The organism is Streptomyces sp. NEAU-W12, from assembly GCF_026242095.1.
In the GTDB taxonomy this organism is placed as follows: Bacteria; Actinomycetota; Actinomycetes; order Streptomycetales; family Streptomycetaceae; genus Streptomyces.
Map to the genome: position 1 here is coordinate 1 of NZ_JAPJDM010000011.1, position 113,178 is coordinate 113,178.

102 protein-coding genes and 5 pseudogenes (1 of these 107 only partly in view) are annotated in these 113,178 nt (G+C 72.6%); 57 read left to right on the forward strand and 50 right to left on the reverse strand.

What is annotated here, in order from left to right; translation table 11 throughout:
- Window positions 1–16 precede the first annotated feature (16 nt).
- Window positions 17–1,048, reverse strand: coding sequence for a 7-epi-alpha-eudesmol synthase (locus tag ORI94_RS15380; RefSeq protein ID WP_266075580.1), 1,032 nt, complete (start codon window positions 1,046–1,048; stop codon window positions 17–19).
- Window positions 1,049–1,376: 328 nt separating this feature from the next.
- Here ORI94_RS15380 and ORI94_RS15385 point away from each other — a divergent pair, with 328 nt between their 5' ends.
- Window positions 1,377–1,769 (forward strand): VOC family protein, encoded by a 393-nt coding sequence (locus ORI94_RS15385; RefSeq protein WP_266075582.1) that lies wholly within the window; start codon window positions 1,377–1,379, stop codon window positions 1,767–1,769.
- Window positions 1,770–1,835: 66 nt separating this feature from the next.
- Here ORI94_RS15385 and ORI94_RS15390 read toward each other — a convergent pair whose 3' ends face one another.
- Window positions 1,836–2,138, reverse strand: coding sequence for a DUF4235 domain-containing protein (locus tag ORI94_RS15390; RefSeq protein ID WP_266076000.1), 303 nt, complete (start codon window positions 2,136–2,138; stop codon window positions 1,836–1,838).
- A 252-nt stretch (window positions 2,139–2,390) separates the two neighbouring features.
- Window positions 2,391–2,828 (reverse strand): nitroreductase family deazaflavin-dependent oxidoreductase, encoded by a 438-nt coding sequence (locus ORI94_RS15395; protein WP_266075584.1) that lies wholly within the window; start codon window positions 2,826–2,828, stop codon window positions 2,391–2,393.
- A 531-nt stretch (window positions 2,829–3,359) separates the two neighbouring features.
- Between ORI94_RS15395 and ORI94_RS15400 the strand changes: the two genes are divergently transcribed.
- On the forward strand, window positions 3,360–3,893 hold the full coding sequence (locus ORI94_RS15400) for a flavoprotein (protein WP_266075587.1): 534 nt from the start codon (window positions 3,360–3,362) through the stop codon (window positions 3,891–3,893).
- Between the two features lie 464 nt (window positions 3,894–4,357).
- Window positions 4,358–6,250: a ricin-type beta-trefoil lectin domain protein gene (locus tag ORI94_RS15405; protein ID WP_266075589.1), complete on the forward strand. Its 1,893-nt coding sequence runs from the start codon at window positions 4,358–4,360 to the stop codon at window positions 6,248–6,250.
- 52 nt (window positions 6,251–6,302) lie between these two features.
- Here ORI94_RS15405 and ORI94_RS15410 read toward each other — a convergent pair whose 3' ends face one another.
- Window positions 6,303–8,690 carry a SpoIIE family protein phosphatase gene (locus ORI94_RS15410; RefSeq protein ID WP_266075591.1) on the reverse strand — a complete coding sequence of 796 codons (2,388 nt, stop codon included), beginning with the start codon at window positions 8,688–8,690 and terminating at the stop codon, window positions 6,303–6,305.
- 365 nt (window positions 8,691–9,055) lie between these two features.
- Between ORI94_RS15410 and ORI94_RS15415 the strand changes: the two genes are divergently transcribed.
- From ORI94_RS15415 to ORI94_RS15430, 4 genes are all read left to right on the forward strand, one after another.
- Window positions 9,056–11,299, forward strand: coding sequence for a glycoside hydrolase family 9 protein (locus ORI94_RS15415; RefSeq protein ID WP_266075594.1), 2,244 nt, complete (start codon window positions 9,056–9,058; stop codon window positions 11,297–11,299).
- A 153-nt stretch (window positions 11,300–11,452) separates the two neighbouring features.
- The gene (locus ORI94_RS15420) at window positions 11,453–11,698 is read left to right on the forward strand and encodes a hypothetical protein (RefSeq protein ID WP_266075596.1); all 246 of its coding nucleotides are present in this window, start codon (window positions 11,453–11,455) and stop codon (window positions 11,696–11,698) included.
- Between the two features lie 3 nt (window positions 11,699–11,701).
- Complete coding sequence (locus tag ORI94_RS15425) at window positions 11,702–12,079, forward strand: hypothetical protein (protein WP_055609109.1); 378 nt, start codon at window positions 11,702–11,704, stop codon at window positions 12,077–12,079.
- Between the two features lie 338 nt (window positions 12,080–12,417).
- Entirely contained in the window at window positions 12,418–14,061 is a 1,644-nt protein-coding gene (locus ORI94_RS15430; protein ID WP_266075601.1) for an RICIN domain-containing protein, read from the forward strand.
- Window positions 14,062–14,133: 72 nt separating this feature from the next.
- On the opposite strand, the gene ORI94_RS15435 is transcribed toward ORI94_RS15430, so the two are convergent.
- Window positions 14,134–15,303, reverse strand: a complete 1,170-nt coding sequence (locus ORI94_RS15435) for a lactate 2-monooxygenase (RefSeq protein WP_266075603.1) — start codon at window positions 15,301–15,303, stop codon at window positions 14,134–14,136.
- Between the two features lie 336 nt (window positions 15,304–15,639).
- Between ORI94_RS15435 and ORI94_RS15440 the strand changes: the two genes are divergently transcribed.
- On the forward strand, window positions 15,640–16,074 hold the full coding sequence (locus ORI94_RS15440; RefSeq protein WP_266075606.1) for a subtilase-type protease inhibitor: 435 nt from the start codon (window positions 15,640–15,642) through the stop codon (window positions 16,072–16,074).
- A 150-nt stretch (window positions 16,075–16,224) separates the two neighbouring features.
- Here the strand turns inward: ORI94_RS15440 and ORI94_RS15445 are convergent.
- Both ORI94_RS15445 and ORI94_RS15450 read right to left on the reverse strand, forming a co-directional pair.
- Window positions 16,225–16,602, reverse strand: a pseudogene (locus ORI94_RS15445) (hypothetical protein); the annotation flags it as partial.
- Between the two features lie 181 nt (window positions 16,603–16,783).
- Complete coding sequence (locus ORI94_RS15450; protein ID WP_266075607.1) at window positions 16,784–16,996, reverse strand: type A2 lantipeptide; 213 nt, start codon at window positions 16,994–16,996, stop codon at window positions 16,784–16,786.
- 635 nt (window positions 16,997–17,631) lie between these two features.
- Between ORI94_RS15450 and ORI94_RS15455 the strand changes: the two genes are divergently transcribed.
- From ORI94_RS15455 to ORI94_RS15480, 6 genes are all read left to right on the forward strand, one after another.
- Entirely contained in the window at window positions 17,632–18,894 is a 1,263-nt protein-coding gene (locus ORI94_RS15455; RefSeq protein WP_266075609.1) for a S1 family peptidase, read from the forward strand.
- Between the two features lie 256 nt (window positions 18,895–19,150).
- On the forward strand, window positions 19,151–21,610 hold the full coding sequence (locus ORI94_RS15460; protein WP_266075611.1) for a SpoIIE family protein phosphatase: 2,460 nt from the start codon (window positions 19,151–19,153) through the stop codon (window positions 21,608–21,610).
- A 350-nt stretch (window positions 21,611–21,960) separates the two neighbouring features.
- Complete coding sequence (locus tag ORI94_RS15465; protein WP_266075612.1) at window positions 21,961–23,028, forward strand: glucose-1-phosphate thymidylyltransferase; 1,068 nt, start codon at window positions 21,961–21,963, stop codon at window positions 23,026–23,028.
- Window positions 23,025–24,014 (forward strand): dTDP-glucose 4,6-dehydratase, encoded by a 990-nt coding sequence (rfbB, locus tag ORI94_RS15470; protein WP_266075615.1) that lies wholly within the window; start codon window positions 23,025–23,027, stop codon window positions 24,012–24,014. The genes ORI94_RS15465 and rfbB overlap by 4 nt, the downstream gene beginning before the upstream one ends.
- Window positions 24,011–24,898 carry a dTDP-4-dehydrorhamnose reductase gene (rfbD, locus tag ORI94_RS15475; RefSeq protein ID WP_266075617.1) on the forward strand — a complete coding sequence of 296 codons (888 nt, stop codon included), beginning with the start codon at window positions 24,011–24,013 and terminating at the stop codon, window positions 24,896–24,898. Before rfbB ends, rfbD begins: the two co-directional genes overlap by 4 nt.
- Window positions 24,885–25,688, forward strand: a complete 804-nt coding sequence (locus ORI94_RS15480; RefSeq protein WP_266075619.1) for a class I SAM-dependent methyltransferase — start codon at window positions 24,885–24,887, stop codon at window positions 25,686–25,688. Before rfbD ends, ORI94_RS15480 begins: the two co-directional genes overlap by 14 nt.
- Here ORI94_RS15480 and rfbC read toward each other — a convergent pair.
- The 11 genes from rfbC to ORI94_RS15535 all read right to left on the reverse strand — a co-directional run bounded on the left by rfbC (window position 25,678) and on the right by ORI94_RS15535 (window position 39,159).
- Window positions 25,678–26,286 (reverse strand): dTDP-4-dehydrorhamnose 3,5-epimerase, encoded by a 609-nt coding sequence (gene rfbC, locus ORI94_RS15485; RefSeq protein ID WP_266075621.1) that lies wholly within the window; start codon window positions 26,284–26,286, stop codon window positions 25,678–25,680. The genes ORI94_RS15480 and rfbC overlap by 11 nt on opposite strands.
- 3 nt (window positions 26,287–26,289) lie before the next feature.
- On the reverse strand, window positions 26,290–28,227 hold the full coding sequence (locus ORI94_RS15490) for a glycosyltransferase family 2 protein (protein ID WP_266075622.1): 1,938 nt from the start codon (window positions 28,225–28,227) through the stop codon (window positions 26,290–26,292).
- A 368-nt stretch (window positions 28,228–28,595) separates the two neighbouring features.
- Window positions 28,596–29,312, reverse strand: coding sequence for an SRPBCC family protein (locus ORI94_RS15495; RefSeq protein WP_266075624.1), 717 nt, complete (start codon window positions 29,310–29,312; stop codon window positions 28,596–28,598).
- 40 nt (window positions 29,313–29,352) lie between these two features.
- On the reverse strand, window positions 29,353–30,462 hold the full coding sequence (locus ORI94_RS15500; RefSeq protein ID WP_266075626.1) for an XdhC family protein: 1,110 nt from the start codon (window positions 30,460–30,462) through the stop codon (window positions 29,353–29,355).
- Window positions 30,455–31,675 (reverse strand): vWA domain-containing protein, encoded by a 1,221-nt coding sequence (locus ORI94_RS15505; RefSeq protein WP_266075628.1) that lies wholly within the window; start codon window positions 31,673–31,675, stop codon window positions 30,455–30,457. Before ORI94_RS15505 ends, ORI94_RS15500 begins: the two co-directional genes overlap by 8 nt.
- 5 nt (window positions 31,676–31,680) lie before the next feature.
- Window positions 31,681–32,538, reverse strand: a complete 858-nt coding sequence (locus ORI94_RS15510) for an AAA family ATPase (protein ID WP_266076002.1) — start codon at window positions 32,536–32,538, stop codon at window positions 31,681–31,683.
- Window positions 32,539–32,780: 242 nt separating this feature from the next.
- Window positions 32,781–33,635, reverse strand: coding sequence for an FAD binding domain-containing protein (locus tag ORI94_RS15515; RefSeq protein WP_266075630.1), 855 nt, complete (start codon window positions 33,633–33,635; stop codon window positions 32,781–32,783).
- Window positions 33,632–36,016: a xanthine dehydrogenase family protein molybdopterin-binding subunit gene (locus ORI94_RS15520; RefSeq protein ID WP_266075632.1), complete on the reverse strand. Its 2,385-nt coding sequence runs from the start codon at window positions 36,014–36,016 to the stop codon at window positions 33,632–33,634. Before ORI94_RS15520 ends, ORI94_RS15515 begins: the two co-directional genes overlap by 4 nt.
- The gene (locus tag ORI94_RS15525; protein ID WP_266075634.1) at window positions 36,013–36,489 is read right to left on the reverse strand and encodes a (2Fe-2S)-binding protein; all 477 of its coding nucleotides are present in this window, start codon (window positions 36,487–36,489) and stop codon (window positions 36,013–36,015) included. The genes ORI94_RS15520 and ORI94_RS15525 overlap by 4 nt, the downstream gene beginning before the upstream one ends.
- 330 nt (window positions 36,490–36,819) lie before the next feature.
- On the reverse strand, window positions 36,820–37,185 hold the full coding sequence (locus ORI94_RS15530) for a nuclear transport factor 2 family protein (RefSeq protein ID WP_266075636.1): 366 nt from the start codon (window positions 37,183–37,185) through the stop codon (window positions 36,820–36,822).
- Window positions 37,186–37,383: 198 nt separating this feature from the next.
- Window positions 37,384–39,159: an ABC transporter ATP-binding protein gene (locus ORI94_RS15535; protein ID WP_266075638.1), complete on the reverse strand. Its 1,776-nt coding sequence runs from the start codon at window positions 39,157–39,159 to the stop codon at window positions 37,384–37,386.
- 212 nt (window positions 39,160–39,371) lie between these two features.
- Between ORI94_RS15535 and ORI94_RS15540 the strand changes: the two genes are divergently transcribed.
- From ORI94_RS15540 to ORI94_RS15555, 4 genes are all read left to right on the forward strand, one after another.
- A complete protein-coding gene (locus ORI94_RS15540; RefSeq protein ID WP_266075640.1) occupies window positions 39,372–40,457 on the forward strand; it encodes an S-(hydroxymethyl)mycothiol dehydrogenase in 1,086 nt (361 codons plus the stop codon).
- Complete coding sequence (locus ORI94_RS15545; RefSeq protein ID WP_266075642.1) at window positions 40,457–41,086, forward strand: MBL fold metallo-hydrolase; 630 nt, start codon at window positions 40,457–40,459, stop codon at window positions 41,084–41,086. The genes ORI94_RS15540 and ORI94_RS15545 overlap by 1 nt, the downstream gene beginning before the upstream one ends.
- Before the next feature lie 105 nt (window positions 41,087–41,191).
- Window positions 41,192–42,136: an SDR family oxidoreductase gene (locus tag ORI94_RS15550; protein ID WP_266075644.1), complete on the forward strand. Its 945-nt coding sequence runs from the start codon at window positions 41,192–41,194 to the stop codon at window positions 42,134–42,136.
- Between the two features lie 439 nt (window positions 42,137–42,575).
- Window positions 42,576–42,761, forward strand: a complete 186-nt coding sequence (locus tag ORI94_RS15555; protein WP_266075646.1) for a hypothetical protein — start codon at window positions 42,576–42,578, stop codon at window positions 42,759–42,761.
- Window positions 42,762–42,909: 148 nt separating this feature from the next.
- On the opposite strand, the gene ORI94_RS15560 is transcribed toward ORI94_RS15555, so the two are convergent.
- Window positions 42,910–44,274, reverse strand: coding sequence for a S1 family peptidase (locus ORI94_RS15560; protein ID WP_266075648.1), 1,365 nt, complete (start codon window positions 44,272–44,274; stop codon window positions 42,910–42,912).
- Between the two features lie 184 nt (window positions 44,275–44,458).
- On the opposite strand from ORI94_RS15560, the gene ORI94_RS15565 reads away from it, so the two are divergent.
- On the forward strand, window positions 44,459–44,845 hold the full coding sequence (locus ORI94_RS15565) for a PPOX class F420-dependent oxidoreductase (RefSeq protein ID WP_266075650.1): 387 nt from the start codon (window positions 44,459–44,461) through the stop codon (window positions 44,843–44,845).
- Window positions 44,846–44,897: 52 nt separating this feature from the next.
- On the opposite strand, the gene ORI94_RS15570 is transcribed toward ORI94_RS15565, so the two are convergent.
- Window positions 44,898–45,314, reverse strand: coding sequence for a Zn-ribbon domain-containing OB-fold protein (locus ORI94_RS15570; protein WP_266075652.1), 417 nt, complete (start codon window positions 45,312–45,314; stop codon window positions 44,898–44,900).
- A gap of 226 nt (window positions 45,315–45,540) precedes the next feature.
- Here ORI94_RS15570 and ORI94_RS15575 point away from each other — a divergent pair, with 226 nt between their 5' ends.
- Window positions 45,541–46,380: a hypothetical protein gene (locus tag ORI94_RS15575; protein ID WP_266075654.1), complete on the forward strand. Its 840-nt coding sequence runs from the start codon at window positions 45,541–45,543 to the stop codon at window positions 46,378–46,380.
- A 73-nt stretch (window positions 46,381–46,453) separates the two neighbouring features.
- Window positions 46,454–47,230: a peptidoglycan-binding domain-containing protein gene (locus ORI94_RS15580; RefSeq protein ID WP_266075656.1), complete on the forward strand. Its 777-nt coding sequence runs from the start codon at window positions 46,454–46,456 to the stop codon at window positions 47,228–47,230.
- A gap of 26 nt (window positions 47,231–47,256) precedes the next feature.
- Here the strand turns inward: ORI94_RS15580 and ORI94_RS15585 are convergent, their stop codons facing one another.
- The 3 genes from ORI94_RS15585 to ORI94_RS15595 form a co-directional block, all read right to left on the reverse strand.
- The gene (locus ORI94_RS15585; protein WP_042170479.1) at window positions 47,257–47,631 is read right to left on the reverse strand and encodes a hypothetical protein; all 375 of its coding nucleotides are present in this window, start codon (window positions 47,629–47,631) and stop codon (window positions 47,257–47,259) included.
- Between the two features lie 213 nt (window positions 47,632–47,844).
- Window positions 47,845–48,762 (reverse strand): MurR/RpiR family transcriptional regulator, encoded by a 918-nt coding sequence (locus ORI94_RS15590; RefSeq protein ID WP_266075660.1) that lies wholly within the window; start codon window positions 48,760–48,762, stop codon window positions 47,845–47,847.
- Window positions 48,763–48,805: 43 nt separating this feature from the next.
- Window positions 48,806–49,462 carry a nucleoside/nucleotide kinase family protein gene (locus tag ORI94_RS15595; RefSeq protein WP_266075662.1) on the reverse strand — a complete coding sequence of 219 codons (657 nt, stop codon included), beginning with the start codon at window positions 49,460–49,462 and terminating at the stop codon, window positions 48,806–48,808.
- 87 nt (window positions 49,463–49,549) lie between these two features.
- On the opposite strand from ORI94_RS15595, the gene ORI94_RS15600 reads away from it, so the two are divergent.
- Together ORI94_RS15600 and ORI94_RS15605 are read left to right on the forward strand one after the other, a co-directional pair.
- On the forward strand, window positions 49,550–50,305 hold the full coding sequence (locus ORI94_RS15600) for an HAD family hydrolase (RefSeq protein ID WP_266075664.1): 756 nt from the start codon (window positions 49,550–49,552) through the stop codon (window positions 50,303–50,305).
- A 107-nt stretch (window positions 50,306–50,412) separates the two neighbouring features.
- Entirely contained in the window at window positions 50,413–51,933 is a 1,521-nt protein-coding gene (locus ORI94_RS15605) for a hypothetical protein (protein ID WP_266075667.1), read from the forward strand.
- 30 nt (window positions 51,934–51,963) lie between these two features.
- Here the strand turns inward: ORI94_RS15605 and ORI94_RS15610 are convergent, their stop codons facing one another.
- Both ORI94_RS15610 and ORI94_RS15615 read right to left on the reverse strand, forming a co-directional pair.
- On the reverse strand, window positions 51,964–52,170 hold the full coding sequence (locus tag ORI94_RS15610) for a hypothetical protein (protein ID WP_266075669.1): 207 nt from the start codon (window positions 52,168–52,170) through the stop codon (window positions 51,964–51,966).
- Window positions 52,171–52,437: 267 nt separating this feature from the next.
- Window positions 52,438–52,821: pseudogene (locus ORI94_RS15615) on the reverse strand (beta-1,3-glucanase family protein); the annotation flags it as partial.
- Window positions 52,822–52,842: 21 nt separating this feature from the next.
- Between ORI94_RS15615 and ORI94_RS15620 the strand changes: the two are divergent.
- Window positions 52,843–53,621 (forward strand): annotated as a pseudogene (locus tag ORI94_RS15620) (IS5 family transposase).
- Window positions 53,622–53,645: 24 nt separating this feature from the next.
- Here the strand turns inward: ORI94_RS15620 and ORI94_RS15625 are convergent.
- Window positions 53,646–53,801, reverse strand: coding sequence for a DUF6131 family protein (locus ORI94_RS15625; RefSeq protein ID WP_266075671.1), 156 nt, complete (start codon window positions 53,799–53,801; stop codon window positions 53,646–53,648).
- 607 nt (window positions 53,802–54,408) lie between these two features.
- The gene (locus ORI94_RS15630; RefSeq protein WP_266075674.1) at window positions 54,409–55,356 is read right to left on the reverse strand and encodes an NAD-dependent epimerase/dehydratase family protein; all 948 of its coding nucleotides are present in this window, start codon (window positions 55,354–55,356) and stop codon (window positions 54,409–54,411) included.
- A gap of 69 nt (window positions 55,357–55,425) precedes the next feature.
- Between ORI94_RS15630 and ORI94_RS15635 the strand changes: the two genes are divergently transcribed.
- Window positions 55,426–55,863: a MarR family winged helix-turn-helix transcriptional regulator gene (locus tag ORI94_RS15635; protein WP_266075676.1), complete on the forward strand. Its 438-nt coding sequence runs from the start codon at window positions 55,426–55,428 to the stop codon at window positions 55,861–55,863.
- Between the two features lie 76 nt (window positions 55,864–55,939).
- Here the strand turns inward: ORI94_RS15635 and ORI94_RS15640 are convergent.
- A pseudogene (locus ORI94_RS15640) lies at window positions 55,940–56,137 on the reverse strand (IS5/IS1182 family transposase); the annotation flags it as partial.
- Window positions 56,138–56,411: 274 nt separating this feature from the next.
- On the opposite strand from ORI94_RS15640, the pseudogene ORI94_RS15645 reads away from it, so the two are divergent.
- Together ORI94_RS15645 and ORI94_RS15650 are read left to right on the forward strand one after the other, a co-directional pair.
- A pseudogene (locus ORI94_RS15645) lies at window positions 56,412–56,780 on the forward strand (ATP-binding cassette domain-containing protein); the annotation flags it as partial.
- Between the two features lie 60 nt (window positions 56,781–56,840).
- Window positions 56,841–57,092 (forward strand): DUF5133 domain-containing protein, encoded by a 252-nt coding sequence (locus ORI94_RS15650; protein ID WP_266075678.1) that lies wholly within the window; start codon window positions 56,841–56,843, stop codon window positions 57,090–57,092.
- Window positions 57,093–57,111: 19 nt separating this feature from the next.
- Here ORI94_RS15650 and ORI94_RS15655 read toward each other — a convergent pair whose 3' ends face one another.
- Window positions 57,112–58,086, reverse strand: coding sequence for a GlxA family transcriptional regulator (locus ORI94_RS15655; RefSeq protein WP_266075680.1), 975 nt, complete (start codon window positions 58,084–58,086; stop codon window positions 57,112–57,114).
- Window positions 58,087–58,284: 198 nt separating this feature from the next.
- On the opposite strand from ORI94_RS15655, the gene ORI94_RS15660 reads away from it, so the two are divergent.
- The gene (locus ORI94_RS15660) at window positions 58,285–58,758 is read left to right on the forward strand and encodes a DUF2269 family protein (RefSeq protein ID WP_266075682.1); all 474 of its coding nucleotides are present in this window, start codon (window positions 58,285–58,287) and stop codon (window positions 58,756–58,758) included.
- Between the two features lie 169 nt (window positions 58,759–58,927).
- A complete protein-coding gene (locus ORI94_RS15665) occupies window positions 58,928–59,149 on the forward strand; it encodes a hypothetical protein (RefSeq protein ID WP_266075685.1) in 222 nt (73 codons plus the stop codon).
- Window positions 59,150–59,209: 60 nt separating this feature from the next.
- Here the strand turns inward: ORI94_RS15665 and tgmB are convergent, their stop codons facing one another.
- The 3 genes from tgmB to ORI94_RS15680 all read right to left on the reverse strand — a co-directional run bounded on the left by tgmB (window position 59,210) and on the right by ORI94_RS15680 (window position 60,839).
- Entirely contained in the window at window positions 59,210–60,193 is a 984-nt protein-coding gene (gene tgmB / locus ORI94_RS15670; RefSeq protein ID WP_266075686.1) for an ATP-grasp ribosomal peptide maturase, read from the reverse strand.
- Window positions 60,194–60,209: 16 nt separating this feature from the next.
- On the reverse strand, window positions 60,210–60,401 hold the full coding sequence (tgmA, locus tag ORI94_RS15675) for a putative ATP-grasp-modified RiPP (protein WP_266075688.1): 192 nt from the start codon (window positions 60,399–60,401) through the stop codon (window positions 60,210–60,212).
- A gap of 120 nt (window positions 60,402–60,521) precedes the next feature.
- Window positions 60,522–60,839, reverse strand: a complete 318-nt coding sequence (locus ORI94_RS15680; RefSeq protein ID WP_266075690.1) for a YkvA family protein — start codon at window positions 60,837–60,839, stop codon at window positions 60,522–60,524.
- A gap of 396 nt (window positions 60,840–61,235) precedes the next feature.
- Between ORI94_RS15680 and ORI94_RS15685 the strand changes: the two genes are divergently transcribed.
- Entirely contained in the window at window positions 61,236–62,381 is a 1,146-nt protein-coding gene (locus ORI94_RS15685; protein ID WP_266075692.1) for a hypothetical protein, read from the forward strand.
- 94 nt (window positions 62,382–62,475) lie between these two features.
- Here ORI94_RS15685 and ORI94_RS15690 read toward each other — a convergent pair whose 3' ends face one another.
- Complete coding sequence (locus ORI94_RS15690) at window positions 62,476–63,672, reverse strand: hypothetical protein (protein ID WP_416237829.1); 1,197 nt, start codon at window positions 63,670–63,672, stop codon at window positions 62,476–62,478.
- Window positions 63,673–64,175: 503 nt separating this feature from the next.
- On the opposite strand from ORI94_RS15690, the gene ORI94_RS15695 reads away from it, so the two are divergent.
- The 4 genes from ORI94_RS15695 (at window position 64,176) to ORI94_RS15710 (ending at window position 66,374) form a co-directional block, all read left to right on the forward strand.
- A complete protein-coding gene (locus tag ORI94_RS15695) occupies window positions 64,176–64,580 on the forward strand; it encodes a hypothetical protein (RefSeq protein WP_266075696.1) in 405 nt (134 codons plus the stop codon).
- Window positions 64,577–65,356, forward strand: a complete 780-nt coding sequence (locus ORI94_RS15700; RefSeq protein WP_266075698.1) for a hypothetical protein — start codon at window positions 64,577–64,579, stop codon at window positions 65,354–65,356. The genes ORI94_RS15695 and ORI94_RS15700 overlap by 4 nt, the downstream gene beginning before the upstream one ends.
- Window positions 65,357–65,394: 38 nt before the next feature.
- Window positions 65,395–65,913 carry a roadblock/LC7 domain-containing protein gene (locus ORI94_RS15705; protein WP_266075701.1) on the forward strand — a complete coding sequence of 173 codons (519 nt, stop codon included), beginning with the start codon at window positions 65,395–65,397 and terminating at the stop codon, window positions 65,911–65,913.
- Between the two features lie 86 nt (window positions 65,914–65,999).
- Window positions 66,000–66,374: a hypothetical protein gene (locus tag ORI94_RS15710; protein ID WP_062188909.1), complete on the forward strand. Its 375-nt coding sequence runs from the start codon at window positions 66,000–66,002 to the stop codon at window positions 66,372–66,374.
- A gap of 108 nt (window positions 66,375–66,482) precedes the next feature.
- On the opposite strand, the gene ORI94_RS15715 is transcribed toward ORI94_RS15710, so the two are convergent.
- Together ORI94_RS15715 and ORI94_RS15720 are read right to left on the reverse strand one after the other, a co-directional pair.
- On the reverse strand, window positions 66,483–67,688 hold the full coding sequence (locus ORI94_RS15715; RefSeq protein WP_266075706.1) for a globin domain-containing protein: 1,206 nt from the start codon (window positions 67,686–67,688) through the stop codon (window positions 66,483–66,485).
- A gap of 200 nt (window positions 67,689–67,888) precedes the next feature.
- Window positions 67,889–68,299 carry an STAS domain-containing protein gene (locus ORI94_RS15720; protein WP_266075707.1) on the reverse strand — a complete coding sequence of 137 codons (411 nt, stop codon included), beginning with the start codon at window positions 68,297–68,299 and terminating at the stop codon, window positions 67,889–67,891.
- Between the two features lie 408 nt (window positions 68,300–68,707).
- Here ORI94_RS15720 and ORI94_RS15725 point away from each other — a divergent pair, with 408 nt between their 5' ends.
- The 3 genes from ORI94_RS15725 to ORI94_RS15735 all read left to right on the forward strand — a co-directional run bounded on the left by ORI94_RS15725 (window position 68,708) and on the right by ORI94_RS15735 (window position 73,726).
- A complete protein-coding gene (locus ORI94_RS15725) occupies window positions 68,708–69,400 on the forward strand; it encodes a response regulator (protein ID WP_266075709.1) in 693 nt (230 codons plus the stop codon).
- 103 nt (window positions 69,401–69,503) lie between these two features.
- On the forward strand, window positions 69,504–71,228 hold the full coding sequence (locus ORI94_RS15730; RefSeq protein ID WP_266075711.1) for a GAF domain-containing sensor histidine kinase: 1,725 nt from the start codon (window positions 69,504–69,506) through the stop codon (window positions 71,226–71,228).
- Between the two features lie 128 nt (window positions 71,229–71,356).
- Window positions 71,357–73,726 (forward strand): glycoside hydrolase family 65 protein, encoded by a 2,370-nt coding sequence (locus tag ORI94_RS15735; protein ID WP_266075713.1) that lies wholly within the window; start codon window positions 71,357–71,359, stop codon window positions 73,724–73,726.
- A gap of 32 nt (window positions 73,727–73,758) precedes the next feature.
- Here ORI94_RS15735 and ORI94_RS15740 read toward each other — a convergent pair whose 3' ends face one another.
- The 3 genes from ORI94_RS15740 to ORI94_RS15750 all read right to left on the reverse strand — a co-directional run bounded on the left by ORI94_RS15740 (window position 73,759) and on the right by ORI94_RS15750 (window position 78,733).
- The gene (locus ORI94_RS15740; RefSeq protein WP_266075715.1) at window positions 73,759–74,256 is read right to left on the reverse strand and encodes a lamin tail domain-containing protein; all 498 of its coding nucleotides are present in this window, start codon (window positions 74,254–74,256) and stop codon (window positions 73,759–73,761) included.
- Between the two features lie 225 nt (window positions 74,257–74,481).
- Entirely contained in the window at window positions 74,482–75,849 is a 1,368-nt protein-coding gene (locus ORI94_RS15745; protein ID WP_266075717.1) for an FAD-dependent oxidoreductase, read from the reverse strand.
- A gap of 145 nt (window positions 75,850–75,994) precedes the next feature.
- Complete coding sequence (locus tag ORI94_RS15750) at window positions 75,995–78,733, reverse strand: SpoIIE family protein phosphatase (RefSeq protein WP_266075719.1); 2,739 nt, start codon at window positions 78,731–78,733, stop codon at window positions 75,995–75,997.
- A gap of 271 nt (window positions 78,734–79,004) precedes the next feature.
- Between ORI94_RS15750 and ORI94_RS15755 the strand changes: the two genes are divergently transcribed.
- Window positions 79,005–79,280: a hypothetical protein gene (locus ORI94_RS15755; RefSeq protein WP_266075721.1), complete on the forward strand. Its 276-nt coding sequence runs from the start codon at window positions 79,005–79,007 to the stop codon at window positions 79,278–79,280.
- Window positions 79,281–79,668: 388 nt separating this feature from the next.
- On the opposite strand, the gene ORI94_RS15760 is transcribed toward ORI94_RS15755, so the two are convergent.
- Entirely contained in the window at window positions 79,669–80,214 is a 546-nt protein-coding gene (locus ORI94_RS15760; protein ID WP_266075723.1) for a hypothetical protein, read from the reverse strand.
- Window positions 80,215–80,610: 396 nt separating this feature from the next.
- Here ORI94_RS15760 and ORI94_RS15765 point away from each other — a divergent pair, with 396 nt between their 5' ends.
- Together ORI94_RS15765 and ORI94_RS15770 are read left to right on the forward strand one after the other, a co-directional pair.
- Complete coding sequence (locus ORI94_RS15765; protein WP_266075725.1) at window positions 80,611–80,841, forward strand: DUF397 domain-containing protein; 231 nt, start codon at window positions 80,611–80,613, stop codon at window positions 80,839–80,841.
- A gap of 161 nt (window positions 80,842–81,002) precedes the next feature.
- Window positions 81,003–81,935, forward strand: a complete 933-nt coding sequence (locus ORI94_RS15770; protein ID WP_266075727.1) for a helix-turn-helix domain-containing protein — start codon at window positions 81,003–81,005, stop codon at window positions 81,933–81,935.
- A gap of 114 nt (window positions 81,936–82,049) precedes the next feature.
- Here the strand turns inward: ORI94_RS15770 and ORI94_RS15775 are convergent, their stop codons facing one another.
- A complete protein-coding gene (locus ORI94_RS15775; RefSeq protein WP_266075729.1) occupies window positions 82,050–82,871 on the reverse strand; it encodes an SAM-dependent methyltransferase in 822 nt (273 codons plus the stop codon).
- 271 nt (window positions 82,872–83,142) lie between these two features.
- On the opposite strand from ORI94_RS15775, the gene ORI94_RS15780 reads away from it, so the two are divergent.
- Entirely contained in the window at window positions 83,143–84,855 is a 1,713-nt protein-coding gene (locus ORI94_RS15780; protein WP_266075731.1) for a hypothetical protein, read from the forward strand.
- 81 nt (window positions 84,856–84,936) lie between these two features.
- On the opposite strand, the gene ORI94_RS15785 is transcribed toward ORI94_RS15780, so the two are convergent.
- A complete protein-coding gene (locus tag ORI94_RS15785) occupies window positions 84,937–85,077 on the reverse strand; it encodes a hypothetical protein (protein ID WP_266075732.1) in 141 nt (46 codons plus the stop codon).
- Between the two features lie 452 nt (window positions 85,078–85,529).
- Between ORI94_RS15785 and ORI94_RS15790 the strand changes: the two genes are divergently transcribed.
- From ORI94_RS15790 to ORI94_RS15800, 3 genes are all read left to right on the forward strand, one after another.
- A complete protein-coding gene (locus tag ORI94_RS15790; RefSeq protein WP_266075734.1) occupies window positions 85,530–86,468 on the forward strand; it encodes an alpha/beta hydrolase in 939 nt (312 codons plus the stop codon).
- A gap of 223 nt (window positions 86,469–86,691) precedes the next feature.
- Window positions 86,692–89,616 (forward strand): LuxR family transcriptional regulator, encoded by a 2,925-nt coding sequence (locus ORI94_RS15795; protein ID WP_266075736.1) that lies wholly within the window; start codon window positions 86,692–86,694, stop codon window positions 89,614–89,616.
- A 188-nt stretch (window positions 89,617–89,804) separates the two neighbouring features.
- On the forward strand, window positions 89,805–91,064 hold the full coding sequence (locus tag ORI94_RS15800) for a PucR family transcriptional regulator (RefSeq protein WP_266075738.1): 1,260 nt from the start codon (window positions 89,805–89,807) through the stop codon (window positions 91,062–91,064).
- Between the two features lie 24 nt (window positions 91,065–91,088).
- Here the strand turns inward: ORI94_RS15800 and ORI94_RS15805 are convergent, their stop codons facing one another.
- Window positions 91,089–92,294 (reverse strand): erythromycin esterase family protein, encoded by a 1,206-nt coding sequence (locus ORI94_RS15805; RefSeq protein WP_266075740.1) that lies wholly within the window; start codon window positions 92,292–92,294, stop codon window positions 91,089–91,091.
- Window positions 92,295–92,351: 57 nt separating this feature from the next.
- On the opposite strand from ORI94_RS15805, the gene ORI94_RS15810 reads away from it, so the two are divergent.
- The 6 genes from ORI94_RS15810 to ORI94_RS15835 all read left to right on the forward strand — a co-directional run bounded on the left by ORI94_RS15810 (window position 92,352) and on the right by ORI94_RS15835 (window position 98,195).
- Entirely contained in the window at window positions 92,352–93,104 is a 753-nt protein-coding gene (locus ORI94_RS15810) for a TioE family transcriptional regulator (RefSeq protein ID WP_266075742.1), read from the forward strand.
- 167 nt (window positions 93,105–93,271) lie between these two features.
- Window positions 93,272–94,084: an ABC transporter ATP-binding protein gene (locus ORI94_RS15815; protein WP_266075744.1), complete on the forward strand. Its 813-nt coding sequence runs from the start codon at window positions 93,272–93,274 to the stop codon at window positions 94,082–94,084.
- On the forward strand, window positions 94,081–94,884 hold the full coding sequence (locus ORI94_RS15820; RefSeq protein ID WP_266075746.1) for an ABC transporter ATP-binding protein: 804 nt from the start codon (window positions 94,081–94,083) through the stop codon (window positions 94,882–94,884). Before ORI94_RS15815 ends, ORI94_RS15820 begins: the two co-directional genes overlap by 4 nt.
- A complete protein-coding gene (locus tag ORI94_RS15825; protein WP_266075748.1) occupies window positions 94,881–95,777 on the forward strand; it encodes a branched-chain amino acid ABC transporter permease in 897 nt (298 codons plus the stop codon). The genes ORI94_RS15820 and ORI94_RS15825 overlap by 4 nt, the downstream gene beginning before the upstream one ends.
- Entirely contained in the window at window positions 95,770–96,912 is a 1,143-nt protein-coding gene (locus ORI94_RS15830; RefSeq protein ID WP_416237830.1) for a branched-chain amino acid ABC transporter permease, read from the forward strand. Before ORI94_RS15825 ends, ORI94_RS15830 begins: the two co-directional genes overlap by 8 nt.
- Entirely contained in the window at window positions 96,909–98,195 is a 1,287-nt protein-coding gene (locus tag ORI94_RS15835; RefSeq protein ID WP_266075750.1) for an ABC transporter substrate-binding protein, read from the forward strand. The genes ORI94_RS15830 and ORI94_RS15835 overlap by 4 nt, the downstream gene beginning before the upstream one ends.
- A 117-nt stretch (window positions 98,196–98,312) precedes the next feature.
- Here ORI94_RS15835 and ORI94_RS15840 read toward each other — a convergent pair whose 3' ends face one another.
- Together ORI94_RS15840 and mgrA are read right to left on the reverse strand one after the other, a co-directional pair.
- The gene (locus ORI94_RS15840; protein ID WP_266075752.1) at window positions 98,313–98,795 is read right to left on the reverse strand and encodes an MSMEG_6728 family protein; all 483 of its coding nucleotides are present in this window, start codon (window positions 98,793–98,795) and stop codon (window positions 98,313–98,315) included.
- 91 nt (window positions 98,796–98,886) lie between these two features.
- A complete protein-coding gene (gene mgrA / locus ORI94_RS15845; RefSeq protein WP_266075754.1) occupies window positions 98,887–99,930 on the reverse strand; it encodes an L-glyceraldehyde 3-phosphate reductase in 1,044 nt (347 codons plus the stop codon).
- A 275-nt stretch (window positions 99,931–100,205) separates the two neighbouring features.
- Between mgrA and ORI94_RS15850 the strand changes: the two genes are divergently transcribed.
- Window positions 100,206–100,802 carry a snapalysin family zinc-dependent metalloprotease gene (locus ORI94_RS15850; protein WP_266075756.1) on the forward strand — a complete coding sequence of 199 codons (597 nt, stop codon included), beginning with the start codon at window positions 100,206–100,208 and terminating at the stop codon, window positions 100,800–100,802.
- Between the two features lie 290 nt (window positions 100,803–101,092).
- Here ORI94_RS15850 and ORI94_RS15855 read toward each other — a convergent pair whose 3' ends face one another.
- Window positions 101,093–102,280 (reverse strand): S1 family peptidase, encoded by a 1,188-nt coding sequence (locus ORI94_RS15855; protein WP_266075758.1) that lies wholly within the window; start codon window positions 102,278–102,280, stop codon window positions 101,093–101,095.
- Window positions 102,281–102,965: 685 nt separating this feature from the next.
- Here ORI94_RS15855 and ORI94_RS15860 point away from each other — a divergent pair.
- Window positions 102,966–103,418, forward strand: a complete 453-nt coding sequence (locus tag ORI94_RS15860) for an ATP-binding protein (RefSeq protein WP_266075760.1) — start codon at window positions 102,966–102,968, stop codon at window positions 103,416–103,418.
- Between the two features lie 58 nt (window positions 103,419–103,476).
- Here the strand turns inward: ORI94_RS15860 and ORI94_RS15865 are convergent, their stop codons facing one another.
- The 3 genes from ORI94_RS15865 to ORI94_RS15875 are packed head-to-tail and all read right to left on the reverse strand — an operon-like array spanning window position 103,477 to window position 106,802.
- On the reverse strand, window positions 103,477–105,876 hold the full coding sequence (locus ORI94_RS15865) for an excinuclease ABC subunit UvrA (RefSeq protein WP_266075762.1): 2,400 nt from the start codon (window positions 105,874–105,876) through the stop codon (window positions 103,477–103,479).
- 58 nt (window positions 105,877–105,934) lie between these two features.
- Window positions 105,935–106,348 carry a VOC family protein gene (locus ORI94_RS15870; protein WP_266075765.1) on the reverse strand — a complete coding sequence of 138 codons (414 nt, stop codon included), beginning with the start codon at window positions 106,346–106,348 and terminating at the stop codon, window positions 105,935–105,937.
- Window positions 106,349–106,358: 10 nt separating this feature from the next.
- Entirely contained in the window at window positions 106,359–106,802 is a 444-nt protein-coding gene (locus tag ORI94_RS15875; RefSeq protein WP_266075767.1) for a helix-turn-helix transcriptional regulator, read from the reverse strand.
- Window positions 106,803–106,985: 183 nt separating this feature from the next.
- On the opposite strand from ORI94_RS15875, the gene msrA reads away from it, so the two are divergent.
- Window positions 106,986–107,498 carry a peptide-methionine (S)-S-oxide reductase MsrA gene (gene msrA, locus ORI94_RS15880; RefSeq protein ID WP_266075769.1) on the forward strand — a complete coding sequence of 171 codons (513 nt, stop codon included), beginning with the start codon at window positions 106,986–106,988 and terminating at the stop codon, window positions 107,496–107,498.
- A gap of 168 nt (window positions 107,499–107,666) precedes the next feature.
- Here the strand turns inward: msrA and ORI94_RS15885 are convergent, their stop codons facing one another.
- The gene (locus ORI94_RS15885) at window positions 107,667–108,140 is read right to left on the reverse strand and encodes a carboxymuconolactone decarboxylase family protein (protein ID WP_266075771.1); all 474 of its coding nucleotides are present in this window, start codon (window positions 108,138–108,140) and stop codon (window positions 107,667–107,669) included.
- Window positions 108,141–108,441: 301 nt separating this feature from the next.
- On the opposite strand from ORI94_RS15885, the gene ORI94_RS15890 reads away from it, so the two are divergent.
- Window positions 108,442–108,666, forward strand: coding sequence for a hypothetical protein (locus ORI94_RS15890; RefSeq protein ID WP_266075773.1), 225 nt, complete (start codon window positions 108,442–108,444; stop codon window positions 108,664–108,666).
- A gap of 27 nt (window positions 108,667–108,693) precedes the next feature.
- Here the strand turns inward: ORI94_RS15890 and ORI94_RS15895 are convergent, their stop codons facing one another.
- The gene (locus tag ORI94_RS15895) at window positions 108,694–109,185 is read right to left on the reverse strand and encodes a DUF5949 family protein (RefSeq protein WP_266075775.1); all 492 of its coding nucleotides are present in this window, start codon (window positions 109,183–109,185) and stop codon (window positions 108,694–108,696) included.
- Window positions 109,186–109,440: 255 nt separating this feature from the next.
- Between ORI94_RS15895 and ORI94_RS15900 the strand changes: the two genes are divergently transcribed.
- The 3 genes in view from ORI94_RS15900 to ORI94_RS15910 are tightly spaced (at most 4 nt apart) and all read left to right on the forward strand, a layout consistent with a single transcriptional unit that may run on beyond the window.
- Window positions 109,441–110,295: an ABC transporter ATP-binding protein gene (locus ORI94_RS15900; RefSeq protein ID WP_266075777.1), complete on the forward strand. Its 855-nt coding sequence runs from the start codon at window positions 109,441–109,443 to the stop codon at window positions 110,293–110,295.
- On the forward strand, window positions 110,292–111,269 hold the full coding sequence (locus ORI94_RS15905; RefSeq protein ID WP_266075780.1) for an iron-siderophore ABC transporter substrate-binding protein: 978 nt from the start codon (window positions 110,292–110,294) through the stop codon (window positions 111,267–111,269). The genes ORI94_RS15900 and ORI94_RS15905 overlap by 4 nt, the downstream gene beginning before the upstream one ends.
- A gap of 4 nt (window positions 111,270–111,273) precedes the next feature.
- A protein-coding gene (locus ORI94_RS15910) for an iron ABC transporter permease (RefSeq protein WP_266075782.1) crosses the window boundary here: on the forward strand, window positions 111,274–113,178 show its 5' portion. 183 nt of this gene lie beyond the right edge of the window; the window shows 1,905 of its 2,088 coding nt (coding positions 1–1,905); its start codon is at window positions 111,274–111,276; its stop codon lies beyond the right edge, outside the window.

Below are 113,178 nucleotides of genomic sequence, written 5' to 3' on the forward strand. Positions count from 1 at the left end.
GGGCGCCACGGCCCTCTCACACGGTCAGCAGGTCGTCGACCGAGCCGCGGCCCGCCTGCTCGGCCGTGGCCACCGCGCCCTCCTTCGACGCCGCGTACCGGCCGCTGGTCAGAGCCCACTCGTAGTTGCCCTCGATCCAGTGCTGGATGGCCTGCACACCCTTGTCCACCCGCTCGCGCTCGTCCGCGTCGAGCCCGAGCTCGTCGCACATACGGGGCACCCGTGCCTCCAGTTCCAGGTACTCCTCCAGGCAGGCGGTCGTCACGCGGTACGCCTCGGCCGCGGCCTCCTCCCACGAGCAGCCGCGCTCCCGGTGCAGTACCGCGATCAGGTTGTGGCCGTCCCCGCGCCGCCGCTCCCGCTCGAAGGAGTGGATGTCGTTCATGAAGCCGATGGTGTCAGCGGCCAGATCGCGCATCCGCTCCACCAGGGGGTGGGCCATCACCCGCGCGGGCACCTCGAATCCGCGGCTGCGCTCCCCGGCGTCGATGCTGTGGTGGATGCCGACGGTACGGCGCCGGAACGCGGCGTACTCCTCGAGGCCGAGTGTCCCGGTGAGCCCGCGGGCCGCCAGGTCGACCTCCTCGCAGTGGGCCACCAGGAACCGGCCCCAGGACGCGGCGAACCGGGTCCGCCAGGTCAGGGACATGCCATCCGAGAGGCGCTCCCAGACCTGCGCCCAGGCCACCGTGATCGGGCAGACCACCCGGGGCGTGCTCCCCGCCGGACGCAGTGGGGTGACGATGAGCTCCCGCGCCACGTCGGCTATCACGTCCGCCCGGTCCGGCCGCCCGGCGTCGAACTGGTCGTCGAACAGGAACGCCAGTGAGAACCAGTTCATCAGGACGACCATGTCCTCGGCCGAGGCGTACGGATAGGTGCGGGCGGCGGCCTGCGGCAGGTCCCAGGAGCGGTACTCGTCGAAACCGGCCCGGCTGCGCACCAGCCCCATGTCCCACACCCAGCGCAGATGACGCGCCCGCGCGTACTCCAGATGCTCGCTGACCGGGGTGTCGAAGGGGAGGTCGAACCGGACGTCCTGAAACATGTGCTTCCTTTCGGGAGACGGAACGCAGAGTCCCCCCGCCCTGCGGGCGGGCCGTCGCGGAGACGGCCCGCACCCTCGAACTCGGCTACCCGGTACGAAGGTTGAACCGGCAAGCGGAACGAGGATGCCCAGATCCTAGATGATCTATACCGAGTGATTGCCGCGATATCCGTTGTGCAACAAGCCACTTGAGGCACATGCCACATCAAACACCGCGGAAGTCAGTGGACTTGCCACTGATTGAATCCCTGGAACGGGGAAAGGCGCCCAGTACAGGCCGGGGAGCCGCCCCGACCCGTGGACGGACCCCGGACCCTGTGGAGGAGACATGTCGACCGTGCCTGCGGGAGTGGTGGTGCTCGACTGCGCCGAGCCAGAGAAACTCGCCGAGTTCTACCGTGAGTTGCTGGCTGCGGAGGTGGTGAACGCCAACGCCAACCGGGTCGAGATCCGGGCCGCCGACGGTTTCCGGCTGGCACTGCGCCGGGACACCAACGCCACCGCGCCGAGCTGGCCGCGCCCCGAGAACTCGCTTCAGGCGCACCTGGAGTTCGAGGTCGAAGACCTGGACGCCGCGGAACGCCGGATCGTCGGCCTCGGCGGACGTCCGGTGGAGACCAAGGACGCCACGGGCCCCTTGGAGGAACGCGGCTACGCCGATCCGTCCGGGCACTCCTTCACCCTGCGCTGCAATGTGCCGGTGGCGCCGAAACTGGGCTGATCCCCGCCGTACGGGGCCCCGACACCCAGGGGTGTCGGGGCCCCGTACGGCGGGACGGGCCGGGGGTCAGGCGATCCCCTTGTCGTCGGCGGGCCAGGAGCCCGTCGAGCGTTCGATGGCCTTGGCGCCCGCCCGGTTCACCGCGCTGCGCACCACCGAGAAGATGGCGCCCTGAATCGCGGCGGCCAGCAGGATCTCGCCCCAGCGGCGGTCCCGGTCCAGTGCGTCGGGGGCGTCGTCCTCGTGCCGGATCAGCTTCCACGTCTTCTGGAACGCCATCCCCGCCACGGCGCCACTCGTCCAGCCCAGCGCGAACCCGATGGGCTTGTAGGCCAGGGGCAGCTTCTTCTTGCTCTTCGTCTTCGCCACGTGGATCTCCCAGTCGGTGTCGGCGTTCGGAAAGTACCTGCGACCCACGTTCCCCGTTTTCCGCCCTCGGCACGGCCCGACAGGGCCCGACCGGGGCGTCCCCCACGGTGAGGGCGGCAGGGGTGGGCCCCGCCGCGACGGGGGAACGCGGCGGGGCCCGAACCGCGAGTGCCCGCCGTCCGGCGCCTCATGCACACCGAACCGGGGAAAGTGCCGACCGGGTGGCTCCCCACGGCCCCCGGACGAGAGGACCTAGCCGCGCGCCTCCAGCACGAAGACCGGGATCACCCGGTCCGTCTTCTCCTGATAATCGGCGTACGGGGGAAAGGCGGCGACGGCCCGCTCCCACCACTGCGCCCTCTCCTCCCCGGTCGCCTCACGGGCCGTCATGTCCCGCAGGACCTGCTCGTCACGCAGTTCCACCTGCGGATCGGCCTTGAGGTTGTAATACCAGACCGGGTGCCGGGGTGCCCCGCCCAGCGAGGCCACCACCGCGTAGCGGCCCTCGTGTTCGACGCGCATCACCGGGGTCTTCCGCAGTTTGCCGCTCCTGGCCCCCCGCGTGGTCAGCAGTACCACCGGCCTGCCCTGCAGGGTCGTCCCCTCGGTGCCGCCGGAGCTCTCGTACAGCTCCACCTGGTCGCGCACCCACTGCGTGGGGCTGGGCTCGTACTCGCCGTGAAGGGGCATGCCATCCGTCCCGTCGTCGAGGCCCACGGCCGGTCCGCTCTCCTGGACGGCCGTCGGGCCATGCGGACCAACTCGTTTCCGTACCAGTGTCGGCCGGACCGTGCACGGCCTCCGGCGTCACGGCGTCATCGGCGTGTCCGCGGCACGGCCATGACCGTGCCCCGGCCCGGACCGCCCCGCCCGCCGGCCCCCGCGCCACCGTGGAGAAACCGCTGCGCCGGATCGGCCGCGGCGACCCGGGCCGCGTCACCGGGCTGTACGCCGCCCCCTGCGACCGTCGGCTGGACCGGCGGAGGGCGAGCACGGCAGCACCGCGGCCCCGTGGACACCCGCGCCGACGCCACCGCCCCCACCGGGAACCGGCCGCCCACCAGGTGCCCGACGCCGCCGCCACAGAGATCGAGCGCATCCTGGTCGAGGGCGACGACGCGGGGGTGTTCGGCGGGTTCCGGCGGACCGTCCGGCCCGCCGGGCGCCCGTACCGCGCCCGTTTCGCCCCTCCGCCCGCCGTCCGGGTCATAGGCCTTCCGGGTGACCGAACAAACCCGGAAGCCCTTTCTCCACGTCGTCGTCTGTGCTGCCGGTGTCGCCGCGGACGTCGGTGAACTGATCACCGCCGCGCAGGAACAGGGCTGGGAGGTCGGCGTCATTGCGACACCCGTCGCCCTGAACGGGTTCTTCGACGCCGTCGCGGTCCGCGCACAGACCGGCAGGCCGATCAGGTCCGCCTGGCGCACCCCCGGCGAACCGTGCCCCTTCCCGGCGCCCGACGCGGTGGTGGTCGCGCCCGCCACCTTCAACACCGTCAACAAATGGGCGGCCGGAATCGCCGACACGCTCGCGCTGGGCACCCTGTGCGAGGCCACGGGGCTCGGTGTGCCGGTCGCCGTCCTGCCGTGCGTCGGCGACGCGCTGGCCGCCCACCCCGCCTACCGGGACAGCGTTGAGCGGCTCACCGCCATGGGCGTCCGCTTCGGCGAGCCGTACACCGGGGAGACGGTGCCGGACGGCGGACGGCCCGAGTTCCACTGGGAGCGGGCCCTGGACCTCGTACGTCCTCGATGAGCGCGGCCGGAGCCGAGTGGTGCCGCGTGCACCCGCGGGCCCCGGGTGCCGGGACCCGCACGCGCACATGCGGCAACGGAGAGGGCTGCGCGGCGTGTGTCCGCATTGCCTTTTCGGACACCGGCTGTCGAATCGGATGATTGGGCGCGTGGCCCGAGCGGCTCGAAAGCCGATGACGTACAGTCAAACCGCTGTGCCCGTACGAGGAATGCGGGAAGCCTCGGAATCTCTTGTTCCTGGTCGTTGGCCTGTGCAAAAGTGGGTCCTGCCGTCGCGCGGGCAATGCCTTTTGTCCTGGGTGCGCGACGCCGCCCCAGCGTGCCACTCAGGCTTCAAAAGGGCCGTTCCGGGCGGGTGTTCGAGATTTCGAATCCAGTACGGAGGGGCTCCCGTCGTATCGTCGGCGAGGCCCCGCGTCCGCTGGTACGCACTTTATGTCGCGCGTCCCCGAGAGGATTGCATCCGTGAAGGACACCGGCCTGTCGAATTCCCAGGCCCCGGCCCATGCGTTCGACGTGACGGACGAACAACTGGGCGACGAGTTGCGGAAGTGGACGGGGGCCGCTCCGGCACTGCACCCCGTCGGTGAACTCCTCGACCGGCACTGGGAATCGGTCTTCGGCTACGCCCGGCTGTGCACCGACGGCCCGCGCTCCGCCGGTATGCTCACCACCGCCGCGTTCACCCGGCTCTTCGGCGAGACCCTGCGGGACAACGGCCCGAGTTCCGCATGGCGACCCCAACTCCTCGTCACCGTACGCCGGATCGCCGCCGAGTGGGACGTGGACCACCGGCGCGACATGCTCCACCCCGATCTCACCGCCGCCCCCGCCGACGGCGACCGGCGGCCGGCCGCACGACTTCTGCCGCCGCCCGAACGGCGCCTGCTGTCAGGGGCCTTCCGACGACTGCCGCAGTCCGCGCGCTGTCTGCTGTGGCACACCGAGGTCGAATCCGAACCGCTCCACGTCCCCGCCGGGCTGCTCGCCCTCGACGAGGAGGGCGCCCGCACCGAACTGCGCCGCGCCCGGCAGCGGTTGAGGGACGAAGTCCTCCAACTCCACGGCGAACTCACCTCCGACCAGGAATGCCGGCGCTATCTGCGCCTGCTGGAGGTGAGCTACCGGCGCGCGGGCACCGAACTCGACCCGGACCTGCGCACCCACCTGGAGAACTGCCTCCACTGCCGGCACGCGGCGGACCAACTCGCCTGTTTCATCAACGGACTCGGTACGGCCCTGGCCGAGGGGGTCCTGGGCTGGAGCGCACGGGAATACGCGCAGAGCAGAGCGCAGGCGGCCGACGTCACCGACGAGTCGGCCGCCGGGGAGCGGCCGTCACCCGAGGGGGTCATCGGCGCGGCGTTCCCCGGCCCCGCCGACGGACGGCCGGGCACGGAGGCCGACCGGTTCGCCGTGTCTGCGGGCGAGCCTCCGGCGGTGGAGGGCGAGTCGTTCACGGACACGGGGAGACCGGTCCCGCCCCTCCCCACCGAGGCACCCCGCACCACGCCCACCATCCCCGCGGCCCTCACGGCGCCCCCGGTACCGAGCACCCCCCCGACCGCCGCGGCCCCGGTCGGCACCGCGGGGGCGGCCTCCCGGTCCGGTGTCCGTTCCCGGCGGCGCGCGGCCGACCGTACCGGTCCTCGCGGCGCCGTGCTCCGCGCCGGTTCCCGTGTCGCCCGGAAGGCCGCCCGCCGGGCCGCGCGCCGGCGCCACCTCGCCGCGGGCCTCCTCACGGTCAGCGGGCTGGTCGTCCTCCCGCTGGTGCTGTGGACCACGGGCGGTGCCGAGGATGCCGCCGCACGGGGCGAGGACCGCCCCTCCGAATCCCCCGGCGCCGCCACGGACAGCCCGCCCGACGACCCGTCGTGGTTCCGCTCCGAAGAAGCCGCCGAGGGCGCCCTGCGCGGCCGGCTGCACAACACCGCCTCCGGCCTGTGCGTGGGTGTCGTCGGTGGCCGGGCCGTCGCGGGCGCCGAGACCGAACTCACCGCCTGCTCGGCGGTCGGCGTCCAGCAGTGGACGTACGAGACCGACGGGCTGCTGCGCAGCGCCGCGGAACCGGACCTGTGCCTCGACTCCCGCCTCGGCCACTCGGTGCGTCTGGCCCGGTGCACGGGCGAGACCCGGAAGGACGCCGACAGCGCACGCTACGACTTCACCGTCCAGGGCACCCTGGTGCCCCGCTCCGGTCAGGGCCTGGGCCTCGCACCCGCGGCGACCGACGGCTCGGGCGCCCTCGTCCTCAAGGCCCGTGACGACACGGACGCCCAGCGCTGGACGATCGACACCCCGGATCCCGATCTCCAGATGAAGGCCGTCACCCGGGGCCGCGTCAAGGACGAGAGCTAGGGCCGAGGGGGGAGGAGGAGCGAGGGCCGGGAGGAGCGGGCCGGTCAGGCACTCACGGCTCCTCCGTCAGCCCCAGCTCGGCCCAGATGGTCTTGCCCTCGGCGGTGTGCCTGCTGCCCCACCGCTGGGTGAGCTGGGCGACCAGGAGCAGTCCCCGGCCGCCCTCGTCCCAGGTCTTGGCGCGCCGCAGATGCGGGGCGGTGTGGCTGGTGTCGGACACCTCGCAGATCAGCGTCGACGCGTCGCTGATCAGCCGGAGCCGGATCGGCGGCGCCCCGTAGCGGATCGCGTTGGTGACCAGCTCGCTCACCACCAGTTCGACGGTGAACGACGCCTCGGTCAGCGCCCACACGCCCAGCTGGTCGAGGACCTGCTTGCGCACCGGCGCGACGAGCGACGGGTCGGCCGGGATGTCCCAGGTGGCGACCTGGGAGGACGGCAGACCGCGGGTACGGGTCAGCAGCAGCGCCACGTCGTCCGTGGCGGGACCCGACTGGAGCATGGCGTGCAGGACCCGGTCGCAGGCCTCGTCGAGCGACCCGGGGGGCGCGTGGGACAGGGCGTCGCAGAACATGCGCGAGCCCGCGTCCGCGCCGCTGTCGTCCCCTCGGCCGTCGACCAGACCGTCCGTGTAGAACGCCAGCACACTGCCCTCGGGCAGCTCCACCTCCACGGACTCGAAGGGCAGCCCGCCCAGACCCAACGGCGGCCCGGACGGCATGTCCAGCACGCGCACCGGTCCCCTCGGCGGGACCAGGACCGGCGGCGGGTGCCCCGCCCTCGACAGGGTGCAGCGCCGTGACACCGGGTCGTACACCGCGTACAGGCAGGTCGCGCCGACCTCGCCGGGGCCGGCGTCACCGCCCGACTCGTGCGAGAGGTGCAGGACCAGGTCGTCGAGGTGGGTGAGCAGTTCCTCCGGAGCCAGATCGATGTCGGCGAGGGTACGCACGGCCGTACGCAGCCGGCCCATCGTCGCCGATGCCTGGATGCCGTGGCTGGCGACGTCCCCCACCACCATGGCCACCCGCATCCCGGACAGCGGGATCACGTCGAACCAGTCACCGCCCACACCGGTGCGCGCGGCCGGCAGATACCGGGAGGCGGCGTCCACCGCGGCCGTCCGGGGCAGACCGCGGGGGAGCAGGCTGCGCTGGAGTGTGAGGGTGGTCTCGCGTTCGCGGGAGTAGCGGCGGGCGTTGTCGATGCAGACGGCCGCACGCGCGGTGATCTCCTCGGCCAGCAGCACGTCGTCGTGGGTGAAGTGCTCGGGGTGCCGGAACCGGGTGAACGCCGCCACGCCGAGGGTGACACCGCGGGCCTGGAGCGGGACGGACAGCATCGAGTGGACGCCGAACTCCCGGACCTGCCGGGCGCGGACGTCATCGACCGCGAGCCACGGATCGAGGTCGCCGGAGGGCACCGAGGCGACGACGCTGTGCCCGGCGATCAGCGAGTCGGCCTGAGGCGCGGCGGCCGGGTAGACGACCACCTCGCCCGCGTCGGCGACCGACTCGGGGCTCCCCGCCGTGCGGGACCGGTGGGCGACCCGGCGCAGCGAGACCGGAAGGGTGAGCGGGCCGGTGGGGTCGGCACCGTGGTCGTGTTCGAGGAGGTCCACGCTGACGAAGTCGGCGAGCGCGGGGACACAGACCTCCGTCAGCTCCTGCGCCGTCCTGGTGACGTCGAGGGTGGTGCCGATGTGCATGCTGGCCTCGTTGACCAGCTGCAGCCGGGCCCGGGCCCGGCTCTGGTCGGTGAAGTCGTGGGCCGTCACGCAGACGCCGACGACCCGCCCGGCGTCGTCGGTGAGAGGTGCGATCCGGGCCAGCCAGGCCTCGTCGTGGTCCTTGCCGAACGCCTGCACGCGTGTCTGCACGTCGTGGCCCCGGCCCGTCCGCAGCACCTGGGTCATGTGGCGCTCCAGCTCCGCGTGCCGTGGCCGACCGCCGATGTCGCTGGGCGTCAGACCGCGCAGGTGGGAGGCCGGCAGCCCGAGGAGACCGGCCATCGCGTCGTTGGCGCCGTGCAGGCGCAGCTCCGTGTCGAAGACGACGGTGGCGCACGGGGACTGGACCATCGCAGCCCAGAGCACCGGATCCCCGGTGGGATCGGTGCGCCCGGACGGCAGCGGGGTGACGGCAAGCCAGTCCTCGGTGTCACTGTCCTCGGGTCGGCCGCGGTGGGCGAGCATCCACACGGTGACGGCGCCGCCGTCCCGGTGCCGCAGCGCGAGCGTGCCGCTCCAGCGCGGGCCGGCCGGCGGCGGGGGCGGTTGTGCGCCGTCGGCGAGCAGAAGGGCCGCAGGGCGGCCGACCACGTCCTCGGCCCGGTGACCCAGGAGGTGCCGGGCGCCCTCGTTCCACCGGGTGACGGTGCCGTCGGCGGCGATGACGGCACGAGCCGCTGCCGGATCGTCGAACGGGTCGTCCGCTCTCATCGTCGCCACTCCATCGCGCACATTCACCGTGAACCGGTCGATCGCCGGAGTTCCACCCTAGTGCGTCGGAAGTGGGCGTGGGCCGGAACCCCGCCCTGGCAGGGGTCCCACGGGCGGGAGAGGAAGGACGGGAGGGGAAGGGCGGGAGCGACGCCCGGGGCGCCCGCCGCCCGGGTCCTGTCCAGGCCCCGTCCGGTGCCGTTCCGGCACGTGGCCGGTATTCACGCGTCGCCCGCCGGCGTTCGTCACCAGTCCCGTCCCGACCGTTGACGGAGTGTCACACCTGCCACAACGATGGCTCCCTACGGATGGGAGCGCTCCCACTCGTAGCCGCCGCCGTGTCCTCCCACCAGAGGAGCCCAGACGTGAACAGACGCAGAACCGCTCTGCTGTCCCTGACAGGCCTGCTGGCAACCGCGCTCACCGCGCTGCCCGCCGCCCCGGCCGGGGCGGACGAGGCCGAGCAGGTCCGCAACGGCACCTTCGACACCACCACCGAACCCTGGTGGGCCTCCGCCGGTGTCACCACGAGCCTGTCCGACGGCCGCCTGTGCGCCGACGTCCCCGGCGGAACCACCAACCGGTGGGACGCCGCCGTCGGCCAGAACGGCATCACCCTCGTGAAGGGGGAGTCGTACCGCTTCTCCTTCGCCGCGAACGGCACGCCCGCGGGCCACGTGGTCCGGGCGCTCGTCGGCTTGTCGGTGGCCCCGTACGACACCTACTACGAGGTCTCCCCGCAGCTCAGCGTCTCCGGCGACACGTACTCCTACACCTTCACCGCGCCCGTGGACACCGCGCAGGGCCAGGTCGGTCTCCAACTCGGCGGCAGCCCTGACCCCTGGCGCTTCTGCATGGACGACGTGTCCCTGCTGGGCGGCGTGGAGCCCGAGCCGTACGAGCCCGACACCGGCCCCCGGGTCCGCGTCAACCAGGTCGGCTACCTTCCCGCGGGCCCGAAGAACGCCACCCTGGTCACCGGGGCGACCGGGCGGCTGCCCTGGCAGCTGAAGGACGCCGGCGGCAGGGTCGTCCGGCAGGGCACGACCCTGCCGCGCGGCGTGGACGGGTCATCCGGGCAGAACGTCCACTCGGTGGACTTCGGCGCCCACCGCGTGCGGGGCACCGGTTACACCCTCACGGTGGACGGCGAGACCAGCCGGCCGTTCGACATCGGCGCCGGCGCCTACGAACGGCTGCGGCTGGACTCGGCGAAGTACTACTACACCCAGCGCAGCGGCATCGAGATCCGCGACGACCTGCGCCCCGGCTATGCCCGCCCGGCCGGTCACCTGGACGCGGCCCCCAACCAGGGCGACGGCGCCGTGCCCTGCCAGCCGGGCGTCTGCGACTACTCCCTCGACGTCACCGGCGGCTGGTACGACGCCGGCGACCACGGCAAGTACGTCGTCAACGGCGGCATCAGCACCTGGGAGGTGCTCAGCACCTACGAACGCGCCCGGCACGCCCGCACCGGCCAGGCGGACAAGCTCGGCGACGGCACCCTGGACATCCCGGAGAGCGGCAACGGTGTGCCCGACATCCTCGACGAGGCCCGCTGGGAACTGGAGTTCCTGCTGAAGATGCAGGTGCCCGAGGGCGAGCCGCTGGCCGGCATGGCCCACCACAAGATCCACGACGAGCAGTGGACCGGGCTGCCGCTGCTGCCCGGCGACGACCCGCAGAAGCGCGAACTGCACCCGCCGAGCACCGCCGCCACTCTGAACCTCGCGGCCACGGCCGCCCAGGCGGCCCGCCTGTACCGGCCCTACGACAGGGAGTTCGCGGCCGGGGCCCTGGCCGCGGCGCGCACCGCCTGGAGGGCCGCGCTCGCCCACCCCGAGGAGTACGCGAGCCCGGACGACGGCATCGGCGGCGGCGCCTACCCGGACGACGAGGTGGGCGACGAGTTCTACTGGGCGGCGGCCGAGTTGTACCTCACCACGGGGGAGGAGCAGTTCAAGGAGTACGTCCTGAACTCCCCGGTGCACACCGCCGACATCTTCGGCCCTCTCGGCTTCGACTGGTCGCGCACCGCGGCGGCGGGCCGGCTCGACCTCGCGACGGTGCCGAACAAGCTGCCCGGCCGGGCCGGGGTCCGCGGCTCCGTCATCAAGGGTGCCGACCGCTACCTGGCCACACTGAAGGCCCACCCGTACGGCATGCCGTACGCGCCGGCCGGCAATGTCTACGACTGGGGCTCCAGCCACCAGGTGCTCAACAACGCGGTCGTCCTCGCCACGGCCCACGACCTCACCGGTGCCGCCAAGTACCGGGACGGCGCGCTGCAGAGCATGGACTACATCCTCGGCCGCAACGCCCTGAACATCTCCTACGTCACCGGGTACGGCGAGGTCAGCGTGCAGAACCAGCACAGCCGCTGGTACGCCCGCCAGCTCGACCCGGCGCTGCCGAACCCGCCCGCCGGGACCCTCTCCGGTGGACCCAACTCGAGCATCCAGGACCCCTACGCCCAGTCGGTGCTCCAGGGCTGCGTCGGCCAGTTCTGTTTCATCGACGACATCCAGTCCTGGTCGACCAACGAGCACACCATCAACTGGAACGCGGCCCTGACCCGTATGGCCTCCTTCGTGGCCGATCAGGGGTAGCGGACCGGAGCGGACCGCGGTACCCGCGCCGGCGCCGGAGGTGTCGTCCCGTTCACGGGGACGGCACCTCCGGCGCACCCTTTCGGTACCGCCTCATAACCGCTCTGAGCTGGTGGTATTTACGATCGAGTACCCGAGCGGTACCGTGATGCCATGCCTGCTCTGAATGTGGAGTTCAGTGACCGCGAGCTCGAGGACCTGCGGCAGATCGCCAAGGAGCGCGGTACGTCGATGAAGGCGTTGGTGCGGGAGGCGGCCGCGGCCGACATCGCCCGCCACCGGGCGCTCCAGGAGGGCGCGGAGGCCTTCCGCCGGTTCTTCGCCTCGCACGCCGACGAGTTCGCCGCCGCCTTCCCGGACGACGAACCGCGGGCCGAGGGCGCGGGACGGGCCGCCTGACCGATGACATCCGTTCTGCACATCGACGTGCCCTGGCTGCTCCAGCGGCACGAGGAGGTCCTTCCGGACCAGCCCACCATCAACGACTTCTCGGCGCTGGTCGCGGCCGTCGCCCGGCACCGCGTCGATCCGCCCCGCCTCGGTGTGGACTCGGACGCGGCCTGGCGGGCCGCCGCCCTGCTGCACACCCTCGCCCTGCTCCGCCCCCTGCCGTCGGCCAACGCCCGCTTCGCGTGTGCCACGGCGGTGGCGTACATGTTCGTCAGCGGTGTCGGCATCGACCCGCCCTACGGCGCCATCGTCGACCTCGCCCGCGACCTGATGTCCGGCACGACGGACGTCTACGGGGCCGCCGACCGGCTCCGCTCCTGGCAGATCTGACACCACCGCCGGAATACGAGAACCGGGTGAACCGCGGGAAAACGCAGGTGGAAAGCCGATACCGGCGACTCCGGCCACGTTTTTCCTTTTGACTTCCTGTCAACGAGCGGAGGTTTCCCCGGCGCCTTGTTGGCCGTGTGCCGGTTGTGCGAGAGTGAGCCACCCGTGAGGGGGTAAAATCCGGAGTCGCACGCGCGTTGATGAACCGGGTCCGCTTTCACCATCGGTGAATTGGCCCCCTCCCGCGCAACGCCGCCAAAGAGGTACGGACCACCTGGGACCTCCCTTCTCGGCGTCAGAACTTCTGTGTCACCTGCGTGTGGGAAGGAACCACCTCAGTGCCCACCCCTTGTTCCCCTCGGTCTTCGTATCCCTCTCCCGGAGGGGATCCGGGGGAGTCCGACGAGTCCCTCGCCGCACGGTTGCGAGGCCGTCCGGAGAGTGAGGGCGCACACTCCGTCGCGATGCTGACCACACGTCACTGGCCGGCGATGCACGACTACGCGACCGTCTGCCTCGCCTCGTCGGGGCCGGCCGCCGCCATGGTCACCGCGGCGGCGCAGCACCGTGTCCTGAACCGGGTGGCCCTCGGTGAACCGGCCGTGGCCCTGCGGCCGGTCCTGCTGGTGGCCGTGCGGGACACGGTCCGGGAATGGGCCTCGGACGACCGGAGCACCGGTGCCCTGCCGGAACTGCTCAAGCCGGCCGGTGGGCGCGGCATGCGCGCGGCCAGGACGATGACGCCGGAGAACCGCACACTGGCCCATCGTTCGTTCCGGTCCCTGCCCGGCCTCGCCCGCTGTGTGCTCTGGCACGTCGAGGTCGAGGCGGAACCCGTGTCCGTCCCGGCCGGCCTTCTCGGCATCGGCGCCGACATCGCCTCGAGCACGCTCCAGCAGGCGCGTGAGACCTTCCGTCAGGGCTGTGTCCAGGCCCATCAGGAACTCGCGCCGACGAAGGACTGCCGGTTCTACAACCGACTCCTCGACGTCCCCATCCGCCGTGGCGGCACACTGCTCCCCGATGTCCGGCAGCACCTGGCGGAGTGCCGCTACTGCCGGAACGCGGCCGAGCAACTCAGCCATTTCGAAGGGGACCTCGGCACGCTCATCGCCGAGGCCGTTCTCGGCTGGGGCGCCCGTCGCTACCTCGACTCGCGTCCCGGCCGGGCGACACCGGGCCCGCGCGGCGGCCGCGCGGCCCGCCGCGGACACCGCCACGGCGGCGGACGGTCCGGTGGCAGCCGGCACCGCCTGCTGTCCCGGATCCCTGTCCCCCCACGCCTCACCGGTCTCGGGCGCCCGGACACGGTGCGTTCCACCAGGACCCTGCTCACCGGCCTCGGGGCCGTCTCGGCCGGCGTGCTGGTGAGCGTGCTCATCGCCGGGGGCTCCCCCTCCGACGGCAGCGGCACCGACCCGACCGGTGCCACCAGCGCGGCTGACGGCCGGGGGATCGTACCGACCGAGTCCCCGCCGGGCGTGGCCGGACTGCCCACAGGGCCGGAACCGACCCTCCTGCGCAACATCGCCTCCGGGCTGTGCCTCGACACCCGGGGCGAGCCCCAGGACGGCACCGGCACCCGGCTCGCGGGATGCTCCTCGAGGCTGAGCCAGCAGTGGACCTACGAGGAGGACGGACTGCTGCGCAGCGTGGCCGACCCGGGCCTGTGCCTGGACGCGCACAAGGACGCCGGGGTCGTCGTCCTCGCCACCTGCGCCGACGCCGGCGAGAGCCGGGCCGACGACGTGCGCTACGACCTCACCGAGCAGGGCGAGTTGCTGCCCCGCTGGGACGAACAGCTGGCGCTCGTGCCGGCCGCCCCCGGTGCGAACGCCGACATCGTCATCAGGGTGCGGGACCGCAGCGAGAACCAGCGCTGGCTGACCGAGCCGGTGTCCTCGGCCCAGGACGTCCTGTCGATCAGCCGGCCCCGTACCCGGGCGGCAGGGTCCGTGGAACCGGCCGGGCCGGTGACGTGAAGCGCGCGGCCGGGGCGGGGGAGTGGGCACGGGAGCCCGCGCCCCGGCCCGGTACCCGCCGTCCCGGCCGGGTCAACCGGTGCCCTCCACGAGGTCACCGGGCCCGACCGTGACCGGGGTGGCATGCCCGGACAGGGCGAGGGTGAGGTCCAGCTCCGCGAGCAGACAGCGGATCACGTGCTCGACCCCTGCCTGCCCGTCGAGGCCGAGCCCGTAGACGTAGGGCCGTCCCAGGAGCACCGCCCGCGCGCCGAGGGCAAGGGCCTTGAAGACGTCGTCACCGGTGCGGACACCGCTGTCGAACAGCACGGTCAGCCGGTCGCCGACAGCGGCCACCACACCGGGCAGCGCGTCCGCCGCCGCGACGGCCCCGGCCACCTGACGGCCTCCGTGGTTGGACACCACCACCCCGTCCATCCCGGCATCGGCCGCGAGCCGGGCGTCGTCCGGATGCAGCACACCCTTGAGGACGATCGGCCCGTCCCAGTTCTCCCGCAGGAACGCGAGGTCCGGCCAGGTCTTGGCGGGGTCGGAGAACATGCCGACGAAATGCATCACCGCCGCGTCCGGGTCCTCGTGCACGGGCCTGGCCAGGCCGGCCCGGAAGGCGGGGTCCGAGAAGTAGTTGGCGGTGCCCACTCCGTGCAGGAACGGCAGGAAAGCCTGGTCCAGGTCGCGCGGACGCCAGGACAGCAGGGGAGTGTCCAGGGTGACCACCAAAGCCGTGAACCCGGCGGCCCTCGCCCGGCCGAGGAAACTCCGGGCGATCTCAGGGTCCTTCGGCCAGTACAGCTGGAACCAGCGCTCCGCGTCGCCCATCGCCTCCGCGACCTGCTCCATCGGCGTGCTGGAGGCGGAGGAGAGCACGAACGGCACACCCTGCGCGGCAGCCGCCCGCGCGGCGGCCGGCTCGGCGTCCGGGTGCATCAGCGACAGCACCCCGACCGGCGCCAGCGCCACCGGCGCCGGCAGCGCGCGGCCGAGCACCTCCACCGACAGGTCACGCTCGTGCACGTCCCGCAGCATGCGCGGCACGATCCGGTGGCGGGCCAGAGCCGCCCGGTTGGCGCGCGCGGTACTGCCGTCGCCCGCGCTGCCCGCCACATAACCGACCGGCCCCGGCCCGAGCCGCCGCTCGGTCAGCTCCTCCAGCCGGGTCAGGTCCGTGGGCAGCCGGGGCACGGCACCCGTCATCCCGTTCAGGTAGATCTCGTACTGGAAGTCCGCCCGGTGTCCGGTCACACCACGTCCCCGCCTCTCCTCGTCGAGCCGACTGAATCATGAACAGAAGGCATCGCGGAACGGTCTGCCGGGAACGGAAGCGGAATGTTTCAGGCCTATTGCGAAACAGTGGGAATTCGGCCATCTGGCCACTTCCCGCAAACACCACCCGTGCGGTTACCGGGTTCACGCCCGCGCGTTCCGTGACTTCACGCCACTGATTCAATACGCAATGTTACCGAAAGCGGTCCGGTCGATGTGTGTTTCCGCGGCGGACTCGGCAGACTCCCGCTCGCCGGTCCGGCACCACCGAGCACGGGCCGGCGACTCGTCGAAACGAGCGGAAGGAAGCACACAATGCGGAACACCGCGCGCTGGGCCACCACCATCGGCCTGACCGCCGCAGCCGTCTGCGCACCTCTGTCCGGGGCCGCGTCGGCCGCGCCGGGCGGCGCACCGTCCGCGCTCTACGCCCCGTCGGCCCTGGTGCTCACCATGGGCCACGGGGAGAGCGCCATGGCCGTCACACCGGAGCGCGCGGTCACCCTGACCTGCGCCCCCGGCCCTTCCGGCACCCACCCGGCCGCGGCCGACGCGTGCGGGGAACTGGCCGAGGTGAACGGCGATCTGCAGGCCCTCGCGCCGAGAGAGGGCGTGTTCTGCACCCATCAGTACGACCCGGTCGTCGTCACCGTCGACGGGGTGTGGCAGGGGCAGCGGCTCTCGTACGAGCGGACCTTCGCCAACGAGTGCGTGATGAACGCCCACGGTTCGGGCGTCCTCGCGTTCTGAGACCGGGACCGCACGGTTCCCGTGACCGCGTGGCGGTCGGGTACTGGGGAGTGCCGACCTCCTCGCGGAACGTGCGGCCCCGCAAAGGGAGGCCGGCGGGCGGAGTGGGGCCGCCCGCCGGCCTCCGGCGTGGCCGGGGGCGGGTCTCCGGATGATCTGCCCGACGTCGGGGGCGAGTGTGGTGACCCGGCCCGCGTCGAGGATGTGGACGACCGTGGCGCCCCGCTCGGTACGGACCTCGAGGGCCGGGGAATCGGCGGGCAGCCGCTCACCCTGCTTCGCGAGGACCGCGGTGACCCGGCCGGCGACCGGGCTCTGCAGTACGTAACGGCTCTGCCCGTGTGTCAGGGCGGCGGACGCGGTCACCGTGGAGGTCACCGATCCGGTCGCCGCCCCCACCCAGGCGGCGTCCGTGGCCACCACGGTCACGGCGAGCACCGGCCAGCCCTGAGGGCGGGCGAAGCGCACCGGGAGGTCGAGCTCCTCGGGCGACTGGAGCTTGGCGAGGGCCTGTTGGCGGAACTGCACGGTTCTTCCCGCACCCGCGTGAACTCTGCGAAGGACGAGACGGACCGAGGCGGCCTCGAACGGACCGGCCCGGACCCAGTCGGACTGCGAAGCACCGCCCAGGACGGAAGGGCTTCACGAAAGCAACGCCGAGCCCCGGAGCCGGGGGGCGGCTCCAGGGCTCGGCGGCACAGGGGCGCGATCAGGGACCGGCGACCAGGTTCGTGACCAAAGCGGTGTTCAGACCGGTCACACCCTCGACGGTGCCCGCGGCCGTGCGGACCGGGCCGGAGACCGGGGCGATGCCGTCCACCGCGCCCGTGGGGGTGTTCACGGCGTTCACGGACGGGCCGCCGGAGACGTGGTCGAGCTCGGCGTCGGAGATCTCGACGGTCTCGACCTGGGGGGAGTCCATGAGGGAAGGTCCCTTCGTGGGGATGTGTCACAAGGGGAGCGGCCCTCCAGGAACAGAGTGAAGGCCGCGGCCGTGGGCCCCGGACCCCCGTCGCCGGATGTCCGAAGCGGCCCCGCGGCGCGATGGATCAAAGCACGCCCCGGACCCGGCCCTCCACTCGAGCAAGCCTCTCACCAGGCAACTTGCGGTCGTGTCGCGCACAGGCGTGCAGAGAAGGCGACGGCCCGGTGGCGGCTTCTTCACAGAGGTCACCGCATCGCCCCCTCCTCCGTTTGCACCCCTCGGGAGGAATCCGGCACGCCGGCCCCAAGAGGTATCGGAAGGCAGCCGGCCCGTGGGCGGCTTCCCGCTGCGGTGACCGGGTCGAGCACGCGTTGTGCAGATTCGCCGCAGCCGGGATTCCGGGCCGGGAGGGCGACGGAACGTACGCGGCCGCTTGCGGTGGGTCTCTCCGTCCCGAGGGTTGGCGGGGTGCCGTGCCGCGCGTGCCTGCCGGCCGATTCCGTGGCGCAAACCGACTGACCGCAAAGGGATTTGAACGCTCCGCCGGACCCGTGCGTACCAACAGCCGTCCAGGCGCCCCGACAGCCGCCGCACGGCGGCACGACTCCGGTCCCCCCAGGAGGTCGAGAAGTTTGAGTCACAAGCGAATTCCGAAGCGCAAGGCCGCGATCGCGGTGTGCGGTGCGGTGGCGCTCGGCGCCGCAGCGATCCTGCTCCCCAGCGCCAACGCGTCGCAGGACGGAGCGTCGAACGACGCGGCGGCCGCGCCGAGGACCCTCAAGGCGACGGATGCCTCGGACCTCGCCTCACAGCTCGCCGGGCTCCTCGGCGACGCGTTCGCCGGCTCCTACTACGACGGCGACAGGCAGCGGCTCGTCGTCAACGTCGTACCCGGCGACGACGACAGCGTGATCGTGCAGGCGAAGAAGGCGGGCGCGACCGTCCGCGAGGTCGACAACAGCATGGCCGAACTGGCCGCGGGCGAGCGGACGCTGAAGACCGAGGCCACCATCCCCGGCACCTCGTGGGCCGTCGACCCGCGCACCAACAAGATCCTGGTCACCGCCGACTCCACGGTGACCGGCGAGAACTGGGACAGACTGGAGTCCACCGTGCAGGGCCTCGGCTCCGGCATGGCGACCATCAAGAAGTCCGCGGGCACCTTCAGGACCTTCGCCTCGGGCGGCGACGCGATCTTCTCCGGCGGCGCACGCTGTTCGCTCGGCTTCAACGTCACCGCGGACGACGGCGCGCCCGCCTTCCTGACCGCCGGTCACTGCGCGGTCGCGGCCGACGAGTGGTCCGACGCGCAGAACGGACAGCCGATCGCCACCGTCGACCAGGCGGTCTTCCCCGGTGAGGGCGACTTCGCACTCGTCCGGTACGACGACCCGGCCACCGACGCACCGAGCGACGTCGACGTGGGCGGCCAGACGCTTCAGATCACCGAGGCCGCCGAGGCCGCCGTCGGCCAGGAGGTGTTCCGGACGGGCAGCACCACCGGGCTCGCCGACGGCCAGGTCCTCGGACTCGACGCCACGGTGAACTACCCCGAGGGCACGGTCACCGGTCTCATCCAGACCGACGTCTGTGCCGAGCCCGGCGACAGCGGCGGCTCGATGTTCACCCAGGACGGCCTCGCGATCGGCCTCACCTCGGGCGGCAGCGGCGACTGCACGGTCGGCGGCGAGACCTTCTTCCAGCCGGTCACCACCGCCCTGGCGGCGGTCGGCGCGACGCTCGGCGACGGCGGCACCGGAGGCGGCGACCAGGCAGGCGGCGACCAGGCCGGCGAGGTCGACGGCGAGGTCGACGGCGAGCAGGCGGGCCAGGACGAGGGAGCCGGTTACGGCGCCGGCCAGGGCGCCGAGGACGGCCTGGCCGAGACCCACTGACCGTCACCCGCCGAGCCATCACCGAGCCCCCGGCTCGCCACGACGCACCGTGGCGGACCGGGGGCGGCGGCACGCCGACACACCGGCAGCGGGGGTCCGCACGCGTCCCGCCCGCACGTGGGCTGCCCGCTCGCGGGCCGGGGCCTGCCCGGCCCGCGAGCCGCGCCCCGGCTGCGTGCTGTCCGCCCTTGTCCCCGCACCCCCGGAGGGGCGGAGAATGACGCAGGGGCTGCGTAGATGTCGTATAAGCGCTGTAATGGCCAACGTGGTCGGTGAGGGCGCTGCGGGACGCAGCACGAGAACGCTGCGTGCGGAAGGTGCCCTCGCGACGATCGCTGCCGAGCCGGAGTCGCCGGACCGGGTGCGCCGGGTCCTGGAGCAGGCCCTGGTCTTCGCCGGCGCCGCCTTCGTCGCCGTGTACGCGCCCAGCGGAGACGGCGAGCAACTGCGCCTGGTGGAGTCGGCCGGGATTCCGCGGACCCTGTGCGGGGTGCGGGACAGCTATCCCGCCGCCGGGCACTCCCCGGCCGCCGACGCGGTACGCGGGGGGCGGCCGGTGTGGCTCGGCCCCGAGGAACTCGCCGCCCAGGCCCAGGCCCAGGCACGGCGCGTCCCGGCCCGTGACTTCTCCCTCGCCGCGCTGCCCGTGCGCCACGACTCCGGTGGCTGCCTGCTCGCCGTCAGCGAGCACCCCGGCGGCTTCGACACCGACGACCGCGTCTGCCTCGGACTCGTCACCGACGCGGTCGCCCTTCCCGGGCGGCAGCCGGCGCCCGACGGCGGCGGAAACCCCGCACCGGATGCCTTCGTCCTCGCCATGGACACCGGACGGGTCCGGGTGGGCGACGACATCCTGGACCTCTTCGGCCTCGGTCCGGACGACTTCGACGGACGCGTCGAGACCCTCGTGGGCCGGGCCGTGCCGGAGGACCTGCCCTCCGTGATGTCGGTCGTCGAGTCCGACCACATGACCGTCGGCGAGCGCGAACTGGAGTTCCGGGTCGTGCAGCCCGCCGGCCCGCCGAAGTGGCTCAGACTGCGCGGCCGGCTGCTGCCGGGCGGGGAGGGCCGTCCGGCCCGCCTGGTGGGCTCCGTCGCCGACGCCTCCACCCTGCGTGCCGACGTCACCGACGTGGCCCGGGTACAGCGCCTGGCCACCGCGCTCACCACCGCGGTCACGGTCCGCGATGTCGGCAAGGCCGTGGTCGCGGCCCTGCGTGGGCCACTGGGGGCCGACCGGATCGCGGTCGCCGAACTGGAGAGCGACCGGCTCGTCGTCACCGTCCTCGACCCGCCGGAACCGGACGCCTGGCCGGACCTGTGGCGCGCCGAGTGGCGTACCGAATGGCCCGAGGCGCCTGTGCGCACCATGCCCACGCTCGCTGCCGTCCTGCGCGAGGGCCGGGCCCGGATATGGCCCGCGGGCAGCGCTCTGGAGACCTCCCTCGCCGAGGTCGGACCGGGTGGTCTCGCCATGCTGCCGCTGTCCGCCGGCAACCGGACGGCCGGTGCCTGCCTCATCGGCTGGGACGCCCCGCACGACTTCGGCGCGGATGAGCGCGCCCTGCTCACCGCCGCCGCCGGTCTCGCCGGACAGGCCCTCATACGGGCCCGCGCCTTCGACGCCGAGCACGAACTGGTCGGCATGCTCCAGCGCCAGCTGCTGCCGCGCAGCCTGCCCCGGCTGCCCGGCGCGATCGCCGTCGCCCGCTACCTGCCCAGCACCGCCGGCCTCGAGCTCGGCGGCGACTGGTACGACGTGATCCCGCTGCCCGACAACCACGTCGCCCTGGTCATCGGCGACGTCCAGGGCCACAGCGCCGGCGCCGCCACCCTCATGGGACAGATGCGCACCGCACTGCGCGCCTACGCCGTCGAGGGGCACACGCCCGACGTGGTGGTCTCACACACCAACCGGCTGCTCGTGGACATGGAGAGCGACCTCTTCGCGACCTGCTGCTACGTCGACGTCGACCTGGAGCAGGGCTCCGCCTGGTGTGTACGCGCCGGGCATCTGCCGCCGGTGCTGCGTCACCCGGACGGCAGCACCGAGATCGCGGAGGTGGAGGGCGGTCCGCCGCTCGGCGTCATGGCCCAGGCCGACTTCCCGATGAGCCCGCTGAGGCTGGGGCCCGGCACGGTGGTCGCCCTCACCACGGACGGCCTGGTCGAGACCGTCGAGGCCGACATCGACGAGGGAATGGACCACCTCGCGCGCCGGCTGGCGGCCGCCGACCCGGCCGACCTGGGAATGGTCGCCGACGGCCTGCTGGGCAAGGCCCCGCGCAGCGACGACGTCGCCCTGCTCCTGATGCGCTACGAGGGCATGACCCTGCGGCCGCTGCGGGAGACCTGGACGGTGTGGCGGGTGCCGCAGGCCGTCGGTCACGCCCGCCGCTTCACCCGGCGCACCCTGCGTTCCTGGGACCTCACCGAGGACCTCGACGCCGCCCTGCTCGTCGTCTCCGAGCTGGTCACCAACGCGCTCGTGCACACCGAGGGGCAGGTCCGTCTCGACCTCACCCTCGTCGGCGACCGGCTGCGCCTCACGGTCGCCGACGCCTCGCCCCGCAGTCCCGCCAAGCCGAGCAGCATCGGCTGGGAGGCCACCGGAGGCCGGGGCATCCTGCTCGTCGAGGCCCTGTCGGCGGCCTGGGGGACCCTGCCGGTCAGCGGCGGCAAACAGGTGTGGGCGGAACTCGGCGCGCACCGGTGAGCAGGCGTCGTCCCGGGCGTCGACAACGCTCCCGGCACCGGTGTCATCCCTTCGGGTGACAGGCCGCCGGGCCGCGATCCCGTCCCGCGCCTGCCGTCACCGGCCCGGTGCACCTCCGCTCCCGACCTGCCCGAACCGCACCGCGGGAACCCCCCGCCCGGGTAAGGGCATTGACGCACCGGGCCGGGACGGGCCGACACGCCCGACAGGGGATCGGGCGTCCCCGTTCCGCGCGAATCAGCGGTCATGGGCCGGAAAGACGGCGACTGGACGGGTCCTGTCCGGGATTTCGTCATGAAGCGTTAAAACAAGTGATGTTCCGTGCGCCGTGCACCACTATGGTGAGGCAGATGAAGGCTCTCGTGCTGTCCGGCGGCGCCGGCACCCGGCTGAGGCCGATCACCCACACCTCGGCGAAGCAGTTGGTCCCCGTGGCCAACAAGCCCGTGCTCTTCTACGGGCTGGAATCGATCGCGGACGCCGGCATCACCGACGTCGGAATGATCGTCGGCGACACGGCCGAGGAGATCGAGGACGCGGTGGGCGACGGATCGAAGTTCGGCCTGCGCATCACCTACATCCCCCAGGAACATCCTCTGGGGCTGGCCCACGCGGTGCTGATCGCCCGCGACTGGCTCGGCGACGACGACTTCGTGATGTACCTCGGCGACAACTTCATCGTCGGCGGCATCAGCGGACTCGTCGACGAGTTCCGCCGGCACCGGCCCGACGCCCAGATCCTGCTCACCCAGGTCGCCGACCCCCGCTCCTTCGGCGTCGCCGAACTCGACGCGGACGGACAGGTGATCGGCCTCGAGGAGAAACCCGAGCGTCCCAAGAGCGACCTCGCCCTCGTCGGCGTCTACCTCTTCACCCCCGCCATCCACGACGCGGTGCGCGCGGTCAAGCCCTCCTGGCGCGGCGAACTCGAGATCACCCACGCCATCCAGCGCCTGATCGACTCCCACGCCGACGTGCGCTGCACGGTCATCCACGGCTACTGGAAGGACACGGGAAACGTCGTCGACATGCTGGAGGTCAACCGGTCCGTCCTCGAAGGCGTCGAGCGCCGGATCGACGGCGAAGTGGACGACGCCTCCGAGACCATCGGCCGGGTGGTCGTGGAGGAAGGGGCCCGGATCACCAACTCGCGTGTCGTCGGCCCCGCCGTCATCGCCTCCGGCACGGTCGTCAGCGACTCCTATGTCGGACCCTTCACCTCCGTCGCGGAGAACTGCCGGATCACCGACAGCGAACTCGAATTCTCCATCGTGCTGCGGGACTCCTCGATCGACGGCGTCCGCCGCATCGAGTCCTCACTGATCGGCCGCCATGTCGAGGTGACCCCGGCCCCCAGCGTTCCCAGCGCCCACCGATTCGTCCTCGGAGACCACAGCAAGGTGCAGATCCACTCATGAACCTTCTCGTCACCGGAGCCGCCGGCTTCATCGGCTCCCGTTACGTCCGCAGGCTGCTCGCCGCCGACGCGCCCGACGCCGCCGATGCGCCGAGGATCACCGTGCTGGACGCGCTCACCTACGCCGGCACCCTCGACAACCTCCCGCTCGAGCACCCCCGACTCGAGTTCGTCCACGGAGACATCCGCGACGCCGACCTCGTCGGCAAACTCACCGCCGAGGCGGACCAGGTGGTCCACTTCGCCGCCGAGTCGCACGTCGACCGCTCCCTCCTCACCGCCTCCGACTTCGTCCTCACCAATGTGCTCGGCACCCAGATCCTCCTCGACGCCGCCCTGCGCCACGACGTGAACACCTTCGTGCACGTCTCCACCGACGAGGTGTACGGGTCGATCGCGTCGGGCTCGGCGACCGAGGCGTACCCGCTCGAACCCAGCTCCCCGTACTCCGCCTCCAAGGCCTCCTCCGACCTGCTCGCCCTCGCCTGCCACCGCACCCACGGCCTGGACGTCCGCGTCACCCGCTGCTCCAACAACTACGGCCCGCACCAGTTCCCCGAGAAGGTCATTCCGCTCTTCGTCACCAACCTCCTCGACGGCGCGAGGGTCCCGCTCTACGGCGACGGCCTCAACGTCCGTGACTGGCTCTACGTCGACGACCACTGCGCGGGCATCGACCTCGTGCGGACCAGGGGCCGGGCCGGCGAGGTCTACAACATCGGCGGCGGCACCGAACTCACCAACAAGGACCTCACCGGCCTCCTCCTCGAAGCCTGCGGCGCCGGCTGGGACCGGGTCGAGCACGTCGAGGACCGCAAGGGCCACGACCTGCGCTACTCCGTCGACTGGACCAAGGCCCGCGACGAACTCGGCTACCGCCCCCGCCACGACTTCACCGCCGGCCTCGCCGAGACCGTCGCGTGGTACCGGGACCACCGCGCCTGGTGGGAGCCGCTCAAGCAGCGCGTCACCGGGGGAAATCCATGAAATGGCTGGTCACCGGCGCGGGCGGGATGCTCGGCCGGGACACCGTCGACGAACTGGCCCGGCGCGGTGAACAGGTGACCGGCCTCGACCGGGCCGCCCTCGACATCACCCGGGCCGAGGCGATCGAGCACGTCCTGTCCGAGCACCGTCCCGGCATCGTGGTCAACTGCGCCGCGTACACCGCCGTCGACGACGCCGAGACCGACGAGGAACAAGCCACCCGGGTCAACGGCGACGGGCCCCGCCTGCTCGCCCGCGCCTGCGCGGTGCACGGCGTCCGGCTGATCCACGTCTCCACCGACTACGTCTTCCCCGGCGAGGCCCGCACCACCCCCTACCCCGAGGACCACCCGACCGCCCCGCGCACCGCCTACGGCCGCTCCAAGCTGGCCGGAGAACGGGCCGTGCTGGAGGAGCTGCCCGGCGCGAGCGCCGTCGTGCGCACCGCTTGGCTCTACGGGGTCCACGGCGCCAGCTTCGTGCGGACGATGATCGGTCTCGAGGCCCGCCGCCCCACCGTCGACGTCGTCGACGACCAGCGCGGGCAGCCCACCTGGAGCGCGGACGTCGCCGCACGCATGGCCGACCTCGGCCCCCGCCTCGGCGACGACGTGCACGGCGTCCTGCACGCCACCAACTCCGGCGAGGCCACCTGGTACGGCCTGGCCCGGGAGGTGTTCCAGCTGGTCGGGGCCGACCCCGACCGGGTACGGCCCACCACCTCGGCGGCCTTCCCCCGGCCCGCACCGCGCCCCGCGTACAGCGTCCTCGCGCACGACCGCTGGCAGGACATCGGCCTGCCGGCACCGCGTGACTGGCGCGTCGCCCTGCACGAAGCACTGCCCCGGATCCGTAAGGAGAGTCCCCTTCGTGAAACGCCATGAGTTCCTGCGCGCACTGCACAAGGCCAGCGCCAACCGCAACTACCTGGAGATCGGCGTCAACGACGGCCGCAGCCTGCGCCTGTCACGCGTCCCCAGCATCGCGGTCGACCCCGCCTTCAAGGTCGTCTCGGAACTGAAGTGCGACGTCCACCTGGTCAAGGCCACCAGCGACGACTTCTTCGCCCGTGACAACCCGCTGGCCCACCTCAAGGGCGGCCGGCACCCGCTGCGCAACCTCCGCCGGGGCCGCAGCCCCGTCGGGCACTGGCGGCGCACCACACTCGACCTGTCCTTCATCGACGGCATGCACCTGTTCGAGTACGCCCTGCGCGACCTCATGAACGTCGAGAAGCACTCCGACTGGTCCAGCGTGATCGTCCTCGACGACATGCTGCCGCGCAACGTCGACGAGGCGGCCCGGGACCGCCACACCACGGCCTGGACCGGCGACGTCTACAAGATCACCGAGGTGCTGGCGCGCCACCGCCCCGACCTGGTGACGATTCTCGTCGACACCCAGCCCACCGGCCAGCTCGTGATCTTCGGCGCCGACCCGGACAACACCGTGCTGCACGACAAGTACGACGAGATCATGGCCGAGTACAAGGTGCCCGACCCGCAGAAGGTGCCCGAGACGATCCTGGAGCGGGCCGGCGCGGTGCCGCCCGAGGCACTGATCGAGGCCGGCTTCTGGCGCCCGCTCACCCAGGCCCGCAACCGCGGCCTGCCGCGGCGCCTGGGCTGGGAGCCCTTGCGCCGCGCGCTCGACCAGGTCGGCGTCAGCCGCTGAGCCCCCTGCCGCGGAGCTCCTTCGAGCGTGCGCGGCAGGCCTCGTACGACGGCAGCAGGCCGAGGCGCTCCGCCTCGGCCAGCGTCGGCGCCTGCTCGTCCTTCGGCGACAGCACCGGGTCGACGCCCTGCGGCCACTCGATGCCCAGGGCCGGGTCGAGCGGGTGCACCCCGTGCTCGCGGCCCGGCGCGTAACCCGTCGAGCACAGGTACACCACCGTCGCGTCGTCGGTGAGCGCCATGAAGGCGTGCCCCAGCCCTTCGGCGAGGAACACCGCGTGCCGGCTGTCGTCGTCCAGCCGGACGGCCTCCCAGCTCCCGTACGCCGGTGACCCCAGCCGCAGGTCCACCACCACGTCGAGCACCGCGCCGCGCACACAGGTCACATACTTGGCCTGGCCGGGCGGCACGTCCGCGAAGTGCACCCCGCGCAGCACCCCACGGCGCGACACCGAGCAGTTGGCCTGCGCGATCGACAGGTCGTAGCCCGTGGCCCCACGGAACTCCTCACCGCGGAACCACTCGTGGAAACTGCCCCGGTCGTCCGGGAACACCTTGGGCTCCAGTACCCAGGCGCCCTCCAGATCCAGTGCGCGCACCGGTCACCGCCTCCCCTTGACCAGCGGCGCCACCCTCGCACGGGCGGCACCGAGCACCCGCCGCGCCCTGCGCAGCAGTTTCCGTCCGGTACGGGGGCGCGGAACCTGCACCACCAGCACTCCGCCCCGGCCGACACGGACCGCGAACGGCAGCCCGGAGAAACGCGGTTCGGTGGCCTCCCGGTCCAGGTCGAGCGCCACCCGCCAGACACCGCGGGGGAGTCCCGAGGGCAGCGTCGCCTCCAGCCGCGACCCCGGCCGCTGCGGCTCGGCGGTGAGCGAGCCCGGCGCGTACAGGGTCCGGCCCGCGGAGGAGAACCGGAGCCGCACCGGCGTGCCGTCCGCCGCGTGCAGCGGGATCCTGGCGCGCAGCCGCGCGCCGGAGACCGTGACATCCGGCCGCCGCACCTGGCCGAGGCCGAGCCGCCTGCCCTTCACCGCGACATCCAGGGAGAGATTGCCGTGCGGCTCCGTCCAGTACGGCAGGACCGCCCGGCCGGCGACGACGCCCGCGTACGGTTCCGGCCGGGTGGCACGAGGGGCCGGACCGAGACGGCACTCCTTGGTCCAGCCGCCGAGCCTGACCCGTACGACGGCGTCCCAGGCCCCGTCACCCGGCAGCACGCCGGGGTCGACCGAGGCCGTCGCCCGCAGCACCAGCCGCACCCGCTCCCCGCCGTCCACCGGTACCTTCTCCCGGACCAACTCCACGGGCTGGAAGTACTGGGCGGAGCTGGAGCGTTCACGCAGCAGCAGATCGGCGGTCGCCTCGGTGAAGCGGGCCGCGGTCTGGGCGCCGACCCACGCCACCGCCTCCTCCACGCTCTTCGGCGTATCGGCCAGCGGAGCGCGGACGGCGTCGGCGGGGAACGTCATCGGCGCGCCCGCGGAGGCGTATTCGGCGGTGAAACCGAGACGCAGCGAACCGCCCTCCCACTCCACGCCGGTCGGCGACGCCGTCGCCGCGACGCCGGCCTCCCACTCGGCGAAGGCCACCACGTCGTCGTACCGGTCCGCCGCCGTCAGCGAGGCGACGACCTGCTGCGTCGGCTGCAGCCCGGCCGCGACAGCAGGTCCGAACCGTTCGACGACCACCTTGTGGATCTCGCCGAACAGCTCCCGGCGGTAGTCGTCCGGCAGCCCCAGCAGCCGCCGGGCACGCAGCCGTTCCACCATCTCCACCCGCAGCCACCGGCGGAACAGCCGGTCACGCACCGGGCCGGGTCCGGTGTACCGCTCGACCACGTCGAGCGCCTCGCGGAGGTTGGTGAAGTAACCCACCGGATCGAAGCGCTGGAAACCGGCATTGGAGGCGTCGTCACGCCGGATGTGGTAGTAGCAGACGTAGTCGCTGAGCACGGAGACGTTGGCCGCCCGCAGATATGCCTCGGTGACGAAGACGTGGTCCTCCAGCCGACGCCGCCCCTCCGGGAAACGCAGCCCGATCTCGTCGAGGAACGCCCGGCGGAACATCTTGTGCGGGGTGAGGCTGTCGATCAGCGGCGCGTTCTCCACCGTGGCCCGCGGGTGGTTGCGGCGGAACAACTCCACCGGCACACCGCGGTTCCTGCCGGCCATCTTGCCGACGACGACATCCGCGCCGTTGGCCACGCCGTACGTGTACATCCGCTCCAGGGCCTCGTCGCCCAGGTAGTCGTCGTTGTCGACGAACATCACGAACTCGCCGCGGGCGGCGGCGATCCCGACGTTGCGCGGTGTGCCGGACCAGCCGGAGTTCTCCTGGTGGATCACCCGCATCCGCGGGTCCTCGGCGGCCAGCCGGTCGAGCCGTGCGGGAGTACCGTCGGTGGAACCGTCGTCGACGAAGACCGCCTCGTACTCCTCGGGAGGCAGGGACTGCCGTCGCAGCGAGGAGATGCAGTCCTCGATGTAGGCCCCCGGGTTGTACACGGGGACGATGACGCTGACCTTGACCGGCATCTGGATTTGTGGCCCTTCGGGTCGCTTGCCGTCGAACGGGCGGCTTGGTGCGCGTTGCCCGATCGTAACCCCGTGGCCACCTGGGTCCCGTCTTCCGAACGCCGCCGAGACCGTGCCGTGATCAACCCTCACACGTAGGAGTGATCCGCTTGCTGCGAGGGGCGCTTGATGGGGGGTCAGGTACGGGAAGGGCCGGTGCGCCGGCACGCGGAGGTCCGGACCGCTTCGTGTCGGTGGAAGCGGTCCGGACGCTGCGAACAGATTCGATCTTCACGGACCTCCTTCCGCGATCGGAGGTGTCATGAGGCCCACTACCCGAACCGGCACGGTTCACACGCGCCTTTTCCGCCCATTTGTCGGCCCCGGTGTCAGGTCCGCCGCCGCCTGCACACTCGCGCCACCAGCAGGACCACCACCGCCGCGCCCGCGAGCACCGCGACGGCCCGCTCGGCGACCGGCAGACCGGCGGTGCGCAGCAGGTCGAGGGGCTCGTCCGGCGGGGCCCCGGTGCGCCGGAGGGACTGCGCCGCACCGGTCGTGACAGCCTCGGCGGCACCCGAGGCACCAGCCGTCCCCGAGGTACCGGCCGTCCCCGAGACACCGGCCGTATCGGCCGCGGCCGCCTCTTCGGCCGCGCCGGCCGGCTGCGTCAGCTGTTCGGACAGGCAGGCGGCGAACCGGCCGATGATCTGCTCGCCGACGTCCGCCAGCACCCCGCGGCCGAACTGGGCCGGCCGCCCGGTCACGGTGAGATCGGTACGCACGGACACCGCCGTGCCGCCGTCCCGCGCACCGAGCGTCGCCGTGACGGTCGCCCGCGCGGTGCCCTGGCCCCGGGTCTCCCGGCCACTGGCCACCAGCACCATCCGGTGTGCCGTTCCGTCCCGCTCCTCGAAGACGGCCGTGCCCCGGTAGGTCACGGTGACCGGGCCCACCTTGACCTTCACCGAGCCGGTCACCGCCTCGCCGTCGTACTCCTCGACGGTCGCCCCCGGCAGACACGGCGCGACCCGTTCGATGTCGAGGAGCGCCGGCCAGGCGTCGTCGACCGGGACGGGAACGGTGAACTCGTGATGCAGCTCCATGGCTTCCACCTCGCGGCTCGGTTCTCGGGGCAGGGGGCGTTCAGGGCGCGGGTACGGGCGGATGGACCGCGCCCTCGGTCGCGGACAGCGGTGCGCCCGTGCCGCCCCAGCGCAGTGCGACGATCTCGGCGGCCACCGACACCGCCACCTCCTCGGGGGTACGGGCCCCGAGGTCGAGCCCGACCGGTGAGCGCAGCCGGGACATCTCGGCCCCGGTGAGCCCTCTCTCCACCAGCCGGTCCCGCCGCTCCGCGTGGGTGCGGCGGCTGCCCATCGCGCCGATGTAGGCGGCCGGCCGGCGCAGCGCCTCCTGGAGCAGCGGCACATCGAACTTCGGATCGTGGGTGAGGACACAGATCACCGTGCGCTCGTCGGTCTCCGTGCCCTGCAGATAACGGTGCGGCCAGTCCACGACCACCTCGACGCCCTCAGGGAAACGACGGGGCGTGGTGAACACCGGTCGGGCGTCGCAGACGGTGACGCGGTAGCCGAGGAAGCCGCCGATCCGTGCCACGGCCGCCGCGTAGTCGATCGCGCCGAAGACCAGCATGCGCGGTGGCGGCGCGAAGGACTGAAGGAACACCTCCACCGCGTCCTCCCGGCGCTGCCCCCGGGGCCCGTAGTGACGCAGCCCCGTGGCACCGAGGGCGAGTCCACCGCGTGCGTCGGCGGCGACCGCCGCGTCCAGGCCGGTCGTCCCCAGGGAGCCCGCGAGCCGGCCGGGCCACACGGCGAGCGTGGCCCCGCGCGGCGCGGGACCGTCGGTCACCGTCGCCACGGTCACCGGTTCGCCCGCGGCGACCGACTCCGCGACGGCGCCGAACGCCGGATCCCGCTCCGGCGTCACCGGGCGCACGAGCAGGGTGATCTCGCCGCCGCAGGTCAGGCCGACCGCGAAGGCGTCGTCGTCGCTGTAGCCGAAGGTCTCCAGGCGGGCCTCGCCGTCGGCGACGACCTCCCGCGCCAGCTCGAACACCGCCCCCTCGACACACCCCCCGGACACACTGCCCACCACCTCGTCGTCCGGTCCCACGGCCATCGCCGCCCCCGGGCCGCGCGGTGTGCTGCGGCTGGTACCGACCACGCCGGCGAGGCCGAACGGCCGGCCTGCGGCGTACCAGCGGGTGAGCGCCGGAAGGATGTCACGCACGGTGGGCTCCTTCCCGGGGTGCGGCGGACGGGCCGGGTACGGCCCCCCGGCCGGGGACGGTCCGTCCGGGGGAGGCGGCATCGAGGGGCGAGGCACCCCGCACCACCGTCGCCAGGTTCTCCAGGGCGGCCAGGCTGTGGCCCTCGACGAACACGTCCACGCTCGGCAGCGCCGCCGCCATCCCCGCGGCCAGTGGCGCGTAACCGGGGCGCGCCTTGAGTGGATTGGCCCAGATCACCCGGTGGGCCAGCCGGTGCAGGCGGCGCATCTGAGCCGCGAGGAGTTCGGGGTCGCCGCGCTCCCAGCCGTCCGACAGCAGCACCACCACGGCGCCACGGGCCATGCCCTGCTGCCCCCAGCGGTCGAGGAACTCCCGCAGCAGCTCACCGAGCCGGGTCCCGCCGCGCCAGTCGGGCACCGCGGCCCACGCCGTGCTCAGAGCCGGACCGGGATCCCGGCGGGACAGCTCCCGGGTCACCCGGGTCAGCCGGGTGCCGATCGTGAACACCTCCGCCCTCCGGCCGCGTACGGCGGCGTGCGCGAAGCGCAGCAGCGCGTCCGCGTACGGTGCCATCGACCCGCTGACATCGACGAGCAGCACCAGCCGCCGCGGCCGTTCGGCCCGGACCCGGCGCAGCAGCCGGGCCGGTTCGCCGCCGCGCCGCAGCAGCTCCCGCACGGTCCGGTGCGGATCGACGTCCCCGCGCCGGGCAGGCCGGCGCCGTGCCGTGCGCCGGACCTCGCCGCGCGGGGCCAGCGCCGCCAGCAACCGCCGCACCTGCTCCCGCTCGCCGTCGGCCAGGCCCGCGAGATCGCGGTGGCGAAGCGTCTCGGTGGAACTGGCCCGGGTGGCCAGGGGAGGCCCCGGATGCTCCTCCTTTGTACCGGCCGCCCGGCGGCCGGCGGCGTCGCGCACCACGAGCCGCCGCCGCGGCCGGGGCGTGGCCGGTGCCGGCGGTCCGCCGGGCTCTCCGGTGCCGAAATACGCGGCGAAGACCCGGTCGTAGCGCTCCAGATCGTCCCGGCCGGAGCACAGTGTCAGCCGTCCCGCCCAGTACACGTCCGTCCGTGCCCCGGGCCGCAGGGCGTCCACCGCGCGAAGGAAGGCGTGCACCCGCTCCGCGCTCGCGTCGACGCCCGCCGCGCGCAGGGCACGGGCGAACCCGAGGAGCACGGCGACCGCTTCGCGCGCCCCGTCCGCCGTGCCGGTCACGTCCGTCACCTCCCTCGTGCGGCGAGCACCGCCGCCAGGTCGAGTCCGCGGGCCCGCTCGGTGTCCTCCCGGTACTTCAGGGCGGACCCGAGCGTGGCCACGGCGAGGTCCGCGTCGACCTCGTCGGCCCCGAGCGCGTCCAGGGCCTGCGCCCAGTCGATCGTCTCGGCCACCCCCGGCGGCTTGAGCAGGTCCTGCGCGCGCAGCGCCTGCACCAGTGCGGTCACCTGCTCGGCCAGCCGCGCCGACACCCCGGGCAGCCGGCGCCGGACGACGGCCAGCTCGCGGGCGAAGTCCGGATGGTCGAACCAGTGGTACAGGCAACGCCGCTTGAGCGCGTCGTGCACCTCCCGGGTGCGGTTCGAGGTCAGCACGACCACCGGCGGCACCTCTGCCCGTACGGTGCCCAGCTCCGGGATCGTCACCGAGAACTCCGACAGCAGCTCCAGCAGGAAGGCCTCGAACTCGTCGTCGGCACGGTCGATCTCATCGACGAGCAGCACGCACGGCTGTGTCTCAAGGGCCCGCAGCAGGGGCCGGGTGATCAGGAAACGGCGGTCGTACAGATCGCCCTCGAGGCGGTCGGCGTCCGTGATCCCGGCCGCCTCGGCGGCCCGCAGATGCAGCAGCTGACGGGGGAAGTCCCAGTCGTAGAGAGCCTGGGAGGCATCGATGCCCTCGTGGCACTGGAGCCGGATGAGCGGGGCGTCCAGTGCCTGGGCGAGGGCGGTCGCCAGCGCGGTCTTGCCGACGCCCGGATCACCCTCGCAGAAGACCGGCCGGTGCAGCTTCAGGGCGAGGAAGCAGGCGATGGCCAGCCCGTCGTCGACGAGATACCCCGTCGCCTCCAGCCGGGCCCGCACCTCGTCCGGCCCGAAAGCCTCCTGGTCCGGCCTGTCCGATGCCGGGCCCGGTCCGGACGCCGCGGCACGCGGTCCGGCCGTCCCCGGGCCCAAAACCGGTCCGGCACCGACCTTGCCCGGCCCGCCGGGCCGCCTCACGCGGGGTTCCGTCCGGCCCGGTTCCGTCCGGCCCGGCTCCGGTTCGTCCTGGTCCGCTCCGGCCTGGCCCGGCCCGTGGTTTCCCGCTCCGCCGCTGATCGGCCTCACCCCATCCCGGCCGCGGTCAGCACCGCCCGCCGGGTGAGCACCTGGGCCAGGTGCGCCCGGTACTCGGGCGAGCCCGAGGTGTCCTTGGGCGGCTGGGTGCCGTCCGGCGCCGACTGCGCGGCCCGCGCCACGGCCGACGCGTCGTCGCAGCCGGCCAGGGCCCGCTCGGCCGCCGTGGCCCGCAGCGGGGTCGCGCCCATGTTGCTCAGCCCGACCCGCGCCTCTGCGATCCGTCCGTTGTCGCGACGCACCAGCGCCGCCACACCGACGATCGCGTAGGACTGCGCCACCGTGTGGAACTTCTCGTAGTGGAAGCCCCAGCCGTCCGTCTTCGGCACCCGCACCTCGACCAGCAGTTCGTCGGGCGCGAGCACCGTCTCCAGGTAGTTGACGAAGAACTCGTGGGCCGGGACCGTACGCCGGCCGGCCGGACCGGCGACGACCAGCTCGCCGTCCATGGCCAGCACCGCCGCGGGCAGATCCGCGGCCGGGTCCGCGTGCGCCAGCGAGCCGCCGAGGGTGCCCCGGTGCCGTACGGCCGGGTCGGCGACCGTGCGGGTGGCGGCGGCCAGCAGTCCGGCGTGCCGGCGCACCAGCGGGTCCCGGACGACCTCGTGGTGCGTGGTCATCGCGCCGATGACGAGCGTGCCGCCGTCCTCGCGCACTCCGCGCAGCCCCGGTACACGGCCGATGTCCACGACCAGTTCGGGGAAGGCCAGCCGCAGCCTGAGCAGGGGCAGCAGGCTCTGCCCGCCGGCCAGCACCTTCGCGTCCTCACCGCCGTCGGCGAGCACCCGCAGCGCCTCGTCGAGGCCGGTGGGCCGGGCGTAGTCGAATGACGGGGGGATCATGCGGAGGCCTCCTTCACCGAGCGCACTGCCCGCCACACCCGCTCGGGCGTGCACGGCATCGTCACGTCGTTCACCCCGAGCGGCCGCAGAGCGTCCACGACCGCGCCGACCACGGCGGGCGTCGAGGCGATCGTCCCCGCCTCGCCGACGCCCTTGACGCCCAGCGGGTTGGAGGTCGCCGGCGTCTCGGTCCGCTCCGTGACGAACTCCGGGAGGTCACCGGCCACCGGGACCGGATAGTCGGCCATGGTGCCCGTGACCAGGTTGCCCTCGTCGTCGTACACCGCCTCCTCGTACAGCGCCTGCGCGATGCCCTGGGCGAGACCACCGTGCACCTGGCCCTCCACGATCACCGGGTTGATCACCCGGCCCACGTCGTCGACGCAGACGTAGGAGCGGATCCGGGTCCTGCCCGTCTCGGTGTCGACCTCGACGGCACACAGGTGGGTGCCGTGCGGGTACGAGAAGTTCTCCGGATCGACCACCTGGTCGGCGTTGATGGTGGGTTCCATGCCGTCGGGCACGTCGTGCGAGGTGAACGCCTCGAACGCGATCTCCTGGATCGTCCTGCGCGCCTCGGGCGAGCCCTTGACGCTGAACACGCCGTCGGTGAAGTCGAGGTCGTTCTCGTTCGCCTCCAGCAGGTGCGCAGCGACCTTGCGGGCCTTCTCGACCACCTTCCCGGCCGCGTGGTGCACCGCCGACCCGCCGACCACCAGCGACCGCGAACCGTACGTGTCCATGCCCTGCGGGGCCGCCCTGGTGTCTCCGTGCACCACCTCGATGTCCTCGAACGGCACGCCCAGCACGTCCGCGGCGATCTGGCTCCAGCTCGTCACGTGCCCCTGCCCGTGCGGGCTGGTGCCGGTGACCACCTCGACCTTGCCGGTGGGCAGCATGCGGATGCTCGCCGCCTCCCAGCCGCCGGCCGCGTACCGCAGGTCCCGCAGCACCCGGCTCGGGGCGAGCCCGCACATCTCGGTGTACGTCGACACACCGATGCCGAGCCGTACGGTGTCGCCGCGCTCGTTGCGCTTCTGCTGCTCGGCCCGCAGCTCGTCGTACCCGAACAGCGCGAGCGCCTTCTCGGTGGCCGCCTCGTAGTTGCCGCTGTCGTACGTCAGGCCCGCGATCGAGTCGTACGGGAACTCCTCGTGCCGGATCCAGTTCCGGCGCCGCACCTCGACGGGGTCGATGCCGAGCTCGGCCGCCAGCTCGTCCATGATCCGCTCGATGGCGAACGTGGCCTCCGGGCGCCCGGCGCCGCGGTACGCGTCCGTCGGTGTCTTCGTCGTGAACACACCGGTGCAGGTGAAGTCGTAGGAGTCCATCTTGTAGATCGCCGGGTACATGAAGGCGCCGAGGATCGGGATGCCGGGCGTGACCAGCATCAGATAGGCGCCCATGTCGGCGAGCAGGTCGACCTTCAGACCGAGCAGCCTGCCCTCGCCGGTCGCGGCGACCTCGACGTCCTGGATCATGCCGCGGCCGTGGTGAGTGGCCAGATAGCCCTCGGAACGGGACTCGGTCCACTTCACCGGCCGCCCCAGCCGCCGGGCGACCTCCAGCGCGACGGCCTCCTCCCCGTACACCTGGAGTTTGGAACCGAACCCGCCGCCCACGTCGGGGGCGACCACCCGCAGCTTCTGCTCCGGAATCCCCGTGACCGTCGCCAGCATCACCCGCAGGATGTGCGGGACCTGGGTGGCCGAATAGACCGTGTACTCGCCGGAGGCGGCGAGCGGCGTGACGACGACCGCGCGCGGCTCCATCGCGTTCGCGATCAGCCGCTGCTGGTGGAAGCGGCGGGTGACGACCACGTCGGCACGCCGCTTGACCGTCTCGTAGTCCTCGCCCGCCTTCAGCGGCCACACGTAGCTGCGGTTGGTGCCCTTGTCCGCGTGGACCAGCGGGGCGTCCTCGGCGAGTGCCGCCTCCAGGTCGAGTACCGGCTCCAGCGGCTCGTAGTCGACCTCGACCGCCTCCAGCGCGTCGGCCGCCGCGTACCGGTCGCGGGCCACCACGACCGCCACCGGATCGCCCGCGTGCCGCACCTCGTCGACCGCGACCGGCGGATGGTCCGGCAGCACGATGTCCTCGGTGACGGGCCAGGCACAGGGCAGCGAACCGAGCCCCTCGGCCAGGTCACGTCCGCTGAACGCGGCGACCACACCGGGGCGTTCGAGGGCGGGGGAGACGTCGACCCGCTCGATTCGGGCGTGCGCCATGGGGCTGCGCAGGATCGCGATGTGCAGCAGACCGGTGACGGAGATGTTGTCGGTCCAGTTGGTCTGCCCGGTGACCAGCCGGGCGTCCTCCTTGCGGAGCCGGCCCCGGCCCACCTCGCGCTCGACGTTCCGGTCGGTGCTCTGGTCGGTCATGCCGTGACCTCCTCCGACGTGGCGGCGGCGGCGAGGACCGCGCGGACGATGTTCTGGTAACCGGTACAGCGGCACATGTTGCCCTCGAGCGCGTCACGCACCTCGTCCGCGTCGGGGTCCGGGTTCTCGCGCAGCAGATCACGCGCCGCCATGATCATCCCGGGGGTGCAGTAGCCGCACTGCAACGCGTGCTGCTCGTGGAAGGCGCGCTGCAGCGGTGTCCACTCGCCGTCCCGGGCCAGCCCCTGGACGGTGGTCACCTCACCCCCGTCGGCCTGGACTGCCAGCACCGAGCAGCTCTTCACGCTCGTGCCGTCCAGTTCGATCGTGCAGGCTCCGCAGCTCGAGGTGTCGCAGCCGACCGGGGTACCGGTCAGGCCGAGCCGGTCGCGCAGGTAGTGGACCAGCAGCAGGCGGGGCTCCACCTCGTCCTCGTACGTCGTGCCGTCCACTTTCACCGAGATACGGGTCATGTGCTCTCCAGAGACCGTGCGGGCGGATACGGAGTGTCGGCGGACCATGGGGGTGACGCAGGTCACTCTATGGCCGGTCCCGCAGGACGGCGAGTGGTGCGCACGGACCTCTCGGGCGTCGATCCACCGCTGAGGTCCGGCGCGTTCACGGCAGACGCCCGCGGTGCCGGGCCCCCCCGGCCCCCGCCCCGGGCGCCGGGGGCCGGCGCCGGGGGCCGGGCAGCCGCCGGGGGGGCCGGGCCCCCGCGCTCCACGACCGGAGCGCGGGGGCCCGGCCCCGTGTCCTGTACTTTCTGGCGCCCTGCGCCGCGCCCGGCCGGAGCGGACCGATCACTCGTCCCAGGCCTGGATCATCGTCTGGTCGGTGATCCTGCCGTCGTGCAGCGAGACCATCGACTCCGCGTACACCCGCACCCCGTCCGGGTAGACACAGGTCTCGCTGAAGGCGGCCCGGTCGTCCTGGATGACGCACCGCTCCAGCTGGTGCGTCATGTCACGGCTGTAGACGTCGTCGAGCATGGTGGCGATCTCGTCCCGGCCGCGCAGGACCATGGGGTGGCTGGGCTGGGTGTTGCGGTCCACGATGCGCAGCTCGGCGTCGTCCGCGTAGAGCGCCATCAGGGGCGCGGCCGTCGGGGCCTCGAGACCCCGGCGCAGTGTGTCGGTATCGAAGCGGGGTTCTGCCGAGGTTGTCATGATGACCTCCTTCGAGGGCCTCGGCCCGGTCCGGAGCGGGCCGCACCGGGCCTCACCTACGAGCCTCCCCCTGCCCGGTGAGTACGGCAAGCCCGCCCCGCGCACTCCCCGGACCGCCCGCTCTTTCCGGCCCGCCCGCACCCTCCCGCACCCGGGCGGAGCCGTCCGCCCGGGTGCGGGGCGGACGGCTGAGAGGGATCACCCGCTCGTCGCGAGGAACTGCGTCGCCGCCAGCTCCGCGTACAGCGGGTCGGCGGTCACCAGTTCCCGGTGCGTGCCGACCGCGCGGACCCGGCCCGCGTCCATCACCACGATCCGGTCGGCCATCGTCACCGTCGACAGCCGGTGCGCGACCACCAGCACCGTCGTCGTCCGGGCCACATCGGCGACGGTGTCGCGCAGCGCCGCCTCGTTCACCGCGTCGAGCTGCGAGGTGGCCTCGTCGAGCAGCAGCAGCCGGGGGCTGCGCAGCAGCGCACGGGCTATGGCCACCCGCTGGCGCTCTCCGCCGGACAGCTTGGTGCCGCGATGCCCCACCAGGGTGTCGAGCCCGTCCGGGAGCCTGGCGACGAGCCCGTCGAGCCGGGTCGTCTTCACCACCCGCGCCACCGCGTCGTCGTCCGCCTCCCGGTTCCCGAGCAGGAGGTTGTCGCGCAGGGAACCCGACAGGACGGGCGCATCCTGCTCCACGTAGCCGATCGAGGACCGCAGCCGCGACAGCTCCCAGTCGGCCAGATCCCGCCCGTCGAGGGTGATCACCCCGGAGTCCGGGTCGTAGAAGCGCTCGATGAGCGAGAAGACGGTGGTCTTGCCCGCGCCGGACGGGCCGACGAACGCGGTCATGCCCTGCGCGGGCACGGTGAACGAGACACCGTGGTGCACGTACGGCAGATCGTCCGCGTAGCGGAAGCGCACGTCGTCGAAGGCGAGTGCGGCGGGCGCGGCGGGCGCGGTACCCGGCGCGGGCAGGAGCGCGGGCCCCGCGGCCGGCTCCGCGGGCAGCCGCAGCGCCTCCTGGATACGGGCCAGGGCGGCGCTGCCCGTCTGGTACTGCGTGATCGCGCCGACGACACTCTGGATCGGCATCATGAGGTAGAAGACGAACAGCAGGAACGCCACCAGCGTGCCGATGTCGATGGCGCCCGTCGCCACCCGCGCCCCGCCCACCGCGAGCACCGTGACGAAGGCGACCTGCATCGCGAGCCCCGCCGTGTTGCCCGCCGCAGCCGACCACTTGGCGGCGCGCACGCTCTGCCGCCACGACTCCTCGGCCGCCTCGTGCAGCGCGCGCTCCTCGCGTGGCTCGGCACCGGAGGCCTTCACCGTGCGCAGCGCGCCCAGCACCCGTTCCAGGGAGGCCCCCATCACGCCGACCGCGTCCTGAGCCTGCCGGCTGGCCCGGCTGATGTGCGGCACGACGAGCGCGAGGACCGTCCCCGCACCCACGATCACGGCCAGGGTGACCCCCAGCAGCACCGGGTCGACGAAGCCCATCAGCGCGATGGTCGCGACCAGCGTCAGACCGCCCGTACCGAGGCCCACCAGCGAGTCCGTGGTGACCTCCCGCAGCAGCGTGGTGTCGGAGGTGATGCGGGCCATCAGGTCGCCGGGCTCACTGCGGTCCACGGCTGTGATCCGCAGGCGCAGCAGATACGACGACAGCGAGCGCCGCGCCCCCAGCACCACCGACTCGGCGGTACGCCGCAGCACGTACGAACCCAGCGCGCCCAGCGCGGCGTTGGCGACGACGAGGGCGGACATCAGCACCAGGGCGCCGGTGATGGCCCGGTCGTCCGACAGGTCGTCGATCAGGCCCCGGGCGACCAGCGGCAGCATCAGACCGGTCGCGCCCGTCAGCAGGGACAACGAGGCACCGCCCAGCAGGGCCCACCGGTGCGGTCGCACGTAACCGAGGAGTGCCCGCCAGGCGGGCGGAGCGGACTTCCGTACTGCCTTCGGCGCTGTGCTGGTCACGTCGCTCCCTGGGCGTCGGGCGGAGAGTTCAGGCTACGTCGCCGCGGTGGTCCCGGGACGCGCCGGGGCGCCCCCGGTCCACCCGGCACGGCACACGGGTGTGGAACACCGGTACGAACGCCACGACCTGCTGTGGAGCCGATCGGCCGGGTCACGGGCAGGTCGCGTAGGGTCGACAGGACGTACCACCGGGAGACGAAGGAGCCAGCACCATGGCGCAGGAAGTACGCGGCGTGATCGCACCGGGCAAGGACGAGCCGGTGCGCATCGAGACGATCGTCGTACCCGACCCGGGGCCGGGCGAGGCGGTCGTCCGCATCCAGGCCTGCGGGGTGTGCCACACCGACCTGCACTACAAGCAGGGTGGCATCAACGACGACTTCCCCTTCCTGCTCGGCCACGAGGCCGCGGGTGTCGTGGAGGCGGTGGGCGGCGACGTGACCGACGTCGCCCCCGGCGACTTCGTCGTCCTCAACTGGCGCGCGGTGTGCGGCAAGTGCCGTGCCTGTCTGCGCGGACGCCCCTGGTACTGCTTCGACACGCACAACGCGAAGCAGAAGATGACCCTCACCGACGGCACCGGACTCTCCCCGGCGCTCGGCATCGGAGCCTTCGCCGAGAAGACGCTCGTCGCCGCCGGACAGTGCACCAAGGTCGACCCCGCGGTCTCCCCGCAGGTCGCCGGGCTGCTCGGCTGCGGTGTGATGGCCGGCATCGGCGCCGCGATCAACACCGGCAACGTCGGCCGGGGCGACTCCGTCGCCGTCATCGGCTGCGGCGGCGTCGGCGACGCCGCCATCGCCGGTGCCCAGCTCGCCGGAGCGGCGCGGATCATCGCCGTCGACATCGACGACCGCAAGCTGGAGACCGCCCGCTCCATGGGCGCCACCCACACCGTCAACTCCCGTACGGCCGACCCGGTCGAGGCGATCCGCGAACTCACCGGCGGCTTCGGCGCCGACGTCGTCATCGAGGCCGTGGGCCGCCCCGAGACGTACGAACAGGCCTTCTACGCCCGCGACCTGGCCGGCACCGTCGTCCTCGTCGGCGTGCCCACCCCGGAGATGAAGCTCGAACTGCCGCTCGCCGACGTGTTCGGCCGCGGCGGTTCCCTGAAGTCGTCCTGGTACGGCGACTGCCTGCCCTCGCGCGACTTCCCCATGCTGATCGACCTGCACCAGCAAGGCCGCCTGGACCTCGGGGCGTTCGTCACCGAGACGATCCGGCTCGACGAGATCGAGAAGGCCTTCGAGCGGATGCATCACGGTGACGTGCTGCGCTCGGTGGTGGTGCTCTGATGGCCACCCGCATCGAACACCTCGTCACCTCCGGGCAGTTCAGCCTCGACGGCGGAACCTGGGACGTCGACAACAACGTGTGGATCGTCGGCGACGACCACGAGGTGGTCGTCATCGACGCCGCCCACGACGCCGCCGCCATCGCCGAGGCCGTGGGCGACCGCCGCCTGAAGGCGATCGTGTGCACCCACGCCCACAACGACCACATCGACGCCGCACCCGCCCTGGCCGAGCGCACCGGGGCCACCATCTGGCTGCACCACGACGACCTGCCGCTGTGGAGGCAGACCCACCCGGACCGCGACCCCGACGCCTGGCTGGTCGACGGCCAGGTGATCGAGGCGGCCGGCGCCGACCTCACCGTGCTGCACACGCCGGGGCACGCGCCCGGTGCGGTCTGCCTGTACGATCCCGGGCTCGCCACCGTATTCACCGGTGACACCCTGTTCCAGGGCGGTCCCGGCGCCACCGGCCGTTCGTTCTCCCACTTCCCGACGATCATCGACTCGATCCGGGAGCGGCTGCTCACGCTCCCGCCTCGGACCGCGGTCCGCACCGGCCACGGCGACCCGACCACCATCGGCGCGGAGGCCCCGCACCTCGAGGAGTGGATCGCCCGCGGCCACTGAGGCCGCTCCGGTGACTTCAGGGAAAAGGTGACAGAGGATGTCCGGCTTACCCGTCACGCTCGTAACGACAGCAGATCGCTGTCGCACGTGAGGGGAGGCCGGATCATGCCGGAGTCGACCACCGGGTCGTCGAGCAGCGACGGCTCGTCGCAGTACAAGGTCGCACTGGTCGCGGGAGCGACCCGGGGAGCCGGACGGGGCATCGCCGTCGAACTGGGCGCGGTGGGCGCCACCGTCTACGTCACCGGACGCAGCACCCGCGCCGAGCGCTCCGAGTACGATCGCCCGGAGGCCATCGAGGACACCGCCGACCTGGTCACCGAGGCCGGCGGCCGGGGCATCGCCGTGCCCACCGACCACCTGGACCCCGCCCAGGTCAAGGCCCTCGTCGACCGCATCGCCGACGAGCAGGGCCGCCTCGACGTCCTCGTCAACGACATCTGGGGCGGCGAGAAGCTCTTCGAATGGGACGCCCCCGTCTGGGAGCACGACCTCGACAAGGGGCTGCGCCTGCTCCGGCTCGCGGTGGACACCCACGCCGTCACCAGCCACCACGCCCTGCCCCTGCTGCTGCGCCACCCCGGCGGCCTGGTCGTCGAGGTCACCGACGGCACCGCGGACTACAACCGCGACACCTACCGCGTCTCCTTCTTCTACGACCTCGCCAAGGCGTCCGTCCTGCGCATGGCCTTCGCCCTCGGCCACGAACTCGGCCCGCGCGGCGCCACGGCCCTCGCGCTCACCCCCGGCTGGCTCCGCTCGGAGATCATGCTCGACGAGTTCGGGGTGGGGGAGGACAACTGGCGGGACGCCCTGACCCGCGTGCCCCACTTCGCCATCTCCGAGACCCCGCGCTACGTGGGCCGGGCCGTCGCCGCGCTCGCCGCCGACCCACGGGTGTCCCGCTTCAACGGCACTTCCCTCTCCAGCGGCGGCCTCGCCCGCGAGTACGGCTTCACCGACCTCGACGGCAGCCGTCCGGACGCCTGGCGCTACCTCGTCGAGGTCCAGGACCCGGGCAAGCCGGCGGACGTCACGGGCTACCGCTGACGGCTCACCTCCCCCCGTTGCCGCGGTCACGCCTGCGACGCCTCCCCGAAGCCCGGGATTTTCAGCCGGGTACCGCCCTGCAGCGCCGACGGGCGGTCACCGAGGGCAGGGGGCACGGGTGCTCCCGGCGGTCACGAAGACGTCCACGAGGTAGGGGGCCGCCCTCGTGACCGTTGGTTGGGCTGCAGCGGCTCGCCGACGTGGATGTCACCGACGCCGGGGCGCGCCTGGAACAGGACGGCGAACCGGCCGGCGCCGACGACACCGGGCGAGGACGTCAGGAACGCGTGCCCTTCACCAGGGAGGGAAAAGGCTGCGGACGGGAGCTCGGGGATGTGAACTCGCCCACGTTCCATGGCAGATGGACGTGATCAGTGACACTGTCCGCTATGTCCGATTAGTTCGTTAATACTCACGCGGCTTTCACGTCGGTGGTCCTATGCTTCACAGCATGTCCACCACTCTCGAACCGTCATCCGAGCGATCGGCTGCCGAGGTCAACGAGGAGATCCGGGCCCTGTGGCTCCGGTCGGGCGGGACACTGAGCGGCGAGCAGCGCGCGGAGTACCAGCGCCTCGTCCAGGAGTGGGCCGCGGCCCTTCCCGAGCGGGCCGAGGCGGCCTGAGGCGCCGCACGGGCTGTGCCGTTGGTCCTCCCTCCGCCTGTCCCTTCACCCGTCCCGGCCTCGGCCGGGACGCATCCGCCTTCCTCGTGGCCGGAGCCGCCCGGGGCACGGGTGAGCCTCCTGGCCGATGCCCGGGCCGGCGTCCGGCTCAGCCCCATGTCGCCGAGTAGTGCCGCTGGTACGCCTTGCGGTCCTGCTCCGACCGGATCCAGCGGGTCGCCACCAGAGTCATCAGGCTGCCCCCGATGACCAGCATCCCGGGTCCCACGTTCCGCGGGTCGGTCAGGCGGGACAGCAGCGGCGACGCGCTGGTGCCCGCCGCCGACGAACCCGGTGACGCGGTGTCCGGAGCCGCTGCCGCGTCCTCCGCCGACGGAGCGGGGGCGGCCGTGTCCGCGTCGCCCCCGGCCGCCGGGGCCACGAGGAGGTCCACCTTCAGTTGCGTCAGTGCCTTCGTGACCGGCTGGAAGAACGTCGTACCGTTCGCCTGCCGGCAGTCGCCGCTGCCGCCCGACGTCACACCGAGCGCGATGCCCTCGGAGAACATCGGGCCGCCGCTGTCACCGGGCTCTGCGCACACAGTGGTCTCGATGAGGCCGCTGACCGTGCCCTCCGGGTAGTTCACCGTCGCGTTGAGCGCCGTCACCTCCCCGTCGCGCAGCCCGCTGGTGCTGCCGCTGCGGAACACCCGCTGGCCGACGGTGGGGTCGCCGACACCCGTGATCCGTACGCCCTGGCCGTTGCCGACCGAGACGACACCGGCGCCCTCGCCGGCCCGGCCGCCGTCGTACTCGATCAGGGAGTAGTCGTCGCCGGGGAAGCTGCCGCCGACCGTGGTGCCGACCTTCCTCCTGCCTCCGTCGTCGGCGAACCAGACCGACCCGTCCGGCCCGCAGTGCCCGGCCGTGAGAATGAACTCACGCTTGCCGTCGGTCACGTTGAAGCCCGCGGAACAGCGTCCGGCGGTCGACAGGATGGGCTCCGCCCCGTTGACCCGCGTGGTGAAGGTGCCCTCGGTGCGTTCCATGCGGACGAAACCACCGGCTCCTTCCGCCACTCGGGTCAGATCGGACCAGTCGTCCGCGGACACCGTGCTGTCGCCGCGTACCACCACCTCGTTCGACCGGTAGTCCACGGCCCAGGCCGTCCCCGGTACGCGCGGCGCCGACCCCAGCGTCCGAGTGGCCGACTTCAGGTCGCGCATGCTGTGGCGCACCATCGTCGGGTCCGCGCCGGCCTCCCGCACCTCGGCCGCGGCCTTCTCGTCGGTGACCGCGACGACCGTGCGCCCGTCCTCGCCGAGCCAGCTGCCCGCCGTGCGGGACGAACCGAGCCGCGACACGAGCGAGGAGCCGGGACCGGTGTCCTCCTCGGACGCGGCGTACGGAACCGGGGCCGGCGCCGGGGGTTCGCCCGCGACGGCGCGGGTCACCATCGTCGCTCCGAGGAGGAGTCCGCCGACGGCAGCCAGCCGTGTCACTCGCCGGACGACCCGTCGTCGTGCGTGCCTCATGCATGACTCCCGAACCAGAGCAGCGCGGTGCGAACACCGCGGGGCCTCCCCTGAGTCGAGTGCCCTCGGTCCATACGGACGCGGGCCCCGCCGTGTTCACCGCCGGAGCGATCCGACGCCGGGAGGCGTCGGCCGGCCCGCGCACCGACCGCAGGAGGCGCCGGCCGGACCTAGACTGCCGGATATGGACAACGCGTTGCTCGAGCGGCTCGGAGCGGGAAAGTACCTGCTGGTCACCAGTTACCGGCGGAACGGCACGCCGGTGGCCACCCCGGTGTGGGTGGTGCGGGACGGGGACGCGCTCGGGGTCTGGACCGCCGCCGACTCCTGGAAGGTGAAGCGCATCCGGGCTCGCGCCGATGTCCTGGTCGGCCCCTGTGACGTGCGCGGCCGTCCGAGCGGTGACCAGGTCCCGGCCACCGCGGCGATCTGCGACGCGGCCACCACCGCCCGCTACCGCGAGCTGATCGCTCGCAAGTACGGCCTGCCGGGCCGGCTGACGCTGCTCGGCAGCCGACTGCGCCGGGGCCGGGGCGGCACCGTCGGCATCCGGGTCACGCTCGCCGGCTGAATCCCCGGCCGGCTGAACTCCTGCTGTCCAAAGCGGGCTGCCGGGCGGACGGTCAGGTCCAGGCGCGGTAGGGCTCGTCGACGAGCTGGAAGACCGGCTCACCGCGCACCGGGTCCTTGGCCGTGGACAGCCGCACCCGGTCCCCGCTGTGGATGCCGATCGGCGGTCCCATGACCCTGCCGCGGACGACGAAGCCCTCGGCCATCTCGATCAGGGACACGTTCCGGGCGGCCGGCGTATTGCGGTGCAGCGTCGTGGAGTGGCGGACCGTGCCGACGCCCGCGCTGCGCTCCGTACGCAGGTCGCTGCCCTGACAGACGGGGCACAGCAGCCGGTGGTACATCGCGGTGCCGCACCAGGTGCACCGCTGGAAGGCCAGGGCCTCCGCGCTGTTCGCCGCCTGGGGCTCGAGCAGACCCGTCGTGGTGCCGGCTGCCTGCTGAGCCGCGCTTCCTGAGTGGTGGTACACGCTGGTCAACTCCCTGCACTCGGCCGCCATCCCGCGCGCACGGTGCCCCGGCACGCATGTGCCCGGTGTGTCCTGTGCCACCGTGCACAGCGACAGGGTATGGCACTCAGTGCCACCCGTAAAGGCACTCCGTACCCCCTGGTGGTGTCCGCCGTGCTCCCGCGCCGTTCCGGCACCGGTGGATCATTCGTATGATCAGGTACCTGTGTCCCCCGAGGAGCCCCGCATGGCGCCCGCCCGCCCCCGTCCCCGCCTCCTGTACGTCACCGACCCGGCCTATCCGGCCCGCGGGCGCCGCTACGGCGACGAGGACGTCCGGCTCACCTCCCGGCTGCGCACCGACTTCGACCTGGCGCTCTGTCATCCCCGGGACGCCGCTGCGCTGCTGGACGGCTTCGACGCCGTGGTCGTCCGCAACAGCGGCCCGGTCATGACGTACCCGGACGCCTACGACGCCTTCCGCGAACGGGCCACGGAGACCGGGAAGCCGGTCTACAACCCGCTCACCGGCCGGGGCGACATGGCCGGCAAGGGGTACCTGCTCGAACTGGGCGCTGCCGGGTGGCCGGTGATCCCCACCGTTGGCCGCGCGGAGGACCTGCACCTGCTGCCCCCGGCGGACCGGTACGTGGTCAAACCCAGGCTCGGCGCCGACTCGACGGGGCTGCGTGTCGTCGCCGCGGACGCCGTACGGGAGTTCGTCGTCGGCAGCGTGCTGGTGCAGCCGTACATCGACTTCGCGTACGAGGTCTCCTTCTACTTCGTCGACCACGACGTCCAGTACGCCCTGTACGCCCCGGACCCCGGTCGGCGCTGGCGGCTGGAGCCCTACGAAGCCACCCCGCGCGACCTGGAGTTCGCCCGGGGCTTCGTCGACTGGAACACCCTCGACCACGGCATCCAACGGGTCGACGCCTGCCGCGCCCCGGACGGCGAACTGCTGCTGGTCGAGCTGGAGGACCTGAACCCGTACCTGTCCCTCGACGCCCTGGACGCGGTGTCGCGGGAGTCCTTCGCGTCCGCCATGACGGCTTCCCTGCACCGCTTTCTGCGGGCCGCCGGTTGAACCTCCGCCGCCCCCGGTGCGTATCTCCTCCCGTGGGCGGACCCGCCCTCGTGCGCAGCGGAAGGAGGGCAGCGTGCCCACGCAGTCCGACCCCGGGCAGCCGCACGGCGGCCCGCCCCTCGAGCCCGTCCGCGTCCTGCGCCCCCGCCGCACGGACGCGCTCGCCGAACTGTTCAGGGAGTTCGAACGGGAGGAGCGCGAGGGCTACGAGTCCGTCACCCTGCCCGGGCCCGTGGCCGGTGCGCAGGACGAGACGCGGGAGTTCCCGTCGGTCGCCCCCGGACCATCCACCCGGCCACCGGCGGCCGTGCCCGGCCCGGCGCACGAGAACTTCACGCACCACGCTCCCGCGTCCGGCCGCACCGCCCCCCGGTGCCGCTCGCCCCGCGGTCCTTCGCGTGACGGCACTGCGCCCGGCCGCTCCCCGCACGCCGGCACGCACAGTTCCGTGACGCGGCGGGCCGCCGTGGTGATCGCCGTGGCCGCGGCGGCGGTCCTCGGCTTCGGCGGAGCGGTCCTGCTCCTGGGACGGGACTCCGACGTCCGTGCCGCGCCCGGCCCCCGCCCCTCCGCGAGCCCGCCCGCGACCGCGCCCGCCGCACCGCCCGTGCGGGCCCCGGCCGCCCCCGGGCCCCTCGGCGAGGGCGACTCGGGACCCGAGGTGACCGAACTCCAGGAACGTCTCCTGCGCATCCCGGACGTCTACCGCGAGGGCGCCGCCAGCGGCCGTTACGACGCCGCCCTGTCGGCGGCCGTCGCCCGGTTCCAGCTCTGGTACGGAGTCCAGGGCGACGAGACCGGCGTCTACGGCGACGACACCCGCCGCGCGCTGGAGTCCCGTACGGGATGACGCCCGACCGGCGCGCCCCGTCCCGGTCAGCGGCCCGATTCCGCCAGCGCCCGGGTGACCGCGCGCACGCTGCGGGCGATGTGCTGCAACTGCATGACCTCGGCCGCGTACAGCTTGATCGTGTGCTCGATGACCCCCTCGTGCAGGCCCAGCCGGGGCAGGTCGGCCCGTGCCGTCTGCAGGGCGGTGCGCGCCACCCGGATCTCGTGCTCGACCTGGATCTGGGCGTGCCGCGCCAGCAGGACGGGGTGCCGGATGAACGCGGGGTAGCTCGCGTAGCGCGCCGGTACCAGCTCGCGCAGCCACCTGGCCGCCGAGCGCTCCCAGTCGTAGCTGCCGGGTGCCTTGACCTGGCAGGGCCAGTCCGGACTGAGGCGCGTGGACGTCACGGTCATGATCATCGCTTCCGGGGGTGCGGCGTCGCTGGGGTGGGCGACGGGTGGGGCTGCCCGGGTCCGGCGCGGCGCCCGGTCCGGGGGCGGTCCGACGGTCTTGGGCGTTCGCGCAGGACATGTCGTGATCCGCCAGCAGTATTTATATATGCCATCCGGTTTTCAAGGCGTATGAAAACATTCATGCGCGCTTTGAAGGGGAAGGTCCGCCCGATGGTGCCCTCAGTCCCGGAGGAAGAACTGATGCTGGTCGGCGACCTGCTCGTACTCGTCGAGCCGTGCCTGTGTCCGCTCCGGGTCCGCGTCCGTCATGGCCTGGAGCAGCGCCGCGCCCATCACGCCCGCGGCGGCGTACGAGTCGAACACCAGACGTGACCCGGTGCCGGTCGCGAAGGCGACGTCGGCCTCGTCCGCGAGGGGGCCCAGCGCCAGGTCGGTGATCAGCGCGACCTTCAGCCCCGCGCCCCGGGCGACCCGCACCGCCGTCAGGGTCTCCTGGGCATGCCGCGGCATGGAGAACGCCAGCACCCACGAGCCGCCGGCCTCCCGTGACTGCAGCAGTGCGTCGTAGGCGACGCTGCCGCCCCGGGTCACCACCCGGACGTCCGGGTGGATACGGCGGGCGGCGTAGCCGAAGTACTCGGCGAGGGACACGGAGATGCGCAGCCCGAGGACGGTCAGCGGCACGGACGCCGCCAGCGTGCGGCCGATCTCGATGACCCGGCCGGGATCGGCGAAGTCCCGCCGCAGGTTCTCCAGGTTCTCGATCTCGGCGTCCACCGCCGCCTGCAGCTCGTTGCCCCGGTTCTCCTCCGCGGGCCCGCCGGGGAGCGCCCCGAGGGCGATCGTCTGGAGCTTCTCCCGCAGCGCGGGGTAGCCGCTGAAGCCGACCGCAGAGGCGAACCGGGTCACCGAGGGCTGGCTCACCCCGACGCGCTCGGCGAGGTCCGTGATCGACAGGAACGCGGCCTCCGTGAGGTGCTCGATCAGATACTGGGCGATGCGCCGCTGCCCGGGGGAGAGGCGGGGCCTGTCGAACAGCGTGCGGAGCTGGGACGTCGGGGACACCTCCGTGCCCTGGTCCGCCCTCCCCGAGGTGATCGCGGATGCCTGTGCGCGTGTCTGCTGCGGCGATGGCACCGGGGCGCCTCCTTCGTCTCCCACGACGGTTCGATTCGGTCCGTCACCGGCCAACACACGGCACCGCCGACGCCGGAACCACGAGGTCCGCGCGGTGCCGGGTCCGCGTCACCAACTCGGCGTTGGGCCCGTCCGAGCGCGTGACCCAGGCCACCGCCTCGTCCCGGGGCTTGCCGAACTCCACGTGCCGGGCCACCAGCCGCCGGACCCGCTCCTCCTCGTCCAGCTCGCAGAACCACACCTCGTCGAGCTGCGGCCGCACCCGCGCCCACGCACCGGTGTCCAGCAGCAGATAGTTCCCCTCCGTCACCACCAGCCGGGCCGTCGGCGGCACCGCGACGGCCCCCGCGACCGGCTGCTCCAGCACCCGTTCGAAACCGGGCGCGTACACGACGTCCCCGTACGTCTCCTCGCGCAGCCGCCGCAGCAGAGCCGCGTATCCGGCCGCGTCGAAGGTGTCCGGGGCGCCCTTGCGGTCCCGGCGGCCGAGCCGGTCCAGTTCGGCGTCGGCGAGATGGAAGCCGTCCATCGGGACATGGGCGACCCACGGCTCCCCGGTGCCGTTCAGCGTCCGTACCAACTCCCCGGCGAGCGTGGACTTTCCGGCCCCGGGGCTGCCCGCGATGCCGAGTACCGCGCGCCGGCCGTCCCGGCCGAGGGCTCGGGCCCGGTGGAGGAGATCGTCGAAGGTCGGCGCCATACGGGAGAGTGTGCCACCCCCGGCCGCCCCGCCCGCTGCCCGCCCGTCGCCGGGTGCGGCCCACCGGGACGGGGGACCATGTCCCGTATGACGGATCTGGGTCTGCCCGAGAACATCCTGGCCTGCCTCTTCGACCTCGACGGTGTCATCACCAGGACCGCCGCCGTCCACGCGGCGGCCTGGAAACAGGCGTTCGACACCTTCCTGCGCGAGCGGGACGGCACGGACTTCCGGCCGTTCACCGACGCCGACTACGCCGAGTACGTCGACGGCCGCCCGCGGTCCGACGGCGTGCGCGTCTTCCTCGCCTCCCGCGGTCTCGACCTGCCCGAGGGCGCGCCGGACGATCCGCCCGGGGCCGCGACCGTGCACGGGCTCGCCCGCCGCAAGAACGAGCTGTTCCTGGAACGGATCCGCGCCGGCGGAGTGGAGGCCTACGACGGCACCCTGCGCTACATCCGCGCAGCCCGTGCCGACGGCCTGCGCACTGCCGTCGTCTCCGCCAGCGCCAACTGCCGGGACGTGCTGCGCGCCATCGACGCCGAGCGCCTCTTCGACACCCGCGTGGACGGTGTGGTCGCCGCCGGGCGCGGCCTCCCCGGCAAGCCGCGCCCGGACACCTTCCTCGCCGCCGCCGGGGACCTCGGCGTCCCGCCCGGCCGGGCCGCCGTGTTCGAGGACGCGCTGGCCGGCATGGACGCGGGCCGCGCCGGTCGTTTCGGATACGTCGTCGGCGTGGACCGCGTCGGCCGGCCGGACGCGCTCTACGCCCATGGCGCCGACCGGGTCGTGACGGACCTCGCCGAACTCACCGGGAAACCCGCAGGCCCCGCAGGGCGGTGACCGCATCCGCCGCCCCGCCTGCCTCGGCACGCGTCGCAGGTTAATTTGTCCCTGTCTGCACGTAAGTGATCGGCTGGGTCAGCGGCACACAGGACAAAGGACGGACGATGGCCGACGGCAGGAGCGCCCTTCTCGCCGGAGGACGGCGACGCGGACGTACGCCCTCGCCGGGCGCATCCCGTCCCGCGAGCGGCACCGCACCGCTCGCGGTCCTGGCCGCCGTCTTCACCGTCGCCCAACTCGTTCTCGTCCGCCCCGTGCTGGGACTCGGCTGGGACGAGATCGTCTACGTCAGCCAGGTCACCTCCCACCATCCGGCCGCCTTCTTCAGCGCCCCGCGCTCCCGGGGCGTCCCCCTCCTGGTGGCGCCCGTCGCCTCCTGGTCGGAGTCCACCGCGCTGCTGCGGGTCTACCTCGCCGTCCTGTCCGGCCTGGGCCTGTACCTGGCGCTGCGCGCCTGGCACGGGCTGTTTCCCACCCGGGTCCTGGTCACGGGCGGCGTCCTCTTCGCGTCCTTGTGGGTCACCCTCTTCTACGGCCCCCAGGCCATGCCCAACCAGTGGGTCGCACTCGGAGCCCTGATCGCCGTCGGCTGCTTCCTGCGCCACCATGCCGACCGCTCCGCACGCGGAGCGCTCCGGGGCATCGCGGCGGGGGCTGCGCTGATGGCGCTGATGCGGCCCACCGACGCCGTATGGGTGACGGTCCCGCTGCTGGTCCTCGCCCTGGCCGGCCGGCGCGTCCGCCCGCTGCTCGCACTCGCGGCGGGCCTCGGGGCGGGCGCGGCCGAGTGGCTGGCCGAGGCCTACGCCTGGTACGGCGGCCCGGGGGAGCGGCTGGCCGAGGCCTCCCGCATCCAGGGCGGGCTCGGCCTGCACCTCGCCGTCGACGACCACATGCGCAGCCTGGGCGGGCGCGGTCTGTGCCGTCCGTGCACCGGGGCGATGCCCCATCCGGTGATCACCCTCTGGTGGTTGGCCCTGCCGCTCCTGGCCGTCCTCGCGCTGGTCGTCGCCGTACGGGCCCGGCGCGCGCTGCGCACCGCGCTGCCGCTGGCCTGCGCGGTCACGGCCGCCCTCCCGTACCTCTTCATGATGGGGTACGCGGCTCCCCGCTTCCTCCAGCCCGCCTACGCCCTGCTCGCGATCCCCGTCGCCGACGCACTGTGGCATCTGGTCGGCACACCGGCCGGGAGACGGCGGCCGGTCGTGACGTCACTGGTCGCGCTCGCGCTGGCCGGGCATCTGACCGTGCAGTCGGCCGTCCTGGTGCACACCGTGGACCGCACCACCGACGACCGCCGGGACTGGGCCCGCACCGCCGGCGAACTGCACCGGCTCGGCGTCCGCCCGCCCTGTCTGATCACCGGTCACGAAGCCATTCCCGTGGCCTACTACACCGGCTGCTCCTCCGGCGGGACGGGTGGGAACAACGAGAACATCACGGTGGCGGAGATCCTGAGCGCGGCGGACCGCGTGCCCGTCGCCGCGCTCACCGGCCCCGGCGGAACCCCGCCCGGCTACGCCCGCGCCTGGCCCGCGCACGCGATCGGCGACCTCCGGGCCAGGATCGCGCCGACGCCGGGGCAGGCCGCCCCGAGGACCGCGACCACGGTCGGGCCGGGGTGACGGGGGGCAACGGGGAGGGCCGGGCAGGGGTCAGGGGAGGATCTTGTCCAGTGCGGCGGGGCCTTCCTCCTCGAGCTTGCGCCTGGCCCATTCGAGGTTCTGCGGGGTGAGATCCTTGCCAGAGGCAAGGACGAGGTCCTCCGGCGACACGTCGGTGCCGGTACGGGCGTGGAGCAGGCCGTCCGGAGTGGTGCGGTCCTCGGGCGGCCGTGACTTCTCGGGCTGGGACGTCGACATCTCTTACTCCTCGGGTCCGGATGGCTGTGGCGGCCCCGGTGCGGTCATCGGGTCCGGTATCACCATTCAATGCGGGAGCCCGCCGCGCATCCGGAACACGGGGGCGCCGCCTCGAAGGGGCCGCTCCTCATGTGCAGGAGTACCTTCCCCGGCCCGTGGAAAACCTGCCCGCGCCGGCGGCACACGCCGTGGGGACCACCACGGACGCGAGGCGGGGCGCCCTCCGTCTTCCGGCCCTTCGGTGCTCCACCGCCCCGGCCTTCCGGACTAGAAGGGCGACAGCGTCAGGCGTATGCCCGCGGGAGCCGTGTCCTGGACGTACGAGGCGAAGTCGGCGACGTCGTCGAAGGCGAAGCCGTACGCCCTGCCGTCCTTTGTGGCCGTGTGCACGGCCTTGGAGTAGTGGTTGGTGGGCTCGGTCCGGTAGAAGACCGAGGCGTCGGTGGTCGGCTGGTCGGGGTGGCTGAGCAGGGTCGAACGGTTGAAGCCGGCGCCGAGCACGGCGGCTACCGGGCCGGTCGTACCGTCGTTCGGGGCGGCGAGCGCCCCGTCGCAGAAGAGGACGTCCCGGGCGGACGGCCTGGCGAAGGAGACCTGGGCGGGCCCGTCGAAGGTGAACCGGTCGCCGCGCACCCGGCCCGTGAAGGTACCGGTCGTCTTGCCCCTGACGGTCTGTGGGCTCTGACGGAGCCCTTGCTGCCGAAGTTCGCGCCTCGGAAGCAGGGCGGGGGCACGGCCCCGGTCGACGAGCGGCAGGTGTTCGCTGCGGTGGTGTACGTGCTGGCCAGTGGGTGTGCAGGGCAGTTGCTGCCCGGTACGTTCGGCGTCTCGCCGGCGACTGCGCACCGGCGGTTCGCCGCCTGGACGAAGGCAGGAGTCCGGCGAAAGCTGCACCGGGCGGTTCTGAACGAGCTCGGGGCCCGCAGTGAGATCGACTGGACCTCGGCCATCGTGGACGCCGCCAACGTGCGGGTGAGAAAGGGGTTCGCCGACCGGGCCAAACCCGGTCGACCGAGGCAAGAAGGGCAGTGAGCTGCACGTCCTGTCCGATGCCCGGGGGCTCCCTCTCGTCGTCGGCGCCTCCGGCGCGAACGTTCACGACACCCACGCCCTGCGGCCGCTGGCGCGGGGGATACCGGCGGTGCGCTCCCGGCGCGGACCGCGCCGCCGTCGGCCGGTCAAGCTCCGGGCCGGCAAGGCATATCACTCCGCTGAGCACCGCAGATGGCTCCGCGAGCGGGGCATCTGCGGTGCGCATCGCCAGGTCCGGCATCGAGTCCGGCGAACGACTCGGCCGTCACCGCTGGCGGATCGAGCGAACGATCAGCTGGCTCTTCGGCTGCCGCCGCCTCACCGTCCGACACGAACGCAAGGGTGATCACTTCCTCGCCTTCCTCGGCCTCGCCGCCGCCCTCACCTGCTACAAGAAACTGGCGAAAGCGGCCACGTGAGACAACCTCCAGGGCGCCCTGGCCTTAGAAGAAGTGTTTGCGTCCACCGACCGCGTGACCGGTCGCGCCCAGGACCCACAGGATGACGCCCACCAAAATAAGGATGCCGCCGATCGTCGTGAGCAGCCCCATACCGACAAGCAAGCCGATGATCAGCAGAATAAGCCCAAGAATGATCATTTCAAGCTCCTGTCGTCAGGTCCGGCTCAGACGCATGTGCGTATGAGCTTCACACCGGCCCAAATTCCGCTCGACTGGTGGGCCCCGGCTCCGAATGGCACCAGGATCTCGGTGCGATAGCCCTTGTACCCGGCGACACGGTGTCCACGCGCGTTCTCGAAAATCCTTCAGGAAGCGACCACCCAACCGGGTCAATCCCCACAGCCTCCAACTGCCGGTGCGTACGTGGACATCGACGTAAGGAAGATCCCCGTGAGCGCGGGGTGGTTCGCCGGTCGAGTGGCAGGTACCAGTCGTCTCCGTGTGGTCCCCGCCAATACGGGAACGGCCCCCAGTACTGGGGAACGACTACCTCAGGCGGAGGCGGGAGCGAGCTGGTCAGCGGGCCGTCGCCGTCGTCCGGGCGAGGTCCACCTCCCCGGCCTCCACCAGCGCTCGGCGCAGCTGCTGCGTGGTGGCGGGCGATCGGGGGCGGGCAGGGTCTCGGCTGCCGGGACCAGGGTGCGGGCGTGCGCGCGGACCTCGACGTTGTACCAGCGGCCTGCCGTCCCGCCTCCCCCAGGGCGTGGCCGGGGTCGGGTGGCCGTGCTGCGCGGCCACCCGGGTGTCACCGCTCGTTTCCGGCGCGGAGCCAGGCGAGGTAGTCGGCGGCAGCTGCGGCGGTGCCGTACTGGGGTTCGAATCCGGTGTCCTCGCGCAGGCGCGTGATGTCGAGCCAGCTCACGGGCCGCGCTGGGGCCGAGGGCAGCTTCCACCGGAAGCCGGGCTCGATGGATTCGATCGCGGTGACGACGTCGGCGTTGCTGGTGGCCCGGCCGGAGGCGACGTTGTACGTCGAGTGGTGCAGCTCGTCGGCGAGCTGCAGGAGAGCGAGCGCGCGACCGGTGTCTTTGACGTAGAGCAGATCGAGCGCGTCCTCGGCGTGCGGCGGTGCCATGAGTCCCGTCAGATCGGGCTCGGTCAGCCGCGCTGCGGCGTGTGCGAGCGACGGGGCGGCGAAGAACGGGTCGGGCAGGTGTCCGCCCGGCCCCCAGGTGCCGGAGATGCGTGCGTTGACGATGTCCACGTCGGTCACGTCCGACAGATGGCCGGCGAGCAGTTCGGCGATCTTCTTGAACGTCGGGATGACGTGGAAGTGCTCCAGGGAGAGAGGCATGTCCTCGGTGAGCGGGCCCTCGTGCGCAGTGCCGCCGTAGACGCCGATGGTGCTCGCGGCCACGACGCGGCGCACACCCCAGGTCTGCGCGGCGCGGACGATGTTGAGGGACGCGTCGAGTGCCCGTCCGGACGCGCCGATCGGGTCGTCGCTCGCCACCGGCCAGGGCAGAGCGACGGCGAGGTGCACGATCCCGGTGATCGGGTACTTCTGCCCGACGGCGAGCAGGGCGTCGAGGTCGGCGACATCGCCCTGGGCGACGTGTATGGGCAGGTCTGCGAGAGGGAGGGGAACCTGCGGGCTGCGGCGCTGGAGGAGGACGCACTCCTCACCCGCTTCGGCGAGCGCGCGGACGGTGTGGGTGCCGATGAATCCGGCCCCTCCGGTGACAAGGATCATGACGACACCTCTCGATGCGGTGCTGATTATCAGCATTACTGACGATCAGCCTAAGCGTAAGATGGTTGCATGTCCACCGAAGCGAGCGCCGCCGCCGACCCGCATGACGTCCTGGGGTACCTCCTCAAGCACGCCACCTTGAAGTTCACGGCGCTGACGGACGCGGCGCTCGAACCGTTGGGGATCGACAGCAAGGACTTCGGAGCGTTGCGCGTCCTGGCCCACCGCGAACCGACGTCGCAGTTGCAGGTGGCGCAGACGCTCGGCATCGACCGCACCACAATGGTGGCGTTGCTCGACGTGCTTGAGCGCAAGGGCATCGTCACGCGCCGACCGGATCCGGCGGACCGGCGCAGGAACGTGGTCGAGCTCACCGACCAGGGGGTGCGCGCCTACGACGCCGCACAGACGGCGTACGAGGAGACCGAGAGCGCGTTCCTCGCTGCGGTCGGCCCGGGTGCGGCCAGCCAGCTCCGCCGTACGCTGCGGACCCTGCTGGAGGCCTGAGCCGGGCTCCGCGGGCCGCGTGCAGCAGCGGTCCCGATGGCGAAGAACCTCTCGCCGTCAGGACCACTTACTGCCGCTAGCAAAGGCGTTGGACGTGGCGGTGGGTGATCGGGCAGACGGCGAGGCCGAGGAAGGCTTCGTGGATATCGTCGCGTCGTTCCCAGCGGATCCGCAGGCGGCAAAAGCCGTGGAGCCAGGCGAGGGTGCGCTCGACGGCGTAGCGGAAAATGCCCAGACCGGTGCCGTGGGGCTCGTCCCGCTTCGCGATCACCGGCCGGGCCGAGCCAGCCGGTGTAGGTCTCGGCCGCCTTGCCGCCCACGCCGCCCTCACCGACGGTGAGGGCGAGCGTCTCCCCGGGGGCGACGGCGAGGGTGCACGAGACGTAGGCCGCCCCGCCTCCGCCACCGGTCAGGGACCCGTCGTTGTAGCCCCCGCCCGCCCCGCCGCCTCCGCCCAGGGCCACGACGTGGATTCGGCTGACGCGCTCCGGCACGGCAAATGTGTGGTCACCCGCATGCTTGAACGTCTGCACCTCGGCACCCGACGGCTGGAGCTCGTCGACCGGCCGCCCCGGGGTCTCGACACCCTCGTCGGGGAGCGCGGTGCACGCCTGCCCGGCGGACAGCGCCAGCGCCTCGCCATCGCCCGCGCCCCGATCAGGGCCCCCAAGGGGCTCGTCCTCGACGAGGCGACCTCGGCGCTGGACACCCGCTCCGAGGCGCTGGTCCAGGAGGCGCTCGCCCGGTTGTTGCGCGGACGGACCACATGCGTCGTGGCGCACCGGCTGTCCACCGTGCGCGGTGCCGACCGGATCGTGGTGATGGCGGACGGCCGGATCCGGGAGATCGGCACCCACGACGAACTGCTGCGCCGGGGAGGGGCGTACACCGCGCTGCACAGCGGGCAGGCGGTCTGAGGGAATGTCTGCACGGGACGGGGGTAGGCGCAGCCACACACCCAGAGAGAGGCGCCGTTCGTGCTGGTACCGGATCCGAAGACCCTCAGGCAACTGTTGACACGTTACGCGACGCTGCAGATCGCGCAGGCGGAGCGGCCCTCGCCCGTCGCGGCGCGCGAGCTGGAGGACATCACGTACACGCTCTGCGTGATGACGGGGACGACCGGTGTCCGCGAGGCCGTCACCCGCGCGGACACGCTGCTCGCCCGGGGGCGGGCCGGGGCCGATGGCCGGACCGCCGACCCGGACGGCCGCTGCCTGACCGTGTGACGGGCCGTCGCCCGGGCCGCTACGAGCCGCCGGTGCCCGCGACGGCCCGTCGCCCGTGGAACGCCGACCGGTAGGCGTACGGCGTGGTACCCACCACCTTGCGGAACCGCTCGCGGAACGCCGTGGGCGAGCCGAACCCGGACTGCTGGGCGATGCGTTCGACCGTGTGGTCGCTGTTCTCCAGCAGGTACTGGGCGCGCCGCACCCGGGCCCGCAGCAGCCACTGCACCGGAGTGGTGCCCGTCTGCTCGCGGAAACGGCGGCCGAAGGTGCGCTCGCTCATCCCGGCACGCGCCGCCATCGTCTTGAGGGTGACCTCGTGCGCCAGGTTGTCCTCGATCCATTCGAACAGCGGCTCGAGAGCCGACCCGCGGGGCACGGGCGGCTGCTTGTGCACGATGAACTGGGCCTGCCCGCCCTCCCGTTCCAGCGGCATGACGGACATCCGGGCCGTGTTCGCGGCCACGGCCGAGCCGAGGTCCCGACGGATCATGTGCAGGCACATGTCCAGCGCGGCTGCCGCGCCGGCCGAGGTGAGGATCTGCCCGTTGTCGACGTAGAGCACGTCCGGCTCCACCTCGACGTGCGGAAAGGCGCGGGCCAGCCGGTCCGTGGCCACCCAGTGCGTGGTGGCGCGCAGCCCGTCCAGCAGCCCCGCCTCCGCCAGCACGAACGCGCCCACGCACACCGAGGCGATCCGGGTGCCCGCCCCGGCCGCCCGGCGCAGCGCCGCGACGACGGCGGGGGAGAGCGGAGCGGCGCCCTCGGCGCGGCCCGGGACGATGATCGTGTCGGCGTCCGCCAGCGCCTCCAGCCCGCGGTCGACACGCAGGAACAGCCCGCCGTCCGCCGCCACCTCGGGTGTCTCGGCGCACGGCCGCACCCGGTAGGCCGGGCGGCCGTCGGGCAGCAGTGTCCAGTCGAAGGTCTGCATGGGGGCGGCCATGTCGAAGGGGATGACCCGGTCGAGCAGCAGAATCGCCACGGAGTGCATGAACGCCACGGTAACCGGGTTCCCGCCACTGGTGAGAACCGGGGTGGCGGCAGCACCGTGGGGCGGCGACCGGAGAGGGAGCAGGTGGCCGGGGTTGGCGGGAATCCGTCGGAAGCTGTCGATCCAGCCCCTGGGGGGAGGCCCGGCAGGCCCCTAGCGTGAGCCCTCACCGCTGATCACGCCAAGGAAAGAGCCCCGGTGACCAAGTTCCTGCTGTCCCTCCACGTCCTCGCCGCCATCCTCGCCGTCGGTCCCGTGACCGTCGCGGCGAGCATGTTCCCGCCGGCCGTGCGCCGCGCCGCCCCGGCCGGGGGCGACGGGCCCGTCGTGACGGCGGTGGCCACCGTCGAGGTGCTGCACCGCCTCTGCCGGGTCTACGCCCGCATCGGTATCGCGGTACCCGTACTGGGACTGGCCACAGCACTCGCCATGGGTGTCCTGGGCGACGGCTGGCTCGTCACCTCCCTCGGCCTGACGGCCGCGGCCGCGGCCGTCCTGGTCGCGTTCGTGCTGCCCCGCCAGGACGAACTCGTCGAGCAGCTGGCCCGGCACCGGTCCGTCGACCGGCAGGAGACAGTGCGGCTGGCCATGGTCACCGGCGTGTTCAACCTGCTGTGGGCGACCGTGACGGTCCTCATGATCGTCCGTCCCGGTTCGACCACGGGTGCCTGACCGGAGCCGCCGGTCCGTGCCTCCCGCCCCGGGGCGCGGCGGCTGCCCCTCGTGTGCAGGTCTGCGTCAAGCCGTATGGGTGAATTCCCCCTGAATGATGTCCGGGCGCTTACACTCATCAGTCGCGTCCCCGCCCCGGGGCCGACAAGACAGAGAGGCACGTTGCCGGGTGTTCAAGGAATCCCCCATCTACGACCGACTCGTCACGGAGCGCGGTGATGTGCCCGCACAGGTCCGCAGCGAAGCCGAACGAGTGAGCAGGGAACTGGAGCAGGTGATGCGCCCCCTGCAGCCCCCCGGGTACTCCCAGGGCGGCCTCGACCGGCCGCAGTCCCCGGGCAACGGCTGGCAGCGCACCGCAGCCCTGCTGCCCGGCCCCAGGCCGCAGTGATCCGGGCACCCGACCAAAGGGCGTGCCCGTGTCACCACGCCCCCGCGTGGTGACGGGTTCTCAGCACGCCGTGGTGCGCGTCTTGTCGGCCTTCGCCGTCTCCTCGGGAACGGGCCGGGCCAGCCAGTCGGCGACGGTGCGCGCGATCGGCTGTTCCGTCTCCACCTCGACGAATCCGAACTGCCCCGACTGGTTGCACTCCAGGAACCACCACGTCCCGTCGGCATCCTCGACGAAGTCGAAGGCCCCGTAGGCCAGTTCGGCCTTGCGTAGATAGGCGCGGACGGAGTCGGCGACGCGCGGCGGTACGTCGACGGGTTCCCAGGGTGCCCCGGGCGGCGCGAAACGCACATCCACCTCCGCCGGCTCGGCGCCGGGGTCGGCGGCCTTGCGGGCGGCCAGCAGTCGCTCGCCCACGGCGGTGAGCCGGATGTCGGCGCGCTTGGCGATCCGCCGCTGAAGCAGTGTCGGTCCGAACGCCACCGCGGCGAAGTCGGTGTCCGGTGCCACCCTGCTGGTCGGCACGGCCCGCGGCGGATCCTGCGGATGCGCTCCGGAGACCGGCTTGACCACCAGGTCCGGGAACCGCTCCGCGAACTCCCGGGCGGCGCGCGGGAAGGTCGTGATCACCGTGGCCGGCACGGGCAGGCCGCAGCGTTGCGCCAGCCGGAGCTGCCACGGCTTGTGGCGTGCCTGCCGAGCCGCGTCCGGATGGTTCATCCAGCGGGCGTCCGAGCCGCGCAGCATCCCGTAGAGGGCCTGAGCGGCCTCCTCGGTGAGCCAGGGCGAGGGCTGAGCCGCCCGCCCGGCCGGGGTGCCCGGCCTGCGCACCCACACGGACCGCAGCCCGCCGATGCTCACCAGCCGTCCCCCGGCGGAGAGGTGGCCGCGAAAACGGCCGTGGACGTATTCACCCGAGAGCGAGACGCCGCCGGTCAGATCGGCAGGGTCGAGGCGTACCACCGGAACCCCGGAGTCGTGCAGGTGCACGACCACCATGTCGGCGGTCACATCCTCCTCGCAGGTGAGGATCAGTATGGTCATCGTCTGTGGCCCACGGTCAGTCGTCGAAGTGGGTTTTGGAGCCCGCGGTGGACGTCGTGGTGCCCACCTCTCGCAACAGTGCGTGATCGCAGGCCGCCACCCGTCCGTCGGCGAGAACGTTCAACTGCAGTCCGGAGTCGTACACATACGGAGTCGTTACGGCCAACTCCGGTGCCGGACGTGCGTAGTTGAGCGCGAACGGTTGCATCGTCTCTCCCTCGTCGGTGCTGCGCCGACCAGGCGACTGCCCACTGCGCGCAGCCGCTTGGTCCGCCGACTTGTTTCGGCTTCCAGAGACTTATACGAATCGAACGGGTGGTTGGTTTCCTCACGGAGCGTAGTCATCGGCGGGTTCACGATCCGGTCGTCGGGATGTCGCTCCGGGGGAGCCCGCGCCGAGGGAACCGCGCATCGAGCGCAACGCGAGCAGCAGCACGCCGATGTCGTCCAGGTACACCGGGTCGGGCAGCAGGTCGGTGGGCAGGACGAGGTAGAGGACCGCGCCCCAGAACACCCAGCGCGGACCCGTGGGCAGACCGGCGCGCCGCAGCTCGCGCCGGGTGCGCACCAGCCGCACCGCGACGGCCACGGCGCAGGCCAGCACGGCGGCCGCGGCCACGACGAGTACCACGGTGGTGGTGTCCACGGACTGTCCTCCTCAAGATGCGGCGGGAGACGGACTCTCCCTCTGGATGCCCGGGAACGGCTCCGGTATGGCTCCTGCGGAAGCCGGCAAGGTGGCGCAGGTCATACCGGTGGCCCAGCCGAGTGGCCGTGCCGGGCGCGGGCGCCTAGTAATGGTCCACGTAACGTCGCTCTTCGTACGCTCGGGGGCGGGGAGCGGCCTGAGTCTTCCTTCATGGAGCCGAGCATGACCACCTGCTCATCGACACCTCCGTCGAGTACTTCGAGTCCCTCGGACAACTCGACCGTCCCGACTGCCTCCGAGATAACCGGCGGGACGGACGTGGTCCTCCCGCCGGAGGCACCACCCGCGCCCCCTCCGGCCGCCGGGACGGTTCACGGCACCGGCGGACTGCGTGTGGACAGGGGTACGGTCCAGCCGCTGCGCCTCGACGAGGAACAGGGCCGGCAGCGGTACGGCGATCCCGTGGGCGACCTGATGTACGCGGCGGTGTCGGACCGCCCCCTGGACGAGGTCGCCGGCCTCATCACGTCGCTGGCCCGTTCACCCGAACACACGCGGGCCGTGGTCGACGTCCTGCGGGCCATCGGGGTGAGCCGCTCCGTGGAGGACGTGGCCCGTCTGGTCGTCCTGCTGACCCGGCCGCCCCACGACGCCGACAGCGCGGACGAGGTGATCCGGGCCGCGGCAGCGCACCGCCCGGTGGAGGACGTGACCCGGTTGGTGGCACTGCTGCACAGCGAGCAGCTGGCCCCCCACTGCCGTGAGGAGGCCCTGCGGGCCGCCGCCTCCGGCCGCTCCGTCGAGGAACTGATCGAGCTGATAGACCGTCTGGCCGCGCAGCCCCCACGGGGCCCCGCCGGCCGCCCCACGCCCGGCTCGTCCTGGTACCAGGACGAGCCGGGGGAGCCGGCCGGCCTGTACGCGACCCGGAACGGGGCCAAGGACGCCGACGGGGACCGGCGCGGGGAGGAACCCGGGGGCGTCCTGGACGACGAGCTCCGGGCGCGACCGGGGGCGGGCCTTCCTCCCCCGTACCGCGGCGCACGGGGCGCGGTGGCCCTGCACTCGCGGCGGAGGATCCGGAGCCCCCGGCACCGGGCGCACGCGCAGGCCGTCCGGTCCGTGACCTGGTCGAGCTGGTCCGCCGCGGTGGCCCTCGCCGTGTGCGCGGTGGTCCACTTCCCGCTCCGCGGTGACGGTTCCTCCCTGGTCCCGCACGCCCTCGCGGTCGGCCTGCCGGTGCTCTGCACGGTGCTGGCCCTGATCCTGGTCGTACGCCCCGGCGTACTCGTCCTGGCGGCGGCGGTCGCGCTGCCGGCCGCCCTGGCCGGAGCCCATGCCTGCGGCGGTTCCTTCCCGTCCGCCGCCCTGCCCCGGGCCGTCGGCCTCGCACTCGCCCCTCAGTGGCTCGCCGGCCCGGCGGCCGTCGTCGCCGCGCTCCTGGCACTGACGGCCCTGGTCGTCCGGGTGGCGTCCCCGTTCCCCGGGAGACACTGGGCGGTGTGGCCGGAAGCCGTCACACCGCGGATGCCGGACTGACCGCCGTACGGTCCGGGGACGTCGCCCCGAAGCGCGGCCGGCCCCCAGAGGTCCGGCCCCCGGCCGTCCGGCACGGTCCGCCGGGCAGGACGCACTACGGACCGGAAGGCGTCGACCGCGCGTCGGCGGCGGGCGGAGCCTGAGGCTCCTCCCCAAAGGGCGACGGACGGCGTGTCCTGGGGCGGAACCTCAGGCGCTCGAACGTACGGGTCAGCTGCAGCATCGGGGACGCGGCCGGGGTACCGGCCGGCAGAGCCCGGACGGCCGAGCCCCCGGCGGCCTCCCGGTACGCGGCCAGCGCCTCGTGGGCACTCTCGGCGGCCTCCCGGTACAGGTCGCGGGACTTGGTCATGGCCTCCAGCGCATCGGTGTACAGAGCGACCAGCCGGCGCTCCCGGGCGAGCTCCTCCTCGAGGTTCAGCAGACGCCAGTCCTCCCGCAGCGCGCTCAGCGCCGCCTCGGCGCCGTCCGGCAGCGCACGCGGCAGGGCCGCGAACCGGGTCACCGCATCGACGAGACCGGCCGGCCGGGTGCCGTCCAGGAAGACCGCGCGCACCGAGGACTCCCCGGCGTCGTAGCCGTCCGGGACCGGACTGCCCGGCAGGACCACCGCACCACCGCGCGGCACCTCGACGCCGCAGTCGCGCAGCGCCCAGTTCACGACCCGCAGCTGGTGCGGCGCGGCGCGGTGTTCCACCACACGGTGTCGCAGGCCCGGCGGCAGCCAGTGCGCGAGCGGCACCCGGCCGCGGTCGTCCGTGGTCATCGCCTCGTGGACGACGACGTGGATGTTCCACCCGCTCCCGCTCCGCGCACAGTCGCGCATCAGCCGCCGTACGGCCTTGTCGTCCTCGGGGAGCGGACTGATCTCCCCCAGCCGCAGTCCCGTGGCCGCGTCGTGGTTCCAGCCCGTGTCCGGTTCGTCCACGGGCCAGAACATGCCGGTGGGGGAGGGCCACATGTGGTCCCACCGCTGTTCGGCCTCGGCGACCAGGATCCACGGCTGACCCTCGCCGGCAGCGGGTCCGATGCTCAGCCGGGCTCGCACGGTCACCGCGTCGGCGACCCGGAGACGGGCCTGGAAGACCAGGTCCGGCGCGACCTCCCGCGGCTCGGGCCCTGCCTCGGGCGGTTCTCCGGGCAGTTCGAGGAACGAGTCGATGCCCCCGCCGTCCTCCAGACGGCGCAGGGTGCGCCGGAGTACGTCGTGGACGGAACTCCCGGTGTGCCGGCCGGCGGTCAGCCAGACGGAGGGCGGGATCATGGGGCGGGCTGTGCGTGAGGTCGGCATGGGTCCAGGGGGGAACGGGGGCACGTGCTTCCCGCCATTCTCGTCGCTGTCCGGCGGCGGGGCCGGCACGGGCGGTCCGCCGGGCGGCGTTTCCCGTCCCCGCCACCCGTGTGGCGGGGCTGTCACGTGTCATCCGGCAGTGCTCTGCGCGCAGGTGTGTGCCGCACACGGGGTGTGCGGCACACACGTGGTGGGGGCCGCCCCCCCCGTGGTCGCGACGGTACCCCGTGACCGCAACGGGTTCCCGCGAGCAGGGCCGGCCCGCCATCCGCCAGGGGGAAGGCCCTGGCCGCACCCTGCCGCGCCGGTACCCCTCCGGGCGTGACTGCGGGCCCCTTCCGGCGACCGTGCCGGACCTCGAGAAAGCGCCGACCCTACCAGCGCCGAGGGGGCCGTGTCGCATATTCCAAGGGAAAACGCCAAAGCCCTCACCTCGATCGAGCACGCAGCGTAGCTTCGACGTCACGTTCGCGGTACAGCCGTGCGATGGAGGGGGATCCGGCGTGCCCGGAATCGACGAGAGCCTGCTGGAAGCCATGCGACTGCCCGGTGCGCGAGGAGCGCTGGTGGTCGACTGGATCAGTGGACTCGCGCTGGGTGCGGTGGGCGAGGCGCCGGGCGACGACTCGGAGGCCGCGGCGGCGGAGACCGCCGAACTCGCCCGCCTGGCCATGGAGAGCGGCACGCTCGCACCGGCCGATGGCAGGGCGTCCGTCCTGTCGGGAAAGGAAGCACCGGTCCAGGACCTGATCCTCACCACCGTCGACGCCTACCACCTGCTCCGGTTCGTGATCACGACCTTCGACAGCACCGTGTTCCTGTACCTGTGGCTCGACCGCAGTGAAGGCAACCTGGCCCTCGCCCGCATCCGGCTGGCCGAGATGGCGGACCGGCTGGTGCTCGGATGACCACCGCGGCAGCCGCCCACGGATCGGCGCCCGCCGTGCTCGGCAGCCTCGCGGCCGACCGCGCCACCGGCGCCCTCTCCACCGAGTCCGGGGTTTTCTACCTGGCCGCGGGACACGTCGTCCACGTCGAATCCGCGTACAGCCCCGACCTCGGCGATCTGCTCACCCGCAGCGGCGCGCTCCCCACCGACGGCTGGTGGGAGGCGGTCGAGCGGGCCGGCGCCCGCCACCGCGTCGGCCGCCAGCTCGTGGACAGCGGCCGGCTCACCGCCGGCGCGCTGGAGCTGTGCCACCTGGGCGCGCTCTTCGACGCCGCGTACTTCGCGCTCGCCCGGGACACCGCCGCGCTCCGCTTCAGACCCGAGGCCGCCCACTGGTTCGGGACGGTCCGCCCCGTCCCGGTGACAAGCGTGCTGCGTGAGTCGCGGCGCCGCCGTGACCTGCTGGACCGCATCTGGCCCGACCCCGCCGTCGACACCGCCCCGCTCACCCGCGCACCCGGCGCAGACCGGGCGGACCTGCCGCCCCGCCGCGGCCGGACCCTCGCCCGGGTCGACGGCACCAGCACCGCCGCGCAGATCGCCTCGGCCCTCGCGTGCCGCACCTTCCACACCCTCGTCGAGCTGCGCCGCCTGGCCGCCGACGGACTGATCATCCCCGCGCCGCCCCCGCCGGTCGCCTCCGTCCGTCCGGGCACCGGCGCATCCGGCGACGCGTGGGACGAGCCCGACACAGCACTGCTGCGACGGCTCCTGGACGCCTTGGAGGCCCTGTGATCCGCGCGCGTCGACAGCGTGCCGAAAGGAGACTGCTGATGGCCGTCGAGACCGACGTGCTGGACGAACTGCGTCGGCTCCGTACCCGGATCCCCCGGCTGGCGGGATCGCTCGCGGCCACCGTCGACGGGCTCGTCCTCGCCCACGACGTGCCCGACACCGAACCGGAGGGACTGGCCGCGCTCACCGCCGCCGCTCTCGGTGTCGCGTACCGCATGACGGATGCCGCCACCCGCGGCGAGTTCCGCGAACTGCTGGTGCGCGGCACCCGGGGGTACGTGGCGACCTACGCCGTCGGAAGCACCGCCGTGCTCACCCTGCTCGCCGACGACCGGGTCAACGTGGGCCGGCTGCATCTGGAGGGCAGGCGCAGCGGTGCCCGGATCGCGGAGCTGATCGACACCCGCGTCGGTCCGGGCGGGGGCAGGCACGCGGAGCGTGCGGCGCTCGACGCCCACGCCCCGCCGCCCCCGGACGCCGACCGCCGGATCGGCACCCTCCCGGTGCGCACCCCGCAGCGCCCCGCACACCAGCCCCGGCCCCAGCCCGGTGGCTGAACACCGGCTTCTTCCCCTCGGCCGGCCGCCGTGACGCGACCTGGCAGCCGGCCGGACCAACCATCACGATCGAAAGGACACCTCTCATGGCCAACACCGAGACCTCGCTCAAGGACTGCCTCAGCTCCATCGACGGCGCCACGGCCGCCGCACTCGTCGACTACACCAGCGGCATGGCGCTCGGCACGATCGGCGGCGGCAAGGACTTCAACCTGGAGGTCGCCGCCGCGGGCAACACCGACGTCGTGCGCTCGAAACTGCGCACCATGGAACTCCTGGGGCTGAAGGAAGAGATCGAGGACATCCTGATCACCCTGGACAGCCAGTACCACCTGATCCGCCTGATCAAGGGGCGCGGCGGCAACGGGCTGTTCCTGTACCTGGTGCTGGACTCGAGCCGTGCCAACATGGCGATGGCCCGCCACCAGCTGCGCCGGATCGAGAACGATCTGGAGGTCTGAGGCCAGGGTCGGTCCGGGAGGGTCCGGGCCGGTCCCGGCACTTCGCAGGACGGGTACGGATCTTCGCGCGTGCTGTGCGCGAAGATCCGTACCCGTCCTGCGAAGTGGTCAGGCAGCCACCTCGGGGAGCCACAGATCGGGACCGAAGACCTCGTAGCTGATCCGCCGGGCGGGGACACCCGCGCCCATGAGCCGGCCGCGCGCCGTACGCATGAACGGCAGCGGGCCGCACAGGTACACCGACGCGTCCGCCGGAACGTCGATTCCGGTGAGGTCCATCAGGCCGCTGCGCGCCCCGGGTTCCTCGTCGCCCGGCCGCTCGTACCAGAAGACGGCTCGGGCGCCCGGCAGTCGCTCCACCAGCGCCCGTACCTCGGCGCGCAGGGCGTGCTCCTCGGGTGAGGTGTCGGCGTGCAGTACCAGGACCCGGCGCGCCGAACCCGTTGCGGCGAGCCGGGCGAGCATGCCCACCATGGGGGTGCAGCCGATGCCGGCCGAGACCAGCACCAGCGGGGTGTCCGCCTCGTCGAGGGCCACGTCGCCGGCCGGTACGGACAGGGCGAGCTCGTCACCGGCGCGGGTGTGCGCGTGGAGCAGGTTGGAGACCTCGCCGTCCGGCGCCCCCGGGGCCCCGGTGACCCGCTTGACGGTGATACGGCGGAGATCGCCGCCCGGGTCCGAGGACAGACTGTACTGGCGCAGCTGGTGCACCCCGTCGGGCATCCGCAGCCGCACGCTCACGTACTGCCCGGCCCGTGCCGGCGGTGCCGGTTCGCCGTCGGCCGGGCGCAGCAGGAACGACACCACGTCGGCGGTCTCCTCGTGCCGCTCGACGACCGTCCACCGCCGCCAGATGTCACCAGGCGCGACTCCTGCGTCCTGGTAGAGGCGGGCCTCCTGCCCGATGAGGGCGCCCGCCATCAGCCAGTACACCTCGTCCCAGGCCGCGGCCACCTCGGGGGTGACGGCGTCGCCGAGTACCTCCGCTATGGCACCGAACAGGTACTTGTGCACGATGGTGTACTGGTCGTCGGTGACTCCGACCGCGATGTGTTTGTGCGCGATGCGGGTCAGCAGGGCGTCCGGCCGGCTGTCCGGGTCGGCGAGCAGCGCCTGAGCGAAGCCGGCGACGGAACCCGCCAGCGCCCGGCGCTGGGCACCACTGGCCTGATTGCCCCGGTTGAACATGCCGTCCAGGAGTTCGGGGCGGTCGCGGAACATCGCACCGTAGAAGCGTGCGGTGATCTCGTCGAGCGCTCCGGCCACGGCGGGAAGGGTGGCCCGGACCACTGCGGCGGATTCTTCGGACAGCATGAGGTCTCCCAACGACAGACGGGTGAGGGTGTCGGGCCGTCGTTCCGGACCGGCGGCACTTCTGTATAGCAACCCGACGGGCGTGTTCTCGGTGGTAACCACTGTTCGTGGGTGCTGCGGGCCCATCGGCCCGGCAGAAGAGGACCTTCGGTCCCGGGCGGCGCCCGGGGAACGGGGCCGGTCGGCCCGGCCCCGGGGACTCATGGTGCGCTGTTCAGGGAGCGGGTCCTCTTGCCTGCCGCGGGACCGACGGCGGCCGCGTCGAGCTCCGCCGGCAGGCGGGGCAGGAGCGCGAAGACGCCGGCGAGCCGGGTGTGGTGAAGGATCCGCAGCAGACCGGGGCCGCGCGTGACCAGCCGCAACCGCCCGCCGCGGGACAGGGCCGGTCCGCGCGCACGGCACAGTACGTGCAGGCCCGAGCAGTCGACGAACGGCACACCACGCAGATCGAGCACCAGGTCGGGAAAGACGCCGGCGGCCAACGCGTCCAGACGCCGCGACGGAACCGGCGCGGTCGGCAGGTCGAGTTCGCCCCGCGGGGCGACGCCCGTCGTTCCGGCGACGACCCGTTCGGCCGGCTCCGCCGCGGGCCTGCCATGATTTTCGGACATACCGACCAGTCAACCCGTACCGGCAGGTAGGGAATCCGCGGGCGGGCGCCGGCCAAGCGTTGTGCGGGTGTGCCTGCGGGCGTTGGGAACCGCCCGGCGGTCCGGTGGTCCGCCGCCCCGGTACCGTGGACGGAGCGACACCGCGGGGGAGCGGTGTCGCTCCTGTCTCCCAGGACGGCCCATCAGCGGGTGACCCTCCAGCTGCCGATGGTCCCGACACCCCGGCCGAAGTGCACGGGTCCTCTGCGGGGAGCGGGTGGCCGACGGAAATCAAGGCCGACCGGCCCTGGCCGTTCGGCCCGGAATCGAGAAGGATCTCGGTGAGGGACTTCCCGGCAGCAGCCGGCCGGGGCCCCGGTACACGGCCCGGCACACGACGGCCCGGCACACGAGGACAAGGAGCGTCAGATGGCGGACAGCGAGCGGCCAGGACCCGAGCGGCACATCCGGGTCTTCCTGCTGGACGACCACGAGGTGGTCCGCCGCGGAGTGCACGACCTGCTGAACGACGAACCGGACATCACGGTCGTCGGCGAGGCCGCCACCGTCGAGCAGGCACTGGTCCGCGTCCCCGCGCTCCGCCCCGACGTGGCGGTCCTCGACGTCCGCCTGCCCGACGGGGACGGTGTGACCGTGTGCCGTGAGCTGCGTTCGACGCTGCCGGACCTGGCCTGCCTGATGCTCACCTCGTTCGACGACGAGGAGGCCCTGCTGGACTCGATCATGGCGGGCGCCTCCGGCTATGTGCTGAAGCAGATCCAGGGCTCGGACCTGGTCACGGCCGTGCGGACGGTCGCCTCCGGGCAGTCCCTGCTCGACCCGAGTGCCACCACCCGCCTGATGGCCCGGCTGCGGCAGGAGAAGGAGCCGGAGGAGGAGCAGGACGCCCTGCCCGGACTGACCGAGCGCGAGCGCGAGATCCTCGCCCTGATCGGTGAGGGGCTGACCAACCGGCAGATCGGCCAGCGGCTCTATCTGGCGGAGAAGACGGTGAAGAACCACATCTCCCGGCTGCTGGCGAAGCTCGGCGTGGAGCGCCGTATCCAGGCCGCCGTGATCGCCACCCAGGCGCAGGACCGGATGCGGCGCACGGATCGCTGACGCCGGGTTCACCAACCGGTGGGATACGACCGGGCCACGCCCGTTAACGTGGCACCTGCCGGGGGCACGCCGCCGGTAGGGCGAGCGAACGGGAGGACTACGGGTGGAGAGCTCCGAGCGGGACGGGGACCCCCGTCCGCTGCTGCCGCAGTTGCGGCTGGACGACTTGTTGGAGGAGCTCCAGGCCCGGATCGACGCGGCCCGCGGCACGCGTGACCGGGTGCACAGCCTGCTGGAGGCCGTCCTCGAGGTGGGCCGCGAGCTGGACCTGAAACAGGTCCTGCACAGCATCGTCGACGCCGCAGCGGTGCTGGTGGACGCCGAGTACGCCGCTCTCGGCGTGATCGGCCCCGACGGCAAGCGGCTGTCGGCCTTCCACACGGTCGGCATCAGCGACGAGGAGATCGCCCGCATCGGCCACTACCCCGAGGGCCACGGCATCCTCGGGGAGCTGATCCGGCACCCCCAGCCGCTGCGGCTGACGAAGCTGTCCGAGCATCCCGCGTCCTTCGGTTTCCCTGCCCACCACCCGCCGATGAACAGCTTCCTCGGCGTCCCCATCCGGGTCCGCGACCAGATCTTCGGCAACCTGTACCTCACCGAGAAGCGTGCCGGGGCGCAGTTCGACGAGGAGGACGAATCGGTCCTGTCGACCCTGGCCGTAGCCGCCGGTGTCGCCATCGACAACGCCCGGCTGTACGAGGAGTCCCGGCTGCGGGAGCGGTGGCTGCAGGCGAACACGGAGATCACCCACGCCCTGATATCCGGAAGCGGCGGCAGTGAAACCCTCCTGCTGATCGCGGAACGGGCCATGGAGATCACCGGCGCGGCACTCGCCGAGGTGGCGGTGCCGATGGAGGGCACCGCGTCGCTGACCGTGGAACTCGCCATAGGCCAGGAGGCCGAGGCCCACCGCGGGCTCGTCGTCCCCGTCGACGACAGCCTTCTGGGCCGGGCGTTCACCACCGCCGCCCCCGTCACCAGCCCGGACGTCTCCTGCGACGAGCGGATGTCGTCCGGACCGCCGCGCTTCGCAGGCCTCGGCCCTGCGGTGGCCGTGCCCGTCGGGTCGGAGGACGGGGTACGGGGCATCGTCCTGCTGGTGCGCGCCGCCGGCCGCGGCGAGTTCTCCGACAAGGAGATCGAGCCGCTGCAGGGCTTCGCCGCACAGGCGGCGGTGGCGATGGAACTGGCGGAGCGTCGCCGCGACGCCGAACAGATCGCGGTGCTCGAGGACCGCGACCGGATCGCCCGGGACCTGCACGACCTGGCCATTCAGCGGCTGTTCGCCACCGGGATGACGCTGCAGAGCGCCGGCCGTTTCATCGAGCACAAGGAGGCCGCGGAGCGCGTGTCCCGGGCGGTGGACGACCTGGACGAGACCATCAAGATCATCAGATCGACCATTTTCGGCCTGCGTGCCCACGACGCCGCCTCCGGGGCCGGCCTGCGGGCCCGCGCCGTGCGGGTGGTCGGCGAGGTGGCCCCCGTGCTGGGCTTCGCGCCCAGCGTACGGATGGATGGCCTGGTCGACACCCACGTGCCGAAGGAGACCGCCGACCATCTGGTGGCCGTCCTGTCCGAGGCCCTGACCAACATCGCCCGGCACGCGCGTGCCGACCGGGTGGACGTGGCCCTGGAGACCGACGGCCGCGAGGTGCGGCTGACCGTCGCCGACAACGGTGTGGGCATCCCGGAGGGCGGCCGCCGCAGCGGGCTGCGCAACATGGCCGAACGCGCCGTGCGACTGGGCGGCGATCTGGAGATCGACAGCGCCTCCGGCCGCGGCACCACCCTGGTGTGGTGCGTGCCCGTGCGGGAGGGCTAGCCCTCCCGCACGGGCACCGCGGCGGTGCTCCGGAGGCGGCTGCGGCCGGTGTGTGTTCCTGTCCCGCGCGGGTACCCCGTGCGCAACCACCGCAGCCCGCTGGGCCTGCTGGGGGAAGGAGCGTCGACGTGGCCGGCTGGACCTGGGAGTACGAGGGATACGACCCCGCTGAGGTACGCCTGCGGGAGTCGCTGTGCACGCTCGGCAACGGCTTCTTCGCAACCCGGGGCGCGTTGCCGGAATGCGTCGCCGACGACGTGCACTACCCGGGCACGTACGCGGCCGGCTGCTACGACCGGCTCACCTCCGAGGTGGCCGGACGGCACATCGAGAACGAGGACCTCGTCAACCTGCCCAACTGGCTGCCCCTGCGGTTCCGGCTCCCCGGGGAGCCGTGGCTCACCCCCGACACGGCGACCGTGCTCGACCACCGTGAGACCCTCCTGCTCTCCGCGGGGCTGCTGGAGCGCCTGACCCGGTACGACCTGGGGGAGGGCCGGGTACTGAGGGTGCGCCAGGAACGCCTGGTGCACATGGCCGATCCTCATCTGGCCGCGTTGCGCACCGAGTTCACGCCCGAGGGGCGCTTCGGCGCACTCGAGGTCGAGGCGGCCCTCGACGGCGGCGTCACCAACGCCGGAGTGGCCCGCTACCGGGACCTGGACGGCCGTCACCTGACCCATGTGCACAGCGGCAGCACGGTACCGGACACCGTGTGGCTGCGCTGCCGCACCCGCACCTCCGGCATCCGGATCGCCCAGGCGTCCCGGCTGCTCTCCGAGGCACCCGTCACCCTCCACGAGGAGAAACCACGGGCCGCCCAGCTGACACGTCTGCACCTGACCGCGGGCCGTACGGCGACCGTGGACAAGATCGTCGCCCTGTACACCTCACGCGACCCGGCCATCAGCGACCCCCTGCACGCCGCCGTCGACCGGGTGGGCCGCGTCGCCGGCTTCGCGGAGCTGGTGGAGTCCCACCGGACGGCCTGGGGCCGGCTGTGGCGCCGGGGCGAACTGGACGTGCCCGGGGAGGCCGGTACCATCCTGCGCCTGCACCTCTTCCACGTACTGCAGACCCTCTCCCCGCACACCGCCGATCTGGACGTCGGCGTACCGGCCCGGGGCCTGCACGGAGAGGCGTACCGCGGGCACGTCTTCTGGGACGAGCTGTTCGTGCTGCCCTACCTCAACCTGCACTTCCCCGAGGTCTCCCGGGCTCTGCTGCACTACCGCCACCGGCGTCTCGACCGCGCCCGCACCGCAGCCCGGGACGCCGGACGGCGAGGGGCCATGTTTCCCTGGCAGAGCGGCAGTGACGGCCGGGAGGAGGCCCAACAGGTCCACCTCAACCCGCGGTCGGGCCACTGGGTGCCCGACCACTCCCGCCTCCAGCACCATGTGGGCTCGGCGATCGCGTACAACGTGCGGCAGTACTGCGAGGCCACCTGCGACACCGAGTTCCTGCACACCAAGGGCGCCGAGCTGCTCCTGCAGATCTCCCGCTTCTGGTCGGACGCCGCCGCCTACGACCCGATCCTGGGCCGTTACCGCATCAAGGGGGTGATGGGCCCCGACGAGTACCACGACGCCTACCCCGACGCCCCCGGGCCCGGAGTCGACGACAACGCCTACACGAACGTCACCGCGGCCTGGGTGCTCGCCCACACCCTGGACGTGCTGCGCGACCTGCCCGAGCCGCGCCGGCGCGAGCTCGACGAACACACGGGCCTCGACCGGAGCGAACTCGAGAGGTGGGAGGAGGTCTCCCGAGCCCTGCACGTGCCCTTCCACGACGGCGTCGTCAGCCAGTTCGAGGGCTACGGAAAGCTCGCCGAGCTCGACTGGCGGGACTACCGGCGGCGGTACGAGGACATCCGGCGCCTGGACCGGATCCTGGAGGCCGAGGGCGACACCGTCAACCGCTACCGGGCCTCGAAACAGGCGGACGTCCTGATGCTCGGGTATCTGTTCTCCCCGGGCGAACTGCGCGGCCTCTTCCGCCGGCTGGGGTACGGGATGGACGAGGCGACCTGGCGCCTCACGGTGGACCACTACCTGCACCGCACCAGTCACGGGTCCACCCTCAGCGGCCTCGTCCACGGATGGGTACTGGCCCGCGACCGGCGCGCCGAGGCCTGGACGTTCTGCCAGGAGGCCCTGCGCGGCGACATCGCCGACATCCAGGGCGGCACCACCGGCGAGGGAATCCACCTCGGTGCCATGGCCGGGACCCTCGACCTGGTCCAGCGCGGGCTGCCCGGCCTGGAGACGCGCAACGGCGACCTGCGGCTGGATCCGGTGCCCCTGCCGGAGCTGTCCTCCTACGGCTTCACCCTGCGCTACCGCGGCCACTGGGGCGTCCGGCTGCGCCTGGAGCGCGGGCGCGTGGAGATCGCCGTACCCTCGTCGGGGCCCGGCCCCCTCGACGTACGCCTCCCGGACCGTACGGCCCGCCTCCAGCCGGGGGAGACGGGCCACCTGCCCCTCACGGACTGACGGTCCGGCGCCAGCAGGTCATCGGGTACCGCTCACTTGTGGAACGTGATGTATCCGTCGCCGTCCCGGTCGGAGCCGCGCTTCGTGTACGCGTGCGCGTCGGCGCGGCTGCCCGTCGGCTTGACGAGGTAGATCGTGTCCTTGTCGTTGTTCCAGATGAAATTGCAGTTGTCGCGGTAGACGACGTCGTTCATGTCGGAGTCGGTGCCGTTGCCGCCGCGCAGCTTCACGTGGTCGCGGGGCTGGAGGTAGTGGTCCACCTTGAAGACGAACCGGTTCCCGGCGGCGTCCTTGACGACGTACCCCCTGAGGTTCACGGTCCTCGTCGACGAGTAGTTCCTGATCGTCAGGTACTCCTGGTGCGTGTTGCCCGTGGAGCACTTGTTGGAGTCGCGCCCCGGGGCGTCGTACTGGACGCCCCGGACCTTCAGCGCGGAGGTGTACTCGGCGGCGTGCGCCGGAACGGCCGTCAGAGCGGCCAGGGCCCCCGCGACGGCTGTGGTCGCCACGACAGCGGTGCGTATACGCATGAACTCGTCCCCCCTGCATGACCCTTGCGTGAGGATCATATGGTGTTCAAGTGAAGGATCGGATGGTACACAATTCCGACCCCGCCTCCACCCAGGGGGTCTCGCAGCCCCGACGGGCCCAACGGGCCTGGCGGAACCAAGTCCCCGCGCACGTGACGGAGCGCCCGCCCGGTCCGTCAGGACCGAACGGGCGCTCGCCGGTACGTCGTCGCGGCCGGGACCGGGTCAGGCGCCGCTCTCCCGCAGCATGTCCTCACGCTCGACGAGCTTCACGCGCGCGCGCCCCTGCGGCTCGCCCAGCGCCTTCTCCGCGGCGTCCAGCCGGTACCAGCCGTCCCAGGTGGTGTAGCGGACGGAGTGTTCGGCGAGGAACGCGTCCACGGCCTCGGGCTCGGGCGTCGCGGGCGTCTGCAGCCGTCCGTTGGCGAAGTCGTCCAGCAGGTTCGAGACCGTCTCGTTGGCGTCGCCCTTGGTGTGGCCGATCAGGCCGATGGGGCCGCGACGGATCCAGCCGGTGACGTACGTCGACGTCAGGTGCTCGCCGTTCTCCTGGATGACCCGGCCGCCCTCGTCCGGAACGGTGCCGGAGTCGATGTCCCAGGGCAGCTTGGGGAGTTTGTCGGACAGGTAGCCCACCGCGCGGTAGACCGCGGTGACGTCCCAGTCCTTGAACTCGCCGGTGCCCCTGACGTTTCCGGTGCCGTCGAGCTCGGTGCGCTCGGTGCGCAGGCCGGTCACCTTGCCGTCCTCGCCGAGGATCTCCGACGGCGACTCGAAGAAGTGCAGGAACAGCTTGTGCGGGCGGTCGCCGACATCGCGGATCGCCCACTTCTCCAGCGTCTTCGCGACCATGTCGGCCTGCTTGTTGCCGCGCCGGGTGGCGATCGACCCCTCGTCGTAGTCGATGTCCTCGGGGTCGACGACGACCTCGATGCTGGGGGAGTGGTCCAGCTCCCGCAGCTCCATCGGGCTGAACTTCGCCTGCGCCGGGCCGCGGCGGCCGAAGACGTGGATCTCCCGCGCCTTGTTGGCCTGCAGTCCTTCGTGGACGTTCGGCGGGATCTCGGTCGGCAGCAGCTCCTCCGCCGTCTTGGCGAGGATGCGAGCGACGTCCAGGGCGACATTGCCGACCCCGAGCACGGCGACCTTCTCCGCGTCCAGCGGCCAGGTGCGCGGCACGTCCGGGTGCCCGTCGTACCAGGAGACGAAGTCCGCGGCACCGTACGAGCCGTCGAGGCCGATCCCCGGGAGGGAGGACATCGCCCGGTCGGCGGTCGCGCCGGTGGCGAAGATCACGCCGTCGTAGAACGCGCGCAGGTCGTCGAGGTGGATGTCGGTACCGTAGTCCACGTTGCCGAACAGCCGGATCTGCGGCTTGTCGAGCACCTGGTGCAGGGCCGTGATGATTCCCTTGATCCGCGGGTGGTCGGGAGCGACGCCGTAACGGATCAGACCGAACGGTGCCGGCATGCGCTCGAAGATGTCGATCGAGACACCCGGGTCGGCGGCAACGTCGGACTTGAGCAGGGCGTCGGCGGCGTAGATCCCGGCGGGGCCGGATCCCACGACGGCTACCCGCAGGGGGCGGGGCATGGTCAGGTTCCCTTCGAGCGATGACATGAGCCTCGCCGGAAATCCTAAGCTAAGGCATGCCTAACCTGGTACGCGGGTTCAGTCTATGGACTCATAAGTGGACCTTATGACCGCCCTTGTGGATCCCCGGACAGTCCTCCACGGATCACGGGATGTGCTGTTCCGCCCAGATGATCTTACCGGTCGGCAGGTAGCGGGTGCCCCACCGCTCCGACATCTGCGCCACCAGGAACAGGCCGCGCCCGCCCTCGTCGTTCATGGTCGCGTACCGCAGATGCGGAGACGTGCTGCTGTTGTCGAAGACCTCGACGATCAGATTGCGGTCGCGCAGCACCCGTACCTCGATGGGGCCGGCGCCGTGGCGGATCGCGTTGGTGACCAGCTCGCTCAGGATCAGCTCTGTGGTGAAGACCAGCTCGTCCAGGCCCCACTCGGACAGTTTCCGCGCGGTCGTGGCACGCACCTCGGCGACCGCCGCCGGGTCGGACGGCACCGGCCACCGGGCGATCCGGTCCTCGGGGAGCGTCTGCGTACGCGCCACGAGCAGGGCGATGTCGTCCCGCGCCTTGACCGGACGCCGGGCCTGCAGCACGGCCCGGCAGGTGTCCTCGGGGGAGTCCCCGGCCCGGGACAGCGCCTCGCGCAGCAGCTCGAGACCGACGTCGATGTCATGGCTGCGGTCCTCGACGAGCCCGTCCGTGTACAGGACCAGTCGACTGCCCTCCGCCAGCTCCAGTTCGGCGGTCTCGAACGGCAGCCCGCCCAGCCCCAGGGGCGGGCCGACGGGCACGTCCGCGTACCGCACGGTGCCGTCCGGGCGGATCAGCGCGGGCGGCGGATGTCCCGCGCGGGCGACGGTGCAGCGCCGGGTGACCGGATCGTAGACGGCGTACAGACAGGTCGCCCCGGTCACCGGAGCGCTGTGCTCGTCCTGCGCCTCGTCCTGGTCGATGCGGCCGACCAGCTCGTCGAGCAGGCCCAGCAGCTCGTCGGGCGGCAGGTCGAGCGCCGAGAAGTTGTGCACCGCCGTGCGCAGCCGCCCCATGGTGGCCGCCGCGTGCAGCCCGTGCCCGACGACGTCGCCCACCACCAGCGCGACCCGCGCGCCGGACAGCGGCAGGACGTCGAACCAGTCACCGCCCACCCCGGCCTGCGCGGGCAGATAGCGGTAGGCGATCTCCAGCGCGCTCTGCTCGGGCAGGCTGCGCGGCAGCAGACTGCGCTGGAGCGTCACCGCCATGCTGTGCTCGCGCGTGTACCGGCGGGCGTTGTCGATGGACACCGCGGCCCGTGCGACCAGCTCCTCCGCCAGGGCCAGCTCCTCCTCGTCGAACGGCTCGGGCTTTTCGGAACGCCAGAAGCTGACCACACCCAGCACCAGGGAACCGGCCCGCAGGGGCACGGTGATCAGCGAGTGGATCCCGTACGCCACGATCTCCCCGGAGCGCTCCATGTCCTGCGCCCGCCACCCCGGGGCCTCGCTCAGCCGGGGCTCGATGAGCGACCGGCCGGAGACCAGGCTGCGGCCCTGCGGGGACGATCCGACGAACCGGGTCCGGCTGCCCACCGGGTACAGCGGGGTCTCCCTGCGGATGCCGGACATCGCCGTGCGGCGCACCGACCCCGCCATGTCCGGCTCGCCGCCGGCCAGCACCGGCTCGAACAGGTCCACCGTGGCGAAGTCCGCGAACCGCGGTACGGCCAGTTCCGTCAGCTCCTCGGCCGTGCGCGCCACGTCCAGGCTGGTCCCGATGCCCACACCGGCGTCGTAGAGCATGTCGAGCCGCTCCCGGGCGGTCTCGGCCCGGCCGGACAGGGCGCGCAGCTCCGTGGAGTCGCGGACCGTGGCGACGCTGCCGGGCGGGCCTCCCACGCGGTCGGTGGACCGCTGGTTGACCGCCAGCAGCCGGTCGCCGACCCGGTGCACCTCGTCCGTGGCGACCCGCCCCGAGGACAGCAGTTCGGCGGTGCCGGGGCCGAGGGGGAGGTCGAGCACGTCGCGGCCCTCCGCGTCCTCGGGCAGGCCGAGCAGTCGGTGCGCCTCGTCGTTGGCGAGCAGCAGGGTGCCGTCGTCGTCGACGATGACCACGCCTTCCCGCACCGCGTGCAGCACAGCGTCGTGGTGCTCGTACATGCGGGTCATCTCGTGCGGGCCCAGCCCGTGGGTCTGCCGCAGCAGGCGCCTGCTGACCAGGGCCGCTCCGGTGGTGGCCAGCACGAGCGCGACCGCCCCCGCGGCCAGCACCAGGGGCAGCTGCTCCTCGGCGACGCCGCCGACGTTCTCGGTCGTGATGCCGGCCGACACGAGACCCACGACAACGCCGTCGGGGTTGTCCACCGGCACCACGGCCTGGACCAGTGGGCCGATGGTGCCGGTGATCTCCTCGGTCACCGGCTGTCCGGCCAGCGCGGGCCGGAGGGTGCCGACGAACTTCTTGCCGATCCGGTCCGTCTTCGGGTGCGTGTAGCGGATGCCGTCGGTGTTCATGACGACGACGAAGTCGACCTCGGCCTGTTTGCGGATGGCCTCCGCCCGCGGCTGGAGCAGGAGGGTGGGGTCGGGGGACTCGAGTGCCTCGACGATGCCCGGCGAGTGGGCCAGTGTCTCCGCCACGGCGAGGGAGCGGTTGCGGGCCTCCAGTGTGCTGTCGTGCCGTACTTGCAGGACCAGGGCGAACACGGCGGACACGACCAGCAGCAGCACGATCACGACGTACAGGATGAAGACCTGCCCGGCGACGCTGCGGGCGCTCAGCAGGGACCGGAGCCACTTCGGTGGGTGCCACCGGGAGTCACCGCCTCCCTGTCGCTTCCGACGTACGGAGGCCGTGGTGCTGGGCCGCTGGGGCGACCGGGCCTGGGAACGACCCATCAGTCGGACCATGTGCCGAGCTTACCCACAGCCCGGAAACGCGCGCTTTCGGCCGGATGAGCACCTGGGGCCAGGGGCCGAGCAGCCGGCGGAGGAACTGCCGACGCGTGTCGAAAGCGCCGGTTCCCGATCGGCGTGGGGGGTGAAAGGAGTACGTTCCACCATCTCAGGAGGATCCACCGTGGCCGCAGACATTGGCCCTCGCCCTCGACGGTCATGCGTCGGGCACCGGTGTCGCCCCTGACAACCCGGAGGCGACGGCGACGAGGCGCTCTTCGACCGGATGCGCAATCCGGCGAGCCCGCGGCAACGCCAGGGCGTCCCCGGTGGCGAGGAGAACCGCGACTCCGAGCTCGTGCGCGAGTGGTCCGGTGCCACCGGAGCGGTGGTCACGGGCCGGACGGCGTACGACCCGGGTGAGGAGTTCCGGGGTGACGACCCGCCGTTCCGCACCCCGGTCCTCGTGCTCACCCATCGGTCCCGGCCGACCCTGGTCAAGGAGTGCGGCACCGCTTTCACCTTCGTCACCGACGGCATCCACAGCGGCCTCGACCGGTGAAGGCCGTCGCCGGGGGCGGGAACGCCCACGTCGTGGGCGGGGCGAGCACGGTGCGGCAGGACCTCGGGGAGGGGCTCGTCGGCGAGCTGCAGCCGCACGCGGTGCCCGCGCTCCTCGGCGCGGAACCGCGGTTCTTCCAGGAGTCCGGCGCGGCGCGGCGGACCCTCGATGCGGTCCGGGCGGTCGGCTCGCCCGTGGCGGTCCACCTGAAGTGCCGCTCGGGGAAGCAGGGCGCAGAGGCAGCCCGCAGGGCATCACTTCCCGGGGGAGTGGTCGGCCCGGTGGGCCCCACGGACCGCGCGACCGGCGGTGCGTTACCGGTCGCGCGGTCCGCTCCCCGTGCCACTGGACCCCTCGGCGCTCGTCCCCCAACGGCGCTCGAGCGGGGTCACTCGGCCAGCGCGTGGGCCAGCTCCGTCGTGGCACGGGCGATCTTGGTGTCCTGGTCGTCCATCAGGTGGCGCAGGTCGCCCCGCCGTGCGCGCACGGCCTGCCGGGCGGCCCGCTCCCAGACGACCGGGTTCTCGCGGTGGTTGAGCAGCTTGGGATACGCGGCGGCGGTGCTCTCCCACTGCCGGGCCTCGGCGATGGCCCTGAGCAGGCGGATGATCTCGGCACGACAGGTCACGTGCGGCAGCTGCGCCAGCTCCCAGAGGAAGGGGACGGTGGCGGCCGTCGCCTGCTCCACCACGAAGCCGTACTGGCAGATCCGTTTCCGCAGATCCTCCAGGGCGGACCGGGCGGTGTCGGCGTCCCCCCAGGCGATGGCGTTGAGCAGCAGGGGGACGGCCGCCGCCGATCCGGTGGAGTCCTGGATGTCCCGCCACGGCACGCGGGACAGCGACATGAGCGGTGTCGTACGGGCCATTCCGGTCGGGGACGTGTGGCGCACAGGGCGCTCGCTGCTCGGCTGTTCCGTAGAAGCGCTGCGCATCGCGTGGGGCCTTTCGCGGCGGTCGGGTCGAATGGGGGGAGGGTCAGGCGGGCGGCCGGGCCGACAGCCGGGCCCGGACCGTTCTGTGTGCCGGGGGCACCCGGGGCCGGCCCCATGCCTCGGACGGGCCGCCGGCGCCGACGGCCGACCGGATCACTCGGTGCGCAGGTGAGGACATGCCATCTCCTCGATGCGACGTCAGGACAGGCCGTCAACAAGGGGGTTGACGCCCCAGCTATTATCCACACCGAGAGCGTTCGCGTGCAATTGCATGAGAAATTGCGTGAAGTTTTTTCGGGAACGGACGGGGGTGGACCGGGGTGGATCACGTGTGATCCGCCCCGGCGAACGGCCGGGCACCCCCCGGCAGCGCACAGGAACAGCAAGGAGGCTTCGGTGTCAGGAGTGTGGAACGGAGTGCGGGCGAGTTCCTTGGACGCCTGCTGGATCAAGAGCCGGCACAGCAACGCCGAGGGCAACTGCGTCGAGGTGGCACCGCTGGGCGACGGGGGTGTGGCGATGCGCAACTCCCGCGACCCCGACGGGCCCGCACTGGTCTACACGTCGGCGGAACTGGCGGCGTTCCTGGCCGGGGTGAAGGACGGCGAGTTCGACCACCTGGTCTGATGCGGCCGGCGCGGTGGGGCGGTCCGGTCCGCGCCGTCGTACCGAAGCGTGAAGCGGAGTTCGACTGCCGACTTCTGTAAGGCTTCTGGGGGCGCACGCACTGGGGCACAGTGAGGTGCGATAATGTAAACCGCCCTTGTGCCGGTCTGCTGGGAGGCAGGATGTCCGCCGCGTCGCATCGTATCTCCCGTCTGGAGCCCTATCTTGACCGGCCCGAGCCGGCTCCGACCCTGCTGAAGATGCTGGTGGGTGTGCAGTTGGCCGGCTTCCGCGAGGACGCCGGGCTGCCCCAGGACCAGGCGGCGCGCTCCGTCGGCTTCAGTGCGGCGAAGCTGTCCCGCATCGAGTCCGGCAAGGGGCGTCGCCCGCCGACGGAGAGCGACGTCCGGGCCCTGCTGGAGCTGTACGGCACGGACGACTACGAGGTCTCGGTCCTGGTCAAACTGCTCCGGCGGGCCGGGGAGCCGGGCTGGTGGCAGCGGTACGACAAGCGGCTGATGCCCGAGTGGTTCGACCGGCTGGTCGGACTGCAGGAGGCCGCAGCCACCATCCGCACCTTCGAGATCCAGTACGTCCCCGGTCTGCTGCAGACCGCCGCCTACACCCGTGCGGTGGTGGAGCGGGGCCTGCCCAACGCGCCGGCGAGTGAGGTGCAGCGTCGCGTCGAACTCCGAATGCGGCGGGCCGCGTTGCTGATGCGCGAGGACGCCCCACAGCTGTGGGCGGTCATCGACGAGTCGGTTCTGCTGCGGGTGCTGGGCAGCACCGAGGTGATGCGGGAGCAGCTCGCCCACCTCGTGCGGATGGCCGAGCGCTCCAACGTCACCGTGCAGATCGTGCCGTTGAGCGTGACGAACGCGTCGGCTCCCGCCATCCCGGTGACGTATCTGCGCTTCGGTGGCCTCGATCTGCCCGACGTGGTCTACCTGGAGCACATCAAGAGCGCCAATTTCCTCGAGGACCTCGACGAGACGGAGGAGTACCGGATCGCACTGGACCGCCTCGCCGACGAGGCCCTGCGGCCCCGCGAGTCCCTGGACCTGCTGCGCGCCACCGTGCGGGACCGCTACCCGGATCCGCTGTCCGGGTCGTGACGCCTCGGCGCCTCGAGCCGGAACGCGACGCGAACGCCCTGCCCGCTCGGGATCACCGGGGTCGCGCGAGGGGCGTGGCCGTGACCGGGCGGAGGGGCGTACGCCTGCGGGGCCCTACAGCGGGATCCGGCCCACGCCGCCGAACTCGATCCACTCCTGGGTGAGCTGACGGGGCGCCACATCGGTGTCCGGACGCCAGGTGGACACCTCCACCAGGCCCGGCTCCAGGACCTCCAAGCCCTCGAAGTACGACACGACGTCGCTCTTCGTACGCACCCGGCCCCAGTTCCCCTGGGTCGCCTGGTCCATGAACTCCGTGACGGAATCGCGGACTTCGGGGTCCTCGCTGACCAACTGGCACATCACCAGGAAGCTGCCGGGCGCGAGCCGCTCCCGGACCCGGCGGGCCACGGCGACCGGACCGTCGGTGTCGCTGTCCGGGATGCAGTGGAACACGGAGTTGAACAGCACGCAGGCCGGCCGCGAGAAGTCGATCAGGCGCTGCGTCTCGGCGCGGTCGAAGATCGAGTCGGTCTCCCGCATGTCGGCCTGTATGACCGCCGTGCGCTCGTCCTGCTCCAGCAGCGCGCGCCCGTGCACCAGCACCATCGGGTCGTTGTCGACATACACCACATGGGTGGTCGGGTCGATGCGCTGGGCGACCTGGTGGACATTCTCCTGGGTGGGCAGGCCGGAGCCGTGGTCGAGGTACTGCCGGATCCCGTACTCCTGCGTGAGGACCCGGACGACCCGCTGGAGGAAGCGCCGGTTGTTCAGCGCCAGGCGGCGTGTGCTGGGCACCACCTTGTCGAGCTCTTCCACGGCGGCACGGTCGGCCGCGTAGTTGTCCTTGCCGCCCAGGTAGTAGTCGTACATGCGTGCGGCTGTCGGCACGGTCGCGTCGATCTCGGTGGACAGCTGATTGCCGGTGTGCATCGTTCCCCCTGCGGAGTGCCGCTCCAACTGGACTGGCTGGACAGGGAGTACATCCTAGGTAGCGCTGCGCGAGTGGGGCCAGCCCATCGGCGAACAAGGTCCTGCGGAAATGGCGGGACCATCGCTGTCGGTACCGGTTGTCATCGGGTGACCGCATGGCGTAAGAATCTGTGTCGGTGCGAGTGTGGCGGTATCGTCTGTTTCATCCCCTCCGGTGTGTGCGGCGGACGGGGCCGGCCGGCCGATTCAGTCGCTTTCCCGGGAGGCGGTCATGGACGTCACGGACGACTACTACGACCTGGGCAGCTATCGCCGCCCCGTGACGACCGCCCTGGCTGAGGCCCAACTCTGGTTCGACCGGGGGCTGTTGTGGACCTATGCGTTCAACCACGAGGAAGCGGTCGCCTGTTTCGAGAGGGCGGCCGCGGCCGACCCCGACTGCGCCATGGCTTACTGGGGCATCGCCTACGCCCTAGGCCCGAACTACAACAAGCCCTGGGAGGCCTTCGACAGCGACGACCTCATCCGCAGTGTCGAACGCACCCACGCCGCTGTCGAATTGGCGCACGAGAAGGCCGAGGGAGCCACGCCCGTGGAGCGTGCCCTCATCGGAGCCCTGCGTGCCCGCTACCCCCAGGGGCGGGCGGTCGAGGACTGCTCGGTGTGGAACGAGCCCTACGCGGACCGCATGCTCGCGGTGTACGAGAGCGCCCCCGACGACCCGGACGTCGCCGTGCTCTGCGCGGACGCCCTGATGAATCTCACTCCCTGGCAGCTGTGGGACCTGAAGACCGGCCGCCCCGCCGCGGATGCCCGCACCCTGGAGGCCAAGGCCGTACTCGACCGGGCGCTCGCCGGTGACAGCGGCGCCCGGCATCCCGGCGTCGTGCACCTGTACATCCACCTGATGGAGATGTCCCCCACTCCGGAAGCGGCCCTCATGGTCGCCGACCGGCTGCGCGGCGCCGTGCCCGACGCCGGCCATCTGCGTCACATGCCCTCGCACCTCGAGGTGCTGTGCGGCGACTACCGACGGGTCGTGTCCGACAACACCCTCGCGATCGCCGCCGACGAGAAGTACCTCGCGCGGTCCGGCGCCATGAACTTCTACACCCTCTACCGCGCCCACAACCACCACTTCAGGATCTACGGCGCCATGTTCGCGGGCCTCTCGAAGGTCGCCCTGGACGCCGCCGCGCAGCTCGAAGCCGCCGTCCCCGAGGAACTGCTCAGGGTGCAGAGCCCGCCGATGGCCGACTGGCTCGAGGGCTTCCTGGCGATGCGCTTCCACGTCCTCATCCGCTTCGGCCGCTGGGACGCCATCCTGGCGCTGCCGTTCCCCGCCGACCCGGCGTTGTACCGCGTGACCACCGCGATGCTCCACTACGCCCGTGGCGTCGCTCTCTCGGCGACCGGAGAGGTCGACCGGGCCGAGGCCGAGCGCGAGAGCTTCCGCGCCGCGGTGGACCGGGTGCCGGACACCCGGATGCTGTTCAACAACACCTGCCAGGACATCCTCGCCGTCGCGGCCGCGATGCTGGACGGTGAACTCGCCTACCGCAAGGGCGACCACGACGACGCGTTCGCCGCACTGGAGCGGTCCGTCGAGCTGGACGACAACCTCCCCTACGACGAGCCCTGGGGCTGGATGCAGCCCACCCGGCACGCGTACGGGGCCCTGCTGCTGGAACAGGGCCGCGTGGACGAGGCGGAGGCGGTCTACCGGGCCGACCTCGGCCTCGATCCCACCTTGCCCCGGCCGCTGCAGCACCCGAACAACGTCTGGTCGTTGCACGGGTTCCACGAGTGCCTGACACGCACCGGCAGGACGGGGGAGGCCGCGATCGTGGCCCAACAGCTCAAGGCGGCGGCCGCGCTGGCGGACGTACCGATCGAGACGTCCTGCTTCTGCCGGCTGGACACCCGCCCGACGGCCTTTGGCGCGGACGCGGGCACCACCGGGAACGGCTGCCACTGCGCCTGAGCCGAAGACCCTGGTACGGCCGGGCGTCCCGGTGCCGGCACGTCCGGGGCGAAACGAGGGGCGAAACAGGGGGTGCGGTCCTCAGTGGGCTTCCACGACCTCCTGGAACGACTCCATGCAGGGGAAGCAGTGGCGGTCCGTCGCGTCCCGGCGACGGGACTCGTCCTCCTTCTCGACCCCGCACAGCGTGGTCGTTCTGTCGGTGGTCAGAACATGCCACACATGCTCTCCCGAAGTGTCCGCACCGCACCACATCTCGTGCATTCCCAGCTCCCTCCGGGTAGGCAGGCCGCTTCCATACGAGCACGGCGGGGGTCGGTACGACGCCCGGGGAGGACCAAGCGGGTGATGTGAGGGGCGGGTGCGTTCCCCTACGGCGGGCACCGTCGGCGCCGCCCCGGGCGGTGACCGCGCCTCCTCGTCCGCCCCGGCTCTGCCGGCGCATACGGTGCCGGACGCCGAGGGCCCCCGGCCGGTCACCGCCGCCCTGCCGCCCGCCCGGCGGGCCGATGAGACCGGTGAGATTGCCGGTCCGCGAGGGCGGTCCTCTCTCCGACAGTGGCAACCGCCAGCCCATCGGCGGCGCCCACGGCCGGCGCACGGTGACACCCCCATGTCGTACCCCCGTGCACCGGCCACCGGACGGTCCGCCGCGACAGAGAGGACCCCTCGCCGTGCAGCAGCACCCCCACACCAGCACCGCAGGCCCGGCCGCACGCCCCTCCCGCACCCGGCGCGGCAGGGCCGGACGGTTCACCGGACTGGCCGCGGCCGTCGCCGCCGTAGTCGGTCTCACCACCCTCACCGGTCCCGGCGCCCACGCCGCGGACAACCCCTACGAGCGCGGTCCGGCGCCGACCGAGTCCAGCATCGAGGCGCTGCGCGGCCCGTACTCCGTCTCCGAGACCTCGGTCTCCTCGCTCGCCGTCACCGGCTTCGGCGGAGGCACCATCTACTACCCGAGCAGCACCGCCGACGGCACGTTCGGCGCGATCGCCATCTCGCCCGGCTACACCGCCTACGAGTCCTCCATCGCCTGGCTGGGCCCCCGCCTGGCCTCCCAGGGGTTCGTCGTGTTCACCATCGACACGAACACCACCCTCGACCAGCCCGCCTCCCGCGGCGACCAACTGCTCGCCGCGCTCGACTACCTGACCGGACGCAGCGCGGTCCGCGGACGCGTCGACAGCAGCCGCCTCGGCGTCATGGGCCACTCGATGGGCGGGGGCGGCAGCCTCGAAGCGGCTAAGGACCGGCCCTCGCTCCAGGCGTCGATCCCGCTGACGCCCTGGAACCTCGACAAGACGTGGCCCGAGGTCAGGACCCCCACCCTGATCTTCGGGGCCGACGGCGACACGGTCGCCCCGGTCTCCAGTCACGCCGAGCCGCTCTACACCGGTCTGCCCTCCTCTCTCGACCGGGCCTACCTGGAGCTGAACAACGCCTCCCACTTCACGCCCAACTCCAGCAACACGACGATCGCGAAGTACAGCATTTCGTGGCTGAAGCGGTTCATCGACAATGACACCCGCTACGAGCAGTTCCTGTGCCCGCTGCCGCGGCGGAGCCTCACGATCGAGGAGGCGCGGGGCAACTGCCCGCACACCTCCTGACGTCCCGTCGGACACCGACAGGCTCCGGTGGCGGCCCGCGTGCGGTGCGGGCCGCCACCGGCGTTGTGCGCGTGCACCGCCGAGAGGCGTCCCGGTTGGGCGGCGGCACACGACGCCCACCGGACACACCGCGGAAAGCCGCTGGTGGAACGGCGGATGGGCCGCCCCCGTCACCCGGACGGACACCTTCCACCATTTCTTACGCGTGAGTAACGTCGTGGGAATGACCGGACAGACGACCCGTGGACCCGCTCCGCTCCGGTACCGGGCGGGACCCCGACGGCAGGCGCTCGCCGCGCTGCTGGACGGACTGCGCACCGACGGCGGTGCCCGTGTCGTGACCGGCGAGCCCGGCGGCGGCCGTACGGCCTTCCTGGAGTTCGCGGCACGATCCTTTTGTGCCGGACCGGTGTGGTATGTCCGTGCCGAACCGACCTGGTCTCCGCATGAGCAGCCCCACAGTGGTCTGCACACCCTACTGCGTGCCGCCGGCCACGCCGGGCGTCTCCCCGGCGACGGCAGGGTGGGCGGGGAGGTGCTCCTGGACATCCTGCGGGCGGAGTCCGCACGATCACCTCTGCTGGTGTGCGTGGACGACGCGCACCTGTGGGACACCGCTTCACGCGCCGCGCTGGGCCGGGTGGCGGCGCGCGTGCACGCGGCGGAGGGCGTCCACCGCGTGGGCCTGCTCGTCAGCGTGCCCGGACACCGGCCCGTGGGAAAGGAGCTGGCAGGGCTTCCGGTGCTGGAGCTCGCCCCGCTCACGCCCGGGGACGCGGCGGGCCTGCTGCACGATCTGACGGACGGGGCCGTCGACCCGGTCGTCCGCGACGAGTTGGTGACCGAGGCGCAGGGCAATCCCGCGCTGCTGCTGGCCCTGGCCCACCGCCTCTCGCCGGCCCAGCTCCGCGGCGACCGGGCGCTGCCCCGCCCCCTGGCCGATGCCGTGACGCTGGCCGCCGTCGCGGGCGGGTGCCCGAGCGGCCGTCGACCCGACCGGGCCGGCCTGTTGCTGACCGTCGCCGCGGCGATGCGTGCCACGGGGGAGCAGGATGCCGAGGCCGCGCTCGTATGGCGGGCGACGAACGGCTGCGGCGGTCGGGAGGGCGACGGGCGGCCCTCACCGTCCGAGCCGCCGAAGGCGCCCGAGCTGGTCACGGTCTCCGAGGGCCGGCTCCGCTTCCGCAGCCCGCTGCTCGGCAGGGCGCTGTACGCCGGTGCGCCCCCCGAACGTCGCCGCGCCGCGCACCGTGAGCTGGCCGCGGCGCACCCCGATCCGCACGGCGTGCCCGCACTGCTGCACCGCTCATGGGCCGCCCTCGGACCCGACGCGGCCCTGGCCACCCGACTTGAGCGCGCAGTCACCGACCCGACCTCCGGCATACCGTCCTCCCTGCGCCGTACGGCGCAGGTGCGGGCCGCCGAACTGACACCGGACGACGCGCGGCGGGCGCGGCGGTACACGGCCGCCGCACAACAGGCTCTCCTCGCCGGGCATCCGCGCGAGGCCCTGTGCCTGCTCGACGCCGCCGGAAGCCGGCCGGCACCGGCGCCGGTGCGCGGCCGCGCCGAACTGCTCCGGGGCGGAGTGCTCCTGGCCGACGGCCCGGTGGACGACGCCCGTGAGTCCTTCTTGCTCGCCGCCCGGCTCCTGGCGGGCCCGAGTCCGGCGGAGGCCGACGCCGCGGTCCTCGGCGCGGCGGGCGCGGCCTGGGCCGCCGGCGACTGGCAGGCCTGCCTTCGGGCTCTCACCCACGATGACGCCTCCGCCGATCCCGCCGTCGCGGGGGCGCTCGTTCTCCGCGCCGCGGCTGCGACCACGAGGGGGCCCCAGGAGGCGGCAGCACGGGAGGCGCTCCGGGGCGGCCCTCCCCACCGCGGCGCCGTCCCGGCGCAGCCCTCCGTTTCCCCGTCCAGCCTGCTCCGCGACCACCGGGACGGCATGCGCGCCGTGCTGCTGGGGCGGTTCGACCTCGCCGCTGCCCCGCTGACCCGCGTGGTGGACCGGGGCCGTCCCGCCACCGACCCCGAACGGCTGCTGCGGTCGGCCGCCGCGGCCCTCATGCTCGGGGACGTCGCCGCCGCCCGCCGGGTCGGAGCACGGGCCCTGGCGGCGGCACGCACGCTGGGCGCCGCGTCCCTGGAACCGCGCGCCCTGGAGTACCTGGCCTACGCCGAACTGCGCGCCGGCTGTCACCAGCTGGCCCGTACCCACGCCGAGGAGGGGCTGCGTTCCGCGCGCCGGACCGGACAGCGGAACACGGCCGCCCACCACCACGCCGTACTGGCGCTGGCGGCATCGATCGAGAGCGACCGGGCACGCGTCACCGGGCACGCGGCGGCAGCGCTCACCACGGCCCGGCGGCACGGCCTGGCCCAGGCCTCTCTGCTCGCCCAGTGGGCGGTGGCCCGTGCCGATCTGGGCGCGGGCCGCCCCGAGGCGGCCGCCGACCGGCTCGGCCCGCTGGTCCGCCCCGGCGCGCGGCGCGGCCACTTCGCGCTGTGGATGCTCGCCGTCCCCTGCTTCGTGGAGGCCGCCGCACTGGCCGGGCGGCCCGAGCACGCCCGCGCGGTGGTCGAGGACTTCGCGCTGTGGACCAGCTGCGGCGCCGACCCTCAGGCCCCCGCCCAGCTCCTGCGCTGCCGCGCCCTGCTGGCCGCACCGGAGGACGCCGACGAGCTGTACCTGCGCGCCCTGCAGCGGCACGACGAGACGTCCGGCGACTTCGAACGGGCCCGCACCGGACTGCTGCACGGCAAGTGGCTGCGCCGGCGGCGCAGACTGCGCGAGGCCCGCGCCCGGCTCGGGGAAGCGCTGGTCGACTTCGAGCGCTGCGGCGCGCAGCTCTGGGCACGCCAGACGGCGGCGGAACTGCGCGCCAACGGCGTGGCCCCGCACGGGCCGGGCGCGGGCGAACCGCCCCGGCACGGCGCGCGGGGCCTGTCCCGGCTGACCCCGCAGCAACTGCGGATCGCCCGGTGCGTCGCCGAGGGGGCCACCAACCGGGAGGTGGCACTGAGCCTGTCCGTCAGTACCCGCACCGTGGACTACCACCTGCGGAACATTTTCGCCACGCTCGGCGTCCGCTCCCGGGTCGAGCTGGTCCGACTGGTCGAACAGGCGGAAAAGACCGGTGCACAACTCTAGGGACCGACCGGACGGTATGTCATCCTTCGGGGCAGGACGAGTCGGGGGGGGGGGGGGGGGGGGGGGGCCCGCGGGGGGGGGGGGGCCTGCCGGGGGGGCCGGCCCCCGGGCCCCGGCGCCGCGGGGAGCGGGTCGGGGCGCCGCCACGCGGGCGCCACCGGGAAAGCCGACCCTGGGGGAGATGCGCGATGCAACACGCCGTACGGCCACGGAGCCTGCCGCGCCCCGGACCCGTGCCCGCACCGCGGGCGCGGGCACCGCGTGTGCGGTCACTGATCGACGCCGACGCACTGGGTGTGCTGCACCGGGCCGCCCGGGTGCTCCTTGACGACCTGCCCCGGCTCTCCGACCAGCTGATCGCCCTGCTCCAGGACCAGGAGCCCGCCTACCGGTCGGCGATCGAGAACGACGCCACCGAGATCTGGCAGGAGGTGCACCGCTCGTTGCGGCACAGCGTCTCCGCGCTGCTCGACCCGCGCGGTGTCCGGGACGCGGCCCGCCGCTGCTCCTGGAAGATCGGCGCCACCCGCGCCGAACAGGGGCTGCCGCTGGACGCGCTGCTGCACGCCTTCCGGCTGGGTGGCTCCCTGGTGTGGCAGAGCCTGGTCGACGAGACCTCCCGGACGGCCCCCGAGGACGTACGGCTGCTGGTGCACGTGGCGTCCGACGTGTGGAACTTCGTCGACGAGCACTGCACCGTCGTGGCGGACTCCTACCGGCAGACCGAGCGCCAGCTGTCCTGGCGGCGGGAGAACAGGGTGCGGCTGCTGGCCGCGGCGCTGCTCGACGGGACCAGCCGGATCGCCGACCTGCCCGAGGCCTCGCTGGCGCTGAACCTGCCGGAGCACGGCCGGTACGTGGTCGTCGCGGTCGGCGGCGGCCGGTTCGCCGCCTGTCCCCGTGCCCAGGCGGTGCTCGCTCCCGGTGTGCGCGTGCACTGGCACACAGGCGTGGACGCCGACCACGGCGTCGTCCTGGTCCAGGACGACACGCAACCGGTGGTGGAGGACGAGCAGCCGCCCGGCGTACGGGTGGGTGTCAGCAGCGCCGTCGAAGGACTAGCCGCGGTGGGCGAGGCACGCAGGCTGGCGGACACCGCGCTGAGCCTGTGCCCGGAGGGCGGCGGCACGGTCCGGCTGACGGAGCACCTGCCTGCGGCCCTGGTCGTGTCGTCCCCCGACCTCGGCGCCGCCCTGGCCGACCGGCTCTTCGGCCCGCTGGCACGGCTGGAGCCCGCCGACGCGGAGGTCCTGCTGGAGACCCTGGCCACCTGGCTGGCCTGCGACGGGTCCGCCCAACGGGCGAGCAGACGGCTGTACTGCCACCGCAACACCGTCCTCAACCGCCTGCGCCGCTACGAGCAGTTGACCGGACGTTCCCTTTCCCGCCCCTTCGACCTGGTCGAGGTCACCCTCGCCCTGACCGCCCGCAGGCTCCTTCCGCGCTGAGCCGTGCGCCAAAGGGCTGCAGGACTAGGGCTCCAGGACGTCCTTGACGAACACGATCCCCTCGGCCCTCTCCAGGTGGGCCGGGTCGAGCGGCGCGTAGCCGAACCAGGGGGACGTCCTGGGGGCGGGCGGCCGGTCGCCGAGGAGACCGGCCAACCGGGTGCCGTCGACGACGCAGCGGTCCTCCGGCAGCGCGTACAGGAGTCCTTCGACGGTGTCCGCCGCAGGGGTGTCCACTCCCCGGTGACGGATCGTGCCGAGGGCTGTGGCCAGGAAGGCGTACTCCTCGCCCAGGCGGGCGCTCACGAGCGCGCCGGCGCTCCACCACTTCAGCAGCGGCCGGTCCCACATGCGCATCGTGCTCCTGTCCCGCTGGAGATGGCTGTTGTGGGCGAAGACCAGGACCGGGCCCCGTTCGGCGAGGGCGAGGAGGTTGTCGGCCATCATCCGGCCCCGCTGGCCCAGCAGCCGCGTCATGCGGCCGGGTGAGGTGCCGGCCAGCCAGTAGTGGTAACGCAGCAGGCCGGTGGCGGTGCGTCCGTACAGGCGCGCCCGGTCCCAGTCGTCCCGAGAGGCCGCCGCGATCAGGTGCGGCATCTCGGCGTCGAGCAGCGCCACCAGGTCGTCGGCGAGCAGCAGCAGCTCCCCGGCCTCTGCCGACCGCCCCACGGACCGGGCCGGGTCCGTCATGACGGCGGGATGGGTCCACCGGTCGTCGGCGCCGAGCAGCCGGTCCAGTGCTTTTGCGGTACAGGGGAGCAGGTCCGCGTCCACCCGGGCCGCGAGGCAGCCGTGGAGTGCGGTGAGGGCCTGCCGGGGGCTCGCGGCACCCGTGATCTCCAGCGGGCCGTCGAAACCGGCGAAACGGAGCTGCTCGGACGCGGGCCGGCCGTCGTTGTACTCCCGCATCCAGCGCACGAGTTCGCGGTTGGCCGCGGACGCGCCGAACCCATGGCTGAATCCGTGCTCCATCACCTCGTCGAGGGTGCCCGTGCCCGAGGTGACGTAGTCGTCCACGACCAGGCCCATGAGGCAGTCGCTCTCGATCGCGATCGTCCGGTAGCCCTCCTGCCCGACAAGCTGCCGGAACAGTTCGTTGCGCAGGGCCTGCAGAGCGTCCTCGCCGTGCGCGGGCTCCCCGAGCGCGAGCACGCGCGGCCGGCCGGGGAGCAGCTCCATGACGCTCCCGGCGTCCACGGCACGGACGGCGTCCTTGATGCAAGTAGTCATGCGTCAACGCTATCGCTGAACTTCCGGTGGAAACTTTCCCGCGATACCGTCGGTGCCATGGGGCGAAACCTTCAAAGCGAGGAGCGGCTTCGACCGGTCGACCTGGCACGCGGGCACGGTCTGTCCACCCAGGCCGTCAGGAACTACGAGGAGGCCGGCATCCTCCCGCCCGCCGACCGCACCCTCCACGGCTACCGCACCTACACCCGGCTGCACGCACGCGCCCTGGCCGCGTTCCGCGCCCTGGTGCCCGGCCACGGTCACGCGACGGCGACGGCGATCATGCGTGCCGTCAACCAGGACGCGGTCGACGAGGCGCTGCGGCTCGTCGACGAGAGCCACGCTCAACTGCTCGAGGACCGCCGCACACTCCACGCCGTGGAGCGGGCTCTCGGCGACCTGGCGTCCGGCACGGAGCGGCCCGGCCCGGTGCCGGGCACGGCGTCCCGCGCGGTCCCCGGCTCCGACGGCACGTTCATCGGGCCACTGGCACGTCGGCTCGGCCTCCGACCCGCGACGCTGCGCAAGTGGGAGCGCGCCCAACTGGTGCGTCCGCGTCGCGACCCGCTGACCGGCTACCGCGTCTACGACGAGGCCGACGTACGGGACGCCCGCCTCGTCCACCAGCTCCGGCGGGGCGGCTACCTGCTGGCGCAGATCGCCCCGCTCATCGCCCAGGTGCGGTCCGCCGGAGGCCTCGAGCCCCTGGAAGGCGCCCTCCAGGACTGGCACGCCCGGCTGTCCGCCCGCGGGCGGGCGATGCTGACCGGAGCCGCCGAACTGGACGCGTACCTGCGCGCCCGCGGCTGAGGCCCGGGCCCGCCCCTGGGCAGCCGCACAACCCCCGCGCGCCCCCGTTGGGACGTCGCAGCGAGCGGGGCCGGAAGTCTGTTCCGCCTGCCCGCGCCCGTGCTGTCGTGGGCTCCCCTTTCCGTCGAAGCCGTCGCCGCCGTGCGGTACGGCCCCGAGGAGCCGTGATGCCCGAAGCACCACCGGACGACCGGCCCGCACTGCACGTCGAGAACGTCGACGTGACGTACGGGCGCTCCCTGTCCGCCCTCCGCTCCGTGTCCCTCACCGTGCCGCACGGCGGCGTCGTCACCCTGCTCGGTGCCAACGGCGCGGGCAAGACGACCCTGCTGCGGGCGGTGTCCGGCACCCTGCGCCTGCACCGCGGTGCCATCACGGCCGGCCGCATCCGCTACGGCGACACCGTGCTCGACGGCAAGGACCCCGTGAGGGCGGTACGCGCCGGAGTCGTCCAGGTCCCGGAGGGACGGCGGGTGTTCGCCGGGCTCACGGTCGACGAGAACCTGCGCAGCGGCGGCCTCGGACTCGGCCGCCGGGGCCGGGCCCAGGTCCACGAGGCACGGGAGCGCGTGTTCACGCTCTTCCCCCGGCTCGCCGAACGCACCCACCAGGCCGCGGGGCTGCTGTCCGGGGGCGAGCAGCAGATGCTCGCCATCGGCCGCGCACTGATGGCCGCTCCCCGCCTGCTGCTCCTCGACGAGCCGTCCCTCGGTCTCGCACCGCAGATGGTGTACCGGATCGCAGAGGTGATCCGCGAGATCAACACCCAGGGCACCGCCGTGCTCCTGGTCGAACAGAACGCGGGTATGGCACTCTCCCTCGCCGACCACGCCCATGTCCTCGAGGTCGGCGAGACCCGCCTGTCCGGCCCCGCCGACGAGCTCTCCCGCACCGACGCCGTACGCCGCCTCTACCTGGGCGAGGCGGCCGAGGAACAGGCGGGCGGCGACCGGGCGGCCGAGGACCGGGGGGCGGCGTGAACGACCGCACCACCACCGAGCCGCCCGTGCTCGACGTACGGGACGTCACCGTGCGCTTCGCCGGACTCACCGCTCTCGACACCGTCTCCCTCACCGTCGCACCCGGCACGGTGCACGCGATCATCGGACCCAACGGCGCCGGCAAGTCGACCTGCTTCAACGTGCTGTCCGGCCTGTGCCGCCCGGCCGCCGGCACGGTGACCCTCGGCGGCACCGAACTGACCCGGCTCGCCCCGCACCGCATCGCGGCGCTCGGCGTGGCCCGCACCTTCCAGAACATCGTCACCACCCACGGCACGGTCGCCGACAACCTGATGCTCGGCCGCCACGCCCTGACCCGCGCCGGGTTCGCCGCCACCGCCCTGCGTCTGCCGGGCGCCGTGCGCGAACAGCGCGAGCACCTCGCACGGGCCCGCGAGATCGCCGAACTGACCGGTCTCGGCGCCCACTTCGACAGCCCGGTCGCCCTCCTGTCGTACGGCGACCGCAAACGCGTGGAACTCGCCCGCGCCCTCTGTCTGGAGCCACGCGTGCTCCTGCTCGACGAACCGGTGGCCGGCATGAACGCCACCGAACGCGCCCGCACCGCCGAGGTCGTGGGTGAACTGCGGGCCGAACTCGGCCTGTCCATCGTCCTCGTGGAACACGACATGGGACTGGTCATGCGCCTCGCCGACGACGTCACCGTGCTCGACTTCGGCCGGTCCATCGCTCACGGCACCCCCGACGAGGTCCGCCGTGACCCCGAGGTGCTGCGCGCCTACCTCGGCACCGACACCCGGGGGGAGGACGCGGCATGACCGTATTCCTGGACACCGTCCTCGGCGGCATCGCCCTCGGCGCGGTCTACGCGCTGGTCGCCCTCGGCTTCGTCGTCATCTTCAAGGCGTCCGGCGTCCTCAACTTCGCCCACGGCTCCCTGCTCCTGTTCGGCGGCTACCTGACCGCCGTCCTCCACGACGACCTCGGCTTCGCCGGCGCGCTGGCACTGGCGGTCCTGACCACCGCCGCCCTCGCGGGCGCCCTCGACCGGTTCCTGCTGCAACGCGGCGGACAGGACGCGCACTCCGCCCATGTGCAGACCATCGTCACCATCGGCATCGACATCGTCCTGCTGACCGACCTGGCCCGGCGCATCGGCGGCGACCTGCTGTCTCTCGGCGACCCCTGGGGCGACGCCGTGACCGAGCTCGGCCCGGTGACCGTCGCCGACAGCCGGCTCGCGGCGATCGTGGTGTCCGCCGTGGTCATCGGCGGTGTGTTCGCGCTCTTCCGGTTCACCCCCTGGGGACTGTCCCTGCGGGCGGCGGCCGAGGACCTCGAGGCCGCGTCCCTCATGGGCGTACGGCTCGGCCGGGTCCGCGCGATCGCCTGGTGCCTGGCGGGCGCGCTCGCCGCACTCGCCGCCGTGTTCCTCGCCGCCTTCCCGGCACCCGGCCTGGAACGCAGCACCGGCCTGATCGCGCTCAACGCCTTCCCCGCGGCGATCCTCGGTGGCCTCGCCTCCCCGACCGGAGCCCTCGCGGGCAGCCTGCTCATCGGCCTGACCGAGGCCCTGGTCGTCGGCTACCAGTCGGACCTGCACGTCCTCGGCGAGGGCTTCGGCGACGTCGCCCCGTACGCCGTGATGCTGCTGGTGCTCCTGGTACGGCCCACCGGGCTGTTCGGCGCGAAGGGAGCAGCCCGTGTCTGACCGCATCCCCATGGCCCTGACCGGCCGCGGGGCACGGATCGTGCTCCTCGCCGTCGTCCTGTGCCTCCCCCCGTTCTACCTGGACGCCTTCTGGCTGCGCATCGGCCTGTTCTCCATGGCGGCCGCCATCGGCGCCATCGGCCTCGCCCTGCTGACCGGCACCGCCGGACAGCTCTCCCTCGGCCACGCCTTCTTCCTCGCCGTCGGCGCCTACGGCTACACCTGGCTCGCGGGCGAGCCCGGCCCGGGACTGCCGACCTCCCTCGCCGCCCTCCTCGCGGTGCTGCTGGCCGGCGCGGCGGGCGGGCTGTTCAGCCCCGTCGCCGCCCGGGTGCGCGGCATCTACCTGGGCATCGCCACTCTCGCCCTGGTCTTCCTCGGCCACCACGTGCTGCTGACCGCCGACGGCATCACCGGCGGATTCAACGGCCGTTCCGTGCCCCCGCTCAGCCTCGGCGGCTTCACCTTCGGCGCCGACGGCCCCGAACTCACCGTGCTCGGCGTGCCGTTCGGCGCGGAGGAACGACTGTGGTTCCTGGGCCTGGCATTGTTCGCGGTCACCTGGTTCACCGCCCGCGGCCTGCTGCGCGGGCGCCCCGGCCGGGCGCTCGCCGCCCTGCGCGACAGCGAGACCGCGGCCGCCGTGATGGGTGTCGACGTCGCCCGCCACCGCTCGGCGGCCTTCGTGGTGTCGTCCATGTACGCAGGGCTCGCGGGCGTTCTCCTCGCCCTCTCCTTCCGCCGGGTCGTCCCGGACTACTTCTCCCTGGTCCTCTCCGTCGACTACCTCGCCATGATCGTCATCGGCGGGCTCGGCTCCGCCGCCGGAGCCACCGCGGGCGCCGTCTTCGTCACCGCGCTCCCGCTGCTCATGACCCGCTACGCCGACCAGCTCCCCCTGGTGGCCGCCCCCGGCTCGGGCGGCGGCTCCATCGGCCCCACGGAGGCCGCCCGCTACCTCTACGGCGCCGCGATCGTCCTCGTCCTGCTGTACGCGCCCGACGGCCTGCACGGACTGGGCCGCCGGGCCCGCGACCGCGTACGGCGCCGACGCCCCCGGGCCCCCGCCACCGACCAGGCCCAGACACCACCGCAACCGGCCGCAGCCGTACGACCCAAGGAGCACACCCCGTGAACACCACGCATCACCGGTCCCGCACCCGGCGCCGCACCAGCGGCGCCGCCCTCGCCGGAGCCCTCGTCCTGCTGCTCGCGGCCACCGGGTGCAGCTCCAAGGCGGACGACGGCAACGGGGGCGGCGAATCCGCCGACGGCGTCCGCACCGGCCCCGGCGTCAGCGCCGACACCATCCGGCTGGGCGCCCTCACCGACCTCACCGGCCCGTACGCCACGCTCGGCAAGAGCATCGTGCAGGCCCAGCAGATGTGGGCCGACGAGACCAACGCCGACGGCGGCATCTGCGACCGAAAGATCGAGATCGTCGTCAAGGACCACGGCTACGACGTGCAGAAGGCGGTCACCGCCTACGCCGACATCGCGCCGGACGTCGTCGCCCTGCCCCAGGTCATCGGCTCGCCCGTCGTCTCCGCCCTGCTCGACGACGTCGAGCGCGACAAGGTGCTCACCTTCCCGCAGGCCTGGGCCGCCTCCCTGCTCGGGAAGGACGCCATTCAGGTCCTCGGGACCACCTACGACATCGACATGATCGCCGCGGTCGACTTCCTCACCCGCACCAAGGGAGTGAAGAAGGGCGACACCATCGGCCACGTCTACTTCGAGGGCGACTACGGCGCCAACGCGCTGGAAGGCTCCACCTGGGCGGCGAAGCAGGCCGGACTGAAGATCGCCGGGCAGAAGATCCAGGCCACGGACACCGACCTGTCCGCACAGGTCTCCGCCCTGCGCAAGGAAGGCGTCAAGGCCGTCCTGATCAGCGCCGGACCCGCCCAGACGGCCTCCCTCGTCGGCGTCGCCGCCTCCCGGGGCCTGAGCGTCCCCGTGGTCAGCAGCGCACCGGGCTACGCGCCCCAGCTGATGGAGACCCCGGCCGCGCCGGCCCTGGCCGCCATGCTGCACGTGGTGAGCGCCGCACCCGCGGTCAGCTCAGAGCTGCCGATGGTCCAGCGCATGGTGACCTCGTACAAGAAGAAGTACCCGGACTCGCCCGTCGACTCCGGGGTGCTCTCCGGCTACAACGCGGCGCAGCTCATGGGCGCCGACCTGAAGGCGGCCTGCGACGCCGGCGGCCTCAGCCGCGAGGACGTCGTCAGGGCGCACCGCTCGCAGAAGAACGCCGACACCGGTCTCGGCACCGCACAGAACTTCTCCGACGTCGACCGTCCGGCGAGCGTCGAGACGTACGTCCTCAAGCCCGACGCGAAGGCGACGGGCGCCATGGTGAACGCCGAGGACGCGCACACCGCCTCGGGCGTCGAGGAGTACCTGTCCGGCCGGTAGGCGCACCGCGCCGTCCGGCCCGCCCCGGCGGACCCCGCGGAGGGGGCGCCGGGGCGTCCGTGCGCTCGGGGCAGGACAGGGGGGAACGGGTGGTGCGAGCGTGGCGGAACGGCGGCCTCAGCCGGGGAGGTCCCGGGGAGAACGGTCCGAGGCCGGCCAGACGTACGGCAGGTCGTCCGGCTCCCCGGGGAAGCACTCCGCGTAGAAGGCCGGGTCCTTGCGTAGCAGGGCCGAGCGGTGGCTGCGGTGCAGGGCGTCGTCCCCGAGCCAGGGTGGCAGTTCACCCGCCTCGGCCAGTTCCCGCTGACCGCGCACCGGTGCGCCGGGCCGGACGGTGGCCAGATCGGCGACGAGCGTGGCGGCGCAGCTGTCCTGGTGCCCCCGGTCGCGCCAGACCCGGCAGATCTCGAGGCCGTAGCGCACCAGTGCCTCCTCGTAGCCGGTCCACATGCGGACCGCCGGGTGCCGGCGCCACCCGTAGCCGGGCACGATCAGGCCGCGCAGGACCTGGAGGGCCTCCACCCGTTGCTTGCCGAGCCGGCGCCGGTCGAGTACCGACGCCGACCGGTGGAAGCCGGGCCAGGGCAGGAAGGTCTGCATCGGGCCCTCCCGGGGGCCGGGGCCACCGTGGCCGCGGAACGCGGTCCACCCCGCCACAGTTCCCCTTCCGCCGCGGCGCACACCCCGCGGCTCAGCCCAGGTTGCCCAGACGGGCCTCGCGCCACAGGTCGACGCCGCCGTCGGTGGCGTACCCGTCGATCTCTGCCAGCTCCTCGTCGCTGAAGTCGAGGTTGTCCAGCGCGGCGACGTTCTGCTCCAGTTGCTCGGTGCGGGACGCGCCGATGACCAGCGAGGTGACGCGCCGGTCCCGCAGGGCCCAGGCCAGCGCCATCTGCGCCAGCGTCTGCCCGCGGCGGGCCGCGATGCCGTTGAGGGAGCGCAGCCGGTGCAGCATGTCGTCCGTCAGCCACGCGGTGTCGAACGACTTGCCCTGCGTCGCCCGCGAATCCTGCGGCACACCGTCCAGATAGCGTCCGGTCAGCAGCCCCTGGGCCAACGCCGTGAACCCGATGATCCCGAAGCCCTCCTCCTGGGCCACGTCCAGCAGTCCCTCGGTCTCGATCCAGCGGTTCAGCATGCTGTACGAGGGCTGGTGGATCAGCAGCGGAGTCCCGAGGTCCCGGAGGACGGCGACCGCCTCACGGGTGCGCTCGGCGTCGTAGGAGGAGATGCCGACATAGAGCGCCTTGCCCTGGCGGACCGCGGTGTCCAGCGCGCCCATGGTCTCCTCGAGGGGAGTGGTGGCGTCGAGCCGGTGGGAGTAGAAGATGTCCACGTAATCCAGGCCCATCCGCTCCAGCGACTGGTCCAGCGAGGCGAGCATGTACTTGCGTGATCCGCCGCCCTGACCGTAGGGACCCGGCCACATGTCCCAGCCGGCCTTGGTGGAGATCACCAGTTCGTCCCGGTACGGGGCGAGGTCCTGCTTCATCAGCCGGCCGAAGTTGACCTCCGCGGCACCGTAGGGCGGTCCGTAGTTGTTCGCGAGGTCGTGGTGGGTGATGCCGAGGTCGAAGGCGCGCAGCGCGATCTCACGCTGGGTTCCGAAGGCCCGGTCGTCACCGAAGTTGTGCCAGTAGCCCAGGGACAGCAGGGGGAGGTCGAGCCCCGAACGCCCGGTGCGCCGGTAGCGCATGGTGCCGTTGTAGCGCTCGGGATTGATCACGTGGTTCATCGGGTGGTCTCCGGGTGCGATTCAGGGGTGTCCGACGGACTCGGGAGCCCTGCCCACAGTGCCCCCGCGTGATCCGGAAGTCCAACCGGTGCTCTTCACGGGATTCGGCGGTGCCGCTTCTGGACCGAGGGGCCAGGCACGGGCTCGGTGAGGGGGCAGGGGCCGGTGTGCGGGGCCGACGCGGGGCGATTGACGGATTGCCGCCCTCGCCGGGTGGGCAGAGAGGCGTTGAGTGTCATGAGCACGACTAACCTGCCCCCACAAGGAGGTCGACCATGCACATCCGTACGCTGACCGGAAGCCTGGCCGCGGTTCTGGTGCTTTCCTCCCCCCTGTTGTGGGGCGGCCAGGCTGTGGCCGCCCCGTCCGGCGCACCCGAGCAGGAGTCGGCCGCCCGCCTGCTCACCTACGACGCGAGCGGCTCCGCGGAGTTCAGGTCCGCCGTGGACCGGGGCGCGGCGATCTGGAACGAGAGCGTCGACGCCGTGGAACTCCGCCCGGTCGCGTCCGGGCGGCGCGCCAACATCCGGGTCCTGGCGGACAACGGCTGGCCGCGTGCCCTGCCCGGCACCCTGGGCAACGGCACCGTCTACATCGGACGCCAGGCCGTGAACCAGGGCTACGACACGATCCGCATCTCGGCCCACGAGTTCGGTCACATCCTGGGCCTGCCGGACCGTAAGCCGGGACCCTGTTCCAGCCTGATGTCCGGCTCCAGTGCGGGAACCGCGTGCACCAACCGTCACCCGAACGCGGCGGAGAAGGCGGAGGTCGAGGACAACTTCGCGAGTGTCCTCTCCGGCGCCCCGGAACGGACGGAGCAGGCAGGGATGACGGGGTCGGCGCCTCGAGCCGTGCCGATCAGGGACTGACCGCCGGTCCCGCCGTGCGCACCGGACCATCCCGCACGCCGCTCACCCGCCCGATGTGACTGCTGAGGCGAATGCGGCTATGGTTGACGCAGGTCAAGGCGCCGGAACTCCCGGAGCCCTCCCGTGCGTTGGTGGTCCAAGGAAAGACGCCCCGCTTCCTGCGGGGAAATGCAGGTGCAAGGCCTGCCCAGCGCTCCACTGCAAGCCCCGCCCCCGGACGCTCGTCCGGGGGCGGGGCTTGTGCCGTCGGCACTACGTGCGTCGAGGGCCGCTCGGGCCGTGGGGCCGGGTCACGCCGTGTGCAGGGTCAGACCGTAGCGGTCCAGGATCTCGTTGATCGGCTGGAACCAGGTCTGGCCGCCGGAGGAGCAGTTGCCCCAGCCGCCGGAGGTGACACCCTGCGCCTGGTCACCACTGATGAACGAGCCGCCCGAGTCGCCGCCTTCGGCGCAGACGCTCGTCTTCGTCATCTGGTGCACCGCGCCCTGGCTGTAGTTGACGGTCTCGTTCTTGGCCAGCAGTGTGCCGCAGTGCCAGTGGGTCGTGGAGCCCGAGCGGCAGATCGAGGCGCCGACCGGAGCCTCGTTCGAGCCCCGCACCAGTTGGTCGGAGACCGTGCCCCAGCCGAGTACGACCGGAACCGTCCACCAGCCGCTGCCCACGTTGACCCACGCGTAGTCGTTGCCCGGGAACGAGGAGCCCTGGAAGTTGCCGATGTACGAGCCGTCCCAGCCCCGTACTTGGCCGCCCGCACCGCCGCAGTGCCCGGCGGTCACGAAGCCGCCGTGGACCGAGAAGCCTATGGAGCAACGGACGTTGCCCGTGTAGTAAGGGTCGCCGCCCACCGTTCCCGCGGCGAAGGTCTCGGCGGCCGCCCGCACGGTGCGCACGGTGACCGGTCCTGCCGCGCGGGCCTCGGAGAGGAACCGCTGGACATCGTTGTCGGCCCGTTCGCCCCCGACGACGTTCACGACCACCGTGTTGGCGGCCGGGTCCACGGACCAACTGCTCACGCCGGACGGCGCGTCGAGGCGGTCCAGGCGTGACACCGCCGCGTCGAGCTGCCGGGCGCTGTGCTCGACGGTACGGACGGCCGCACCGGAGGACCGGAGGCTGCGGACGGTGGCGGCGTCGGCGTCGGGTGTGACGGCGACGGTCAGCTTCTCGCTCTTCGCGTCGAACCAGGCGCCGCCGTACGCCGGTCCGGCGGTCCTGCGGGCCTTGGGCTCGAGTTCGGTGGCCCGCCGTTCAGCGGCGAGCCGGGCCTCGGCCTCGGCGGGGGAGAGGCCGAAGTCCCGTTGCATGGCGTGCAACAGGGCGGTGGAGGCGGGCGCGGACTCCACCGACGTGGCGGAGGCGGCGGGGGAGCCCGAACCGGGGGTGTCGTTCGCCGAGGCAGGCAGAGTGCCGGCCGCGGTCCAGCTGCCGATCATGAAGAGTGCGGCCACGCAGGCATGCGTGAGTCTGGTGCGTCTCATGGACGGTGCCCTTCGTCGTTCCAGCAAGGTGGGGGTGGAACAAACGCAATCTGAGAGCGCTCTCATTCGAGTCGGGTCGAGCCTAGCGGGCCCCGCTTATCAGGTCCATGCCAATGACGGAATCCACTGCCTCGCCCACCGGCCGCCCGCTCGCCGACGGTGCTGCCGGGTGCCGTGGGACGTACGGTTCCGGTTGCCGTCGGTCAGCCGTTGCCGAGGGCCGGTGTACGCGGGTGGGACCGGCTTCGTCGCCGCCCGTTCCGCCCCCGGGCCGGCGGACACGGCACGCAGGGTGTTCTCCACATTCCGCTGGACCACGCCCGACGAAGGGAGCCCGGCCTCCCGTGCGAGAACCGCGGCCTGCCGGGACAGCTCGGGGACGAGACACCTGCCCGGGCCCGGGCCCGGGCCGCCGGAGCAGGCCGGCCTTTCGTGCCGCCAGGGCGGACCGGTGGACGGGCGAAGGTCGCCGATGCCCGTGCTCCGAAGCCGGCCGAACCGGTGGACGCCCGGGCACCGGGCGCCCGCCACCTCGTCGGGAGTGCCCGACACAGGTCGACACACCCGGCACGTTTCCCGGAACCGGAGGAAAGAGCCCGCCCGGCCCGCCGCCGTGGGTCCGGGGGAGTGCGGCCGGGCATCTCGGGTAGGCGCGCCATGTGATCGGGGAGTGAAGGCGGATCGGATGGAACCAGTTCCTGTCGACGGAGGGGACCCGGTGCCCGGCGCGCCGCGCCGGGCGTCCTACGCCCTGGACGGCGACGGCGCGTGGATAGCGGAGGCCCGGCGGCTTGCCAAGGTGTTCCTGACACGCGTTCAGACGGAGGACGGGCTGCCCGTGTCGAGCCAAGTGGTGGAGGTCACCCAGCTCGTGGTGAGCGAGCTGGTCACCAACGCCCGCAAGTACGCGCCCGGCCCCGTCCGGCTGGATCTGCGCATCGCCGGCGACGCCCTCGAGGTGATGGTCCGGGACGGCAGCACCGTCCTGCCCGTGGCCGGGGTCGCGGACCCGGACCGGGTGGGCCGGCACGGCCTGGAGATCGTGCTGGCCGTCGCCCGGGGGGTGGAGGTGCGGCCCGAGCCGACCGGCAAACGCATCACGGCCCTGATCCCCCTCATGGAGACCGGCGGCCGGTGACCCGGGCCGGGGAAGCGCCGCCTGCTGCCGGCGAGTCCCCGGCCCGGGAAGCCGGGTCTCAGGCACCGACGTAGGACGCGAGGTGCTCGGCGGTGAGGGTGGAGCGGGCGGCGACCAGGTCGGCGGGGGTGCCCTCGAAGACGATCCTGCCGCCGTCGTGCCCGGCCCCCGGCCCGAGGTCGATGATCCAGTCGGCGTGCGCCATGACCGCCTGGTGATGCTCGACGACGACCACCGACTTGCCGGAGTCGACCAGCCGGTCGAGCAGGCCCAGCAACTGCTCGACATCGGCGAGGTGCAGGCCGGTGGTCGGCTCGTCGAGGACGTATACGCCGCCCTTCTCCGCCATGTGCACGGCCAGCTTGAGCCGCTGTCGCTCACCGCCGGACAGCGTGTTCAGCGGCTGGCCGAGGGTGAGGTAGCCGAGCCCCACGTCGGCGAGCCGGCCGAGGACCCGGTGCGCCGCCGGAGTACGGGCCTCACCGGCGCCGAAGAACTCCTCCGCCTCGGCCACCGACATCGCGAGCACCTCGCTGATGTCCCGGCCCCCGAAGCGGTGCTCCAGCACCGAGGCCTGGAACCGCCTGCCCTCGCAGTCCTCGCAGGTGCCGGCCACCCCGGCCATCATCGCCAGGTCGGTGAAGACGACACCGGCACCGTTGCAGGTGGGGCAGGCGCCCTCGGAATTGGCACTGAAAAGCGCCGGCTTGACGCCGTTGGCCTTGGCGAACGCCTTACGGATCGGTTCGAGCAGCCCCGTGTACGTCGCCGGGTTGCTCCGCCGCGAGCCGCGGATCGGGCTCTGGTCCACCGACACCACGCCCTCGTCGCCGGTCCCCGACCGCTTGACCAGCGACCCGTGCACGAGCGAACTCTTGCCGGAACCGGCGACACCGGTGACCACGGTGAGCACGCCGAGCGGGATGTCTACGTCGACACCGCGCAGGTTGTGCGTCGTCGCCCCCCGGATCTCCAGCGACCCGAAGGGCTTGCGCACCGACTCCTTGAGTGACGCCCGGTCGTCGAAGTGGCGGCCCGTGACCGTGTCACCGCGCCGCAGCCCTTCGACGGTTCCCTCGAAGCAGACGGTGCCGCCCGCCGTACCGGCCCCGGGGCCGAGGTCGACGACATGGTCGGCGATCGCGATCGTCTCCGGCTTGTGCTCCACGACCAGCACTGTGTTGCCCTTGTCCCGCAGCCGCAGCAGCAGGTCGTTCATCCGCTGGATGTCATGCGGGTGCAGGCCGATGGTGGGCTCGTCGAAGACGTACGTGATGTCGGTGAGCGGGGAGCCGAGATGGCGGATCATCTTGACGCGCTGGGCCTCGCCGCCCGACAGTGTGCCCGACGGCCGCTCCAGCGCGAGGTATCCGAGCCCGATCTCCACGAAGGAGTCGAGGGTGCCGCCCAGCGAGGTGAGCAGCGGCGCCACCGACGACTCGGACAGTCCGCGGACCCACTCGGCCAGCTCCCGGATCTCCATCGCGCAGGCGTCGGCGATGCTGACGCCCTCGATCTTCGACGATCTGGCCCCCTCGCTCAGCCGGGTGCCGTCGCACTCGGGGCAGGTGGTGAAGGCGACCGCCCGCTCCACGAACGCCCGGATGTGCGGCTGCATCGACTCCCTGTCCTTCGACAGGAACGACTTCTGGATCTTGGGGATCAGCCCTTCGTAGGTGAGGTTGACGCCGTCGACCTTCACCTTGACCGGCTCCCGGTACAGGAAGTCCCGCATCTCCTGCTCGGTGAACTCCCGGATCGGCTTGTCCGGGTCGACGAAGCCCGACCCGGCGTAGACCCGGACGGTCCAGAAGCTGTCCGACTTCCAGCCCGGGATGGTGAACGCGCCCCCGGACAGCGACTTGGTGTCGTCGTAGAGCTGGCCGAGGTCGATGTCGGAGACGCTGCCGCGGCCCTCGCAGCGTGTACACATCCCGCCGGTGCGCTCGTAGGTCGCCTTCACCGCCTTCTTGTCGCCACGCTCGACGGTGATCGCCCCGCTCGCCCGGACCGAGGCGGTGTTGAAGGAGAACGCGCTGGGCGGGCCGACGTGCGGAGTGCCGAGCCGGCTGAAGAGGATACGCAGCATCGCGTGGGCGTCGGTGACGGTGCCGACCGTGGAGCGCGGGTCGGAACCGATCCGCTGCTGGTCGACGATGATCGCGGTGGTCAGCCCTTCGAGGACATCGACGTCGGGCCGTGCCGGGGTCGGCATGAAGCCCTGCACGAAGGCGCTGTACGTCTCGTTGATCAGCCGCTGCGACTCCGCCGCGACCGTGTCGAACACCAACGAGCTCTTGCCCGAGCCGGAGACGCCGGTGAAGACGGTCAGCCGGCGTTTGGGGATCTCGACACTCACGTCCTTGAGATTGTTCACGCGCGCGCCGTGCACGCGGATCAGTTCGTGGCTGTCGGCGCCGTGCGGTGCCGGTGGCTGCGTCCTCGTTCTTGTGGCCATGCTGGGCCCCCGTCCTCTCATGGGTGTTCCGTGGTCCGATCCGTGGCCGGGGACGGGCTCAGCGCACCTCCTGGACGCGGATCAGGTTGCCCGAGGGGTCACGGAAGGCACAGTCGCGCACGCCGTACGGCTGCTCGGTCGGCTCCTGGACGACTTCGGCGCTCTCGGCTCCCTGCAGCTTCGCGAACACACCGTCGAGGTCGTCGGTGGCCAGCAGCAGACCGGCGTAGGTCCCCTTGGCCATCATCTCGGTGATCATGCGCCGCTCGTCGTCGGTGACACCGGGGTCGGCGGCCGGCGGGGTCAGCACGATGGACGTGGCGGGCATGCCGGCGGGACCGACGGTGATCCAGCGCATGCCGCCGTACCCGACGTCCTTGCGCACCTCGAAGCCGAGGGTGTCGCGGTAGAAGGCCAGGGATGCCTCGGGGTCGTCGTGGGGGAGGAAGCTCGCGTGAATGGTGATGTCCATGGAGATCACGCTAGAGGGCCCCGGCTCTGAAGGCTTCTCGATTCCTGACCGGTCTGGTCACCTGCTTCGCCACGCACGCCGGCATCCCCTCCGTGGCGTCCGCGGCCAGGCGCCGGTAGGCGCTCGGCGGCATGCCGACGAGTTCGGTGAAGCGCGTGCTGAACGTGCCCGGCGACGAGGAGCCCACCGCGAAACACACCTCGGTCACGCTCAGGTCGCCGCGGCGGAGCAAGGTCATGGCGCGCTCGATGCGCCGCGTCATCAGATAGCTGTACGGAGACTCGCCGTACGCGGCCCGGAACGCCCGGCTCAGGTGCCCGGCCGACATGTGCACGCCCCGGGCGAGCGCCTCGACGTCCAGCGGCTGCGCGTACTCCCGGTCGATCCGGTCGCGGACCCGGCGCAGCCGCGCGAGATCGCGCAGCCGCTGTGCCGGGGCGGGTGTGCCGGTCATGTGCGAAATCGTACACACGGAGGCTGTCCGGCCAGGGCGTGATCCCGGGCGCGGGCGGGCGTGGACGGAACAACAGGGGGCCCGGCATGGTTGAGACCGGTGCGCGTACGGCCGCGGCCGTGCGGGATCATGAGTGCGAGGCGGACGTGTCCGTCGAAGGACGCGGCAGAAGGGCGAGACGAGATGACGAGGACCGAGGAGAAGGCGCTGCTGGCGGGCGGCTGTTTCTGGGGCATGGAGGAGCTGATCCGCACGTTCCCGGGTGTCCTGAGCACACGCGTCGGCTACAGCGGCGGCGACGTCCCCGACGCCACGTACCACAACCACGGTACCCACGCCGAGTCGATCGAGATCACCTACGACCCGGCGGTCACCGATTACCGCACGATCCTGGAGTACTTCTTCCAGATCCACGACCCCAGCACCAGGAACCGGCAGGGCAACGACATCGGGCTGAGTTACCGCTCCGCCATCTTCTACTTCGACGACGAGCAGAAGCGCGTCGCCGAGGAGACGATCGCCGACGTCGACGCGTCGGGCCTGTGGCCGGGGCCCGTGGTCACCGAGGTCGCACCGGCCGGCCCGTTCTGGCTGGCCGAGCCCGAGCACCAGGACTACCTCCAGCGGTACCCGGACGGTTACACCTGCCACTTCGTACGTCCCGGCTGGCGTCTGCCCCGGCGCGCGGAGGCCTGAGCCGCCGAGGTGTACGGCGCCGGGGCTCCGGTGCGGAGCCCCGGCGCTCGGCCGCCGGTGCCCGGAGCGGCGCCCCGGACCGGCCTCGGCAGGCTCGGTCGCCGCTCCGGGCACCGGCCCCGTTCGTACCGGTCACCGGATCGTCGGTCGGGGGCGGGCAGGCGCTCGTCAGCCGAACTGGCCGGGCCGGTAGTCGCCGGCGGGCTGCTGGTTGATGACGTTGATGCGGTTGTAGGTGTTGATGACGGCGATGAGGGAGATGAGGGCGACGAGCTGGTCCTCGTCGTAGTGCCTGGTCGCGTCGGCCCATGCCTCGTGGGTGACGCCGCCGGCGGCGTCGGCGATACGGGTGCCCTGCTCGGCGAGTTCGAGTGCGGCGCGTTCGGCCTCGGTGAAGACGGTGGCCTCGCGCCAGGCGGCGACGAGGTGGAGACGCTGGGCGGTCTCACCGGCGTGGGCGGCGTCCTTGGTGTGCATGTCGGTGCAGAAGCCGCAGCCGTTGATCTGGCTGGCGCGGATCTTCACCAGTTCCTGGGTGGCGTGCGGCAGACCCGAGTCGGACGCCGCCCTGCCCGCGGAGTTGATGTGCTTCAGCACCTTGGCGCCGAGTGCGTTGCCGAAGAAGTCGAGACGGGCGTCCATGGTGATCTCCTGGGTTGCGATTGCGGTGACGTATTCCTGACGGAACAGGCCGCCGAGATGTGACAGGCCCCGGGGTGTGACGTACGTCTCCCTGCTGGGGTGCCTGCGTGGGGAAGGGCTCGGGCGGGACGCGGCGTGGTCGCGCAGGCATGATCGGGAAGCGGCGAGCGGGCGATAGCCTGGCCGCGTGCAGGATTACGCCTCCTCACGGGAGGGCACCCGCTGACACCCGGCCCGGGTACGGGAACAATGAGGGGCCGGGAAGCCGGACAGAAAGCACGGACGGGGGAGCGGAGCGTCGGTGAGCGAGCGCCAGGAATGCGACTGGACGGACATGACGCCAGGAGATTTCGACCGGGACGCTCCGCTGTGCCTGAACGTGGGCACCGGGCCCGTCGTGGTCCCGGCGGAGCCCGACGAGTACGGCACGGCCCCCCTGTTCGGCGAGGAGTCGCCGGCCCGGCGTCCCGGCGCGCGCCGCCCTCCGTCCGGTGGCACGGCCGCCGGGCAGGAGCACCTGTTCTGATCCGTGCCGGCGCGCCGCCGCACGCGGTCAGCCGTCGCACAGGGTGCGGGCGGGCAGCAGGACGTGGGCGGCGGACCGCAGGGTGTCCTGGTCCGAGGTGAACGCGTCCAGGGTCGCGAGGTCGCCGGGCTCGGCGCCGGACGGCCAGGGCCGGGTGGTGAAGACGAGGTACACGTACCCGCGTTCACCGGCGGCGTCGGCCCACTTCGGTGGTGGGACGAACTGGGCGTCGAAGCCCGGCATGGTCAGCGCGGCCGCGCCCGGCACGAGGAGCACGCCGGACGGACCGGGCTCCTCGGTGGCGTCGACGAGGCGGCCCCGGGGAGACAGTCCCGCCCCGCGCAGCAGATGCCGTACGGCGTCCGCGGTGGCGTCCGGGCCGCTTGCCCCGTTCCCCAGGGAGCAGGCGAGAAGGAAGGGGATGCCGCCGTCCGGTGTTTCCCTGTGCCAGGCCATGACGACGACGGAACCCGGGTCGGCGGAGTTCCGTGACTGCGCTGCGGTGGAGGTCGTGGACACCGGGAAACCGTATCGGCGCGGCGGCCCTCATCCGGTCGGCCGTCACCCGTCCGGGCGATACCCGCGGCTGCTCTCCACACGTACGAGGGATGAACTGCCCTCCGGGACAGTCGGGTTCGGGGTTCCCGGCTTCGAAGTCCGACGGGTCGTGGGGTGTTCCCGGGGTGACGGCACGGCGACACGACGGACCGCGCACACGAACACGGGCAGGTCACCGGTGCGTAACGCAAACTAAGGGTAGGCTAACCTTGCGGCGTGAAACCTGGTGAAGAGGCGCCCCCGGGCCCGCGCGGCCATGAACTGGCGGCGACCGATGTGACCGTGGCGTACGACGGTGTGGACGTCGTCCACGCCGCGGCGCTGACCCTGCGGCCCGGCGAAGTGACCGTACTGGTCGGTCCCAACGGCAGCGGCAAATCGACCCTGCTGCGCACCGTGGCGCGGCTCCAGCCGCCCCGGCGGGCCACGCTCACGATCGACACCGACACCGACGGCCTGGCCCTCGGTCCCCGTGAGTTCTCCCGCCGTGTGGCCCTTTTGCTGCAGGGGAGGCCGACGCCCAGCGGTCTGAGCGTGCGCGACGTCGTCGAGTTCGGCCGCTATCCCCACCGGGGCCGCTGGGGCGGCGCCGATCCCGGCGGCCGTGCCGCCGTCGACCGCGCCCTCACCATGACGGGCGTCGCCGAACTCGCCGACCGAGGCGCGGAACACCTCTCCGGCGGACAGCTCCAGCGTGTCTGGCTGGCCGGCTGCCTGGCCCAGGAGACCGGGGTCCTCCTCCTCGACGAACCCACCACCTACCTCGATCTGCGCTACCAGGTCGAACTCCTCGACCTGGTCCGCGATCTGGCGGACGACCACGGCATCGCCGTCGGCGTCGTCCTGCACGATCTCGACCAGGCGGCGGCCGTGGCCGACCGGATCGTGCTGCTCGCCGAGGGACACATCGTCGCCGAGGGCACGCCCGAGGAGGTCCTGACGCCGCAGCGCCTGACCGAGGTCTACGGCATCCGGATCGAGGTCGGCACCGACCCGCTCACCGGCCGGCTGCGCACCCGCGCGATCGGCCGCCACCACACCCGCACCGAAAGGCTCAGCACCCTCTCATGAGACGACTCCTGCTCACCGCGCCCCTGGCCGCCACGGCCCTCCTGCTCACCGCCTGCGGAACCACCGAACCCGCCGCCACCGAGGCGAAGGAGTCCGCCGAGGCCATCACCCTGACCGACGCCTCCGGCACCAAGGTCGAACTCGACGGCCCGGCCAGGAACGTCGTCGGCACCGAGTGGAACGTCGTCGAGACCCTGATCTCGCTCGGCGTCGAACCGGCCGGGGTCGCCGACGTCAAGGGCTACAAGAACTGGAACACCGCCGTCCCGCTCACCAACGAGCCCAAGGACATCGGCACCCGCGGCGAGCCCAGCATGGACACCATCGCCTCGCTGAAGCCCGATCTCATCGTCGCCACCAGCGACCTGCAGCCCAATGCCATCAAGCAGCTGCGCGAGGTCGCCCCCGTCCTCACGGTCACGTCCGCCGACGCCTCCGACCAGATAGGTCGGATACTCGAGAACGTCGACCTCGTCGCGAAGGCCACCGGCACCACCGAGCAGGCGGCCACGCTGAAGAAGGACTTCGACGCGAAGCTCGCCGAGGGCAGGAAGGCCCTGGCCGACGCCGGTCTGGACGGTTCCGAGATCGCCTTCGCCGACGGCTACGTCACCTCCAACCAGGTCTCCGTGCGTCCGTACACCTCCGGCTCCCTCATCGGCGCGGTCAACGAGCGGCTCGGGCTGAAGAACGCCTGGAAGATGGAGGGCGACAAGGCCTACGGCCTGGCCGCCACCGACGTCGAGGGACTGACCGGCCTGGGCAAGGACGTGCAGTTCGCGTACATCGGCAGCGACGGGGACGCCAACAGCGACCCGTTCGGCAACCAGCTCGCCAAGAACTCCGTGTGGAAGTCGCTGCCGTTCGTGAAGGCCGGTGCCGTCCACCGGCTGCCCGACGGCATCTGGATGTTCGGCGGTCCCGGCTCGATGGGGGCGTACGCCGACGCCGTCGTCGAGGCGCTGACGAAGTAGCGCGATGGCCGTCACCGCCACGCCCGGCCCCGTCCGTCCGAAGACGGCGCCGGACCCGGCCGCGTCCCGGACGGGCGCGGCCGGGGTGACCGGGGTGACCGGGGCACTCGTGCTCCTGGTCGCCGTGCTCGCCGTCGTCGACATCACCCAGGGCACGGCCGCCGTCGGCCCCGCCGAGGTCCTCAAGGCGCTCACCGGACGCGCCGACCCGGCCGACGCGTCCGTCGTCATCGCCTCCCGGCTGCCCCGGACGGCCGCCGGGCTGCTGGTGGGCGCCGTGCTCGGCATGGCCGGCCTCGCCCTGCAGGCCGTCAGCCGCAACGTCCTGGCCTCCCCGGACACCCTCGCCGTCAACGCGGGCTCCTATCTCGCCCTCGGCGTCGTCGCCGTCACCGGCGTCTCGCTGCCCCTGCTCGCCTCCTCCGGAGTCGCCTTCGCCGGTGGCCTCGCGGCGGCGGCCGTCGTCCTCGGGCTGTCCGGGCTCGGGTCCGGAACGGTACGGCTGGTACTCGCCGGCACCGCGCTCACCCTCGGCCTCACGGCCGTCACCCAGGGCCTGCTGCTGCTGTTCCCGGAGCAGACCGAGGGCCTCTACCAGTGGCACCAGGGCAGCATCGCCCAGAACGGCTTCGACGGTGTGCTCCAGATGCTGCCCGTCGCGGTCGTCGGCCTTGCCGGCCTGCTGCTCGTCGCCCGCCGGGTCGACGCTCTCGCCCTCGGCGACGACGCGGCCCGCGGGCTGGGCGTCCCGGTGCGCGCGACCCGCGTCACCACGGTGGTCCTGGCGACGCTGCTCTCCGCGGCGGCCGTCACCCTCGCCGGGCCCATCGGGTTCGTCGGCCTGTGCGCCCCCGCCCTGGTCCGTCCCCTGGCGCGCTGGTTCCGCGGCATCCACCGGCTGCGTGCGGGCGTGCCGGTCGCCGGGCTGGTCGGCGCGGCACTGGTCCTCGGGGCGGACGTGCTGCTCCGTACGTTCGTGAGCGCCGACATCTCCGTCGCGGTGCCCACCGGCGTCGTCACCAGCCTCGTCGGCGCGGTGTTCCTGGTCGTCATGGCGGCCCGGCTCCGTGACACCGCGGGCTCGCCCGCGCCGGACAGGCTGCGGATCCGCAGCCGCGCCGTCTTCGTGGGCTGGCTCGTCGTCCTGACCGTCGCCCTGGTCGGTCTGACGATCGCCGCGACGCTCGTCGGCGACAGCATGCTGCTGCTGGGCGACGTGCTCAACTGGATGCAGGGCCGGGCCGGGCGGACCATCTCCTTCGTCCTCGACACCCGGGTTCCGCGCGTCCTCGCCGCGCTCCTCGCGGGGGCGGCCCTGGCGCTCGCCGGCACCCTGGTGCAGGCCGTCACCCGCAACCCGCTCGCGGAACCCTCGGTCCTGGGTGTCTCGGGCGGGGGCGCGCTCGGCGCGGTGATCCTCGTGACGACGGTGCCCGCAGCCGGGGCGTGGAGCATCGCCGGGGCGGCGTTCGCGGGGGCCGCCGTCACCGCCGTCGTCGTCTTCGGGCTCGCGGCACGCGGAGGCTTCCAGCAGAACCGGCTGGTGCTCGTCGGCGTCGGCGCGGCGGCCGGCACGACGGCCCTGATCAGTCTGCTGATCGTGCTCACCGACCCGTTCAACGCCACGAAGGCCCTCACCTGGCTGTCGGGCTCGACCTACGGCCGGACCATGCCCGACGTCCTGCCACTGGCCGCCGTCCTCGTCGTCGGCCTCGCGGTGGCGGCCGTACGGCACCGGGAACTCGACCTGGTCTCCCTCGACGAGGACACCCCGCGGCTTCTCGGACTCCGGCTGGCACGCGGCCGGCTGGGTTTCCTCGTCGTCGGCGTCCTGCTCACCGCCACCGCGGTGGCCGCCGCGGGCACCATCGGGTTCGTCGGCCTGGTCGCCCCCCACGCGGCACGGGCC

Bases quoted from the DNA above. Each gene is read 5' to 3' on its own strand.
- ORI94_RS15690 (WP_416237829.1), bottom strand. From the start codon at position 63,672: ATGCCGACCTCACGCACAGCCCGCCCCATGATCCCGCCCTCCGTCTGG.
- ORI94_RS15655 (WP_266075680.1), bottom strand. From the start codon at position 58,086: ATGCACTCCGTGGCGATTCTGCTGCTCGACCGGGTCATCCCCTTCGAC.
- ORI94_RS15610 (WP_266075669.1), bottom strand. From the start codon at position 52,170: ATGTCGACGTCCCAGCCCGAGAAGTCACGGCCGCCCGAGGACCGCACC.
- ORI94_RS15795 (WP_266075736.1), top strand. From the start codon at position 86,692: ATGACCGGACAGACGACCCGTGGACCCGCTCCGCTCCGGTACCGGGCG.
- ORI94_RS15810 (WP_266075742.1), top strand. From the start codon at position 92,352: ATGGGGCGAAACCTTCAAAGCGAGGAGCGGCTTCGACCGGTCGACCTG.
- ORI94_RS15530 (WP_266075636.1), bottom strand. From the start codon at position 37,185: ATGACAACCTCGGCAGAACCCCGCTTCGATACCGACACACTGCGCCGG.
- ORI94_RS15425 (WP_055609109.1), top strand. From the start codon at position 11,702: ATGACATCCGTTCTGCACATCGACGTGCCCTGGCTGCTCCAGCGGCAC.
- ORI94_RS15720 (WP_266075707.1), bottom strand. From the start codon at position 68,299: ATGTCCGAAAATCATGGCAGGCCCGCGGCGGAGCCGGCCGAACGGGTC.
- ORI94_RS15870 (WP_266075765.1), bottom strand. From the start codon at position 106,348: ATGGACATCACCATTCACGCGAGCTTCCTCCCCCACGACGACCCCGAG.
- ORI94_RS15855 (WP_266075758.1), bottom strand. From the start codon at position 102,280: ATGAGACGCACCAGACTCACGCATGCCTGCGTGGCCGCACTCTTCATG.
- ORI94_RS15905 (WP_266075780.1), top strand. From the start codon at position 110,292: ATGAGACGACTCCTGCTCACCGCGCCCCTGGCCGCCACGGCCCTCCTG.
- ORI94_RS15860 (WP_266075760.1), top strand. From the start codon at position 102,966: ATGGAACCAGTTCCTGTCGACGGAGGGGACCCGGTGCCCGGCGCGCCG.
- ORI94_RS15825 (WP_266075748.1), top strand. From the start codon at position 94,881: ATGACCGTATTCCTGGACACCGTCCTCGGCGGCATCGCCCTCGGCGCG.
- ORI94_RS15460 (WP_266075611.1), top strand. From the start codon at position 19,151: ATGGCCAACGTGGTCGGTGAGGGCGCTGCGGGACGCAGCACGAGAACG.
- ORI94_RS15800 (WP_266075738.1), top strand. From the start codon at position 89,805: ATGCAACACGCCGTACGGCCACGGAGCCTGCCGCGCCCCGGACCCGTG.
- rfbB (WP_266075615.1), top strand. From the start codon at position 23,025: ATGAACCTTCTCGTCACCGGAGCCGCCGGCTTCATCGGCTCCCGTTAC.
- ORI94_RS15705 (WP_266075701.1), top strand. From the start codon at position 65,395: ATGGCCGTCGAGACCGACGTGCTGGACGAACTGCGTCGGCTCCGTACC.
- ORI94_RS15760 (WP_266075723.1), bottom strand. From the start codon at position 80,214: ATGCGCAGCGCTTCTACGGAACAGCCGAGCAGCGAGCGCCCTGTGCGC.
- ORI94_RS15495 (WP_266075624.1), bottom strand. From the start codon at position 29,312: ATGGAGCTGCATCACGAGTTCACCGTTCCCGTCCCGGTCGACGACGCC.
- ORI94_RS15630 (WP_266075674.1), bottom strand. From the start codon at position 55,356: ATGATCCTTGTCACCGGAGGGGCCGGATTCATCGGCACCCACACCGTC.
- ORI94_RS15515 (WP_266075630.1), bottom strand. From the start codon at position 33,635: ATGATCCCCCCGTCATTCGACTACGCCCGGCCCACCGGCCTCGACGAG.
- ORI94_RS15540 (WP_266075640.1), top strand. From the start codon at position 39,372: ATGGCGCAGGAAGTACGCGGCGTGATCGCACCGGGCAAGGACGAGCCG.
- ORI94_RS15635 (WP_266075676.1), top strand. From the start codon at position 55,426: ATGTCCACCGAAGCGAGCGCCGCCGCCGACCCGCATGACGTCCTGGGG.
- ORI94_RS15450 (WP_266075607.1), bottom strand. From the start codon at position 16,996: ATGGACTCCCCCCAGGTCGAGACCGTCGAGATCTCCGACGCCGAGCTC.
- ORI94_RS15565 (WP_266075650.1), top strand. From the start codon at position 44,459: ATGGACAACGCGTTGCTCGAGCGGCTCGGAGCGGGAAAGTACCTGCTG.
- ORI94_RS15625 (WP_266075671.1), bottom strand. From the start codon at position 53,801: ATGATCATTCTTGGGCTTATTCTGCTGATCATCGGCTTGCTTGTCGGT.
- ORI94_RS15750 (WP_266075719.1), bottom strand. From the start codon at position 78,733: ATGGTCCGACTGATGGGTCGTTCCCAGGCCCGGTCGCCCCAGCGGCCC.
- ORI94_RS15525 (WP_266075634.1), bottom strand. From the start codon at position 36,489: ATGACCCGTATCTCGGTGAAAGTGGACGGCACGACGTACGAGGACGAG.
- ORI94_RS15875 (WP_266075767.1), bottom strand. From the start codon at position 106,802: ATGACCGGCACACCCGCCCCGGCACAGCGGCTGCGCGATCTCGCGCGG.
- ORI94_RS15840 (WP_266075752.1), bottom strand. From the start codon at position 98,795: ATGCAGACCTTCCTGCCCTGGCCCGGCTTCCACCGGTCGGCGTCGGTA.
- ORI94_RS15770 (WP_266075727.1), top strand. From the start codon at position 81,003: ATGTCCGCCGCGTCGCATCGTATCTCCCGTCTGGAGCCCTATCTTGAC.
- ORI94_RS15545 (WP_266075642.1), top strand. From the start codon at position 40,457: ATGGCCACCCGCATCGAACACCTCGTCACCTCCGGGCAGTTCAGCCTC.
- ORI94_RS15440 (WP_266075606.1), top strand. From the start codon at position 15,640: ATGCGGAACACCGCGCGCTGGGCCACCACCATCGGCCTGACCGCCGCA.
- ORI94_RS15740 (WP_266075715.1), bottom strand. From the start codon at position 74,256: ATGCGTATACGCACCGCTGTCGTGGCGACCACAGCCGTCGCGGGGGCC.
- ORI94_RS15780 (WP_266075731.1), top strand. From the start codon at position 83,143: ATGGACGTCACGGACGACTACTACGACCTGGGCAGCTATCGCCGCCCC.
- ORI94_RS15380 (WP_266075580.1), bottom strand. From the start codon at position 1,048: ATGTTTCAGGACGTCCGGTTCGACCTCCCCTTCGACACCCCGGTCAGC.
- ORI94_RS15560 (WP_266075648.1), bottom strand. From the start codon at position 44,274: ATGAGGCACGCACGACGACGGGTCGTCCGGCGAGTGACACGGCTGGCT.
- ORI94_RS15575 (WP_266075654.1), top strand. From the start codon at position 45,541: ATGGCGCCCGCCCGCCCCCGTCCCCGCCTCCTGTACGTCACCGACCCG.
- rfbD (WP_266075617.1), top strand. From the start codon at position 24,011: ATGAAATGGCTGGTCACCGGCGCGGGCGGGATGCTCGGCCGGGACACC.
- ORI94_RS15815 (WP_266075744.1), top strand. From the start codon at position 93,272: ATGCCCGAAGCACCACCGGACGACCGGCCCGCACTGCACGTCGAGAAC.
- ORI94_RS15715 (WP_266075706.1), bottom strand. From the start codon at position 67,688: ATGCTGTCCGAAGAATCCGCCGCAGTGGTCCGGGCCACCCTTCCCGCC.
- ORI94_RS15805 (WP_266075740.1), bottom strand. From the start codon at position 92,294: ATGACTACTTGCATCAAGGACGCCGTCCGTGCCGTGGACGCCGGGAGC.
- ORI94_RS15420 (WP_266075596.1), top strand. From the start codon at position 11,453: ATGCCTGCTCTGAATGTGGAGTTCAGTGACCGCGAGCTCGAGGACCTG.
- ORI94_RS15775 (WP_266075729.1), bottom strand. From the start codon at position 82,871: ATGCACACCGGCAATCAGCTGTCCACCGAGATCGACGCGACCGTGCCG.
- tgmB (WP_266075686.1), bottom strand. From the start codon at position 60,193: ATGACCATACTGATCCTCACCTGCGAGGAGGATGTGACCGCCGACATG.
- ORI94_RS15865 (WP_266075762.1), bottom strand. From the start codon at position 105,876: ATGGCCACAAGAACGAGGACGCAGCCACCGGCACCGCACGGCGCCGAC.
- ORI94_RS15585 (WP_042170479.1), bottom strand. From the start codon at position 47,631: ATGATCATGACCGTGACGTCCACGCGCCTCAGTCCGGACTGGCCCTGC.
- ORI94_RS15755 (WP_266075721.1), top strand. From the start codon at position 79,005: ATGCGCAATCCGGCGAGCCCGCGGCAACGCCAGGGCGTCCCCGGTGGC.
- ORI94_RS15395 (WP_266075584.1), bottom strand. From the start codon at position 2,828: ATGCCCCTTCACGGCGAGTACGAGCCCAGCCCCACGCAGTGGGTGCGC.
- mgrA (WP_266075754.1), bottom strand. From the start codon at position 99,930: ATGAACCACGTGATCAATCCCGAGCGCTACAACGGCACCATGCGCTAC.
- ORI94_RS15605 (WP_266075667.1), top strand. From the start codon at position 50,413: ATGGCCGACGGCAGGAGCGCCCTTCTCGCCGGAGGACGGCGACGCGGA.
- ORI94_RS15410 (WP_266075591.1), bottom strand. From the start codon at position 8,690: ATGAGAGCGGACGACCCGTTCGACGATCCGGCAGCGGCTCGTGCCGTC.
- ORI94_RS15490 (WP_266075622.1), bottom strand. From the start codon at position 28,227: ATGCCGGTCAAGGTCAGCGTCATCGTCCCCGTGTACAACCCGGGGGCC.
- ORI94_RS15850 (WP_266075756.1), top strand. From the start codon at position 100,206: ATGCACATCCGTACGCTGACCGGAAGCCTGGCCGCGGTTCTGGTGCTT.
- ORI94_RS15465 (WP_266075612.1), top strand. From the start codon at position 21,961: ATGAAGGCTCTCGTGCTGTCCGGCGGCGCCGGCACCCGGCTGAGGCCG.
- ORI94_RS15725 (WP_266075709.1), top strand. From the start codon at position 68,708: ATGGCGGACAGCGAGCGGCCAGGACCCGAGCGGCACATCCGGGTCTTC.
- ORI94_RS15700 (WP_266075698.1), top strand. From the start codon at position 64,577: ATGACCACCGCGGCAGCCGCCCACGGATCGGCGCCCGCCGTGCTCGGC.
- ORI94_RS15385 (WP_266075582.1), top strand. From the start codon at position 1,377: ATGTCGACCGTGCCTGCGGGAGTGGTGGTGCTCGACTGCGCCGAGCCA.
- ORI94_RS15710 (WP_062188909.1), top strand. From the start codon at position 66,000: ATGGCCAACACCGAGACCTCGCTCAAGGACTGCCTCAGCTCCATCGAC.
- ORI94_RS15550 (WP_266075644.1), top strand. From the start codon at position 41,192: ATGCCGGAGTCGACCACCGGGTCGTCGAGCAGCGACGGCTCGTCGCAG.
- ORI94_RS15745 (WP_266075717.1), bottom strand. From the start codon at position 75,849: ATGCCCCGCCCCCTGCGGGTAGCCGTCGTGGGATCCGGCCCCGCCGGG.
- ORI94_RS15885 (WP_266075771.1), bottom strand. From the start codon at position 108,140: ATGGACGCCCGTCTCGACTTCTTCGGCAACGCACTCGGCGCCAAGGTG.
- tgmA (WP_266075688.1), bottom strand. From the start codon at position 60,401: ATGCAACCGTTCGCGCTCAACTACGCACGTCCGGCACCGGAGTTGGCC.
- ORI94_RS15595 (WP_266075662.1), bottom strand. From the start codon at position 49,462: ATGGCGCCGACCTTCGACGATCTCCTCCACCGGGCCCGAGCCCTCGGC.
- msrA (WP_266075769.1), top strand. From the start codon at position 106,986: ATGACGAGGACCGAGGAGAAGGCGCTGCTGGCGGGCGGCTGTTTCTGG.
- ORI94_RS15520 (WP_266075632.1), bottom strand. From the start codon at position 36,016: ATGACCGACCAGAGCACCGACCGGAACGTCGAGCGCGAGGTGGGCCGG.
- ORI94_RS15600 (WP_266075664.1), top strand. From the start codon at position 49,550: ATGACGGATCTGGGTCTGCCCGAGAACATCCTGGCCTGCCTCTTCGAC.
- ORI94_RS15555 (WP_266075646.1), top strand. From the start codon at position 42,576: ATGCTTCACAGCATGTCCACCACTCTCGAACCGTCATCCGAGCGATCG.